This is a genomic window from Aquibium sp. ELW1220 (assembly GCF_030398385.1).
In the GTDB taxonomy this organism is placed as follows: domain Bacteria; phylum Pseudomonadota; class Alphaproteobacteria; order Rhizobiales; family Rhizobiaceae; genus Aquibium.
On the sequence record NZ_JAOAOQ010000001.1, the window covers coordinates 196,441 to 308,014 of the forward strand.

106 protein-coding genes and 1 tRNA gene are annotated in these 111,574 nt (G+C 68.3%); 65 read left to right on the forward strand and 42 right to left on the reverse strand.

The window, feature by feature from the left end; all coding sequences use genetic code 11:
- Positions 1–580, reverse strand: a 580-nt coding sequence (locus N1F91_RS00955; RefSeq protein WP_289988431.1) for a transporter, incomplete at its 3' end; no start/stop codon positions are given.
- Positions 581–583: 3 nt separating this feature from the next.
- Positions 584–1,777, reverse strand: a complete 1,194-nt coding sequence (gene dapE, locus N1F91_RS00960) for a succinyl-diaminopimelate desuccinylase (RefSeq protein WP_289988433.1) — start codon at positions 1,775–1,777, stop codon at positions 584–586.
- Positions 1,778–1,914: 137 nt separating this feature from the next.
- Between dapE and N1F91_RS00965 the strand changes: the two genes are divergently transcribed.
- Together N1F91_RS00965 and N1F91_RS00970 are read left to right on the forward strand one after the other, a co-directional pair.
- The gene (locus tag N1F91_RS00965) at positions 1,915–2,685 is read left to right on the forward strand and encodes a GGDEF domain-containing protein (protein WP_289988434.1); all 771 of its coding nucleotides are present in this window, start codon (positions 1,915–1,917) and stop codon (positions 2,683–2,685) included.
- A gap of 125 nt (positions 2,686–2,810) precedes the next feature.
- Positions 2,811–3,668, forward strand: a complete 858-nt coding sequence (locus N1F91_RS00970; protein WP_289988437.1) for an FkbM family methyltransferase — start codon at positions 2,811–2,813, stop codon at positions 3,666–3,668.
- 58 nt (positions 3,669–3,726) lie between these two features.
- Here the strand turns inward: N1F91_RS00970 and N1F91_RS00975 are convergent, their stop codons facing one another.
- Positions 3,727–4,089 carry a DUF805 domain-containing protein gene (locus tag N1F91_RS00975; RefSeq protein WP_289988438.1) on the reverse strand — a complete coding sequence of 121 codons (363 nt, stop codon included), beginning with the start codon at positions 4,087–4,089 and terminating at the stop codon, positions 3,727–3,729.
- A gap of 37 nt (positions 4,090–4,126) precedes the next feature.
- Entirely contained in the window at positions 4,127–4,981 is an 855-nt protein-coding gene (gene dapD, locus N1F91_RS00980) for a 2,3,4,5-tetrahydropyridine-2,6-dicarboxylate N-succinyltransferase (RefSeq protein ID WP_289988441.1), read from the reverse strand.
- A 145-nt stretch (positions 4,982–5,126) separates the two neighbouring features.
- Here dapD and N1F91_RS00985 point away from each other — a divergent pair, with 145 nt between their 5' ends.
- On the forward strand, positions 5,127–5,966 hold the full coding sequence (locus N1F91_RS00985) for an LOG family protein (protein ID WP_289988443.1): 840 nt from the start codon (positions 5,127–5,129) through the stop codon (positions 5,964–5,966).
- Positions 5,967–5,985: 19 nt separating this feature from the next.
- On the opposite strand, the gene N1F91_RS00990 is transcribed toward N1F91_RS00985, so the two are convergent.
- Both N1F91_RS00990 and N1F91_RS00995 read right to left on the reverse strand, forming a co-directional pair.
- Positions 5,986–6,714: a Crp/Fnr family transcriptional regulator gene (locus N1F91_RS00990; protein WP_289988445.1), complete on the reverse strand. Its 729-nt coding sequence runs from the start codon at positions 6,712–6,714 to the stop codon at positions 5,986–5,988.
- A gap of 147 nt (positions 6,715–6,861) precedes the next feature.
- A complete protein-coding gene (locus N1F91_RS00995) occupies positions 6,862–7,578 on the reverse strand; it encodes a pyrimidine 5'-nucleotidase (protein WP_289988447.1) in 717 nt (238 codons plus the stop codon).
- A gap of 135 nt (positions 7,579–7,713) precedes the next feature.
- On the opposite strand from N1F91_RS00995, the gene N1F91_RS01000 reads away from it, so the two are divergent.
- The 4 genes from N1F91_RS01000 to N1F91_RS01015 all read left to right on the forward strand — a co-directional run bounded on the left by N1F91_RS01000 (position 7,714) and on the right by N1F91_RS01015 (position 11,970).
- The gene (locus tag N1F91_RS01000) at positions 7,714–8,502 is read left to right on the forward strand and encodes a GGDEF domain-containing protein (RefSeq protein ID WP_289988449.1); all 789 of its coding nucleotides are present in this window, start codon (positions 7,714–7,716) and stop codon (positions 8,500–8,502) included.
- A gap of 135 nt (positions 8,503–8,637) precedes the next feature.
- A complete protein-coding gene (locus tag N1F91_RS01005) occupies positions 8,638–9,231 on the forward strand; it encodes a TetR/AcrR family transcriptional regulator (protein WP_289988450.1) in 594 nt (197 codons plus the stop codon).
- 11 nt (positions 9,232–9,242) lie between these two features.
- Positions 9,243–10,733 carry an MFS transporter gene (locus tag N1F91_RS01010; RefSeq protein WP_289988453.1) on the forward strand — a complete coding sequence of 497 codons (1,491 nt, stop codon included), beginning with the start codon at positions 9,243–9,245 and terminating at the stop codon, positions 10,731–10,733.
- 193 nt (positions 10,734–10,926) lie between these two features.
- Entirely contained in the window at positions 10,927–11,970 is a 1,044-nt protein-coding gene (locus N1F91_RS01015) for a glycosyltransferase family A protein (RefSeq protein ID WP_289988454.1), read from the forward strand.
- 69 nt (positions 11,971–12,039) lie between these two features.
- Here N1F91_RS01015 and N1F91_RS01020 read toward each other — a convergent pair whose 3' ends face one another.
- A complete protein-coding gene (locus N1F91_RS01020; protein ID WP_289988456.1) occupies positions 12,040–13,269 on the reverse strand; it encodes a glycosyltransferase in 1,230 nt (409 codons plus the stop codon).
- Positions 13,270–13,531: 262 nt separating this feature from the next.
- On the opposite strand from N1F91_RS01020, the gene N1F91_RS01025 reads away from it, so the two are divergent.
- The 3 genes from N1F91_RS01025 to N1F91_RS01035 all read left to right on the forward strand — a co-directional run bounded on the left by N1F91_RS01025 (position 13,532) and on the right by N1F91_RS01035 (position 16,223).
- Complete coding sequence (locus tag N1F91_RS01025; protein WP_289988458.1) at positions 13,532–14,437, forward strand: DMT family transporter; 906 nt, start codon at positions 13,532–13,534, stop codon at positions 14,435–14,437.
- A 161-nt stretch (positions 14,438–14,598) separates the two neighbouring features.
- Positions 14,599–14,772, forward strand: a complete 174-nt coding sequence (locus tag N1F91_RS01030; protein ID WP_289988459.1) for a hypothetical protein — start codon at positions 14,599–14,601, stop codon at positions 14,770–14,772.
- Positions 14,769–16,223 (forward strand): GMC family oxidoreductase, encoded by a 1,455-nt coding sequence (locus N1F91_RS01035; RefSeq protein WP_289988461.1) that lies wholly within the window; start codon positions 14,769–14,771, stop codon positions 16,221–16,223. The genes N1F91_RS01030 and N1F91_RS01035 overlap by 4 nt, the downstream gene beginning before the upstream one ends.
- A 10-nt stretch (positions 16,224–16,233) precedes the next feature.
- Here the strand turns inward: N1F91_RS01035 and argB are convergent, their stop codons facing one another.
- On the reverse strand, positions 16,234–17,130 hold the full coding sequence (gene argB, locus N1F91_RS01040; protein WP_289988463.1) for an acetylglutamate kinase: 897 nt from the start codon (positions 17,128–17,130) through the stop codon (positions 16,234–16,236).
- 157 nt (positions 17,131–17,287) lie between these two features.
- Between argB and N1F91_RS01045 the strand changes: the two genes are divergently transcribed.
- Both N1F91_RS01045 and N1F91_RS01050 read left to right on the forward strand, forming a co-directional pair.
- Positions 17,288–18,394, forward strand: a complete 1,107-nt coding sequence (locus N1F91_RS01045) for a twin-arginine translocation pathway signal protein (protein WP_289988465.1) — start codon at positions 17,288–17,290, stop codon at positions 18,392–18,394.
- Entirely contained in the window at positions 18,387–18,836 is a 450-nt protein-coding gene (locus N1F91_RS01050) for a MarR family transcriptional regulator (protein WP_289988467.1), read from the forward strand. Before N1F91_RS01045 ends, N1F91_RS01050 begins: the two co-directional genes overlap by 8 nt.
- 4 nt (positions 18,837–18,840) lie before the next feature.
- On the opposite strand, the gene N1F91_RS01055 is transcribed toward N1F91_RS01050, so the two are convergent.
- The gene (locus tag N1F91_RS01055) at positions 18,841–20,340 is read right to left on the reverse strand and encodes an amidase (RefSeq protein WP_289988469.1); all 1,500 of its coding nucleotides are present in this window, start codon (positions 20,338–20,340) and stop codon (positions 18,841–18,843) included.
- 66 nt (positions 20,341–20,406) lie between these two features.
- A complete protein-coding gene (locus N1F91_RS01060; protein ID WP_289988471.1) occupies positions 20,407–20,565 on the reverse strand; it encodes a hypothetical protein in 159 nt (52 codons plus the stop codon).
- Positions 20,566–20,658: 93 nt separating this feature from the next.
- Between N1F91_RS01060 and N1F91_RS01065 the strand changes: the two genes are divergently transcribed.
- The 4 genes from N1F91_RS01065 to msrB all read left to right on the forward strand — a co-directional run bounded on the left by N1F91_RS01065 (position 20,659) and on the right by msrB (position 23,310).
- The gene (locus N1F91_RS01065; protein ID WP_289988473.1) at positions 20,659–21,198 is read left to right on the forward strand and encodes a sigma-70 family RNA polymerase sigma factor; all 540 of its coding nucleotides are present in this window, start codon (positions 20,659–20,661) and stop codon (positions 21,196–21,198) included.
- A complete protein-coding gene (locus N1F91_RS01070) occupies positions 21,195–21,923 on the forward strand; it encodes an anti-sigma factor (RefSeq protein ID WP_289988475.1) in 729 nt (242 codons plus the stop codon). The genes N1F91_RS01065 and N1F91_RS01070 overlap by 4 nt, the downstream gene beginning before the upstream one ends.
- Before the next feature lie 136 nt (positions 21,924–22,059).
- Positions 22,060–22,611: a fasciclin domain-containing protein gene (locus N1F91_RS01075; RefSeq protein ID WP_289988477.1), complete on the forward strand. Its 552-nt coding sequence runs from the start codon at positions 22,060–22,062 to the stop codon at positions 22,609–22,611.
- A 183-nt stretch (positions 22,612–22,794) separates the two neighbouring features.
- Complete coding sequence (gene msrB, locus N1F91_RS01080) at positions 22,795–23,310, forward strand: peptide-methionine (R)-S-oxide reductase MsrB (protein ID WP_289988479.1); 516 nt, start codon at positions 22,795–22,797, stop codon at positions 23,308–23,310.
- 57 nt (positions 23,311–23,367) lie between these two features.
- Here the strand turns inward: msrB and N1F91_RS01085 are convergent, their stop codons facing one another.
- Complete coding sequence (locus N1F91_RS01085; RefSeq protein ID WP_289988480.1) at positions 23,368–23,703, reverse strand: PepSY domain-containing protein; 336 nt, start codon at positions 23,701–23,703, stop codon at positions 23,368–23,370.
- 128 nt (positions 23,704–23,831) lie between these two features.
- Between N1F91_RS01085 and N1F91_RS01090 the strand changes: the two genes are divergently transcribed.
- From N1F91_RS01090 to N1F91_RS01100, 3 genes are read left to right on the forward strand one after another with little or no spacing between them, the layout of a single operon-like run.
- Positions 23,832–24,146 (forward strand): PepSY domain-containing protein, encoded by a 315-nt coding sequence (locus tag N1F91_RS01090; protein WP_289988482.1) that lies wholly within the window; start codon positions 23,832–23,834, stop codon positions 24,144–24,146.
- A complete protein-coding gene (locus N1F91_RS01095; RefSeq protein ID WP_289988483.1) occupies positions 24,146–24,805 on the forward strand; it encodes a response regulator transcription factor in 660 nt (219 codons plus the stop codon). Before N1F91_RS01090 ends, N1F91_RS01095 begins: the two co-directional genes overlap by 1 nt.
- Before the next feature lies 1 nt (position 24,806).
- Positions 24,807–26,174: a HAMP domain-containing sensor histidine kinase gene (locus N1F91_RS01100; RefSeq protein WP_289988485.1), complete on the forward strand. Its 1,368-nt coding sequence runs from the start codon at positions 24,807–24,809 to the stop codon at positions 26,172–26,174.
- On the opposite strand, the gene yihA is transcribed toward N1F91_RS01100, so the two are convergent.
- The 5 genes from yihA to rpmH all read right to left on the reverse strand — a co-directional run bounded on the left by yihA (position 26,161) and on the right by rpmH (position 30,141).
- Positions 26,161–26,817 (reverse strand): ribosome biogenesis GTP-binding protein YihA/YsxC, encoded by a 657-nt coding sequence (gene yihA, locus N1F91_RS01105; protein WP_289989755.1) that lies wholly within the window; start codon positions 26,815–26,817, stop codon positions 26,161–26,163. The genes N1F91_RS01100 and yihA overlap by 14 nt on opposite strands.
- A 73-nt stretch (positions 26,818–26,890) precedes the next feature.
- Positions 26,891–27,538, reverse strand: a complete 648-nt coding sequence (locus tag N1F91_RS01110; protein ID WP_289989756.1) for a CatB-related O-acetyltransferase — start codon at positions 27,536–27,538, stop codon at positions 26,891–26,893.
- Between the two features lie 263 nt (positions 27,539–27,801).
- Entirely contained in the window at positions 27,802–29,634 is a 1,833-nt protein-coding gene (gene yidC / locus N1F91_RS01115) for a membrane protein insertase YidC (RefSeq protein WP_289988489.1), read from the reverse strand.
- A complete protein-coding gene (gene rnpA, locus N1F91_RS01120) occupies positions 29,618–29,986 on the reverse strand; it encodes a ribonuclease P protein component (RefSeq protein ID WP_289988491.1) in 369 nt (122 codons plus the stop codon). The genes yidC and rnpA overlap by 17 nt, the downstream gene beginning before the upstream one ends.
- A gap of 20 nt (positions 29,987–30,006) precedes the next feature.
- Positions 30,007–30,141 (reverse strand): 50S ribosomal protein L34, encoded by a 135-nt coding sequence (rpmH, locus tag N1F91_RS01125; protein ID WP_008833937.1) that lies wholly within the window; start codon positions 30,139–30,141, stop codon positions 30,007–30,009.
- 393 nt (positions 30,142–30,534) lie between these two features.
- Here rpmH and N1F91_RS01130 point away from each other — a divergent pair, with 393 nt between their 5' ends.
- The 6 genes from N1F91_RS01130 (at position 30,535) to N1F91_RS01155 (ending at position 37,616) form a co-directional block, all read left to right on the forward strand.
- Positions 30,535–31,305, forward strand: coding sequence for a TVP38/TMEM64 family protein (locus N1F91_RS01130; RefSeq protein WP_289989479.1), 771 nt, complete (start codon positions 30,535–30,537; stop codon positions 31,303–31,305).
- A gap of 20 nt (positions 31,306–31,325) precedes the next feature.
- Positions 31,326–32,753: an FAD-dependent oxidoreductase gene (locus N1F91_RS01135; protein ID WP_289989480.1), complete on the forward strand. Its 1,428-nt coding sequence runs from the start codon at positions 31,326–31,328 to the stop codon at positions 32,751–32,753.
- A gap of 50 nt (positions 32,754–32,803) precedes the next feature.
- Complete coding sequence (locus N1F91_RS01140; protein WP_289989482.1) at positions 32,804–34,309, forward strand: HAMP domain-containing sensor histidine kinase; 1,506 nt, start codon at positions 32,804–32,806, stop codon at positions 34,307–34,309.
- A gap of 396 nt (positions 34,310–34,705) precedes the next feature.
- A tRNA-Arg gene (locus N1F91_RS01145) sits at positions 34,706–34,782 on the forward strand.
- A gap of 529 nt (positions 34,783–35,311) precedes the next feature.
- The gene (locus N1F91_RS01150; RefSeq protein ID WP_289989484.1) at positions 35,312–35,914 is read left to right on the forward strand and encodes a glutathione S-transferase family protein; all 603 of its coding nucleotides are present in this window, start codon (positions 35,312–35,314) and stop codon (positions 35,912–35,914) included.
- 37 nt (positions 35,915–35,951) lie between these two features.
- On the forward strand, positions 35,952–37,616 hold the full coding sequence (locus N1F91_RS01155) for a sulfatase-like hydrolase/transferase (RefSeq protein ID WP_289989485.1): 1,665 nt from the start codon (positions 35,952–35,954) through the stop codon (positions 37,614–37,616).
- Between the two features lie 8 nt (positions 37,617–37,624).
- On the opposite strand, the gene N1F91_RS01160 is transcribed toward N1F91_RS01155, so the two are convergent.
- Positions 37,625–38,227 carry a nuclear transport factor 2 family protein gene (locus N1F91_RS01160; protein ID WP_289989486.1) on the reverse strand — a complete coding sequence of 201 codons (603 nt, stop codon included), beginning with the start codon at positions 38,225–38,227 and terminating at the stop codon, positions 37,625–37,627.
- A 174-nt stretch (positions 38,228–38,401) separates the two neighbouring features.
- Between N1F91_RS01160 and N1F91_RS01165 the strand changes: the two genes are divergently transcribed.
- Entirely contained in the window at positions 38,402–40,012 is a 1,611-nt protein-coding gene (locus tag N1F91_RS01165) for a bifunctional 3-(3-hydroxy-phenyl)propionate/3-hydroxycinnamic acid hydroxylase (protein ID WP_289989488.1), read from the forward strand.
- Here the strand turns inward: N1F91_RS01165 and N1F91_RS01170 are convergent.
- Positions 39,931–40,719 (reverse strand): helix-turn-helix domain-containing protein, encoded by a 789-nt coding sequence (locus N1F91_RS01170; RefSeq protein ID WP_354670512.1) that lies wholly within the window; start codon positions 40,717–40,719, stop codon positions 39,931–39,933. The genes N1F91_RS01165 and N1F91_RS01170 overlap by 82 nt on opposite strands.
- Before the next feature lie 121 nt (positions 40,720–40,840).
- On the opposite strand from N1F91_RS01170, the gene N1F91_RS01175 reads away from it, so the two are divergent.
- From N1F91_RS01175 to N1F91_RS01200, 6 genes are all read left to right on the forward strand, one after another.
- Complete coding sequence (locus tag N1F91_RS01175) at positions 40,841–41,386, forward strand: TRAP transporter small permease (protein ID WP_289989490.1); 546 nt, start codon at positions 40,841–40,843, stop codon at positions 41,384–41,386.
- A gap of 38 nt (positions 41,387–41,424) precedes the next feature.
- Positions 41,425–42,726 carry a TRAP transporter large permease gene (locus tag N1F91_RS01180; protein WP_289989493.1) on the forward strand — a complete coding sequence of 434 codons (1,302 nt, stop codon included), beginning with the start codon at positions 41,425–41,427 and terminating at the stop codon, positions 42,724–42,726.
- A 99-nt stretch (positions 42,727–42,825) separates the two neighbouring features.
- A complete protein-coding gene (locus tag N1F91_RS01185) occupies positions 42,826–43,839 on the forward strand; it encodes a TRAP transporter substrate-binding protein (protein ID WP_289989494.1) in 1,014 nt (337 codons plus the stop codon).
- A gap of 61 nt (positions 43,840–43,900) precedes the next feature.
- Positions 43,901–44,881, forward strand: a complete 981-nt coding sequence (locus N1F91_RS01190; RefSeq protein WP_289989495.1) for a VOC family protein — start codon at positions 43,901–43,903, stop codon at positions 44,879–44,881.
- 72 nt (positions 44,882–44,953) lie between these two features.
- Positions 44,954–45,799 carry a fumarylacetoacetate hydrolase family protein gene (locus N1F91_RS01195; RefSeq protein WP_289989497.1) on the forward strand — a complete coding sequence of 282 codons (846 nt, stop codon included), beginning with the start codon at positions 44,954–44,956 and terminating at the stop codon, positions 45,797–45,799.
- 4 nt (positions 45,800–45,803) lie between these two features.
- Positions 45,804–46,802, forward strand: coding sequence for an NAD(P)H-quinone oxidoreductase (locus tag N1F91_RS01200; protein ID WP_289989499.1), 999 nt, complete (start codon positions 45,804–45,806; stop codon positions 46,800–46,802).
- A gap of 139 nt (positions 46,803–46,941) precedes the next feature.
- On the opposite strand, the gene N1F91_RS01205 is transcribed toward N1F91_RS01200, so the two are convergent.
- Together N1F91_RS01205 and N1F91_RS01210 are read right to left on the reverse strand one after the other, a co-directional pair.
- A complete protein-coding gene (locus N1F91_RS01205) occupies positions 46,942–48,000 on the reverse strand; it encodes a 2-oxoglutarate and iron-dependent oxygenase domain-containing protein (protein WP_289989501.1) in 1,059 nt (352 codons plus the stop codon).
- A complete protein-coding gene (locus N1F91_RS01210) occupies positions 47,997–48,956 on the reverse strand; it encodes a LysR family transcriptional regulator (protein WP_289989503.1) in 960 nt (319 codons plus the stop codon). The genes N1F91_RS01205 and N1F91_RS01210 overlap by 4 nt, the downstream gene beginning before the upstream one ends.
- Before the next feature lie 222 nt (positions 48,957–49,178).
- On the opposite strand from N1F91_RS01210, the gene N1F91_RS01215 reads away from it, so the two are divergent.
- Genes N1F91_RS01215 through N1F91_RS01230 form a run of 4 tightly spaced genes read left to right on the forward strand, consistent with a single transcriptional unit; the run spans position 49,179 to position 53,824 of the window.
- The gene (locus N1F91_RS01215; protein ID WP_289989506.1) at positions 49,179–50,288 is read left to right on the forward strand and encodes a BMP family ABC transporter substrate-binding protein; all 1,110 of its coding nucleotides are present in this window, start codon (positions 49,179–49,181) and stop codon (positions 50,286–50,288) included.
- Positions 50,285–51,838, forward strand: a complete 1,554-nt coding sequence (locus N1F91_RS01220) for an ATP-binding cassette domain-containing protein (protein ID WP_289989508.1) — start codon at positions 50,285–50,287, stop codon at positions 51,836–51,838. The genes N1F91_RS01215 and N1F91_RS01220 overlap by 4 nt, the downstream gene beginning before the upstream one ends.
- Positions 51,831–52,886: an ABC transporter permease gene (locus N1F91_RS01225; RefSeq protein ID WP_289989510.1), complete on the forward strand. Its 1,056-nt coding sequence runs from the start codon at positions 51,831–51,833 to the stop codon at positions 52,884–52,886. Before N1F91_RS01220 ends, N1F91_RS01225 begins: the two co-directional genes overlap by 8 nt.
- Positions 52,887–52,900: 14 nt before the next feature.
- Positions 52,901–53,824, forward strand: a complete 924-nt coding sequence (locus tag N1F91_RS01230; protein WP_289989511.1) for an ABC transporter permease — start codon at positions 52,901–52,903, stop codon at positions 53,822–53,824.
- A 26-nt stretch (positions 53,825–53,850) separates the two neighbouring features.
- Here N1F91_RS01230 and maiA read toward each other — a convergent pair whose 3' ends face one another.
- Both maiA and N1F91_RS01240 read right to left on the reverse strand, forming a co-directional pair.
- Positions 53,851–54,498, reverse strand: a complete 648-nt coding sequence (maiA, locus tag N1F91_RS01235) for a maleylacetoacetate isomerase (RefSeq protein WP_289989512.1) — start codon at positions 54,496–54,498, stop codon at positions 53,851–53,853.
- Positions 54,495–55,190, reverse strand: coding sequence for a fumarylacetoacetate hydrolase family protein (locus tag N1F91_RS01240; RefSeq protein ID WP_289989513.1), 696 nt, complete (start codon positions 55,188–55,190; stop codon positions 54,495–54,497). Before N1F91_RS01240 ends, maiA begins: the two co-directional genes overlap by 4 nt.
- A gap of 341 nt (positions 55,191–55,531) precedes the next feature.
- Between N1F91_RS01240 and N1F91_RS01245 the strand changes: the two genes are divergently transcribed.
- On the forward strand, positions 55,532–56,689 hold the full coding sequence (locus N1F91_RS01245) for an alpha-hydroxy-acid oxidizing protein (RefSeq protein WP_289989514.1): 1,158 nt from the start codon (positions 55,532–55,534) through the stop codon (positions 56,687–56,689).
- 30 nt (positions 56,690–56,719) lie between these two features.
- On the opposite strand, the gene cysG is transcribed toward N1F91_RS01245, so the two are convergent.
- From cysG to nirD, 3 genes are read right to left on the reverse strand one after another with little or no spacing between them, the layout of a single operon-like run.
- Positions 56,720–58,210: a siroheme synthase CysG gene (gene cysG / locus N1F91_RS01250; RefSeq protein WP_289989516.1), complete on the reverse strand. Its 1,491-nt coding sequence runs from the start codon at positions 58,208–58,210 to the stop codon at positions 56,720–56,722.
- Positions 58,182–60,857, reverse strand: coding sequence for a nitrate reductase (locus tag N1F91_RS01255; RefSeq protein WP_289989518.1), 2,676 nt, complete (start codon positions 60,855–60,857; stop codon positions 58,182–58,184). Before N1F91_RS01255 ends, cysG begins: the two co-directional genes overlap by 29 nt.
- A 5-nt stretch (positions 60,858–60,862) precedes the next feature.
- The gene (gene nirD, locus N1F91_RS01260; protein WP_289989519.1) at positions 60,863–61,201 is read right to left on the reverse strand and encodes a nitrite reductase small subunit NirD; all 339 of its coding nucleotides are present in this window, start codon (positions 61,199–61,201) and stop codon (positions 60,863–60,865) included.
- A gap of 117 nt (positions 61,202–61,318) precedes the next feature.
- Here nirD and N1F91_RS01265 point away from each other — a divergent pair, with 117 nt between their 5' ends.
- Positions 61,319–61,609: a helix-turn-helix domain-containing protein gene (locus tag N1F91_RS01265; RefSeq protein ID WP_289989521.1), complete on the forward strand. Its 291-nt coding sequence runs from the start codon at positions 61,319–61,321 to the stop codon at positions 61,607–61,609.
- Between the two features lie 4 nt (positions 61,610–61,613).
- On the opposite strand, the gene nirB is transcribed toward N1F91_RS01265, so the two are convergent.
- From nirB to N1F91_RS01300, 7 genes are all read right to left on the reverse strand, one after another.
- Positions 61,614–64,067 (reverse strand): nitrite reductase large subunit NirB, encoded by a 2,454-nt coding sequence (gene nirB / locus N1F91_RS01270; RefSeq protein WP_289989524.1) that lies wholly within the window; start codon positions 64,065–64,067, stop codon positions 61,614–61,616.
- A gap of 5 nt (positions 64,068–64,072) precedes the next feature.
- On the reverse strand, positions 64,073–64,873 hold the full coding sequence (locus N1F91_RS01275; RefSeq protein WP_289989526.1) for an ABC transporter ATP-binding protein: 801 nt from the start codon (positions 64,871–64,873) through the stop codon (positions 64,073–64,075).
- Between the two features lie 10 nt (positions 64,874–64,883).
- The gene (gene ntrB, locus N1F91_RS01280) at positions 64,884–65,780 is read right to left on the reverse strand and encodes a nitrate ABC transporter permease (protein ID WP_289989527.1); all 897 of its coding nucleotides are present in this window, start codon (positions 65,778–65,780) and stop codon (positions 64,884–64,886) included.
- Between the two features lie 79 nt (positions 65,781–65,859).
- Complete coding sequence (locus N1F91_RS01285) at positions 65,860–67,167, reverse strand: CmpA/NrtA family ABC transporter substrate-binding protein (RefSeq protein ID WP_289989529.1); 1,308 nt, start codon at positions 67,165–67,167, stop codon at positions 65,860–65,862.
- Positions 67,168–67,514: 347 nt separating this feature from the next.
- Positions 67,515–68,744, reverse strand: coding sequence for a CmpA/NrtA family ABC transporter substrate-binding protein (locus tag N1F91_RS01290; protein ID WP_289989531.1), 1,230 nt, complete (start codon positions 68,742–68,744; stop codon positions 67,515–67,517).
- A complete protein-coding gene (locus tag N1F91_RS01295; RefSeq protein WP_289989533.1) occupies positions 68,741–69,340 on the reverse strand; it encodes an ANTAR domain-containing response regulator in 600 nt (199 codons plus the stop codon). Before N1F91_RS01295 ends, N1F91_RS01290 begins: the two co-directional genes overlap by 4 nt.
- A gap of 153 nt (positions 69,341–69,493) precedes the next feature.
- Positions 69,494–70,273, reverse strand: a complete 780-nt coding sequence (locus N1F91_RS01300; RefSeq protein ID WP_289989536.1) for a cobalamin-binding protein — start codon at positions 70,271–70,273, stop codon at positions 69,494–69,496.
- Positions 70,274–70,624: 351 nt separating this feature from the next.
- Here N1F91_RS01300 and N1F91_RS01305 point away from each other — a divergent pair, with 351 nt between their 5' ends.
- The 5 genes from N1F91_RS01305 (at position 70,625) to N1F91_RS01325 (ending at position 75,621) form a co-directional block, all read left to right on the forward strand.
- Positions 70,625–71,770, forward strand: a complete 1,146-nt coding sequence (locus N1F91_RS01305) for an MFS transporter (RefSeq protein WP_289989538.1) — start codon at positions 70,625–70,627, stop codon at positions 71,768–71,770.
- 133 nt (positions 71,771–71,903) lie between these two features.
- The gene (locus tag N1F91_RS01310; protein WP_289989758.1) at positions 71,904–72,593 is read left to right on the forward strand and encodes a CerR family C-terminal domain-containing protein; all 690 of its coding nucleotides are present in this window, start codon (positions 71,904–71,906) and stop codon (positions 72,591–72,593) included.
- A gap of 6 nt (positions 72,594–72,599) precedes the next feature.
- Positions 72,600–73,544, forward strand: coding sequence for an HlyD family efflux transporter periplasmic adaptor subunit (locus N1F91_RS01315; protein WP_289989540.1), 945 nt, complete (start codon positions 72,600–72,602; stop codon positions 73,542–73,544).
- Positions 73,545–73,570: 26 nt separating this feature from the next.
- The gene (locus N1F91_RS01320) at positions 73,571–74,488 is read left to right on the forward strand and encodes an ABC transporter ATP-binding protein (protein WP_289989541.1); all 918 of its coding nucleotides are present in this window, start codon (positions 73,571–73,573) and stop codon (positions 74,486–74,488) included.
- Complete coding sequence (locus N1F91_RS01325) at positions 74,485–75,621, forward strand: ABC transporter permease (protein ID WP_289989543.1); 1,137 nt, start codon at positions 74,485–74,487, stop codon at positions 75,619–75,621. Before N1F91_RS01320 ends, N1F91_RS01325 begins: the two co-directional genes overlap by 4 nt.
- A 1-nt stretch (position 75,622) precedes the next feature.
- Here N1F91_RS01325 and N1F91_RS01330 read toward each other — a convergent pair whose 3' ends face one another.
- The 3 genes from N1F91_RS01330 to N1F91_RS01340 all read right to left on the reverse strand — a co-directional run bounded on the left by N1F91_RS01330 (position 75,623) and on the right by N1F91_RS01340 (position 79,229).
- Entirely contained in the window at positions 75,623–77,638 is a 2,016-nt protein-coding gene (locus N1F91_RS01330) for a hydantoinase/oxoprolinase family protein (RefSeq protein WP_289989545.1), read from the reverse strand.
- A 279-nt stretch (positions 77,639–77,917) separates the two neighbouring features.
- Positions 77,918–78,319: a hypothetical protein gene (locus N1F91_RS01335; protein ID WP_289989547.1), complete on the reverse strand. Its 402-nt coding sequence runs from the start codon at positions 78,317–78,319 to the stop codon at positions 77,918–77,920.
- A gap of 229 nt (positions 78,320–78,548) precedes the next feature.
- Complete coding sequence (locus N1F91_RS01340) at positions 78,549–79,229, reverse strand: helix-turn-helix transcriptional regulator (RefSeq protein ID WP_289989549.1); 681 nt, start codon at positions 79,227–79,229, stop codon at positions 78,549–78,551.
- A gap of 110 nt (positions 79,230–79,339) precedes the next feature.
- Here N1F91_RS01340 and N1F91_RS01345 point away from each other — a divergent pair, with 110 nt between their 5' ends.
- Complete coding sequence (locus tag N1F91_RS01345; protein WP_289989551.1) at positions 79,340–79,570, forward strand: DUF1127 domain-containing protein; 231 nt, start codon at positions 79,340–79,342, stop codon at positions 79,568–79,570.
- A gap of 204 nt (positions 79,571–79,774) precedes the next feature.
- Positions 79,775–80,284: a ferritin-like domain-containing protein gene (locus N1F91_RS01350; protein ID WP_289989553.1), complete on the forward strand. Its 510-nt coding sequence runs from the start codon at positions 79,775–79,777 to the stop codon at positions 80,282–80,284.
- 87 nt (positions 80,285–80,371) lie between these two features.
- Here the strand turns inward: N1F91_RS01350 and mbfA are convergent, their stop codons facing one another.
- Complete coding sequence (gene mbfA / locus N1F91_RS01355) at positions 80,372–81,355, reverse strand: iron exporter MbfA (protein WP_289989555.1); 984 nt, start codon at positions 81,353–81,355, stop codon at positions 80,372–80,374.
- 564 nt (positions 81,356–81,919) lie between these two features.
- Here mbfA and N1F91_RS01360 point away from each other — a divergent pair.
- From N1F91_RS01360 to N1F91_RS01430, 15 genes are all read left to right on the forward strand, one after another.
- Complete coding sequence (locus N1F91_RS01360; RefSeq protein WP_289989557.1) at positions 81,920–84,097, forward strand: malate synthase G; 2,178 nt, start codon at positions 81,920–81,922, stop codon at positions 84,095–84,097.
- A gap of 57 nt (positions 84,098–84,154) precedes the next feature.
- A complete protein-coding gene (gene tsaB, locus N1F91_RS01365) occupies positions 84,155–84,841 on the forward strand; it encodes a tRNA (adenosine(37)-N6)-threonylcarbamoyltransferase complex dimerization subunit type 1 TsaB (protein ID WP_289989558.1) in 687 nt (228 codons plus the stop codon).
- Positions 84,841–85,335, forward strand: coding sequence for an N-acetyltransferase (locus N1F91_RS01370; RefSeq protein ID WP_289989559.1), 495 nt, complete (start codon positions 84,841–84,843; stop codon positions 85,333–85,335). The genes tsaB and N1F91_RS01370 overlap by 1 nt, the downstream gene beginning before the upstream one ends.
- 53 nt (positions 85,336–85,388) lie before the next feature.
- Positions 85,389–86,198 (forward strand): lysophospholipid acyltransferase family protein, encoded by an 810-nt coding sequence (locus tag N1F91_RS01375; RefSeq protein WP_289989560.1) that lies wholly within the window; start codon positions 85,389–85,391, stop codon positions 86,196–86,198.
- A 179-nt stretch (positions 86,199–86,377) separates the two neighbouring features.
- Complete coding sequence (locus tag N1F91_RS01380) at positions 86,378–88,315, forward strand: methyl-accepting chemotaxis protein (RefSeq protein WP_289989561.1); 1,938 nt, start codon at positions 86,378–86,380, stop codon at positions 88,313–88,315.
- 322 nt (positions 88,316–88,637) lie between these two features.
- Positions 88,638–90,569: a methyl-accepting chemotaxis protein gene (locus N1F91_RS01385; protein ID WP_289989562.1), complete on the forward strand. Its 1,932-nt coding sequence runs from the start codon at positions 88,638–88,640 to the stop codon at positions 90,567–90,569.
- A 137-nt stretch (positions 90,570–90,706) separates the two neighbouring features.
- Positions 90,707–92,107 (forward strand): tRNA (N6-isopentenyl adenosine(37)-C2)-methylthiotransferase MiaB, encoded by a 1,401-nt coding sequence (gene miaB / locus N1F91_RS01390; protein WP_289989563.1) that lies wholly within the window; start codon positions 90,707–90,709, stop codon positions 92,105–92,107.
- Between the two features lie 79 nt (positions 92,108–92,186).
- Positions 92,187–93,176 (forward strand): PhoH family protein, encoded by a 990-nt coding sequence (locus N1F91_RS01395; protein WP_289989759.1) that lies wholly within the window; start codon positions 92,187–92,189, stop codon positions 93,174–93,176.
- A 19-nt stretch (positions 93,177–93,195) separates the two neighbouring features.
- Entirely contained in the window at positions 93,196–93,714 is a 519-nt protein-coding gene (gene ybeY / locus N1F91_RS01400; protein WP_289989564.1) for an rRNA maturation RNase YbeY, read from the forward strand.
- Positions 93,711–94,838 (forward strand): hemolysin family protein, encoded by a 1,128-nt coding sequence (locus tag N1F91_RS01405; protein WP_289989565.1) that lies wholly within the window; start codon positions 93,711–93,713, stop codon positions 94,836–94,838. The genes ybeY and N1F91_RS01405 overlap by 4 nt, the downstream gene beginning before the upstream one ends.
- Before the next feature lie 62 nt (positions 94,839–94,900).
- A complete protein-coding gene (locus N1F91_RS01410) occupies positions 94,901–95,803 on the forward strand; it encodes an NAD(P)-dependent oxidoreductase (protein ID WP_289989566.1) in 903 nt (300 codons plus the stop codon).
- Positions 95,804–96,004: 201 nt separating this feature from the next.
- On the forward strand, positions 96,005–97,585 hold the full coding sequence (lnt, locus tag N1F91_RS01415) for an apolipoprotein N-acyltransferase (RefSeq protein ID WP_289989568.1): 1,581 nt from the start codon (positions 96,005–96,007) through the stop codon (positions 97,583–97,585).
- A gap of 126 nt (positions 97,586–97,711) precedes the next feature.
- The gene (locus N1F91_RS01420; RefSeq protein WP_289989570.1) at positions 97,712–98,125 is read left to right on the forward strand and encodes a helix-turn-helix domain-containing protein; all 414 of its coding nucleotides are present in this window, start codon (positions 97,712–97,714) and stop codon (positions 98,123–98,125) included.
- Between the two features lie 170 nt (positions 98,126–98,295).
- Entirely contained in the window at positions 98,296–99,597 is a 1,302-nt protein-coding gene (gene metK, locus N1F91_RS01425; protein ID WP_289989571.1) for a methionine adenosyltransferase, read from the forward strand.
- A 22-nt stretch (positions 99,598–99,619) separates the two neighbouring features.
- The gene (locus N1F91_RS01430; RefSeq protein WP_289989760.1) at positions 99,620–100,321 is read left to right on the forward strand and encodes a tRNA (guanosine(46)-N(7))-methyltransferase TrmB; all 702 of its coding nucleotides are present in this window, start codon (positions 99,620–99,622) and stop codon (positions 100,319–100,321) included.
- 39 nt (positions 100,322–100,360) lie between these two features.
- On the opposite strand, the gene N1F91_RS01435 is transcribed toward N1F91_RS01430, so the two are convergent.
- The 4 genes from N1F91_RS01435 to argH form a co-directional block, all read right to left on the reverse strand.
- The gene (locus tag N1F91_RS01435) at positions 100,361–102,928 is read right to left on the reverse strand and encodes a TIGR02302 family protein (RefSeq protein ID WP_289989573.1); all 2,568 of its coding nucleotides are present in this window, start codon (positions 102,926–102,928) and stop codon (positions 100,361–100,363) included.
- A gap of 173 nt (positions 102,929–103,101) precedes the next feature.
- A complete protein-coding gene (gene lysA, locus N1F91_RS01440; RefSeq protein WP_289989576.1) occupies positions 103,102–104,370 on the reverse strand; it encodes a diaminopimelate decarboxylase in 1,269 nt (422 codons plus the stop codon).
- A 42-nt stretch (positions 104,371–104,412) separates the two neighbouring features.
- Positions 104,413–104,622, reverse strand: a complete 210-nt coding sequence (locus tag N1F91_RS01445) for a lipoprotein (protein ID WP_289989577.1) — start codon at positions 104,620–104,622, stop codon at positions 104,413–104,415.
- A gap of 63 nt (positions 104,623–104,685) precedes the next feature.
- Positions 104,686–106,086 (reverse strand): argininosuccinate lyase, encoded by a 1,401-nt coding sequence (argH, locus tag N1F91_RS01450; RefSeq protein ID WP_289989579.1) that lies wholly within the window; start codon positions 106,084–106,086, stop codon positions 104,686–104,688.
- A gap of 28 nt (positions 106,087–106,114) precedes the next feature.
- On the opposite strand from argH, the gene N1F91_RS01455 reads away from it, so the two are divergent.
- The 3 genes from N1F91_RS01455 (at position 106,115) to N1F91_RS01465 (ending at position 107,935) form a co-directional block, all read left to right on the forward strand.
- Positions 106,115–106,849 carry a TlpA disulfide reductase family protein gene (locus N1F91_RS01455; RefSeq protein WP_289989582.1) on the forward strand — a complete coding sequence of 245 codons (735 nt, stop codon included), beginning with the start codon at positions 106,115–106,117 and terminating at the stop codon, positions 106,847–106,849.
- A gap of 59 nt (positions 106,850–106,908) precedes the next feature.
- Positions 106,909–107,103 carry a hypothetical protein gene (locus N1F91_RS01460; protein WP_289989583.1) on the forward strand — a complete coding sequence of 65 codons (195 nt, stop codon included), beginning with the start codon at positions 106,909–106,911 and terminating at the stop codon, positions 107,101–107,103.
- 250 nt (positions 107,104–107,353) lie between these two features.
- The gene (locus tag N1F91_RS01465) at positions 107,354–107,935 is read left to right on the forward strand and encodes a GNAT family N-acetyltransferase (RefSeq protein WP_289989584.1); all 582 of its coding nucleotides are present in this window, start codon (positions 107,354–107,356) and stop codon (positions 107,933–107,935) included.
- Between the two features lie 84 nt (positions 107,936–108,019).
- Here N1F91_RS01465 and N1F91_RS01470 read toward each other — a convergent pair whose 3' ends face one another.
- On the reverse strand, positions 108,020–108,502 hold the full coding sequence (locus N1F91_RS01470; RefSeq protein WP_289989586.1) for a phasin family protein: 483 nt from the start codon (positions 108,500–108,502) through the stop codon (positions 108,020–108,022).
- A gap of 270 nt (positions 108,503–108,772) precedes the next feature.
- On the opposite strand from N1F91_RS01470, the gene N1F91_RS01475 reads away from it, so the two are divergent.
- On the forward strand, positions 108,773–110,080 hold the full coding sequence (locus N1F91_RS01475; protein WP_289989588.1) for a DUF445 family protein: 1,308 nt from the start codon (positions 108,773–108,775) through the stop codon (positions 110,078–110,080).
- Between the two features lie 92 nt (positions 110,081–110,172).
- Positions 110,173–110,601, forward strand: a complete 429-nt coding sequence (gene phaP / locus N1F91_RS01480; RefSeq protein WP_289989590.1) for a TIGR01841 family phasin — start codon at positions 110,173–110,175, stop codon at positions 110,599–110,601.
- 53 nt (positions 110,602–110,654) lie between these two features.
- Here the strand turns inward: phaP and N1F91_RS01485 are convergent, their stop codons facing one another.
- Positions 110,655–111,242 (reverse strand): YdeI/OmpD-associated family protein, encoded by a 588-nt coding sequence (locus N1F91_RS01485; RefSeq protein ID WP_289989591.1) that lies wholly within the window; start codon positions 111,240–111,242, stop codon positions 110,655–110,657.
- Positions 111,243–111,574: the final 332 nt, after the last annotated feature.

Here is a 111,574-nt window from a genome sequence, read left to right on the forward strand (position 1 = left end):
GCCCCAGCAAATCCTGCATCCCGAACAGCACGAACAGCGACATCGCCACCATCGCCGCGAAGACGCCCGTGGCCACTGCGGCGCCCTTGCCGATGGCGATGTTGGTCAGTCGCCACGAAAACACCAGCGTCAGGATGAAAAGCCCGAGTGAGACGAGCGCCGACAGGTCGGCTGCGTCCGGCATGAAGAAGCGCAGGATGCTTGGCGGCAGCATGATCCACACCACGAGCGCGGTCGCCCAGTTGGAGGCGACGACGTAGTGGACGTATCGGTCGCCGATCCCTGCGCGAGGGGCGACCAGCGCCAGCGCCACGAGCGGCAGGATCCACGACGACAGGTCGACGACGGCGAGCCGAACGATGAGCGAAAGCCTGCCCGGACCGTCGGGATCCAGAACGGCCATCCCGTTGGCGAGCGACACCCAGCTGGCGAACATCGCCGGCAGCGCAATGACGATGGCGAAGAACGATGTCCAGAAGCCATCAGCCGTCAGGTCGAGCATCCGCAGCCCGTCTGCGCGCCCGAGCATCATCCGCCAGGCACCGGTGAGTTGCAAATGGATCTGCTCGGCTGGGGGCACGGTTCAGGTCCCCGCGAACCAGTCCGCCAGGAACCGCTCGTAGATGGTCGTCAGCGTTTCCAGGTCGGCGAGCGCGACGCGCTCGTCCACCATGTGCATGGTCTGGCCCACGAGCCCGAACTCCACCACCGGGCAGAAATCCTTGATGAACCGCGCATCCGACGTGCCGCCGCCCGTCGACAGGCCTGGCCTGCGGCCGGTCACCGCCTCGACCGACGAGGACAGAGTCCCGATCAGCCTGTCGTCGCGGGTGAGGAACACGTGGCTCGGCCGCACCCCCCAGCCGATCTCGTAGGCGATCGGCGCCTTGCGCCCAGGCCTCAGCCGGTGCCGCGCGGCCGCCTTGTCGAGCCGGTTGTGGATCTCGGCCTGGATCGTCTCGACCGTCCAGAGATCGTTGAAGCGGACGTTGAAGGTCAGCGTCGCGCGGGCGGGGATCACGTTGGTCGCCGGGTTGCCGACGTCGATCGTCGTGACTTCGAGGTTCGTCGGCTGGAAGTCGGTGCTGCCCTCGTCGAAGGCCGGATGCATCAGCGCCTCGGCCAGCATGACGATGCCCCGGACCGGGTTTTCGGCGAGATGCGGATAGGCGACATGGCCCTGCCGGCCCTGCACCGTCACCGTGCCGGAGACCGAGCCGCGCCGGCCGATCTTGATCATGTCGCCGAGCCTATCCGGGTTGGTCGGCTCGCCCACCAGCGCGGCGTCCCAGGTCTCGCCCTTTGCCGCTGCCCAGTCGAGCAACCGCGTCGTGCCGTTGATGGCCGGGCCTTCCTCGTCGCCGGTGATCACGAGCGAGATCGAGCCGGCCGGCCGGCCTAATTTCTCCAGGTGCCGCGCCACCGCGGCCACGAAGCAGGCGATGCCGCCCTTCATGTCCACCGCGCCGCGTCCGTAGAGGAAGCCGTCGGCGATCTCGGCACCGAAGGGCGGATGCGTCCACGCCGCCTCGTCGCCCACCGGCACCACATCGGTATGGCCGGCGAACATCAGATGCGGCCCGTTGCCCGACAGCCGGGCGTAGAGGTTCTCGATGTCGGGCGTGCCGGCCTCCGAGAACACCGGCCGCTCGACCGAAAACCCCAGCGGCCGCACCATCGCCTCCAGCGCCGAAAGCGCCCCGCCTTCTGCCGGCGTCACCGACGGACAGCGGATCAGGGCGGCGAGATTGGCGACGGGATCGGTGGGCATGGTCATGGAGCGACGGTTAGTGCAAACCGCAGCACCTGTCACGATGGCAATGCGTCGCCGCAGATCCCGAGAAAGCGGCGGCGATCCTTCAGGGAGCCTTAACCCGGATGGCGCATGGTCTTTCGAATGGGAGGCTGTGACCGATGGTGCCTCAACGCCTGGATTTTTCCTCGCGCGGGAAACCACGCGTCTACCTGCTGACGGCCGTCGGGACGCTGTTCTGCGTCCTCGCGGCCTTCGCCATCGACAGCTATTCCTTCGAGACCGGTGTCTGGCGCTGGGGCGACGATCCGCTCAACAACCTCGTCATCCCGCTGTTGCTCGCACCGCCGCTGCTGTTCTTCTTGCTGAGCAAGCTGCGCGAACTGTCGATCGCCCACGCCGAGCTGCTGAACGTCGCCTCCACCGACGCCCTGACCGCATGCCTCAACCGCCGCGCTTTCACCGCCCTGGTGGAGGGCTATCTGGAGCGGGTCGGGCAGCAGCAGGGCCGCGCTGGCGGCGCGCTGCTCGTGCTCGACATCGATCACTTCAAGGCGGTGAACGACAATTTCGGGCACGATACGGGCGACCGGGCCCTGCGGCTGGTCGCCGACACGATCAAGGCTTCGGTACGCGAGATTGACCTGGTCGGCCGACTTGGTGGCGAAGAGTTCGCCGTCTTCCTGCCCAGCCTCGATCCGGCCCGTTCCGGAGCAGTTGCCGAGCGAATCCGCGCGGCGGTCCGCGCGGCAGCCTTCGAGCCGCTTGGACGGGCGTACCAGCTTTCCATCAGTGTGGGCGGCGCGACCTTCGAACGCGGCGCCAGTTTCGCCGATCTCTATCGGCTGGCCGACCAGCGGCTCTACGTCGCAAAGAACGCGGGCCGCGACCGCGTCGACATCGTGCCCTACGCCCGCGACCTTGCGGCCTGACTGCGGGCCCGAAGATTGCACGTGCCCCGCGGTTCGTCCGATCGGTCGGTGCCGAGCGCGTCATCCTTCTCCTTTGCGCGGCCAGGCTCTAGACTGTCGGCATCTTTGGGACCAAAGCAGATATCATGTTCAAGCCGCTCGCCGACACGCTGTCCTTCATCCTGCGTCACCCGATCTCCGGTCGCACGCCGTTACGGTCGCTGCTGCGCTGGGCGAACTGGCAGGTGCGTTCTCGCACTACGGACGAGGTCGCAGTGCCATGGATCGGCGACACGCGCTTGATCGTGCGTGCGGGCATGTCGGGTGCGACCGGCAATATCTACTGCGGACTGCACGAGTATCCCGAGATGGCCTTCGCCCTTCACATGCTGCGGCCGGGTGACCTGTTCTGCGATGCCGGCGCCAACATCGGCAGCTATACCGTTCTCGCGTCTGGTGTCGTCGGCGCGACCACCATCGCCATAGAGGCTGCTCCTGAGACTGTCGGCCATCTCCGTCGCAACATCGAAGCCAATGGCATCGCAGGTCTGGTCGAAGTTCATGAAGTGCTCATCGGTCCGGCAGTCGGGCAGGGCTACTTCTCGAGTGGAAGCGACAGCACAAATCGTGTGATCGACGAAGGCGGCAAAGGGGCCCGCGTGCTCCCGATGACGACCCTCGACACGATTCTCGGCGGACGCTGTCCAATCATGATGAAGATGGACATCGAAGGCTTCGAAGAGAGTGCGCTTGCAGGAGCGGAGAGGATGCTGTCGGACGAACGGCTCCAGTCCGTCTGCATCGAACTGTTCTCCGATACCGTCGCCGACCTGTTCGAACGCCACGGGTTCACGCGGGCCTACTACGACCCCGCGAACCGCGCCCTGAGCGCCGCCCCGAACGGGGTCTCCCACTCCAATGCGCTTCTGGTGCGAGGGGTCGAACGAGTGGCCGAAAGGCTTCGTTCCGCGCCGGTCGTGCGTGTCTTCGGTCGACCCGTCTGAGGCGGCGCTCCGTCTAAACACGCTTGCTGCGGAGCAGACGCCGTTCGAGGCTCCCGCCCTACCGCGGCGAATCCGTCTGCGAGCCATACCGATTCGGTCCCGGCGTGCCGGGCGGGATGCAGAGGAACAGGAACATCAGGATGTCGCCGATGATGAAGAAGACGGCGAACCAGCCCGAGCGGCCCATGTCGTGCAGGCGCTTGGCCGAAAGCGCGATGTGGGCCACCAGCGTGGCGCAAATGACGACGAGGAAGATGCCGCTCCAGAAGGTCTGCGTCGCCTCGTCCGGCGCCATGATCATCCGGTAGACCGGATAGAGCCGCGCCATGTAGAGCAGCAGCCCGCCGAGCGCATAGGACTGCCTGCCCACGCGCCCGGAGTAACCGAAGAAGAACCAGCTGATCGTACCGAGGTCCGGCAAACCGTGCCCGCCCTTTCTGGTGGAGTGCGGCCGCGGCTCAGTCGCGCAGCAGCTCGTTGATCGACGTCTTGGAGCGGGTCTTCTCGTCGACCCGCTTGACGATGACGGCGCAGTAGAGGCTCGGCCCCGGCTGCCCGTTCGGCAGCGGCTTGCCCGGCATCGTGCCGGCCACCACCACCGAATAGGGCGGAACCTCGCCATACATGACGTCGCCGGTCTCGCGGTCGACGATCTTGGTCGACTTGCCGATGAATACGCCCATGCCCAGCACCGCGCCCTCGCGCACGATGCAGCCCTCGACCACCTCCGAGCGGGCGCCGATGAAGCAATTGTCCTCGATGATCGTCGGGCCGGCCTGCATCGGCTCCAGCACGCCGCCGATGCCGACGCCGCCCGACAGGTGCACGTTCTTGCCGATCTGGGCGCAGGAGCCGACGGTGGCCCAGGTATCGACCATCGTGCCGTCGTCCACATAGGCGCCGAGATTGACGAAGGACGGCATCAGGATCACGCCCTTGCCGATGTGGGCGGAGCGGCGCACGACGCAGCCGGGCACGGCGCGGAACCCGCCCTTCTCGAACTCGTTGGCGCTCCAGCCGTCGAACTTGGAGGCCACCTTGTCCCACCAGACCGCCTCGCCCGGACCGCCCGCGACGATTTCCATCGGGTTGAGCCGGAAGGACAACAGCACCGCCTTCTTGAGCCATTGGTTGACCAGCCACTCGCCGGTCGCGCCGCGCTCGGCCACGCGCGCCTCGCCGCGGTCGAGCAACTGCAGCGACGCCTCGACGGCGTCGCGAACCTCGCCGCGCGTGCCGGTGTTGATGCCGTCGCGTTCCTCGAAGGCCTTCTCGATGGTTCTTTCGAGCGAGGCGAGATCCTGCTTGGGCATGCGGTGGCTCCGTTACACGTGCTGTTAAGGGGCGAGGCCATAGGCTTCCGGTAAGTCGCGCGGAACCTATGTCATGCTCCATGGGGGGTCAATCGCGACGGCGCCCGGGACGGCGCAATAACGGCGGGGCCGGGATAGGATCGACATGGACGACAAGACGAAGCACGACTGGACGCCACTGCCGCATTCGGGCGAGGACCTGCAGCGGGCGCGCAGCGTCCCGCAGACGCCGCAGACGCAGTCGCCCGCCTACAGGCTGGCCTGGGACGATCCCGACTTCCTCACGCAGCGCGAAATGCGCGGGGTGCGCCTGCAGCTCGAACTGATGAAGCCGGAGATGATGCTCGCCGAGCGCGGCATCCGCTCCACCGTCATCCTGTTTGGCGGCGCGCGTATCCCCGAGCCGGGCGGCGAGGCCTGGGCTGCGAAGAACGAGACGCAGCGGACGAATCTCGAGGCCAACAGCATCTACTATGAAGAGGCGCGCGCCTTCGCCCGCCTGTGCTCTGAACATTCGGCCGCCTCGCTCTACCGCGAGTTCGTGATCGTCACCGGCGGCGGGCCGGGCGTCATGGAAGCCGGCAACCGCGGCGCTGCCGATGTCGGTGCGCCGTCGATCGGTCTCAACATCGTCCTGCCGCACGAGCAGGCGCCCAACCTCTACGTCACGCCCGAACTCTGTTTCAACTTCCACTATTTCGCCATCCGCAAGATGCATTTCATCATGCGGGCGAAGGCGGTGGCAATTTTCCCCGGCGGCTTCGGCACCATGGACGAGCTGTTCGAGACGCTGACGCTGATCCAGACCGGCCGCATGGAGCGCGTGCCGGTGATCCTGTTCGGCCGTGCCTTCTGGGAGCGCGCCATCGACGTCGACTTCCTCGCCGAGCAGGGCACGATCTCGCCTGGCGACCAGCATATCATCGACTATGCCGACACCGCCCGGGAAGCATGGGACTGCATCCGGCGCTTCTACCACATCTGAATCCGGCAGGCGCTGCGCGTCAGGCCATGCCGCGATCGAGGCCCAGATAGGTCTGGTCGAAGCCGGCGAAACTGGCGAGCGAAGACCAGTTCCTGATCACGACGTTGGCGCCCTGCCAGGCGACGAAGCCGGTGGAACGGAGTTCCTGCAGAGCACGGTTGGTGTGCACGACCGAGAGACCGGCGAGGTCGGCGAGTTCAGCCTGCGTCACCGGAAACTCGAAGCGGTAGCCTTCGCCCAGGCGCTGCGCGCGGAGCCGCAGGCAGATCTCACAGACCAGATGCCCGATCCGGCGAACCGGGTCTTTCCGTCCCATGCAGACGATCCACATCGACTGGATCGCCGAGCCGCGCGCGATCTTGGTGCTGATGAGGTCGGAAACTTCGGGATTCTCCAGCGCCGCGCTGCGAAGATCGTCATGCCGTACAGCGGCGATCTGGCAATCGGTCAGCGCCAGCACGCCGTGGTCGAGCACCTTGAGGAAGAGGCCGTGCAGGTCGAGGAAGTCACCGGGAACGTGCAGCGTCGTCAGCTGCCGGTCGCCGTTGGCCAGGTAGCGCATGTTCGCGGCCATGCCCTCCAGGAGCAGGCAGCATTCGCTCGGCCTGAAGCCTTCGGGGATGATCTCGCGTCCGTCATCGACCGCCTGCGTCCGCCAGGGCAGCGACGCCAGCACGGCGCGCACCTTCTGCGTCGTCTCTTTCCGGTCCAGCACCGCCAGAAGCGGTGCGGGAATTGCGCTGTCCATGTCGCCTCCGAGCGGGAAAGGCTCCGAACGGGTCGGATGCGACGCTTCTATTGGGCTTCGCGCGCTGCGGCGTTCAAAAATGATATGCGCCGCCGGGTTTGGCGGGCGGGAAGCGGCCAGGAGGGGGAGAGGGACGGCGGATGCGGCTCAGGCGGCCGTCACCCGCGCGCCGTTGATCTGGCGCAGGAAGCCTGCGAGGTCGTCGGTGACGAAATCCACGTCGTCCGCCTCGTCCGGATCGCTCTCCCAGATCTCCGAGAAGGTCGGCTCGAAATTGCGTGGCACGATCAGCACGGTGGTCATGCCGAGCGCCTTGGGCGCCGCGAGGTTGCGCGCCAGGTCCTCGAACATCGCCGCGTTCGGACCGGCGACCCGGTGCAGCGAGGCGAACTTGTCGTAGGTTTCGCGCGCCGGCTTTGGCACCAGACCCGCCGCGACGATGTCGAAGATGTCGTCGAAATGGTCGAGGATGCCGAGCTGCCGCGCGGTGCGCTCGGCATGGCCGCGATCGCCGTTGGTGAAGATGAACTTGCGTCCCGGCAGGGCCTTGATCTCGTCGCCCAGCGCCGGGTCCGCAGCGACCCAGGAATAGTCGATGTCGTGCACTTTCTGCAGGAAGTCGTCCGGATCGATGCCGTGCCGGTGCATCAGCCCGTTCAGCGTGGTGCCATACTCCTTGTAGAGCAGCTTCTGGACCACGCGCGCCTCGTCCCGCGGCAGCTGGAGCAGCTCCGACACATAGGCCGTCATCTTCACGTCGATCTGCGCGAAGAGATTGGTGTGATGCGGGTAGAGCGTGTTGTCGAGGTCGAACACCCACTCGGTGATGCCCGAAAAACGCGCCGGATCTGGTCGATTCGTCATGCTTCGCTTATGGCACGGCCAGCCTCTCTTGGCCATGCGGATGACGCATGCTGCACCCTTCGCACTTCGTTAACGATGATCGATATCCTGATTTTAAACCTTGCTTGGGAAGGTGCTTACGCAAGGGGAAGGTCGATGCATTCTGTGATCATCAAGTCGGGTCTCGTCACTCTCGCGGCCATGGTCGCCTCTGTCGGCGTGGCGGCGGCGGCGATGGGATTGCAGGGCCAGCCTCTGGCCGGGAACGCTCTTCTCCTGAGCTTCATGTGCCCGCTTTTCGTCGCCTGGCCGGCGAGCGCGCGGAACTACTGGCAGAAGAAGAAGCTGAAGGGCCTCAATGGCGAGCTGGCGCAGGCGCACGACGCTCTTGCCGAAGCGCACCGCAGGCTTGCGGAGGCGCATGCGCGGCTGGCCTTGCGGGCGAGCCGCGATGCCATGACCGGGCTTCTCAACCGCGAGAGCTTCTTCCAGTCCGTCGAGTGCCGCCACCGTGACGGCGAGGCCTGTCATCTCCTCGTCATCGACGCCGATCACTTCAAGTCGATCAACGATACCCATGGTCACGCGGTCGGCGATGCCGCTCTGGTCGCCATCGCCGCCGCCATCGCGCGTGCCGCGGGTCCCGAGGTGGTGGCGGGGCGCATCGGCGGCGAGGAATTCGCCGTCTGCATCCCGACCGGTCACGAGCAGTCCGATGCTGCAGTCGCCGAGGCGATCCGCGCGGAGGTCGCCGCGATCCGCTTTCTCGGCTCGGAAGGGCGGCCGGTGGCCCTCTCCGTTTCCGTCGGCGGAGCGACGTTCTCGCCGCTGCTTCCCGTCGGCTCCGTGCTGCGGCTCGCCGACAAGCGGCTCTATGCGGCCAAGAGCGGCGGCCGCAACAACGTTGTCACCGGGGCGCCGCACAGCGTCAGCTACGCCGCCTGACCGGTCGAGCGACCAGTCCCCCCGCGCCACGCTCTCCTTCGATCCTGCCCTGGCATGCGCGCTCTGCGCGGCGGTCTCCTGGCTGCAAACGGCGGGGACTTGACAATCGACTGCCAATCAATCAGTTGATTGAGAATGGTCGATCAGGATATTGCCCGCGCCTCGACGGAGGACCGCCAGAAGGCGATCGCCGCAGCCGCTTGCGTGCTGATTGCCGAGCGAGGGTTCGAGGGCCTCCGCACGCGCGACATCGCCGAACGCGTCGGCATCAACGTTGCCACCCTGCACTACCACGTCCCCACCAAGCAGGCCCTGGTGCGCCTCGTGGCGCAGTCGCTGCGCGAGGATTTCGTCGCCCAGCACACGCGCCGCCCGAGGGAAGGGCTCTCCGCCGCGGCGCGCCTCGACCTCGAGTTCACCGATTTCCGCGACCTCTTCACAACCGGCCGGCAGCTCCTGACCGTGATGGCCGAGCTCGCGCTGCGCGCCACGCGCGACGACGAAGTGGCCGCCGAGATACTGCCCATGCAGGCCGGCTGGAACGACCAGATCGAGACGCTTCTCGCAGAGGGGCGCGCCGATGGCAGCTTCCACTCCCACATCGATCCGGCGGCAGCCGCTACGGTTGTCATCGGGTCCATGACCGCCTGCCTGCGCCATCCCGGGCGCAGCCTCGATCATCTCGATACCGTGTTCGCGCAGCTTCGGCGCGCCATCATCAAGACCTGAAAGTTCTCCTGATGCCCGCTCCGCAGTCCGCTCCCAGCGCCGAATCCCGCGCCTATCCCCGCCGCTGGCTGGCGATGTTCGTCCTTCTGCTGGCAGCCTTCATGAACCTGATCGACGTGACCATCGTCAACGTCGCGCTGCCGCGGCTGCAGGAGAGCCTCGGCGCCACCAGCACCGAGATCGAGTGGGTGGTGGCGGCCTATGTGCTCGCCTTCGCGCTCGGACTACTGCCCTTCGGAAGGCTGGGCGACACGATCGGCCGGAAGCGCATGTTCCAGACCGGCGTCGTGCTGTTCACGCTCTTCTCGGCGGTCTGCGGCCTTGCGCCCACGATGCAAACCCTGATCATCGCCCGCGTTTTCCAGGGGCTGGCCGGCGCAATGATGATGCCGCAGGTTCTGGCCATCGCCCAGGTCATGTTCCCACCGCAGGAGCGAGGCGCCGCCTTCTCGCTGTTCGGCCTGACCGCGGGCCTCGCCTCGGTGGCGGGTCCGCTGACGGGTGGGCTCCTGATCGGCGCCGACATCTTCGGCCTCGACTGGCGGCCGATCTTCCTGGTCAACATCCCGCTCGGCGTCATTACTGTCGCGGCCACCGCCATGCTGGTGCCGCAGACGCCGGCCAATCCGGCGCTGAAGCACGACGTCGGCGGCATCCTGCTTGCCGCATTGACTGTCTTCCTCCTGGTGTTCCCGCTGATCGAAGGGCACAGCCTCGGCTGGCCGATGTGGACCTTCGCCATGCTCGGCCTCGCCGTCGTCTCCGCCATCGCTTTCCAGCGCCACGAAGCCGGCCGTGCGCGCGCCGGTCTCAGCCAGTTGCTGCCCGTCACGCTGCTGCACAATCGAAGCTTCCTGCTCGGTATGACGATGGTCACGGTCTTCTTCTCGGGCGTCGCCGGCTTCTTCATCGTGCTCGCGGTCTTCCTCCAGACCGGCTTCGGCTTGAGCCCGCTCGAGTCCGGCCTCACCACGGTGCCGTTCCCGGTGGGTGTCCTCCTTGCCTCCATAGCGTCCGGCCGCTTCGCCGGCCGCTGGCCGCGCGCGCGGATCGCCGGTGGCGCCGCCGCGCTGATCCTGGGCATGGTCCTCCTGTCCTTCGTGGTGGCGACGGTCGGTGAGGCGGTCGACCACTGGCGCTTCGTGCTGCCGCTTCTCGTCAGCGGATTCGGCATGGGAACGGCGATCTCCTCGCTGTTCCAGACGGTGCTCGCCAACGTGCCGCCGCAGGATGCCGGCTCCGGCTCCGGCGCCACCCAGTCGTTCCAGCAGATCGGCGCCGCCGTCGGCATCGCCATCACGGGGCAGATCTTCTTTGCGTCGCTGGGCGCCAACCTCGGGTCCGGCATGTCGGCGCGCGAGGCCTATGTCGTCAGCCTGGGCAACGCGCTCCTCTACGAGATCGCGGCCTTCGCGCTGGTCATCATATTGCTCGCCTTCCTGAAGCGGGCGCCCGCCGGAGGGGGCGGTGCCGGGCGGACACCTGCACCCGTCGAGGCCTGAGCCTCAACGGGCGGTACAGAGCCGGCGCCGGACGGACCTGCGCCGCCTCGTACGGCCCGGTCTGCGCGAATTCAATTCCGGATTGACAACGGCCGTGGGCTCGCAAAAAGTAACCTTATGCTCCAACGACGGGCTTCGGCCCGCCGCGGTCCCGAACGGCGCGGCTTGATCTCGATTCGGCACCGGCACCCGCATGTCAGATCCTGCGCCCCTCAACTCGTCGCGCGGCCATTCCTCCTTCGATGACATCCAGATTGGTTGGCAGCCTAGCGCGCCGCAGCCGCTGGAGGATGGCAATGTTCCGCAGGCCGGCGCGGGCGAGGCCGTTCGGGAGCGCGTCGCGGTGGTGGTGCCGGTCTACAACCGGCCGACCCTGGTCCGCCGCGCGCTGGCGAGCATCGCGTGCCAGTCGCTTCGCCCGGCGACGGTCATCGTCGTCGACGATGGATCGACCGACGAAACGGCTGCCTCTGCCGGCGAATGGCTCCGGGAGAATGCCGACTTCGCGTGGCGCGTCGTCACCATCCGCAACGGCGGCCCGGCGGCGGCGCGCAATGCCGGCTTCGACCTGGTTTGCCGCGACCACGATCTCGTCGCCTTCCTCGATTCCGACGACGAGTGGCCGGAGGATTTCCTCGCGGCGGCAGCCGCCGCGCTCGATGCCGACCCGGTGGCGGTCGGAGCGGTCGCCGACCGCCAGACCATCCGCGACGGCGCGCCCTTCGCCTACGATGTGATGTCGGTCTTCGCGACCGACCCCGTCCTCTTCGTTCTCGAGTTTGGCGGCGGCCTGATCCAGTGCTGCCTCTTCCGCACGGCGGCGGTGCGGAAGGCGGGAGGGTTCGAGGCGCGGTGGCGCACCGGCGAGGACGCGAAGCTTCTGTTCGATCTGGTACCACAGGGACCGTTCGTTCATTCTGCCGGCGCTGCCGTCCGTATCCACCAGAGAAGTCCCGACGCCGACGCCCGCGACGCCGCGAGCATCTCGCTGTCCAGCATGCGGGACCACTGGATCTGGTCCGATCAGATGGACCGCCTGATCGCCGGCTTGCCGCCGCCGGTCCGCCGTGCCCGCTACGCAGGGATCTGCCGGATCATGGCGCTCCGCTGGAGCTACACGCGGCGGCATCTTCGCGACGGCGGCTTCTGGTTCCTGAGCCTGCGCGCCCGGTGGCGCCGCATGCTGTGGCGGTTGCGCGACAGGCGGGCCGCGGGGCGTTCGACTGGCCAGGCTTGATCGATCGGAGGGCGCCACCAGGCAGGGATGGCGCGGCCGGAATGACGGAGTGCCCGCCCGGCCGACGCTTCAGGAGACGAGCGTCGCGAGCATGGCACCCAGCCTCTCGCGATAGACCGCGTTGGAGTAGTGGCGGTCGAACACCTCCCCGCCACGGCTCACGAAGCTGTTCCGCGCCGAAATGATGCCGACCGCCGCCTGCGCGAAGCTTCGCGCCTCGTCATGAACCGCGAGGGGCATGCGGGCGAGAAGGTCGGCGGGAACGCCGCGCGTCACCGCGGTCGTTCCGAGCAGCGGCCGTCCCGTGCAGAGGCCCTCCAGCAGCTTGATGGACGAACCGGAGCCCGCCAGCGCCGGGACGAGGATGCCGCAGGCGTCCGCGTAGGCGTCCGCTACCCGCTCGACCCGGCCTGCAAACAGGGAACCGTGCGTGGCGTACAGATCGGGGCGCCCGCGCCGCAATCCCTCTTGGACGTCGCCATAGATCCTGAGATGATCGGCCAGCCGCGGCGCCTGCGGCAACACCTCCTCGATCAGCCAGACCACCGTCGCAATGTTCCAGTAGTTGCTGGTGGCCACGTAGACCAGCTTGTCGGAAAGGACCCCGTCGCGCAGTGCTCGCAGTCTCGCTTCCGTCGACGGTGCGATCGTCGGGCCGAGATGGCTGTGCCGGACATCCGGAAGGCGCCGGCGGAAGACCTGCTCGTCGACCGGATTGATATGGACGAGAAGATCGGCCATCCGGCACATCCGCGTCTCCGCCTCGACCAGGGAAGCGCGATCGAACCTCCGGTTGATCCAGCGGCTTCCCTCGATCACGTCCATGTTCTGGCTCTGGACGTCGTGCGTCTCGCAGATCAGCCGCGGCCGGCCGCCATCTGCGCGGCGTGTCCGGGCCGCCAGTTGCGCTGCGAGCTTCATGTTCCAGCAATGGTGGACATGGATCATCTCGATCGGCCGCCGTGCGCGAAGTGTCTCCCGCAGGACCGGCGGCAGCCGCCGCGCGGCGACGTTCGACGCCCAGAAATCGATCGCGTTCCCGGCCGCGCGCCGCAGGCGGTGGCGCCGACGGTTCAGCCAGTAGCGCCAATGGCGGGCGGGCAGGAGCACCTCCGTCGCAAAGGCGCCGGGAAAGCTCATCCGCCCTTCGACGTCCGTCCGGTCTTCCGGTCGCGCGCAGATGCTCGGTTGGTCCGGAGCGATCAGCACGTGAACGTCGCGGCCGGCGGCGGCATGGGCAGCGACGCAGGCCTCGAACACGTTGGCGCTCCCGCCGTTCGGCCACGGCGGAACGATCATCAGGATGAGCGGCCTCGACTCTATCATGGCAAGCTAGACCGGTTCTCGGTAGGGCTAGGGGACTGGCTCCGCCCGTTCCCGGGAGGCGGGGCGATGTACAGCCTCGGCGTTCTATCTGCAACCTTAGATTGAATCAAAATGGCTGATGTGCGTCGCCTGGACCAATCTCCGGATCCGGTTCTGCGCCACGCCAGTCTTGCGGCTTCGGAACGCATGCCATACGCCATGCCCCTGCCTCCCTCGCGAGACCATACCACCGGACATGGAACTGTGGATCCCCATCACGCTGGTCGCCGCCTTCCTGCAGAACCTGCGATCGGCAATGCAGAAGCATCTGAAGGGGGTGATGGGGACGACCGGCGCCACCTTCGTGCGCTTCGGCTTCGGCGTCCCCTTCGCGCTCGCCTTCGTCCTCGGGTTGCATCTGCTTGCCGGATATGAACTGCCGCGACCGAACGGCCCCTTCTTCGCCTGGATGGCGCTTGGCGGCCTGTCGCAGATCGCCGCGACGTTCCTGCTGGTCCACCTGTTCTCGTTCAGGAATTTCGCCGTCGGCACCGCCTATTCGCGTACCGAACCCGCGCAGGCCGCCCTGTTCGGTCTCATCTTCCTCGGCGAGCGCGTGACTTCGGGCACGCTTGCCGCCATCGCCGTCAGCGTCTTCGGCGTCATGCTGATCTCCGTCGCGCGCGTCCCGCTGACCTGGCGTGCGCTCTTCCTGTCGACGGTCAGTCGCACCGCCCTGATCGGTCTGGCGTCGGGGACGCTGTTCGGCGTCTCGGCCGTCTCCTACCGCGCCGCCTCCATCGCCCTCGGCGGCCCCAACTTCATGATGCAGGCCGCCGTCACCCTGGCCTTCGTCATCCTTTTCCAGACCGTCTTGATGGGCATCTGGATGCTCTGGCGTGACCGCGCCGAGATCGCCCGCATCGGCCGCGCCTGGAAACCGTCCCTGATCGTAGGCGCGGCGGGCGCCTGCGCCTCCTTCGGCTGGTTCATGGCCATGACGCTGGAACAGGCGGCGGTGGTGAAGGCGCTGGCGCAGGTCGAGATGATCTTCACCTTCGCCTCGTCGGTCTTCTTCTTCCGCGAGAAGATCAACCTCGCGGAAACGCTCGGCTGCGCGCTGATCGTGGCGGGCATCCTGCTCCTGCTCATCCTGGGTTGAGGCGGGCGCAACTTCGCTGCGCTGGTAACCGATTGGTAACTGCCTTTCGAAGGATTGCAGCCCGTTTGCCGGCGATTCGGCCTCGTATGGCACGCTTCTGGCATGCGTTGGGCAGGCGTGCCAATTCGAGAACGCGCCGCAGACCCCGCTGGAGTTCAACCATGAGACAGCTTCCCGACAGCAGACTGAAACGGCGCACCTTCCTGGCTGCACTGCTCGCCATTCCGGCGCTGGCCCTTCTCCATCGCGTCATCCGCCCGACCGCCTCCGCCGACATCGTCGAGGTGGATGGCTGGATCCTGAAGCGCAGCGACGTCGAAGGAGACCAGGCATGATCTTCAACGACGCTGCCGAATTCCGGGCATCCGGCTTTTCTCCCCGCGTCTGCATCGTCGGCTCGGGGCCGGCGGGCATATCGGTCGCCCTCAAGCTCGCTGCGGCCCGTGTGCCCTGCGTGATCCTCGAAGCCGGCGCCGACGAGTGGACCGAGGAGTCGCAGGACACCTACAGGGGCGAGGTGGTCGGCGACCACTATTTCGACCTCGACATGACGCGCCTGCGCTACTTCGGCGGGTCGTCCAATCACTGGGCCGGCTGGTGCCGCGTCCTCGACGGCCACGACTTCGAGCCCAAACCCTATGTCGCGCACACCGGCTGGCCGATCGGGCGCGGCGACATCGATCCCTTCCTGGACGAGACGCGCGACGTGCTGGGCCTCGCGCCGTTTCTGCCCGACCGCGCCGTCTCCGATGATTTCCGCTGGTTCGAGATGCAGAAGTCGCAGCCTGTCCGCTTCCGCGAGAAATTCGCCGCCCCGCTCGCCCAAAGCCCGCTCATCGCGCTCGTGCTCAACACGCAGGTCGACGAACTGGTCGGCGACGGTGCGGCCATATCCGCGGCGAAGCTGCGCTCGCGCGGCGCTCCGGCGGGTGAACTCGGAGCTCCGTTCTTCGTCGTGGCCACCGGCGGGCTGGAGAATTCGCGCCTGCTGCTCTGGTCCAACGAACGATCGAACGGCGGTGTCGTGCCCCATGCCGCAGCGCTCGGCCGCTACTGGATGGAGCATCCGATGTTCGAGGTCGGCACGGGCTTCATCGAAGACGCGGATGCGATGGCCTTCGACCACGAAGGCGACGCGTTCTTCACGCCCACGGTCGAGGCGATGGCTGCGCGCGAGGTCCTGAACTTCCATGTCCAGATCGAGTCCATGCCCTATCGCGGCGTCAAGAAGTTCATCGCCGACACCGCCTGCCTGGTGCCCGAGACCACCGAATGGGTGGCCGACGCGCTTGGGCTGCGCCTGCAATGTTCCGCACGCCTGCACATGGCCTGGGAACAGCCGCCGCGCGAGCACAACCGCGTCGCGCTCTCGGCGACCGAGCGCGATGCCGCGGGCATCCCCCGCATCGAACTGCACTGGAAGAAGGACGACCTCGACCGCCGCACCATGCTCGAAGGCATCCGCATGTTCGGCGCGGCCTTCGCCCGCAGGGATCTGGGCCGGGTGCGGATCAGCGACTGGGTGCGCGACGGCGGCGACTGGCCGGAAGACATGGAGATCGCCGGCAACCATCACATGGGCGGCACCCGCATGGGCGACGACCTGTCGACCAGCGTCGTCGACGGCAACTGCAAGGTTCACGGCATGGCAAATCTCTACGTCGCCGGCTCGTCTATCTTCGCCACCAGCGGCCAGTGCACGCCCACCACCACCATCACCGCGCTCGCGCTGCGGCTCGGCGATCATCTGGGCCGTGTCGCGACGGCCGGCCCCGTCAAGGCCTGAGCCGACACCTCTACGGCACGATCAGCGTGCCGGCCCCGTGCTCGGTGAACAGCTCGAGCAGCACCGAATGCGGGGTCTTGCCGTTGAGGATGACCACGCCCTGCACGCCGCGCTCGATCGCCTCGATGCAGGTCTCGACTTTGGGAATCATGCCGCCCGAGATCGTGCCGTCCTTGATCAGCGCCTTTGCCTGCGCGACGGTCAGCTCGTCGATCAGGTTCTTGTCCTTGTCGAGTACGCCCGGCACGTCTGTCAGGAACAGCAGCCGCGACGCGCCGAGCGCCCCGGCGATGGCGCCGGCGAAGGTGTCGGCGTTGATGTTGTAGGTGTGGCCGTCGCGGCCGGGTGCCACCGGCGCGATCACCGGAATCATTTCGGAGCGGGCGAGCAGGTCGAGCAGCGTGCGGTCGACCTCGACGGGTTCGCCGACGAAGCCGAGGTCGAGCACGCGCTCGATGTTGGAGTCGGGATCGGTGACGGTCTTCTTGGCCTTTTCGGCGAAGACCATGTTGCCGTCCTTGCCGCAGAGCCCGATCGCCCATTCGCCCTCGGCGTTGATCAACGCCACGATCTCCTTGTTGATGGAGCCTGCCAGCACCATCTCGACGATCTCGACCGTCTTCTGGTCGGTGACGCGCAAGCCCCCCTCGAACCGCGATTCGATGCCCATCTTGGTCAGCATCGCGCCGATCTGCGGCCCGCCGCCGTGCACCACGATCGGGTTCACGCCCGACTGCTTGAGCAGCGCGATGTCGCGGGCGAAGGCGCGGCCGAGTTCGGCGTCGCCCATGGCGTGGCCGCCATATTTCACCACCACCGTCTTGTTCTCGTAGCGCTGCATGTAGGGCAGCGCGGCCGAGAGCAGCCGTGCCTGTTCTGCCGCCGTGGCGGCGATCTCGCTGGTCATCGAAGTCTCGTCCCGCGCCTGGGTTGGGTTCGGCGGGGGTCTTAGCGGGAAAGCGCCGCAGGGGCAATCGCGGGCAGGGGCGGGTAGCGATCCCTCTTGCAAAAAGTCCGAAGTCGTACTATTTGGTGCGAAGTCGTACCAAAATGAAGGAACCCGCATGTCCATGTCTCGCCGCCGCGCCATCGCCCTCATCGGCGGGGGCGTCGTCCTCGCCGCCGTCGGCGCCACCGTCGGCTTTGCCGCCAGCCGCACGCCCGCCCGCGCGCTCGCGCCCTGGTCGCTGGCCGGACGCGATGCCGATCCGCGCCGCCGCGCGTTGTCCTTCGCCATCCTGGCGCCCAACCCGCACAACCGGCAGCCCTGGCTGGCCGACCTGCGCCAGCCGGACCGCATCGTCATCCACCGCGACCGAGAGCGGAACCTGCCCGAGACCGACCCTTTCGATCGGCAGATGACCATCGGCATGGGATGCTTCGTCGAACTCCTCGCGCTTGCCGCCGCGCAGGACGGCCACGCGGTGGGCTTCGAGTTCTTCCCCGAGGGCGAGGACGGCCCCGTCGCGGTCGCCACCTTCCGCGACGGCGGCACGCCCGACCCGCTCTTTGCCCACGTGCTCGACCGCCGCTCCTGCAAGGAACCCTTCGAGGAACGCGCGGTGCCCGCAGGCCTCGTGAAGGAACTCTCGGCGCACGCCACGGTGATCGACGCGCCCGACACCGTCGCCCGGCTGAAGGATCTCACCTGGGAAGCGTGGGAGATCGAAGCGCTGACGCCGCGCACCTTCAGGGAAAGCGTCGACCTGATGCGCTTCGGCAAGCGCGAGATCGAGGCCAATCCCGACGGCATAGACCTTGGAGGCGCCTTTCTGGAGGGCCTCATGATGGCTGGCCTGCTCACCCGCGAGAGCCAGCTCGATCCCACCTCGACGGCCTTCGGCGAAGGCGTCAGGATGTACCGCGCCATGCTCGCCGCAACGCCGGCCTACGTCGTGCTGACGTCGGATGGCAACGACCGGATCGACCAGATCGAGTCGGGCCGCCGCTGGATGAGGCTCAATCTCGCCACGACAGGCATGGGCCTCGCGCTCCATCCCGTCAGCCAGGCGCTCCAGGAATTTGCGGAAATGGCTGGGACGCGTGCTCGTGTTCACGAACTGCTTGCCGCTCCCGGCCAGACCGTGCAGATGCTGGGCCGCCTGGGGTATGGTCCCATCACGGGGCCGTCGCCGCGCTGGCCGGTCGAAACGCGGATCATGAATGGATAGGGGTTCCCTCTACTTCGCCTTCTTCAACGAGATCGGCATCATCGCGCAGCTCAGCCGCGCCGCCTTCGAGGCGCGGCTTCCGGACGGCGTGACGCTGCCGCACTTCGCCGTCCTGAATCATCTGATCCGGGTCGCGGATGGCCGCACCCCGCTGGAACTGGCCCGGGCCTTCCAGGTGCCGAAGACCTCGATGACCAACACGCTGGCCGGCCTCGAAGCCCGCGGCCTGGTCGAGACGCGGCCCAACCCGAAGGACAAGCGCTCCAAGCGCGTCTGGCTGACGGAGGAAGGGCGCCGCTTCCGCGACGAGGCGATCGACCTTCTGGTCCCCACCATGGAGGCGCTCGCCAAACGCTTCCCGCCTGCCGAGATCGGCGAACTCGTGCCGAAGCTTTCCGAAATCCGTTCCTACCTCGACGCGTCGCGAGACGACGCGGACTGACGCGTCAGACCGGCCGGCGCAATGGCGCGCGGCGTGTGGTCCAGCCCGACAGCTTTTCCATCTGCGCGGCGAAAGATAAAAGCGTCTCCTCGTCGCCGGGCCGGCCCGCCGCCTGGATGCCGATCGGCAATCCCGCCGCTGTCAGGTGCACCGGCATGGCGATCGCCGGCTGGCCGGTCACGTTCTGGATCGCCGGCCAGTGTGTGAACCACAGGCTCTTGTCCATCAGTTGGCTGAAGATCGGGTCGAGCGACAGCAGGCGTGTCAGGCGCAGCCTGTCGAGGACGTTCTCCACGGTCTCGTCGACGCCTTTCGCGTCCATGCCGCCGACGGGAACCGGCGGATGCGCGATCACCGGCATCAGCACGGCGTCATAGGGCGCCGTATGGCCGATCAGGGCTCGCGAGGCCGCGTGCAGGCGCTCGAGACCCGCATAGAGTTCGCCCGCCGACATCACCTCGCCGAAGCGTGCGAGCACGCGGGTCGCACGCTCGACGTCGCGGAGGATCGGGCGGCCGTTGCGGACAGCTTCCAGCCGCATCAGGCCGGCGATGGAGGACGCCACCGTCCGCGCAAAATCGCTCATGAAGGCGCGGTCGATCATCGGCAGGTCGATCTCGGTCACTGCGTGCCCGCCCTCCCGCGCCAGCGCCACCGCCGTGTCGAGCGCCTGCATCGTCTCGGCCGAGATTCCGAGCCCCAGCGGCGAGGCCCGGTAGACTCCGATCGTCAGCCGGCCCGGGTCCCGTGCGGCTGCCGCGGCGAAGGAGCCCTTCGGGCCTCGCGCCGCATAGGGCGCGGTGCCGTCGGGCCCGTGGGTCAGGTCGAGCAGCAGCGCGCTGTCCCGCACCGAGCGCGTGACGGCGTGTTCGACGACGAAGCCGAACCAGGTTTCCGAAAACAGCGGGCCGACCGGGGTTCGCCCGCGCGAAGTCTTGAGGCCGACCAGTCCGCAGCAGGCCGCCGGCACCCGGATCGAGCCGCCGCCGTCCGACGCATGCGCCATCGGAACCACGCCGGCCGCCACCAGCGCGGCTGCGCCGCCCGACGATCCGCCGGTGACGTGGTCGGTGTTCCAGGGATTGCGGGTGATGCCGAAGCGCGCCGATTCGGTCACCAGCCGCAGCCCGTATTCCGGCGTCGTGGACGTCGCGATCGGGATCAGGCCGGCGGCGATCTGGCGGTCGACCAGCGTCGAATTGGCATCCGGGACGAATACCGGCGCCCGGCTGCCCGAATGCATGGGCACGCCGGCGATTCCCATCGCGAGGTCCTTGATCGCGAAAGGCACGCCCGCGAAGGGCAGCGACCGGTCGACGGTCCTGGCCGCCTGCCGTGCGCGGTCGAACAGCGTCTCGGCGATGGCGTTGATGTCGTGGCTCGTCGCCTGGGCGCGGCCGATTGCGGCGTCGACGAGTTCGGTCGGCGCGATCTCGCCCGAGCGCACCAGCGCCGCAAGCCCCGTCGCGTCGTTCTCCCACAGCACCGTCTCGAATTCGTCCATACCGCCCCACCACTGCCCGTGGCGAAGGCTACCCGTGCCTGCGCACGGTGGCAATGCGGCGACCTGTCAGCCGAACAGATGCGACAGCAGGAAGGCGACCGGGAAGCCGGCCATGGCGGCGGCCGTGACCCGGACCGGCGGCCGCGCGAACCAGCCGAGGCCGGCCCCGAGCGGCAGCGAACTGCGGCCGAACCGACCCCGTCCGGGATCAATCGTGAAATCCATGTGGGTCTTTCCTGCGTAACCTGCGTTATGACACTGGTGCCGAACGCTGCCGAACTGAACGCACTGACGTCCCGAAGGGCGAGGATGAGGGACATGACGCCGCACGATATCACCAAGCTCATCGTCCGCACGTCCATGAAGGACCGCGGCGCATTCGACCTGCTCTATCGCCAGACCAGCGCGAAACTTTTCGGCGTCTGCCTGCGTATCCTTCGCGATCGGGCCGAGGCGGAAGAGGCGCTGCAGGAAGTGTACGTCAAGATATGGACCAAGGCCGACCGGTTCGCCGTCTCGGATCTCAGCCCGATTTCCTGGCTGGTCGCCATCGCGCGCAATCATGCCATCGACCGCATCCGCTCCCGCAAGGTGGCGGCGGCCGATCTCGACGAGGCGGCCGACGTCGTCGACCCCCGTCCGGGGCCTGAGGCGCTGGCTCTTGCGGGAAGCGAGCGCGTGCGTATCTTCCAGTGCATGGAGACGCTTGAAAAAGACCGCGCCGACGCGGTGCGCGGTGCCTACCTGACCGGCGAATCCTATGCCGAACTCGCGGAACGCTTTGGCGTGCCGCTCAACACGATGCGAACCTGGCTGCGGCGCAGCCTGTTGAAACTGAGAGATTGCCTCGAAGCATGACGCGGAGCGGGGAGTTCGGAGAGGACGGCGGCGGCGACGACATTCTCGCCGCCGAATATGTCGTGGGCGCCCTGTCCGTCGAGGAGCGCCGTGAGGTCGCGGCTCGCATCGAGCGCGATCCCGTTTTCGCGCGCCTCATCGAACGCTGGGAGGTCAACCTCTCGCCCATCCAGGACGGCTTCGCACCCGTCGAGCCGCCGGCTTCCGTGAAGCGCGCCCTCGACGAAAGGCTGTTTGCCGCAACTGCTGCTGCGGCTGCCGCCAGCTCTTCTCGCGGCGGTTTCTGGAACAGCCTCGCCGTCTGGCGCAGCCTCGCCGCCGCAGCCGTGCTCGCCGTCGCCGTTCTCGCGGCGCGGCCCTATCTCGTCGAGACGCCGCAGCCGCAGGCCAGCCGTCTCGTCGCGTCGCTGGCACCGCGCGAAAGCGACGTGCACTACTTCGTCGTCTACGACGCCCGCACCGCCGACATCGGTCTCTCGCATGTCACCGGCGAGCGCCAGGGCGGCCGCGACTTCGAACTCTGGGTCATCGAGAATGGCCAATCCCCCGCATCGCTCGGCATCATTCCCGCCGGCTCCACGGTCCACTTGGCGGTCGACCAGGCCCTGCGCGAGAAGATCGGGCAGGGCGCCGTCTTCGCCATCAGCCTCGAGCCGCAGGGCGGTTCGCCCACCGGCCAGCCGACCGGTCCCGTCGTCGCCGCCGGCGACCTGCGCGACATTTGACGGCGCCGCGGTTTCCGTTCACGCCGTCCTGACGTTTTCGTGATTGTCGTCGCCTGAAACTTACCCCTCCGAGACCTCGTGTCTTCCCATGCCCCGCCGAAAACGGGGACGATATTCAACAGGGAGACTGAAGCTCATGCGTATTCTCACCGCTACCCTTCTCGCCGGCACCGTCGCGTTCTCCGCGGCTGCCTTCGCACAGGACAATCCGATGGTCGGCGGCGCCGCCATGTACGCCGACAAGAACATCGTCGAGAACGCCGTGAACTCGGCCGACCACACCACGCTGGTCGCAGCCGTTCAGGCGGCGGGCCTCGTCGAGACGCTGTCGGGTCCCGGCCCGTTCACCGTCTTTGCGCCGACCAACGATGCCTTCGCCGCGCTGCCGGCCGGCACCGTCGAGACGCTGCTGAAGCCTGAGAACAAGGATCAGCTCACGAAGATCCTGACCTGCCACGTGGTCGGCGCCGAAGTGATGGCTGCGGCCGTCGTCGAGATGATCAACGCCGGCGGCGGCACGGCCAACGTCGACACGCTCGGCGGCTGCACGCTGCAGGCCAAGCTGGATGGCGACAAGGTCACGCTGACCGATCCGTCGGGTGGCGTCGCCACGGTGACGATCGCCAACGTCGACCAGTCGAACGGCGTCATCCACGTCATCGACAAGGTCCTTCTGCCGGCCTCCTGATCGGCGCTCGCCCGAGCCGCGTCCCTCCGGCTCCATGAGCCGGGCGGGCGTCACATCCCGCGCCCTCACCGGCGCGGGATGTTGCGTTTCGGGGTTGGCCGTCGCGCCATCGTCGGCCTCAAGCTGAGTTGATTTTGCCGTGACCATCGAAACTCCTACATCCTGAGACAGAGGAGAAACGCCATGAAACGCAGAACCTTTCTCGCGACCACCGCGGCAGCCGCCGCAGTCACCGTTGGAGGAGTATCGCAGATGCGCATGTTCGGTTTCGGATTCGATGCCAGGGCGAGCGACGAGGGCAATTTCGAAGTGACCCGCACCGAAGCGGAGTGGCGCGCCACGCTGTCGCCGCAGCAATATGCCGTGCTGCGCGAGGAGGCCACCGAGCGGGCCTTCACCAGCCCGCTCAACCAGGAAAAGCGCAAGGGCATCTTCCATTGCGCCGGCTGCGACCTGCCCGCCTATTCTTCCGAGACCAAGTTCGAATCCGGCACCGGCTGGCCGAGCTTCTGGGACTCGCTTCCCGACGCCATCGGCACCAAGAGCGACCGGTCCTTCTTCATGGTCCGCACCGAGGTGCACTGCCGCCGCTGCGGCGGTCATTTCGGACACATCTTCGACGACGGCCCGGCACCCACCGGCAAGCGCCACTGCCTCAACGGCGTCGCGCTCGCCTTCAAGCCGGCCGCAGCGGCCTGATCGACCGATGCTGCCGGAACGCGTCCGGCGGCATCGCTCACGAGAGCTTGGCTGCGATCAGTCGTCGTAGCCGTCGTCGTCATCGCTTCCATCGTCATCGCGGTTGCGGTTGCGGACCTGCACCACATCGCCGGTCGACGGATGCATCTTCAGCTTCACCCAGCCGCCGTCCTGCGCCGTGCCCTTGATCTCGTAGCAGCCATCGTCGCGTTCGATCTCGAACACCGTGTAGCCCGCGGCTTGGGCCTTTTCGTTGACATCGGCGATGCTCATCCAGCCGGTGTTGCCGGACCGGCAGCGATTGTCGTCCCGGTCGTCGCCAGCGAGAGCCGGACCCGTGCCGGCAAGGGCGAGGAAGGCGATGGCGGCGAGAGACGTTCTTGTTCCAGACATGATGGTTCCCTTTCCATTTCCGGCGACCCCGTGCCGCCGTCTGCCCCTCCCTTTTCCCAAAGCCGGCATGACGGATGACTGAGCGCGGCTGTCAGCGTTTTGTCATCCGCCATGCTACAAGACGGGGCATGCCCTGCGCGCGCGCCATCGCCTCCGTTCTCCTGCTGCTGCTGGTTCTGCCGGGGCCGGCCTTCGCCGACGACGACCGCGACGATGCCGAACGCGCCTCGCGCGGCGCGCGCTCCGGCGAGTTTCTCCCCTTCGCCCGGCTGGCGCAGGTCGCGCTGGACCGCTACCCGGGCAGGATCGTGGAGGCGGAACTCGACGAGGACGACGGCCGCATCCTCTACGAGATCAAGATTCTGCGGTCGAACGGCCGTGTCCTCGAAGTGGAGATCGACGCCCGCACCGGCCGCATTCTCGACGTCGACGAGGACGACTGATGCGCATCCTGCTGGTCGAGGACGATCGCCGTATCCGACTGGACGTCGAGCACGCACTCGCCGCGGCCGGCTATGTCGTCGAAGCGGTGTCCGATGGCGAGGAAGCATGGTTTCGCGGCTCCACCGAGAACTACGCCGCCATCGTGCTCGACCTCGGCCTGCCCGGCCTCGACGGCATGAGCCTGCTCAAGCGCTGGCGGGCGGAGGGTCGCGACTTTCCTGTTCTGATCCTGACGGCGCGCGGCACGTGGCGCGAGCGGGTCGAAGGCATCGACGCCGGTGCCGACGACTATCTGCCGAAGCCCTTCGCGATGGAGGAACTGCTGGCCCGGCTGCGCGCCGTGCTGCGCCGCCGCGGCGGCCACGCGGCGGCCGAGATCGCCATCGGCGACATGGTCCTTGATCCGCGCCAGATGCGGGTCACCCGCAGCGGCACCGCGCTTTCGCTGTCGCCTCAGGAATACCGCCTCGTCTCCTACCTGATGCACAATGCCGGCCGTGTGGTGTCGCAGCAGGAACTGGCCGAGCATCTCCAGGCGGAGCACTACGAACGCGAATCCAACGCCGTGGAGGTGCTGGTCGGCCGTGTCAGGCGAAAGCTCGGCGGCGACTTCATCGAGACGCGGCGCGGCTTCGGCTACCTGGTCGGCGGCGCCTGACGTGAAGCCGCGCTCGATCCGGCTCAGGCTGCTGCTGCTCGCCGTCATGGGCGTGCTTCTGGCGCTGGCGATCGCCGGCGCCGGCCTCGTCACCCTGTTCGGCCGCCACGTCGAGCGCCGGGCCGCGCAGGAACTCGACAACACGATCGCCGTGCTCGCCGGCAACATCGCATTTTCTGCGAATGGCGATCTCGGTATCGCGCGCGAGCCTTCGGATCCGGCCTATCGCACGCCGCTGTCGGGGCGCTACTGGCAGGTGGCACAGCCGGGAGAGCCGCCGGCTGCACGGTCCGTCTCGCTCTGGGACGCGGCGCTGGATGTCGCGCTCCGCCCGGTCGAACCGGGCCGGTCGACCACCGCGCGCTCGGTCGCGCCGGACGGCCAGCCGCTGCTCCTGCGCGAGACCACCGTGATCGTCGACGACGGCGGTCGAGACCGGCAGGTGCGCATCGCCGTCGCCATCGCTACGGCGGAACTCGACGACCTGAAGCGCGGCTTTGCGCTCGACCTGCTGCCGGCGCTGGCGGTCTTCGGCCTCGTCATCCTCGCCGGCGCCTGGCTCCAGGTCCAGGCAGGCCTCGCCCCGCTGGCCGGCGTGCGCGGCGGATTGCGCCGCATCCGCTCCGGCGAGGCGCCGCTCCTGCCGGACGGCGCGCCCGTCGAGATCGCGCCGCTGGTCGCCGAGATCAACGGCCTCCTGGGCGAGCGCGCGCGCGAGACGGAAAAGGCGCGCAACCGCGCGGCCGACCTGGCGCATGGCATGAAGACGCCGCTGACCGCGCTTGCCGGCGATGCCGAAAGGCTGCGTGCCCGTGGGCAGGCCGACCTCGCCGACAGCGTCGCGGCCACCGCGGCAGCCATGCGCCGGGTCATCGAGCGCGAGCTGGCCCGCGCCCGCATCCGGCCGGACAGTTCGGCGGGTACGCCCGTTCGCCCGGTGGCGGAGGCGATCGTCCGCACCTTGCGGCTTACCCCGTCCGGTGAAGCGCTCCGCTTCGAGATCGACGTGCCGGCAGACCTGCGCACCGCAGCCGACGACCACGACATCCACGACCTCCTCGGCAATCTGATGGAGAACGCCGCCCGCGCCGCCAGCGCGACGGTCCGGCTCGCGGCGACGCGCCAGGGCGCGGCGCTTCTGGTCGAGGTTTCGGATGACGGGGAGGGCGCCGATCCGGCGACCATGCAGCGACTGATCGCGCGCGGAGCGCGGCTCGACGAGCGCGGCGGCGCCGGCCTCGGCCTCGCCATCGTGTCGGAGATCCTGTCAGCCTACGGATCGGAGCTTGAATTTTCGCAAGCGCCGCAGGCCGGGCTCTGCGTTCGCTTCCGCCTTCCCGCTGCGGGCCCCGGCGTCAGCGGTCCGTGACGGCGCGGATGATGGCGGCGCGCAGGTCCTCGAGCCCCGCGCTCTTCTCCGACGAGGTGGCGATCACCTCGGGATAGGCGGCCGGCCGCTTGCGGATCTTTTCCAGCGTCTCGCCGATCAGCTTCACCACCGCCGGCGGCTTGATCTTGTCGGCCTTGGTCAGCACGATCTGGTAGGACACGGCGGCCTTGTCGAGCAGCCCCATCACCTTGTCGTCGATCGCCTTCACGCCATGCCGCGCGTCGATCAGCAGGTAGACGCGCTTCAGCGTCACCCGGCCGCGCAGATAGTCGAAGACGAGGGTCGTCCAGGCGTCGACCAGTTCCTTCGGCGCCTGTGCATACCCGTAGCCCGGCATGTCCACCAGCGCCATCGGCGGCAGGTCGCCCGCCGCGCCCGAATACCCGTCCGGCACGAAATAGTTGAGCTCCTGCGTGCGGCCCGGCGTGTTCGACGTGCGCGCGAGGCCCTTCTGCCCCACCAGCGCATTGATCAGCGACGACTTGCCGACGTTCGAGCGGCCGGCGAAGGCGATCTCGGGCGGGCCTTCCGGCGGCAGGAACTGCATCGACGGCACGCCGCGGATGAAGACCCAGGGCTTGGCAAAGAGGGCCGTCTCGAGCGGCGTCGGCGCTGTTGGCATGGTCATGCAAATCCCTTTCCGGGCATTCAGGGGTTGCGTAGTCCGCCACCGTGACGGATGCAACAGGCGTTGATCAGACCGTGCGGGCGGCGGCTTCCAGTCGGTCGATATCGGCCCCCCTGATCGCGTCGAGATGCCGTGAGAGGCGCTCCACCGGCCAGTTCCACCAGGCGACGGCGAGAAGCCGCCCGATGGTGTCGTCATCGAACCGCATCCGGACGACCCGCGCCGGATTGCCGGCAACGACCGCATAGGGCGGCACATCGGCGCTGACCACGGACTTCGCCGCCACGATGGCGCCGTCGCCGATCGTCACGCCCGGCAGGATCGTCGAGTCCATGCCGATCCACACGTCGTTGCCGACGGTCGTGTCGCCCCGCATCTCGTCCTGCCAGGTCTTTGGATCGAAGCCGTGCTCCCAGCCATCGCCGAAGATGTTGAACGGGTAGGTCGAGAAGCCGCCCGTCGGATGGTTGGCCCCGTTCATGATGAAGGTGACCCCGCAGGCCAGCGCGCAGAAGCGGCCGATGACCAGCCTGTCTCCGACGAAGTCGTAGTGATGGAGCACGCACTTCCTGACGAAATGCTCGGGTCCGTCGGGGTCGTCGTAATAGGTGTAGTCGCCGATCTCGATGTTGGGCCGCGTGACCAGCGGCTTCAGGAAACCGACGCGCGGAAAGCCCTGCATCGGATGGGGGTCGAGCGGGTCGGGTCCGTGCATGGTCATCGGTAGTGCGTCCTTCGAGGCTCGCCGGTTACGGTCGCTCGTTCTGGGCCAGGAGAGGGCGGGTCCCAACCTCCGCGAGGGGCTTGTTGACGCTCGGGCTCCCGTCCGGCGATCCGCGCAGGTCGGACGTCACGGCGCCACGGGTCCGGCCGCCAACGGTCCTCATCCTGAGGTGCGAGCCCACACGGCTTGCGGCAATCGTGCGCCCGTCGGCGGGGCGAGCCTCGAAGGATGCACGCCCGACCGACCCGCGCGCGCTACTCTGCCGGCTGCTTCGGCTTCCTCTTGAACAGGCCCACCAGGTTGTCCCAGAGCTCGATCTTGGCGCCCTGGCGCTTCATGATGATACCCTGCTGCAGGATCGACAGCGAGTTGTTCCACGCCCAGTAGATCACCAGCCCGGCCGGGAATGTGGCCAGCATGAAGGTGAACACCACCGGCATCCAGTTGAAGATCATCGCCTGCGTCGGGTCCGGCGGCGTCGGGTTCATGCGCATCTGCAGGAACATGGTCACGCCCATGATCAGCGGCCAGACGCCGATCATCAGGAAGGACGGCACGTCGTAGGGCAGCAGGCCGAACAGGTTGAACACCGACGTCGGATCCGGTGCCGCCAGATCCTGGATCCAGCCGAAGAACGGCGCATGCCGCATTTCGATCGTGACGTACAGAACCTTGTAGAGCGCGAAGAACACCGGGATCTGGATCAGGATCGGCCAGCAGCCGGCGATCGGATTGATCTTCTCGGTCTTGTACAGCTCCATCATGGCCTGCTGCTGCTTCATCTTGTCGTCCGCATACTTCTCGCGGATTTCGAGCAGCTTCGGCTGCACCTTCTTCATGTTCGCCATCGACTTGTACGACTTGTTGGCGAGGGGGAAGAAGATGGCCTTGACGATGACGGTGGTGGCCAGGATCGCCAGCCCGAAATTGCCGAGCAGGTTGAACAGGTGGTCGATCAGCCAGAACATCGGTTTGGTGATGAAGTAGAACCAGCCCCAGTCGATCAGCAGGTCGAAGCGGCGGATCTGCTCCCGCTCCTCGTAGCCGGTGATCAGCGCCACTTCCTTGGCGCCGGCGAAGAGCTTGGTCTCGACGGTCTGCGTTGCGCCGGGTGCCACGGTGATGGCGTCGGCCAGGTAGTCGGTCTGATAGCGCGTGCGCTGATCCGTCAGGTAGGTATAGCGCGGCTGGAACGACTGCCCCGCCTGCGGCACAAGTGCCACCGCCCAGTACTTGTCGGTAATTCCGAGCCAGCCGTCGGTCGACTTCGACGGCGTGATCGAGAGATCCTCCTCGATGTCGGAATAGTCGATCTCCTGCAGGCCCTCCGTGCCGGTCACGCCGATCAGGCCCTCGTGCAGCACGTAGATGCTGGCATGGTTGGGCTTCGAGAAGCGGGTGATGCGGCCGTAATTGGCGAGCGTCACCGCCTCGCTGCCGGGATTGGCAATGGCATCGGTGAAACTGAACATGTAGTCGCGGTCGACCGACACGGTCCGGGTGAAGACGAGACCGGCCGGGCTCTCGTAGGTCAGCGTCACCGGGTTGTCGGGGGTGAGGATCGGCTGTCCCTCGACGCTCCACACGGCGTCGGGTCCGGGGAAATCCTGCGGCGTGGCGCCGCCCGTGTAGCCGACCTCGGCGAAGTAGCCGGTGGGCAGGGCCGCCGGGTTCAGCAGGTCGATGATCGGCGAGTCCTTCTCGACCGTCACCCGGTAGTCCTTGAGAAGCAGGTCGTCGATGCGGGCGCCCGTGAGGTTGATGGAACCCGTCAGGCTCGGCGTATCGATGCGGACGCGGCCGCCGGCGGCCAGCGCGCTGTCGCGATCGGCCACGCCTGTCCCGACGGTGCCGCCGGGAACGTTGGCCGCGGGCGCGCCCGGAACGTCGCTGGCCGGCGCGCCGGGGATCGCCGTGCCTTCTCCGCCCGGCGTCTGCGCGGCATCTTCCTTTGCGAGACGCTCCTGCTCGATCCGCGCGACCTCGCGGTCCCGCTCGATGCGCGGGTTCATGTAGAACACCTGCCACACCGTGAGGATCAGGATCGACAGGGCGATCGTGATGAAGAAGTTACGGTTGTTTTCCATCAGGGGCGGTTCCGCGAATTCGTCGGGAAAGCTCGGCCTTCAAGGCCTCGAAAGGGGCGGCGAGGATCTCGCGACGCCCGACGATCACATAGTCCTTGCCGGCCGCCATGTCATCAGCGGCATGCACGCGCACCGCCTCCTTGAGGCGGCGGCGGACCCTGTTCCGGACGACGGAATTTCCCGTCTTCTTGGTCACGGTGAAGCCGACGCGGGGCGCTTCGGCGTCCCCACGGTTCCGGACTTCCAGCAGAAACAGCCGCCCGCGCCGCTTCTCGCCGCGCTGGGCCGCGAGAAAGTCGGCACGTTTCTTGAGCCGCAGAGGCGGGCGTCCGCGCGGGGCGCCGCTCGTCATCGCGGTGCGGCCGGTGTCGATTATGCCGACAGCCGCTTGCGACCGCGGTTGCGACGAGCCGCGACGACGCCGCGGCCGCCCTTGGTTGCCATGCGGGCCCGGAAGCCGTGCCGGCGCTTGCGGACGAGCTTGGAGGGTTGGTAGGTGCGCTTCATTTGTTTTGATACCGCGGAGTGCGGCCCTTCTTGATTCTGACTCTGCCGAGCAGGAGCTGGCGCTTGGGACACGGCCACGGCGAATGCCGCGCCGGGCCATGGACCCGAACGTGCGCGGCTTATAGGCATGGCGGCCTTCGGAGTCAAATCCGCCATGCCGGCCGTTTCCGGCCGCGCCGGCCGCGCTCACGAAGGGGTGAGCCTCGCGGCAGGCGGCGTCAATTGGCGGTGAGATCGCACGGCCGGTGCTTGTGGCATCGGCCGCAATGCCGCATCTCCATGGACGCCGCCGCTGTCGGGATCGCCGGACGCGAACCGGGCTGCGGGGCAGGGCGCCTGCCGCACGAGATCGTTCGACATCGCGTCGCGGGCCGCTACGTTGGAGCAGAGGCGATGAACCGGGGAATGACCATGGCCGACAAGGCCCTGCCAGCAACGGAGAAGGGGGGAGGCAGGTCCTTCCTGCGCTTCCTGCCGCTCGTCGTCATCGTGTTCGGGCTCTGCCTCGGCTATGCCATGGGCTGGCACCGCTTCCTGTCGCTCTCCTATCTGGCCGAGAGCCGGGCCGATCTCGGCACCTTCATCCAGGGCAACTACGCTCTGGCACTGGCCGGCTTCTTCCTTGCCTATGCGCTCGCGACAGCCTTCTCCTTTCCCGCGGCCTCGGTGCTCACCATCGTCGCCGGGCTGTTCTTCGGCTGGCTGGTCGCCGGTATCGTGGTCGCTTTCGCCGCCACGCTGGGCGCCACCGCGCTGTTCCTGGCTGCCCGCAGTGCCTTTGGCGACGTTCTGCACCGCAGGCTCGGCGACCGGGTCGCGCGGCTCGCCGACGGCTTCGAGAAGGATGCCTTCGGTTATCTTCTTGTGCTGCGGCTGGCGCCGATCTTCCCCTTCTGGGTGATCAACATCGCGCCCGCGCTGTTCAGCGTGCCGGTCCGCACCTATGTCTCGGCCACCTTCATCGGCATCCTGCCCGGCACCTTCGCCTATGCCTATCTCGGCACCGGCCTCGACAGCGTGCTGGACGCGGCGCGCGAATCCGGGCGCGACATCTCCATCGGCGATCTGGTGACGCCGCAGATCACCATCGCCTTCGCCGCGCTTGCGCTGGTCGCGGCGATCCCGACGGCCATCAGGGCATACCGGAACCGGGCGGCGGGCTGAACGGCCGGCGAAAGGGCACCATGACGACGATCCTCGAACCCGACATCTGCGTCATCGGCGGCGGCTCCGGCGGGCTGTCCGTAGCGGCCGCTGCCGCCGCGTTCGGCGTGCCCGTCGTGCTGATCGAAAAGGGCAGGATGGGCGGCGACTGCCTGAACTACGGCTGCGTCCCTTCCAAGGCGATGATCGCTGCCGCCAAGCATGCCCATCACATGCGCCATTCCGCTGCCTTCGGCATCGCGCCGGTCGAGCCAGCGGTCGATTTCTCCGCCGTCAACGCCCACATCCACGCCGTCATCGCCGCCATCGCACCGCATGACAGCGTCGAGCGCTTCACCGGTCTCGGCGTGCACGTCATTCAGGACGCCGCGCGCTTCAAGGACGCCGATACGGTGGTTGCCGGCGACTACGAGATCCGCGCCCGCCGCTTCGTCGTGGCCACCGGCTCCTCGCCGCTGGTGCCGCCGATCCCGGGCCTCGACCGTGTCGAGCACTTCACCAACGAGACCATCTTCGAACGCCTCGAGCGGCCCGACCATCTCGTCATCATCGGCGGCGGCCCGATCGGCATGGAACTCGCCCAGGCGCACCGGCGGCTCGGCAGCGCGGTGACGGTGGTGGAAGGCGCATCGGCGCTCGGCAAGGACGATCCCGAACTCACCGCCGTGGTGCTGGAGCGGCTTCGCGCCGAAGGCATCGTCATCCGCGAGAAGACCAAGGTCGTCGGCGTCGAGAAGCCGGAAGCCGGCGGCGTGCGCCTGCGCGTCGAAGGCGAGGCCGGCGAGGACACGGTCGAGGGCACCCATCTGCTGGTCGCAGCCGGCCGCGCGGCCAACGTGGCCGGCCTTGGTCTCGATGCAGCCGGCATCGAACACGACCGTCGCGGCATCAAGGTCACGCCGGCCATGCGCACGACGAACCGCCGCGTCTACGCCATCGGCGACGTGGCGGGCGGCCTGCAGTTCACCCATGTCGCAGGCTACCACGCCGGCCTCGTCATCCGCGCGATCCTGTTTCGGCTGCGCGCCGCGGAGAACCGCGCGATCATTCCCTGGGTCACTTTCACCGATCCCGAACTCGCCCATGTCGGCATGACCGAGGCGGAGGCGAAGAAGCGTGGCGGGCGCTTTCACGTCCTGCGCTGGACCTACGCGGAGAACGATCGCGCCCAGGCCGAGCGCGCCACCACCGGCTTCATCAAGCTCGTGACCGACGGCCGCGGCCGCATCCTCGGCGCCTCGATCGTCGGCGCGAATGCCGGCGAGATGATCAACCTGTGGGCGCTGGCGGTGACGAAGAAGCTTTCGGTTCGTGACCTGGCCGGCTACGTGCCGCCCTATCCGACCATGAGCGAAATTGGCAAACGCGCCTCGATGTCCTACTTTGGCAGTGCGGCGCGCAAGCCGCTGGTGCGGCGTCTGATCGGCTTCCTGCGGCTCTTCGGCTGATGCGGGTCCGTGATCGGTCGCCATGGGGCGGCGACGCGGAGGCATTCGGAATGGCCGTCGGCAAGGGCGACGAGAACGGAGGACCGGTCGCGGCGAAGACCGATTTCGGTGCCGTGCCCTGGCCGCGCAAGCTCTCCACCAAGCTGCTCGGCCTCACCATCCTCTTCGTGCTCATCGCCGAAGTGCTGATCTTCATTCCCTCGATCGCCAATTTCCGCCTGCGCTGGATGGAAGAGCGGCTGGCCACGGCCGCCGCCGCGAGCGTCGTGCTGGTGCAGAGCGACGCGGGAGAGCTGTCGCCCAGCCTGCGCGAGGACGTGCTGATGGCGCTCGGCGCCAAGGCCATCGCGGTACGAACCGGCGGCATCTCCAGCCTCCTCGTCGTGTCCGACATGCCGCCGCAGGTCGACGAGCACATCCAGCCCATGCGGGTGCAGCCGCTGCCCGCCATGCTCGGTGCGCTGGACACGCTGGTCTCGGGCGGTGACCGGATGCTGCGGGTCTTCGGCCGCGTCGGCGAAAGCGACATGGAGTTCGAGCTGATCATCCCCGACAAGGGGCTGCGCAACGCCATGCTCATCTACGCCCGCAACGTCGCGATCCTGTCGCTGCTGATCTCGCTGATCACCGCCGGCCTCGTCTTCTTCGCCATCCACGCCATCATGATCCGGCCCATCAGAGAGCTGAGGAACTCGATGGTCGCCTTTGCCGACGCGCCCGACGATCCGACCCGGGTCCTGCGCCCGAGCGGCCGCCGCGACGAGCTCGGCGTCGCCGAGCAGGGCCTCTCCCTGATGCAGGCGGAACTGCAGCGCACGCTCGGCGAACAGAAGCACCTCGCCGACCTCGGCCTCGCCGTCTCCAAGATCAACCACGACATGCGCAACATCCTCGCCTCCGCACAGCTGATGTCGGACCGGCTGCAGTCGGTCGACGACCCGTCGGTGCAGATGATCGCGCCGAAGCTGCTGCGGGCCATCGACCGCGCCGTCAGCTACACCGAGGGTGTGCTGGCCTATGGCCGGGCGCAGGAGCCGCCGCCCGCGCGCCGCATCCTGCGGCTGTCGCGCCTTGTCGACGACGTCTATTCGATGCTCGGCCTCGATGCGTCGAGCGCCATCGAATGCGTCAACGCCGTCGATCCCGATCTCGAGGTCGACGCCGATTCCGAGCAGCTGTTCCGCATCCTCACCAACCTCGCCCGCAACGCCGTCCAGGCCATGTCGTCCGACATGGACGGCGCGGTGGTCCGGCGCCTGACGGTGTCCGCCGACCGCCAGGGCTCGGTCAGCCGCATCTTCGTCGAGGACACGGGCCCCGGCCTGCCGGCACAGGCGCGCGACAATCTCTTCGCCGCGTTCCGGGGGTCTGCCCGCAGCGGCGGCACGGGCCTGGGGCTCGCCATCGCCCACGAACTGGTGCGCGCCCATGGCGGCAGCATCGATCTGGTCGAGAGCATCGGCGGCCGCACGGTCTTCGCCATCGCCATCCCCGACCAGCCCGTCCGCCTCCAGGACGCCCGCCGCACCCTTCACCGCCCTGCCCGGGAGGCCTGATGGCTGCGGCTCCGAGCCGGATCGGCCGCGCCTCACTCGTCCTGGCGGTCGAAGGAGGCGTGCCGCTCCCGCCTCCTTCGTCATCCGGAGCGGGACGCTGCGATACCTCGTCCGCGGCGCCATTTCCGGTGGAGGGACGGCCGTTCCCAGCAGCACCTCTTGGCGAAGGTGGCCGTCCGGGAGAATTCACGTGCCTCGTCCGATGGCCCGCGCGGCGAAGGCGCCGCGTGGCGCGCCGGACATTGCCTGCCGCTCTGCGCGCAGGCGCGCTGCCATGCCAGTCCGTCGAAAAACTTCCCCGAACCCGCTTGCTTTTCCGCGCCGGCTTCATTAGGTACCAACTCGCTCGGCGACCGGTTCCGTCCTGTCACCGAACGGCGATCTTTTCGCCGATGCGCGCCCGTAGCTCAGCTGGATAGAGCACCAGACTACGAATCTGGGGGTCAGAGGTTCGAATCCTTTCGGGCGCGCCATTAATTTTAAACAACCTCGATCGCTTGATGGAATGAGGCGGACCTCCCCTGCTGGGCCGGTTGCCAGAGTGTTGCCGGGCATGCTGCTTCGAGCACTGCAGAGCGCCAGGTCCGGTTCAAGCTCGGATTTCCTGGTCAGGAACCGTTAGGCCCAAAGCCTCTGCCCGCACGCCATTGACCGCAACAGCTGACGGCTGAACCGGATTCGTGATTTTGCCAGCAGGATCCGGATGCTGGCATTGTCCGCGATGGATGGGGTCATCTCAGGTCGCCCGCCCGGTGTTGCGCGCACCGAGCAAGTCTCTGACCATGCAGCCGCGTGTTGGGACGACGGACGGCTACGGATAGTCATATCGAGGCGATCGCAGGCCTGTCCGATGTCCATCATCCTTCAAGGATTGTTGCCGGTGACGGCATCGGCAATCTCGCTCTGTTCACGGAGCGGACAGTCAGGACCGGCGCCTGTCGCGCGGCGAAACAGCGCCTTACCCTGTCCCGGCACTTGGAAACCCGCAGGACTGCCCGGCCCATGATGACCTTCTTCCACGCGCCCGGCAGCTGCTCGAACGGCATTCTGATGCTGCTCGACGAGGTGGGAGCCTCGTACCAAACGCGGATCGTCGACCTGCGCGCCCGGCAGCAGCTGCAGCCTGACTACCTCGCAGTCAACGCGAAGGGGAAGGTGCCGGCGCTGCTGGTGCCCCGGGACGGCCTGCTGACGGAGTTCCCGGCCATCGCCTACTGGATCGCGACCAGCTTCCCCGACGCCGGACTTTGGCCGGATTCCACGATCGACCGGACGCATACGCTCGAAGCGCTCGACTTCATCGTCGGCAGCGTTCACATGCGCGGCTTCACCTTCGTCAGGGTGCCGCAGAAGTTTCTCGACGATCCGGCAGGACAGGACGCGCTGCGCGCCTATGGCCGGCGCGAAGTGTCGAAGGGGCTCGCCATCCTGTCCGAGCTTCTCGGCGACAAGGACTATCTGCTCGGCGCGTTCGGCATCGCCGATGCCGCCTTGTCCTACGTGCTCGACTGGGCGGCCGACGACGGCTTCGATCTCCCGGACAATCTCGCCCGCTGCCGTGAGCGGCTGCGCGGGCGCGGGTCCGTCATCCGCACCGGGGCCTGAACGGCGGCGCGCCGGGGCCGACAAGAGAGGATCCACGATGCCGCGGAACATCCTGTTCGTCATGTTCGACCAGCTGCGCTGGGATTATCTCAGCTGCTATGGCCATCCGCATCTGCACACGCCCAACATCGACCGGCTGGCCGGCCGGGGCGTGCGCTTCAGCCGGGCCTATGTGCAGTCGCCGATCTGCGGCCCGTCGCGCATGTCGACCTATACCGGGCGCTACGTGCACAGCCACGGCGCGTCGTGGAACGGCATCCCGCTCAAGGTCGGCGAGACCACGATGGGCGACCATCTGAGGGCCGTCGGCATGGGCTGCTTTCTGGTCGGCAAGACGCACATGCGCGCCGATGCGGAGGGGATGCGGCGCCTGGGGCTAGACCCCGACGGCATCATCGGAGCCCGGGTGGCCGAGTGCGGCTTCGACGTCTTCGAGCGCGACGACGGCATGGTGGCGGTCGGACCCGACGGCCCGCTCGAGGATCCGGAGGCGCATCTCTATTCGCAATATCTGCGCGAGCGCGGCTATGCCGGCGACAACCCCTGGCACGACCACGCCAATTCCGGCGTCGACGCGGCCGGCAACGTGCTGTCGGGATGGTTCATGAGGAATGCGGCGGAGGCGGCGAACATCGAGGAGGCGGACAGCGAGACGCCCTACCTGACGCGCCGGGCGATCGCGTTCATCGAGCAGGCCGAGGCACCGTGGCTCTGCCACCTTTCCTACATCAAGCCGCACTGGCCCTACATCGTGCCGGCGCCCTACCACGCGATGTACGGCCCCGAGACGATCAAGCCAGTGGTGCGCACGCAGGACGAGTTCGACACCGCGCATCCGGTGCTGAAGGCGTTCATGACCTCGCCGGTCGGCCGGGCGTTCAGCCGCGACGAGGTGCGCGAGGCGGTGATCCCGGCCTATATGGGCCTGATCAAGCAGTGCGACGACCAGATCGGCGTGCTGCTCGACTGGCTGGAGCAGACCGGCCGGATGAACGACACGATGATCGTTCTGACGTCGGACCATGGCGATTTTCTCGGCGACCACTGGATGGGCGAGAAGACCTTCTTTCACGACACCTCCGTCAAGGTCCCGCTGATCGTCTACGATCCCTCGCCGGAGGCCGACGCGACGCGCGGCACGGTCTGCGACGAACTGGTCGAGAGCATCGACCTCCTGCCGACCTTCCTGGAGATCGCTGGCGGCGATCCCGGGTCTCTGCGCCACGTCATCGAAGGCCGCTCGCTGATGCCCCTGGTGCGCGGTACTGCCTCCGAGCCGCATCGCGATCAGGTGATTTGCGAATACGACTTCGCCGCGACGCCCATCGCCGAGAGGCTGGGCCTGGGCGTGCGCGAGGCGATGATCTTCATGGTGGCGGACAAGCGCTACAAGCTGATCCATTGCGAGGGGGGCTTCCGGCCGCTGCTGTTCGACCTCGAAAACGATCCCGACGAGCTGCGCGATCTTGGCGGGAGCGAGGATCACGGCCCGGTCATCGCGGCGATGTACGAACGCCTGTTCGCCTGGACCCGCCGCGTCTCCCAGCGCACCACGCGTAGCGAGGCGCAGCTGAAGGAGATGCGCACCGCGATCCGGCGCCGCGGCGTCGTGCTCGGCGCCTATGACGAGAACGATCTGCCGCTGGACCTGACCGTGCATTATCGCGGCCGGACGGCGGCAATCCGCAAGCCGGCCGGTTAGACGATCGCTCAGCCGGCCTGCGCCAGCCAGGACCGCGCGTCCTCAAGCATCGCCAGGGCTTCCGGCGAACCGTCTTCGAGGATGCCGGCAACCAGGCTGCGGCCGGTCTGCAGGAGACGGTAGCCCAGATAGCGGTAGGGCTCCGGCACTGCGGAGAAATCGGTCTCCCGCATGAAGCGGTCGAAGGCTTCCGAGGGCACGACCGGATCGAGCCGGTCCTTTTCGTAGATCGCGTCGCGGCGGGCAATCCGCCAGCCGCTGCCGGTGCGGACGAGCCGGTCAAGGAAGCGGGCATGGCTGGTGTTGTCGACGGCGATGCCATCGAGCGACACGCGGCCGAGGATCTGGACGTTCGTCTCCGCGACCGCCTTGTCGCCGGCGAGGCGGACGACGGGCACGCCGATCAGGTGCTTGCCGCGTGGCGAGCGCTCCTTGTGGGTGGCGCGGCAGCGCTCGATGAAGTCGCCATGGCGTCCGCAAAACCACGTCACGGCGATGCTGCCGTCTACGGTGAAGGTGTCGGCGAGGTCCGCCCACGATCCCTGGTCGCGATGGAAACCCCAGGCCTGGATCAGCTGGATCACGCGGAGTGTATCGGAGACGTCGCTCATCCTGGGCTCCCTTGGGTTTCGCCAGGTCCTACACGCCCGCCCGCTGCCGGTCACACCCTCGACAGGAGGTGTCCGCGATGCGGACGGCCCCGGAGGATGCGTGGACAGAAACACCGGCCTGCCGCTCTAACGGGGTGCGACCGGTACATCTGCCAGGACAGGAGCGAACTCACCATGACGACTTTTCCCGCCCACATCCCGGTGGTGATCGTCGGCGCAGGCCCGACGGGCCTGACGGCGGCGAACCTGCTTGCGACCTATGGCGTGGACTGCATCGTGCTCGACCGCGAACCCGGTCCGATGAACCTTCCGCGGGCCATCGTGCTCGATGACGAGGGCGCGCGCACGCTGCAGGTCTTCGGGCTGGACGAGACCTATGTCAGGCGCACGACGGCCGGGGTCGGATCGCGCTATTTCGCCGACGACGGCACCTGCTTCGCCGAGACCGGCGCGGGCGTCGAATCCTATGGCTTCGCCAAGCGGCAATACATCTACCAGCCCGAACTGGAGGAGGCGCTGCGCGAGCGGTTCGCCGAACGGGCGCCGGACCGGCTGCGGTTTTCCTCTACTGCGGTCGATGTCGAGGTGCGGCCGTACGGCTGCGTCGTGACGGTGGAGGACAGAACGGGACGCCGGCACCGCGTGAGCTCGGACTGGGTCCTCGCCTGCGACGGTGGCCGAAGCCCGATCCGTGAGCGGCTGGGAATCCCCATGTCGGGCACGACCTATCGGCAGGACTGGATCGTGATCGACATGCGCGACGATCCGGACCGCTCGATCTTCTCGAAATTCTTCTGCAGCAGCATCCGCCCCGCCGTCAGCGTTCCTGCCCCGGGCGGCGGCCGCCGCTACGAATTCATGCTGCTCCCGGGCGAGAAACGCGACGCCGTGCTCGAGCCGTCGTTCCTGACGGACCTGTTGAAGCCGTTCCGCGACTATCGCGAGAGCGACGTGCTGCGCAAAACGGTCTACACGTTCCATGCGCGGATCGCCGAGCGCTTCCGGCAGGATCGCGTCCTGCTCCTGGGCGACGCCGCGCACCTGACGCCGCCATTCGCCGGTCAGGGCATGAACGCGGGCCTGCGCGATGCCCACAACGTCGCCTGGAAGATCGCCGCGACGCGCGGCGGCGCCGACGCCGCGATCCTCGACAGCTACGATCAGGAACGGCGCAAGCCGGCATGGGACATGATCCTTCTCGCCGTGACCATGGGCAGCTTCGTCATGCCGTCGAGCCCGGAGGAACTGCAGTTCCGCGACATGCTTCTGAGGGCACTGGAGCCGTTCCCGGCGATCCGCGACTATCTGATCCAGATGCGCTTCAAGCCGAAACCGCGGTATCATGGGGGGCTGTTCCTCGACCTCGACCGGCAGCCGCTGGAGGCGAGCCTGGTCGGCGAGATGATCCCCCAGCCCACGCTCGGCGAGGGCCGCGGCAGGCATCTGCTCGACGGACGCCTGGGGCACGGTTTCGCGCTGGTCTCGCAGGACGAGGCCGGGCGGGCGGCTCTGGCGGCGCTCGACCGGCGGGAACTGTTCGGCCTGCCGCTCACGACGTTCCATCTCGACGAGCTCGCCGAAGATGCCGCCAGGCGGATCGGCCGTCCCCTGCTGACCCATCGCGACCAAATCATGCTGGTGCGACCGGACCGCTACTGCGCGGCTGCCTTCGCGCCGTACCGGCTCGAGGCGGAACTGCGCCGCTACTCTGCGCTGTGCTCGGCGGCGAGCCGCGCCAGTTCCGCGGAGATCGAATTCGCCGCGCCGACGAGCGCTTCCTTGTGAAGCCGTAGGGCGTCTTCGACCTTCAGCGCGGTGCCGATCCAGATCATGGTCAGGCACGCAAGCGGCCGCCCGCCGCTCAGGATCGGCGCGGAGATGCTCATCGTCCGCGCGTTGAAGCCCTTGATGCGGAAGCCCACGCCGAGTTCCCGCGTCTTCGCGAGGATGTAGTCCAGCGGCCCGTCCTCGTGGAAATCGACGGCGTCGGTGCCGAGTTTCTCCCGCAGGCCCGCCAGGATCTGCTCGCGCTCGGTCTCCGGCACGAAGGCGAGATGAGCCCGTCCGCCGGCGGTTTCCAGAACCGGCAACTCGCGCCCGACCATCCCGTGATCGACGGAGAACGGGCTGATGTTGTGCGTCGATTCGCGGATCGCCATGCGGTAGTCGCGGAAGGTGACCAGGTCGAGCGGCCACAGGATCCGGCGGCCCAGCCGCATCATCTGCGGCACGGCCACCTGGGCGACCCAGTCCTCGTCGCGGAATCCGGAGCTCAGGGATTTCGTCTGGAGGGTCGGACGCCAGGTGTCTTCCGAGGGACCGCGGATCACGAAGCCGAGGCCTTCGAGTGTCTCCAGCAGGCGATAGGCGGTCGGGCGCGGGATCCCTACGATCTTCGCCACTTCCGCGGCGCGCAGGCCGTTGTTGCAGTTGATGGCCTGCAAGACCTCGAGGCCCCGCTGCAGGGACCGTACCGCGCCGAACGTCGAAATGGGTGGTTCCTCCTGGCCTGTTCACGAGGCGGACAGACAGGCACGCACCGTTGCAACGATGCCCCGGGCTGTCAAGGTTCCGCGGCGTTCGAAAGGCATCGGCCGCTGAGGGAGGATCAGTTTGGATCAGATCGACCGGCGCCTGAAGGGCGTCTCCCGGCTCGTCGCGCTCATCGGGTTCTTCGGACTTCTGATGCTGGCGCTGATGACCGCCCTCGACGTGCTTCTGCGATGGCTCTTCCAGGCGCCGATCCATGGCGTGAACGACGTCAGCTCCGTCGTGATGGCCGTGGTCATAGCCGCCTGCATTCCGGCCAACCTCGCCATGAAGCAGAACATCGCCGTCGAAGTCCTCGGCACGTTGGGCGGACCGCGCCTGCGGCGCTTCCTCGACCTGACGGCCAGCCTGTTCACGCTCGTCTTCATCGTGTTGATCGCGTGGCGCTTCGTTCCCTACGCACAGGGCCTGCGGGAGACCGGCGATCGGACCTGGGTGCTCGGCTGGCCGCTCTGGCCATGGTGGATGGCCTCGTCCGCCCTGATGATCTTCGCCGCCCTGGTCCAGACGGTGGTGACCGTCTCCGATCTGCGCGCCTTCGTGCTCGGAACGCCGGCCGCGGATCCCGTCGGATCGGACGGATCTCCTCCAGCCGACCACGCGCTCTGACGCGACGCCCACCGCAATCCGAGACAAGGAAGAGCCCTTTGGATCCACTTCTCATCGCCCTGGTGGGCTTCGCGGTCATGATGCTGCTGATCGCGCTGCATGTGCCGATCGGCGTCTCGATGGCGCTCGTCGGCATGACGGGGTTCGCGGCGGTCGTCGGCTGGGGGCCGGCGGTGACGCTGATGGCCAGCGAGCCGGCCTCGGCCATGGCCAATCTGGACCTGGCGGTGATCCCGCTCTTCATGCTGATGGGAAGCCTCGCGGCGGCGGGAGGCCTCGCATCGGACGTCTACAACCTCGCCTATGCCCTGATCGGCCACCGTCGTGGCGGCCTGGCCTCGACCACCATCGTCGCAAGCGCCGGGTTCGGTGCGATCTGTGGATCGGGCGTGGCGACGACCGCAACCTTCGGCCGCGTGGCCATGCCGGAAATGCTCGCCCGCGGCTACAAGCCGGACCTGGCGGCCGGATCGATTGCCGCCGGCGGCACCCTCGGCATCATCGTGCCGCCGTCGGGTATGATGATCCTCTATGCCGTCCTGACGGAACAGTCGGTGCTCGATCTCTTCTCCGCCGGCATCGTGCCGGCACTGATGGCGGTCGCGTTCTACATGATCGCGATCCAGGTCAAGCTGATCATGGACCCCGAGGCCGGCCAGCCCGGCGAGCGCGCCTCCTATCGCGAGCGCGGGGCCGCTGTCCTGCGGGCCTGGGGCGTGCTGCTGCTGTTCATCGTGGTGATGGGGGGCATCTATTCGGGCATCTTCACCGTCAACGAGGCGGCGGCGATCGGCGTCGTGATGGCGTTCCTGCTCGCGCTGATCAAGCGCAAGCTCGACTGGAAGACGCTGATCGGCGTGCTCGCCGAGGCGAGCGCGGGAACCGCGATGATCTACGTCATGGTCTTCGGCGCGACGATCTTCTCCTACTTCATGGCGGTGACCGGGGCGGCCGCGTTCGTCGTCGATTCGATTTCCGGGCTGCCGGTCCCGCCGATCGCCGTCCTGCTCCTGCTGCTCGTCTTCTACATTTTCATGGGCGCCTTCTTCGACGAGGTGGCCGCCATGGTCATCACGCTGCCGCTGGTGATCCCGCTGATCCAGTCTTTCGGCTACGACCTCGTCTGGTGGGGAATCATCAACGTCGTGGTGATCGGCATCGGCATGATGACGCCGCCGATCGGGATCAACGTCATGGTCCTCAACGCGATGTACAGGACGATCGGCCTCCGGACGATCTATCGCGGCATCATGCCTTTCCTCATCGCCGAACTGGTCCGCCTTACGCTGCTCACCCTGTTCCCGCAGCTCACGCTCTGGCTACCCGGCATCATCGGTTGAGCCTGTCCGTCATGCGGACAACTCGCAGCCCTTCCGTGCCCACCCCATGGGCCTCCTCTAAGCTGCCAACGTCAGACGAACCATCAAAGGGAGGATAGGATGAGTCTTTTGAAAGCCGTGCTGCCAGCGGCAGCCTTGCTTGGTGTCCTGGCGGCTCCGGCCGCCGCCGAGACGCTGCGTTTCTCGAGCTTCGAGCCGCCGATGGCGCATGTGACCAAGGAAATCCTGACGCCGTGGGCCCAGGACGTCTCGGCTGCCTCCAACGGCGAACTGACCATCCAGGTGTTTCCCGGCGGCTCGCTCGGCCGCAATCCGGCGCAGCAGCTGCAGCTCGTCGAGGACGGCGTCGCGGACATCGCCTGGGTGATCCCCGGCTACTCGCCGGGACGCTTTCAGGAAAGCGAGGTCGCCGAGCTGCCCTTCCTGATCCCGAGTTCGACCATCGGCTCGCCCGCGATGTGGAAGATGTACGAACTGGGCCACTTCAAGGGCGACTTCAACAAGCTGAAGATGCTCGGTATCTTCGTCTCCTACCCGAATTCGATCGCCTCCAACAAGCCGGTGGTGGAGCCGGAAGACGTGAAGGGACTGAACTTCCGTGCGCCCGGGCCGGTCATGCTGTCCGCGGTCGAGGCGCTGGGCGCCGTGCCGGTCGGCGGCATCACCGGTCCGACGGTGGCCGAAAGCATCAGCCGCGGCCTGATCGACGGCACCTTCACGCAGTGGGGCGCCATCGAAACCTTTCGCATGGGCGACGTGATCTCCCACTTCAACACTGCGCCGCTGGGCGCGACGCCGATGCTCGTCGTCATGAACAAGGCCAAGTACGACGGCCTGTCCGCTTCGGCCAAGGCGGCGATCGAGAAATTCTCCGGTGCGGCCTTCTCGGAGCGCTTCGGCAAATCGTTCGACGCCAACATCGCCAAGGCGCGGGGCGAACTGCTCGCCAAGGGCGCCATAACGGTCGTCGAGCCGGATGAGGCGCAGGCTGCCAGGTGGCGCGCTGCGGTGGCGATCGCGACCGAGCAGTGGACCGGGAAGACGCCGGACGGACAGGCGATCTACGACGCCTTCGTCGCGGCGATCGCCGAGGAAGCCGCCCGCTCGAACTGAGCACACGATCGATCGAGCGTCGGCGACCGGTCCCGCCGACGCGCTGCCGGAGATACGGAACATGACATTGGCTTCGCTCGGGTACATCGGCGTCCGCTCGACCCGCATCGACGACTGGCGGCTCTTCGCCATCGGTCTGCTCGGCATGCAGCAGGTGGACGCGGGCGGCACAACCCGCGCCTTCCGCATGGACGACCGCAGGCAGCGCCTGATCGTCTCGGGCAGCGACGGCGACGGACTGGAGTTCATGGGCTGGGAAGTGGAGAGCCCTGCGGCACTGGACGCACTGGCGGGGCGGCTCGAAAACGCAGGCGTCGCCGTCACGCTCGAGGCTGCCGCGCTCGCCGACGAGCGCCATGTCGCACGGCTCGTCTCGTTCCACGATCCCGAGGGCAACCGCGTCGAGGTGTTCTGCGGTCCCGCGCTCGCCGACGCGCCGTTCAGGCCCGGCCGGGCCATCTCCGGCTTCAAGACCGGTTCGCTCGGCATGGGGCACGCCGTGCTGCATGCACGCGACGTGGACGTGCTCTTGCCCTTCTACCGCGACCTGCTCGGCTTCCGGGTGACCGACTACGGACTGAAGCCGTTCAAGCTCTATTTCTTCCACCTGAACGGACGCCACCACAGCTTCGCCATGGTGGGATCCGGGCGCCAGGGCATGCATCACTTCATGGTCGAGCTGAATTCGCTGGACGATGTCGGCCAGGGCTACGACCTGGCGCAACTGGAGCAAGGCCGGGTCGCCTACACGCTCGGCCGCCACTCCAACGACCACATGACCAGCTTCTACGCCAATTCCCCCTCCGGATTCTTCGTCGAATATGGCTGGGGAGCGCGGGTGATCGATCCGCAGACCTGGGAAGCGCACGAAACCTACGACGGTCCAAGCTACTGGGGCCACGAGCGCCTCTACCTGGCCGAGGATTCGCCTGACCGCGCCCGGCTGCGCGAGATGCGCCTCGATGCCGCGCGCCGCGGCATGCGTGCCGCCGATCCCGTATCCTCATGCGCATGGCTCGACAGCGTCGTCGCCAACGAGTGACGGCCCGACCGTCCTTTCGTTCCTCCCCTCAATCCAATCAGTTTCCCCAATCAATTTCCAAGGAGACGTTTCATGCGTGTCTGTTCCTATCTCATGGCCGATGGGACGGCGTCCTACGGTGTCGTCGACGGCGAGGCGCTGGTCGATGCCGGCAAGGGGTTGCGCGCCCGCCACCGCGACCTGCGCGCCGTGCTGGCGGCCGGCGCGCTGGCCGAACTCGCGAGCGCCGATGGCGAGCGGCTGGGCCTGTCCGACGTGACGCTGCTGCCGCCGGTCGCCAATCCCGACAAGATCCTCTGCATCGGTCTGAACTACATGACCCACATCAGGGAAACCGGCCGTGAAGCACCGACGAAACCCTCGATCTTCACACGCTATCCTTCGTCTCTGGTCGGCCACGCCGTCGACCTCGTGCGACCGAAAGCGTCCGACTGGTTCGACTTCGAGGGCGAACTAGCCGTGGTGATCGGCAAGGCCGGCCGCGCCATCCCGGCGGCGCGGGCCTACGAGCACGTCGCCGGCTATTCCTGCTTCAACGACGGGTCGATCCGCGATTTCCAGCGCCACACCACGCAGTTCTGGGCCGGCAAGAACTTTGATCGGAGCGGCTCCATGGGGCCGTGGCTGGTGACCGGCGAGGCGTTCGGCGACCCGGCGGCGGGCGAGATGACGACACGCCTCAATGGGGAGGTGATGCAGGCGACGCCTCTCTCCGACCTCGCCTTCGACGTCCCTGCGCTGATCGAATACATCTCGACCGTTACCGAGCTCCTGCCCGGCGACATCATCGCGACCGGCACGCCGAGCGGCGTCGGCCTGTTCCGCGAACCCAGGCTCTTCATGAAGCCCGGCGACCGCGTCGAGGTCGCGATCACCGGGATCGGCATTCTCGCCAACCGGATCGTCGACGAGGCATGATCCGATGCGCATGAAGGCGATCGGCATCCGCGAACCGGGCGGACCGGACGTCCTCCACATCGTGGAGGCCGATGTCCCGCGCCTGCGGGCCGGCGAAATACTGATCCGGGTCGAGGCCGCAGGCGTGAACCGTCCTGATCTCTCGCAACGGGCGGGGCGCTATCCCGTGCCCGCCGACGCCAGCCCGATACCGGGCCTGGAGGTCGCGGGCACCGTCGTCGAGATCGCCGCGGGGGTCGCCGATATCCAACGGGGTGATTGGGTGATGGCTCTGGTGCATGGCGGCGGCTATGCCGAGTTCTGCGTAGCCGACCATCGCCATGCGATGGCCGTGCCGGACGACATGAGCATGGTCGAAGCGGCGGCGTTTGCCGAAGTCGCGCTGACGGTCGAATTCAACATGGTGATGCGCGCTGGCCTCCGGGCCGGCGAAACGATGCTGGTTCATGGCGGATCGTCCGGCATCGGCACCCATGCCGTGCGGCGCGCCCTTTCGCTCGGCGCCACGGCGATCACCACCTCGCGCAGTCGCGAGAAGAGCGCATATTGCCGGGGTCTCGGCGCTGCGGTCGCGATCAATTCTTCCGAGGAGGACTGGCAAGCCGCCGTGATGGCCGCGACCGAGGGTAGGGGCGTCGACGTCGTGCTCGACATGGTCGGCGGCGATGTTGCGGCCATGAACGTTGCCTGCATGGCCGAGGACGGCCGCTACGCGCTGATTTCGGTCCAGGCGGGACGGCATGCGAAGCTCGATCTGGAACCGGTGCTGCGCCGACGGCTGACGATCGTCGGCTCCACCCTGCGGCCGCTGGGCGCCGAGCAAAAGGCGGCGATCACGGAGAAGGTCCGCCGCGACGTGCTGCCACTCGTCCGGGCCGGCCAGATGCGCCCGCACGTCTGTGCCACCTTCTGCTTGGCCGAAGCCGCTGAAGCCCACCGGCTTCTGGAGCGCGGTGAGAATATCGGAAAGGTCGTCCTGACGGTGATGGCGTCTGGCAGATAGCTGGGCTCAACCTTCGTCCGCATCGCGAGCAGGCGGCGGTTGAGCGCTCACTGCGCAATTGCACTCGCTCCGCAGGCCTCCCGCAACGTCGGGGGGAGCCGACCGTCGGCCCCCTTCGCTGTCCCGTCCGCCGTTGCGTTCAGACCGCCCCGGCCTCCTGCTTCTGCGCCTCCGCATAATGCGCAAACGTCGCGGCGAAGCGGCCGTTGACGTAGTCGCCGGACGTCACCGGCTCGTATTTCGCCGGGTGCGCCTCGTCCACGCAGCTCGGCAGCGCCTCCACCACCGTGTCGTAGTTGGGGCCGAAGAAGAACGGGATCGAGTACCGCTCCTTGCCCGAGCGGTTGATCGCCCGGTGGACGGTGGAGGCGAAGAGGTCATTGGTCCAGCGCGCCATCTGGTCGCCGATGTTGACGACGAAGCAGCCGGGAATCGGGTCCGCTGCGATCCAGTCGCCGGAGGCGTTCAGCACCTGCAGCGCCGAGATGCCCTCCTTCTGCGCCAGGATGGTGAAGCACTCGTAGTCGGAATGCGCGCCGATGCCGATCTGCCGGTCGTCGATCTCGCCGAACTGCGGCGGATAGTGCAGCACCCGCAGCGTCGCCAGCGGCTTGTCCACCATGCCGTCGAAATAGGTCTCCTCAAGCCCCAGCGCCAGCGCGAAGGCATGCAGCAGCCGGCCGCCCAGCGTCAGCATCTCCTTGTGATAGGCCTCCATCGCGGCGCGGAACGCCGGCTCGCCCTCCGGCCACTGGTTGGGGCCGTAGAGCACCTTGCCGGCCAGCACGTCGGGATCGTCGGCCGGCACGTCGAGCGCGATGTCGAAGGACTGGTGCAGGTCGCCGCGCCCGGTCGGGTCCGTGTTCTCCTCCAGCATCGCCGCATAGCCGCGGTTGTTCTTCGATTTCGACACGTGGTTGGCCATCTTCACGTCGTCGGGCAGCGCGAAATAGGTCTCGGCCACGGCGAAGGTTTCGTCGATCACCGATTTCGGCACGTGGTGGTTCTTGATGTAGAGGAAGCCGACCTCGGTGCAGGCCTTGCGCAGTTCGGCGGCGAGTCGTTCCTTGGCCGCCGCGTCGCCGCTGAACATCGGCTCGAGATCGATGATGGGGATGCTGTCGAAGCTGATCCGCTGCGGATCGAGCCCGCCGCCCTTGAGAACGCGCATGCCGTTCCCCGTTTCCACTGCTTTCATGGTCGTGTTCCCTCTTCTGGTCGTTGCGGGTCGTGGATGGTTTCCACGAAGTAGCGCGGCCCCTCGAATTCGAAGCCGGGCGAGAAATAGCGGCGGCAGGTGTCCATGAAGGCCGCCATCTTGCGCGAGGTGGCCTGCGGCCGCGTCAGCCGGATGCTCACCCGCTTCTCCGCCGATTCCCAGTCGGCGAGCAGCGGCACGAGATGGCCGCGCTCGCACTCGATGTCGGTGAAGAAGCGCGGCAGGTAGGCGATGCCTTCGCCGGCTGCGGCGAAATACTTCACCGTCCAGTACTCGTTGGCGATCAGGCTCGAGCGCGGCAGGATGCTTTCCTGGGCCGTGCCATTCTGCAGCCGCCAGTGCTGGAGCCCCGCCGGCGTGCGGTAGACGATGCCCTGGTGGTCGGCGAGATCGGCCGGCCTGCGCGGCGTGCCGGCTCTCTCGAGATAGCTGCGGCTGGCAAACAGCGCGAAGCGGGCCGTCCACAGCGTCTCGCCGTCGGTCGCGCCCTCGTCCCACGACACCACCGCGTCCAGCTGGTCGAAGCTCTCTGAGGCGTAGAGCACATGCGGCGAGAAGAAGGTCAGTTCGATCTCCACCTTGGGATAAAGCCGCCGGAAGGCGATCATCATCTGCGCGTAGAAGGCAGTGCCGAATTCGCCCGTGGCGCCGATGCGCAGCGTGCCGGCCACGTCGTCGCTGAGCTCGGTCAGCGCCGCCCGCGCCGCATCGCAGCTGCCGAGGATCTGGCGGGCATGGGCGAGCAGCGTCCGCCCGGCATCGGTCAGGAGCATGTTGCGTCCCGACCGCTCGAACAGCTCCACGTTCAGGTCTGCCCCGAGCTGCTTAACGTGCAGGCTCAGCGTCGATTTGGGCAGGCCGTAAAGCGCCGCCGCGGCCGAAAGCGACCGCATTTCCGCAACCTTGACGAAGGAGGCCAGCGCTTCCGTGTTCACCTGTAACCGTCCAAGATTCTGTACGGAATGCCCTCAAAATGGGCATGATTATTTTCGTTGCATGGACGACGGTAATCGGCTTTGATGCACTGCACAAGGGGCCAATCCACTCTTGCAGGAAGAGCCGGTTTCCATGTTCGGCAGCGACGCTTCGCCATGGCGCAGGCGCGGCGCGCCGGCGTGGCAAGCTTGCCGAAACAAGACCAGACAGGGGAACTCGACATGACGAACATCGCCTCCGGACGGACCGGGCTGACCGGTCTCGCAGCACTCGCTGCGGCGCTTCTTGCCTCCACCGCCGCCTTCGCCTTCACGCTCGACGGTCCGCCGAAGGTGGCCTTCATCTATGGCAGCGCTGCGCTCGACGGCGGCTGGAACGAGGCGCTGGAAGCCGGCCGGAAGGCGGTCGAGGAGCAGCTGAAGCTCGAGGTCGCGGTGACGGAGAACATCCCCGAAGAGGCGACCAAGCTCCGCGCCGCCATCGACCTCTACGTCAAGCGCGGCTTCAACATCATCGTCGGCACCACCTACGGCTACAGCGTGCCGATGGCCGAGGCCGCCAAGGCCTATCCCAACGTCGCCTTCCTCAGCGCCTCGGGCACCGAGAACGGTCCCAACATGGAAAGCTTCTACGCCCGCACCTACCAGGGCTGGTACCTCGCGGGCGTCGCCGCCGGCCAGGCGACGAAGACGAAGAAGATCGGCATTCTTGCCGGCTTCCCGGTCAGCGTCGTCAACTGGGACATCAACAGCTTCGCGCTCGGCGCGCGCTCGGTCGATCCGTCGATCGAGACCGTCGCAGTCTTCACAAACTCCTGGTGGGATCCGGTGAAGGAAGGCCAGGTGGCGCAGGCCATCCTCGACCAGAACGCCGACGTGCTCGCCACCAACCTCTCGGCGACCTCCGCGCTCGACGTCGCGGAAAAGGCCGGCGTCCCCTCCATCGGCTTCCAGCTCGACATGTCGCACGCCGCGCCGAAGACCATCCAGACCTCCGTCGTCTTCCGCTGGGAAAAATACCTCGTGCCGACGATCAAGGAGATCATCGACGGCACCTGGCAGCCGGAGGAATACGGCGCCTTCGAGGGCATGGATGCCGGCGTCGTGGAACTCGCGCCCTTCGGCCCGGGCGTCTCCGACGAGGCGAAGGCGAAGGTCGAGGCGGCCAGGCAGGCGATCGTCGCCGGCACGCTCGATCCCTTCCAGGGTCCGCTGAACAAGCAGGACGGCTCGGCCGCGGTCGAGGCGGGCGCCAGGCTGGACGACGGCGCCCTCTGGTCGATGGACTATTTTGTCCAGGGCATCACCGGCACCATGCCCGCCGCGCAATGACCATCGCGGCACGCGCCGCCGGGAGCCCTGAGGGCACGCCGTCCGGCGTGCCGCCCGCGCTCGAACTTCGGGGCGTCGGCAAGTCCTTCGACGGACGCCCTGCGCTCGTCGACGCCGGCTTTTCCCTTGCCTGGGGCGAGGTCCATGCCATCGTCGGCGAGAACGGCGCCGGCAAGTCCACGCTGATGAACGTCGCCGCAGGCGTCTATGCCGCCGACCAGGGCGAGCAGGCGATCGACGGCGTCGCCGCCAGCCCGCGCAGCCCCATGGAGGCGACGGCCGCCGGGCTCGGCATGGTCCACCAGCACTTTCGCCTCGTCGAGAGCTTCACCGTCGCCGAGAACGTGCTGCTGAGCCTCGGCCGCCGCGGCGCGGTGCGCTCGGTCGCGCAGGCCAGCGCCGCGGTCGCGGCGAAGGCCGCCGAAATCGGCCTGCCGGTCGATCCGGCCCGCATCGTTTCCGATCTCTCGACGGCGGAGCGCCAGCGCGCCGAGATCGTCCGCGTGCTCCTGCTCGGCGCGCGCATCCTCGTCCTCGACGAGCCCACGGCGGTCCTGACGGAGGAAGAGGCAAAGGCGCTGCTGTCCTTCGTGCGGCGGCTGGCTGGGCAGGGTCACGCCGTCGTGCTCATCACCCACAAGTACCGCGAGGTCGCCGGCTTCTGCGACCGCATCACCATCATGCGGCATGGCCGTACCGTGCTCGCCGGCGCCGCGGTCTCCGGCCTCGACGAGGCGGAGGTCGCGCGGCTGATGGTCGGCGAGACCCTCGCCACCGGCGGTCGGCCGGCCTCGATCGCCGGCGCCGTCAGCCTCGCCGTCTCGGATCTGACGCTTGCTGCCGGTCCGCACGGACAGGGGCTCTCCTCGATCGGCCTCGAGCTTCGGGCTGGCGAGGTGCTCGGCATGGCCGGTGTCGGCGGCAACGGCCAGGAGGAACTGGTCTCCTGTCTGATCGGTCTCACCCGGCCGCAGAGCGGCACGATCCTGCTCGCCGGACGCGACGTCACCGAGGCCTCGCCGCGCGAACGGCGGCGGGCGGGGCTGCGCGTCATTCCCTCCGACCGCTTCGACAGCGGCCTGATCCGCGACTTCGCCATCGCCGACAATCTGGCCTTGAGCCGCGTCTCCGAAGGCGCCTTCGGCGGGCCGCTGTTCCTGCGCCGCGCGCGCATGCGGCAGGCCGCGGCGGAAGCGATCGACGCCTTCGACATCCGCGGCGCCACGCCGGCGCGCCAGACCGGGCTCCTGTCGGGCGGCAACGCGCAGAAGGTTCTGCTCGCGCGCGAGCTCGACGCGACCATGAAGGTCCTGGTTGCCCACTCTCCCTCGCGCGGACTCGACATGAAGGCCACGCAGTTCGTCCGCACCGCCATCCGCCGGGCGGTCGAGGCCGGTGCGGCCTGCCTGCTGATCTCCGAGGATCTGCAGGAGGTGCTGTCGCTGTCGCATCGCGTCGCCGTCATGAACCGCGGTGCGGTTGCCGGCTGCCGCGAAATAGGCGAGGTCAGTCCGGAATGGATCGGAGCGCTGCTGGCCGGCCATGCTTGACACGGCATTCCTCGTGCGGCGCCAGGCGCCCGGTCCATGGCTGTCGAGCCTCTGCTATGCCGGCGGCCTGACCTTCGGGCTCGCCGTTTCCGCGGCCCTTCTCGTCCAGGCCGGCGTCCCCGCAGGCGCGCTGGCCGACGAGTTTCTGATCGCCACCTTCCTCACCTCCGATGGTCTCGCCCAGACGGTCACGGCCGCGCTTCCGCTGGTGCTCGTCGGCCTGGCCTCGGCCGTTGCCATGCGGGTCCGGTTCTGGAACATCGGCGTCGAGGGCCAGCTCTGGCTCGGCGCCGTCGCGTCCACCTGGATCGGCATCGGCGGCACCGGCCCGGATGTCCTGCGCCTCCCCGCGATGCTGCTGCTTGCAGCCGCCGTCGGCGCCGCCTGGATCGCCATTCCTCTCGTCCTGAAACTCCGGTTCGGCGTCAGCGAGGTGATCTCGACGCTGCTCCTCGGCAGCGTCGCCTTTCTCCTCGTGCAGCACCTGCTGTTCGGTGCCTGGCGCGATCCGGCCACCGGCTTTCCGGTCACGGCGGCCTTCGGCGAGGCGGCCCGGTTCGGTTCCCTCGGCTGGGGGCAACTTCATGGCGGGCTCTTCGTCGTGCTGATCGTGGCGGCCCTCATCTGGTTCGTGCTCGAGCAGACCCGCATCGGTTTCTACGCCGACGCAGTCGGGCTCAATCCCAAGGCCGCGCGGGCGGCCGGCCTGCCGGTATCCGCCACGGTGGTCGGTCTGGTCCTCCTCTCCGGCGCGCTTTCGGGGCTCGCCGGCATGACGATCGTGGCCGGCACCGAGCACCGGCTGAACCAGTCGGTCGGCAGCGGCTATCTCTTCAGCGCCATCGTCATCGCCTATCTGGCCAGGGCCAGACCCTTCTGGGTCGTCGTCGTGGCATTGGCGCTCGGCGCGGTCTTCACCGCCGGCAGCGTGCTCAAGGTCTTCTACGGCATCTCCGAAGGCATGATCGTGCTGGTGCAGGGAACCGTGCTGATCTCGATCCTGATGTCGCAGTTCTTCAGCACCTATTCGCTGAGCCGGCCGGGCTGAGGGAGCAATTCGTCATGGATTTCCTGGTCGGCTGGATCGCCATCGTCCCGAGCTACGCGACGCCGCTGCTGCTCGCGAGCCTCGGCCTCATCGTCTGCGAACGGGCCGGCATCCTCAATCTCGGCGCCGAGGGCCTGATGGCGGTCGGCGCCATGACCGGGGCGATCGCCGTCCTGTCCGGCGTCGATCCCTGGGCGGCCCTCGCGGCCGGCGCTGCCGCCGGCACTGCGCTCGCCTTGCTGTTCGGCATCGCCACCGTGGTGATGCGAGCCGACCACACGCTGTCCGGCCTCGCCGTCGTGGCGGTGGGTCTCGGGCTGACCGGCGTCGTCGGGCGTCCCTACATGCAGAAGACCTTCCCCGGCATCGCCAGTCTCGGCGAACTGTTCGGCATCGAGCGCACCACCGCGCTCGGCCGCAGCGTCGCGGTGCAGGATCCGGTCACGCTCGCCATGCCGGTTCTCGTCGCGCTTCTCTGGTGGTGGCTGATGAAGAGCGGCAGCGGTCTGCGGCTGCGCGCGGTGGGCGAGAACCCCGCCGCCGCCGACGTGGCCGGCATCGACATCCAGATCGCCCAGCTCGGCGCCGTCCTCGTCTCGGGCCTGCTCTGCGGCCTTGCCGGCGCCTATCTGTGCGTCGCCACGAGCCATGTCTGGGTCGAGGGCATGATCGCCGCGCGTGGTTGGGTCGCGGTGGCCCTTGTCATCTTCGCGCGCTGGAACCCGGCGCGTGCGCTGATCGGCGCGCTCGTCTTCGGCAGCGCCGATGCCCTCGTCCCGCGGCTGCAGGCCATCGGCGCCGACATTCCGGTCTATCTGGCGATGATGCTGCCCTACCTCCTGACGCTCGTCGTCCTCGTCGCTAGCTCGATCGCCGGCCGCGCCTCGGGCGAGCCGTCCTTCCTCGGCCGGATCTACCTGCGCCAGGACAAGCACTGAGCCTCCCTGGCGGGACGCTCCGCCGCTCAGGCCTCCGTGTCGGGCTGCCGCGACGGATGGGCGGCAGCGAAGGCCGGCAGCGCCTCGCATTCCGCCCGCACGGCGCGCAGGCGCGGCATCGCGCCGAGGTCGACGCCGAAGCGGTCGGCCGAGAACAGTTGCGGCACGAGGAAGATGTCGGCCAGCCCCGGCGTCTCCCCGAAGCAGAACCGGTGTTCGCCGCCGCGCGCCACCAGCGCCTCGCAGGCGGCCAGCCCTTCGCCGAGCCAGGTGCGGCACCAGGCTTCGACGCCGCCCTGGTCCTGCCCGTACTCCTTGCGCAGGTACTGCAGCACGCGCAAATTCTGCAGCGGATGGATGTCGCAGCAGATGACGTTGGCGAAGGCGCGGACCCTGGCGCGGCCGACCGGATCGGCCGGCAGAAGCGGCGGCTCGGGATGGGTCTCGTCCAGCCATTCCAGGATCGCCGGCGACTGCGTCAGCACGTCGCCCTCGTCGGTCACCAGCGACGGCAGCAGCGCCTGCGGGTTCACCGCCCGATAGGCCTCGGTCTTCTGCTGCCCGCCGTCGCGGGTGAGGTGGATCGCGATGAAGTCCGGCGAAAGGCCCTTCAGCCCGAATGCGATCCGGAGCCGGTAGGCCGCCGAGGAGCGGAAATAGCCATAATACTTCATTGCGCCGCTCCGATGACGAGGTCCACCGGCGCCAGCCCGTCGATCTCCCCGTGGATGACGTCGCCGGCCACTACCGGCCCGACACCGGCCGGCGTCCCGGTATAGATCAGGTCGCCCGGCGCGAGTTGATAATAGCGGGACAGGTGCACCACGAGTTCCACCGGCGACCAGACGAGGTCGGCCAGATGCGCATCCTGCTTCGTCTCGCCGTTGACGGCGAGCATGATGCGCTGCGGTCCCACCGCGCCGAAGGCCGATGCCGCGGTGAGCGGCGCGATCACGGCCGACTGCTCGAAGTTCTTCCCCAGATCCCACGGGCGCTGCTTGGCGCGGGAGGACAGCTGCAGGTCGCGGCGGGTCATGTCGAGCCCGCAGCCATAGCCCCAGATCGCGGCGGCCGCCTCTTCGTCCGTCGCCCGGAACGCCGACGCGCCGATCGCGATGACGAATTCCATCTCGTAGTGGAAGTTCTCGGTGCCGGGCGGATAGGGGATGGTCGCTCCCGTATGCACGATCGCCTGCGCGTCCTTCAGGAAGTAGAACGGCGCCTCGCGGTCCACCTCGTAGCCCATCTCCTTGGCATGTTCGGCATAGTTGCGGCCCACGCAGAAGATGCGGTGCACCGGATAGAGTGCGCCATCGGCGGTCGGCACGGTCGGATAGTCGGGAGAACTGAACAGGCGTTGCGGCATTTCTGGGTCTTTCCGGTCGGGTGTGGTTGGTGGTCGGCAGGCGGCACGGTGGCGCCGCGATCCGGTATACGCGGCGCGCATTGCCTGCGCGGGCCGGGACGTGCGGGAAGAGGCTTGAACGTCGGGACGGAATGCACCTCCTTGCACCGTCGGCAGGGCCGTCGCCGTCGAAGCGGCTGCGGAACCCGTATGATATGTATGCTTACGATCAGGAAGCGCGTCAATGCCGGGTCGGGAGCGCCGGCTGGCGTGCAGGCGTGCTATGGCTGCTGCGGGCGCGCGACCGCCGGCAGGATCAGCCTCGGCCCGCCCCGGCAAAGCCGCGCCAGTCAGGAGAGGGAATGGCCGTCCAGCATGTATCTGTCGCCGATTTTCGCAGGAGCGCCGCGCGCCGCCTGCCGCGCTTCGTCTTCGATTATCTCGAGGGCGGGGCCGGGTCCGAGGCCGGCCTGAAGCGGAACCTCGACGCCTATGGCGACGTCGCCTTTCTGCCGCGCCGCCTGGTCGACGTCAGCCGTCCGTCCCCCGCCGTCTCGCTCTGGGGCCGGTCGCATGCGATGCCGGTGTATCTCTCGCCCACCGGCCTGAACGGCCTGCTGCGCCATGATGGCGACGCGATGCTGGCGCGTGCGGCGGCGCGCGCCGGCATTCCTTTCGCCCTGTCCACGGCCGCCAACATGAGCATCGAGGACGCGGCCCGCGCCGGCGACGGCGAGAAGTGGTTCCAGCTCTACGTCATCCAGCGCGACCTGGCGCAGTCGCTCGTCCGGCGCGCCCTGGCCGCGGATTATGCTGCCCTGATTCTCACCGTCGACGTGCCGGTCAACGGCTACCGCGAGCGGGACATCCGCAACGGCTTTTCCGTTCCCGCGAAGGTGACGCCGCGGCTGCTTCTGGACGGCGCGCTCAGGCCGGCCTGGAGCCTCGCCTACCTGCGCAACGGTGCGCCGCGGATGCGCAACATGGAGGCCGACGGCGCCATGAACCTCGAGGCGCAGGCGGCACTGCTCAGCCGCCGCATGGATGCGGGCTTCGATTTCGAGGCGCTGAAATGGCTGCGCGACCTGTGGCCGCGACCGCTGGTCGTCAAGGGACTGCTGCGCACCGACGACGCGGCCGCCTGCGCGGCGATCGGCGTCGACGCGGTCGTCATGTCGAACCATGGCGGCCGGCAGGTCGCGGGCGCGGTCGCCGGCTTCGAGACGGTCGCGGCGGCCGCGGCGCGGCTCGCCATCCCCGTCTTCTTCGACGGCGGCATCCGCTGCGGCGAGGACGTCGTCAAGGGCCTGTGCCTCGGCGCGCGGATGGCCGGATTGGGCCGCGCCGCGCTCTATGCCCTGGCGGCGGAAGGCGAGGCTGGCGTCGACCGGTGCCTCTCCTTGTTCAAGGACGATCTGGTCCGCACGATGACCCTGCTCGGCGCGCCCGATCTTGCAGCCCTCGGTCGCGATCTGCTGGCACCACCGGCGGCTCCTGCACCGGCCGCGATTGGCGGCTGACGCTGCGCGCGTTCTCCCTTGGCGCCTGCCTCAGCCGATGGCCAGGGCGAGCCGCGGCAGGAGATCCGCCTGCTCGCCGCCTGCGCCGGCACGCGGCCAGCGCCGCGCTGCGCCCGCCCGGCCGGCGAACACCGCCCCGATGCCGATCAGGACCGCCTGTCCCGGTTCCGCCAGCGCTCCGACGGCGGGAAGTCCGGCCAGATGGGTGGCGTGGATCGCCTCGCCGGTCCGGCCGATGTCGAAGCCGACGACGGCCGGCGTATCGGCCGGCATGCCATGCGCGATCAGGGCGGCGACGATCGACGGCGCGGTGCGCCCGCCCATGTAGAAGATCGTCGTCGCCGACCGATCGGCGATCGCGTCCCAATCCACGTTCCGCGGCAGGCCGCCGGCCCTGGAATGGCCGGTGACGAAGCGAACCGACTGCGCGCAGTCGCGATGCGTCAGCGAGACGCCGAGCCTCGCCGCCATCGCCAGCCCGGCGGTCACGCCCGGCACCACGTCATAGCCGATGCCTTCCGCCTCCACCGCCGCGATTTCCTCGCCGGCGCGGCCGAAGATCATCGGATCGCCCGACTTCAGCCGCACCACCCGCCGGCCGGCGCTGGCCAGCGAAATCATCATGTCGTTGATCTCGTGCTGCTTGCAGCCCGGGCGGCCGGCCCGCTTGCCCACCAGGATGCGCTTGGCTTCGCGCCGCGCGAGTTCGAGCACGTCGTCGGACACCAGGTCGTCGAACAGGATGACGTCGGCCGCCTGCAGGGCGCGCACGGCCTTCAGCGTCAGAAGTTCGCCGTCGCCGGGGCCGGCGCCGACGAAGGTCACGTGGCCTCGCCGGTCCCCGTCCGTGGCACCGCAGAAAAGCGCGTCCGCGGCCTGCGCATCGGGTGCGGGTCCGAAGGCGCGGTCGACGAAGCGCTCCCAGAACGCCCGCCGCGCCGGCCCCGGCTGCCAGCGGTCGGCCACGCGGTCGCGCAGGCGCAGGGCGAGCGCCGCCCAGTCGGCCAGCGAGGGTGGCAGCAGCGTCTCGATGCGCCGGCGGATCGCCTGGCCGAGGATGGGCGCCGCCCCCGACGTCGAAATACCCACGACCACCGGCGATCGGTTGACGACGGTGCCGAACTGGAACTGGCAGTGCGCGGGCCGGTCGATGACGTTGCAGGGCACGCCCGCTGCGCGCGCGGCATGCGCGAAGGCCGTGGCGTCCTCGTCCGAGGCCGCATCCGCGATGGCGATGGCCGCGCCGGTCAGATCGCCGGACTGCCATGCGCGCCCGGCGAGCCTCACTGTTGGCTCGCGGGCGGCGAGCGCCGCCATCTCCTCGCCGACAGCCTCCGGTGCGGCGAAGACCTGAACCGTCGCGCCCGCCGCGCAGAGCAGTTCGGCCTTCCACGCCGCCGCCGCGCTGCCGCCGGCCACCAACACCTGCTTCCCCGCGAGGTCGAAGAAGACCGGCAGGACGCTCAGCGCACCGATGCGTGGCGTGGAGGCGTCATTCCGCGGCCTGGAGACGGGCTTCATCGATCATGGTCCTGATTTCGGAGCGGCAGGAGCCGCAATTGGTGCCGGCGCGGGTGCTTTCGCCGATCGCTTCGATGCTGCGGCAGCCGCCGGCCACCGCTGCCGCGATCTGGGTGACGCCGACCGTGTGGCAGGCGCAGACGATGCGCCCGACCGCGGGCATCGGCACCGGCGAGCGGCCCGACAGGAGCGCCATGCGCTCGGCGGGGCGCAGCGGCGCGCGGGAGCCGAGCAGCGAGGCGAGCCAGTCGAGCGACGGGAGTTGACCAGGCGGCGCGACCAGGAGCGCGTCGGCGAGCGCGCCGGCCTCGTCCAGCGTCGCGGCGCGGTAGGTCAGCCCGCGCCGGTCGGTGTATTCCACCAGCTGGTCCCGCGCGATGGCGCCAAGCAGCTGCCGCGACAGCAGGATGCCCTGGTCCGGCGTCTCGGTCCCGCACAGCGCGTAGATCCAGCCGCTCTCGACCGGCCTGCGGCTCCAGTGCACGAAGCCGGTCGGCCGCAGGTCGCGGCGGGTGATCAGGACGCCGGTCCAGGCCACCGCCTCGCGGCGGATCGAGACCGGCACGTGCTTCAGCTCCGGCTGGCCCGAAAACGGGTCGGTCAGTGGCGAGGAGAGGGCGCCCGCGCCGGCCTGCGCGGCAAACCGGCCGCTCCAATGCATCGGCAGGAACGCAGTGCCCGGCTTCTGGCCTTTCGACAGGCCCACCCTGGCGCGGGCGAAGCCGTAGCGGCTCGAGACATGCGCCAGGTCGCCCTCGGCAAGCCCCTGCCGGGCGGCGTCCTCCGGTGCGATCTCGATCACCGGCTCGGGCGCATTCGCCATCAGCCGGGGCACCCGGCCGGTGCGGTTCATCGTGTGCCACTGGTCGCGCGCCCGCCCGGTGTTGAGCGCGATCGGGCGCGCCGCGTCGACCGCCAGCGCCGGGCCTTCCTGCCGCACCGCCACGAAGCGGGCACGCCCGTCGGGCGTCGGGAAGCGGCCGCCCGCCAGCAGGCGCTGCGAAGCGTCGCCATGGCGGGGCTGCGGCCAGTGCGTCGGCGCGAACCGCTCGTAGTCTGCGTCACCCATGCTGGCCAGCGCCCCGATGTCGAAAAGCCTGGCGCCGTCGTTCTCGAAGGCGGAGAGCGCGGCATGCTCGCGGAAGATCGCGGCCGGATCATCGAAATCGAAGGCATCGCCGAAGCCCATCCGCTGCGCGACGTCGCAGACGATGCGCCAGTCCGGCCGTGCGTCTCCCGGAGGGGCCAAGAATGCCCGCTGGCGCGACATCCGCCGCTCGGAATTCGTCACCATGCCGCTCTTCTCGCCCCACGCAGCGGCGGGCAAAAGCACGTCGGCATGGCGCGTCGTGTCCGTGTGGGTCACGTCGGAGACCACGACGAACTCGCAGGCCCGCAGCGCCGACCGCACGCGGGCGGCATCCGGCATCGACACGGCCGGGTTGGTTCCCATGATCCACAGCGCCTTGACCCGCCCGTCGCCCACGGCCCGGAACAGGTCGACCGCCTTCAGCCCCGCCGTCCGCGCCGCCGAGGGCGCGTTCCAGAACCGGGCGACCCGGTCGACGTCGTCCGGCCGATCGAAGCCCATATGCGCGGCCAGCTGGTTGGCGAGCCCGCCCACCTCGCGGCCGCCCATCGCGTTCGGCTGGCCCGTCACCGAGAACGGACCCATGCCCGGCCGGCCGATCCGGCCCGTCGCCAGATGGCAGTTGATGATGGCGTTGACCTTGTCGGTACCGTGCGCCGACTGGTTGACGCCCTGGCTGTAGACCGTGACGCTGCGCTCCGTGGCGGCGAAGAGGTCATAGAACGCCCGCACGTCCACCTCGGCCACGCCGCATGCGGCAGCCACGTGCGCCGGCGAGGGCGCGTCCGCGCCGGCGATGGCCACCGCCTCGGCAAACCCCGCCGTCGAGGCCGCGACAAAGCCTGGATCCACAGCCCCGCTCCGCTCCAGATGCGCCAGAAGCCCGTTGAACAGCTTCACGTCCGTGCCCGGATCGATCGCCAGGTGCAGGTCGCAGTCGTCGGCCGTCGCCGTGCGGCGCGGGTCGACGACCACGATCTTCGTGCCGCGCGTCCGGCGCGCCGCCAGCAGCCGCTGGTGCAGGATCGGGTGGCACCACGCGAGGTTCGAGCCCGTCAGCACCACGAGATCGGCCTGCTCCAGGTCCTCGTAGACCCCCGGCACGATGTCCTCGCCGAAGGCGCGCTTGTGGCCGGCGACCGACGAAGCCATGCACAGGCGCGAATTGGTGTCGATGTTGCCCGAGCCGATGAACCCCTTCATCAGCTTGTTGGCCACGTAATAGTCCTCCGTCAGCAGTTGCCCGGAGACGTAGAAGGCGACCGCGTCGGGACCGTGCGTCGCGATGGTCTGCGCGAAGCGGCTCGCCACCAGGTCCAGCGCCTCGTCCCACGACGCCTGCCGTCCGCCGATCTCGGGTGAGAGCAGCCGCCCGTCGATCCCCGTCGTCTCGCCCAGCGCCGCGCCCTTTGAACAGAGCCGGCCGAAATTCGCCGGGTGCTCCGGGTCGCCGCGCACGGTCACCGCGCCATCTTCGGCGACGCCGGCCAGCACCCCGCAGCCGACGCCGCAATAAGGGCAAGCCGTCCGCACCCCGGTCGCCGGCGCGTCCCGCATCCCGCTCACTCGGCCGCCATCAGCGCGAGATCGAGGCCGAGCGCGATGCGACGGTCGATCACCCGGACGGGAATGGTCTTCACCGCGCCCTCGTCGGCGCCCTGTGCCAGCCCCGTCTCCAGCGAGAACACCCAGTTGTGCAGCGGGCAGGTCACGGCCGCACCATGCACGATGCCTTCGCTCAGCGGTCCGCCGCGATGCGGACAATGGTCCTCGATCGCGTAGATCCGGTCGTCGACGGTGCGAAACACGCCGATCTTGCCTTGCGGCGTCGCAACGCAGCGCGCGCCGCGCGGCGGAATGTCGTCGATCGTGCCGATGTCGTGCCAGTGAAAACCGGTCATGCAGCACTCCTCCTGCGAGCGGACGAAGGGGCGCTCTCCTTGATCTTCCTACGGAAATTCCGTAGTTCCTGCTGCGACGAAACGCCAAACCGCGGTTCATTTCGGTCAGGAGAAGCAATGCCGGCGAAGCAAGATCGTATCGTTCTTGAGGCCGATCCCGCTGATGCCGAAGACTTCGGCATCGGTGCGGAAGCCATGGAGCGCGCCCTCAGGTCGCGTGTCGTGCGCATGGCGCGAACCGGGCTGGGGCTGAGCCAGGACGAGTTCGCCAGCCGGTTCCGGGTGCCGGTCGGAACGCTGCGGGACTGGGAGCAGGCGCGGGTGACGCCGCCCGACTTCGCGGTCGCATACGCCCGCGTCATCGCCGCCATGCCGGAGAAGGTCGCCGAGATCGTGAGCGCGGCCTGAAGCGTCATTCCGCGGCCTCCTTCACCACGCCGATCGCCGCCATCGGGCGGAACTCGTGCTTGTCCTTTCCCGACACCCGCTCCGACCACGGGTCCACCTGTGCGAATGTCTGGCTGAACACGAAGCGGTCGAAATAGGCCTTGCGGCGTTCGAGATCGTCGAGCACCTGCCGCTTGATCTCGGCCACGCCGATGCGCCTGGCCCACTTGTAGATGCGCTCGAGGTAGCGCGCCTGCTCGCGATACATCTGCGTCAGCGCCACGATCACCTCCAGCGCCTCGTCCTCGGTCTTCACCAGGCCGAGAACCTCGGTGCCCTTGATGTCGAGGCCGGCGGCGCCCGCGAAATGGATCTCGTAACCGGAGTCCACGCAGATCACGCCGACGTCCTTGCAGGTCGCCTCCGCGCAGTTGCGCGGGCAGCCCGAGACGCCCATCTTCACCTTCGCCGGCGTCCACGATCCCCACATGAACTTCTCGATGCGGATGCCGAGCCCGGTCGAATCCTGCGTCCCGAACCGGCACCAGTCGGTCCCCACGCAGGTCTTCACCGTCCGCAGGCCCTTGGCATAGGCATGGCCCGAAACGAAGCCGGCCTTGCCGAGGTCGGCCCAGACGGCCGGCAGGTCCTCCTTCTTGATCCCGAGCATGTCGATTCGCTGCCCGCCGGTCACCTTGACGGCGGGGATGGCGAACTTGTCGACCACATCGGCGATGGCGCGCAGTTCCCTGGCATTGGTCATCCCGCCCCACATGCGCGGGACCACCGAATAGGTGCCGTCCCGCTGGATGTTGGCGTGGACGCGCTCGTTGACGAAGCGCGACTGGTAGTCGTCGGCATATTCGTCCGGCCAGTCGGCGACGAGATAGTAGTTGAGCGCCGGCCGGCATTTCGAGCAGCCGCAGGACGTCTTCCACTCCAGCTCCTGCATGACGGCGGGAATGGTCTTCAGCGACTTCGCCTTGATCAGCCGGCGCACCTCGTCGTGGCCGAGGTCGGTGCAGGTGCACATCGGCTGGATCGCCGCGGGATTGTAGCTTTCGCCGATGGTCAGCGTCATCAGCTTCTCGACCAGCCCCGTGCAGGTGCCGCACGAGGCCGACGCCTTGGTGTGGGCGCGAACGCCGTCGAGCGTCGTCAGGCCCTTGGCGGTGATGGTCGAGACGATCTTGCCCTTGCAGATGCCGTTGCAGCCGCAGATTTCGGCGTCATCCGCCAGCGATGCAACGGCCGCCAGAGGGTCCGCGGAGGCGCCTCCCTGGTAGGCCTGGCCGAAGATCAGCGTGTCGCGCATGGCAGAGATGTCGGCCTGCTTCTTCTGCAGGTCGGCGAACCAGGCGCCGTCGGCGGTCTCGCCGAACAGCACCGTGCCGATGATCCGGCCGCCCTTCAGCACCAGCCGCTTGTAGACGCCCGCCGACGCGTCGCGCAGCACGATCTCCTCGCGGTCGTCGCCGTCGGCGAAGTCGCCCAGCGAATAGAGGTCGATGCCGGTCACCTTCAGCTTGGTCGGCGTGTCCGCATGGACGAAGCGTTCGTCGCCGCCTCCGGCCAGCACGGCCGCGGCCACCCTGGCCATCTGGTACAGCGGTGCGACCAGGCCGTAGACCATGCCGCCCACCTCGGCGCATTCGCCGACGGCCAGGATGTCGGGATCGGACGTGATCATGCGGTCGTCGGTGACGATGCCGCGATTGACCGCCAGCCCCGCCTCCTTCGCCAGCGCGACGTTGGGGCGGATGCCGACCGCCATGACCACCAGCGTCGCCGGGATCACGGTGCCGTCGTCGAGCTCGACGCCCTCGACCCTTTTCTCGCCGACGATCCGCCTGGTGTTGGCCTTCGTCCGGACCTGGATGCCGCGCGCCTCGACCGCTCTCTGCAGCAGATAGCCGGCGGCGGGATCGAGCTGCCGCTCCATCAGCGTCGGCATGACGTGCAGCACGGTCACCTCCATGCCTTGCTGCTTCAAACCGGCTGCGGCTTCGAGGCCGAGCAGCCCGCCGCCGATCACCACTGCCTTCTGCCCCGACTGCGCCGCCACGAGCATGGCGTCGACGTCGTCGAGGTCGCGGTAGCTCAGCACGCCAGGCAGGTCCTTGCCGGGCACGGGGATGATGAAGGGCACCGATCCGGTGGCGACGACGAGCCTGTCGTAGCGCTCCGTCACGCCATGGTTCGACGTGACGGTCTTCTCCTCGCGATCGATCGAAACGATCCTGTGGCCCTTGTAGAGCGTGATGCCGTTGGCGACGTACCAGCCGTCGCCATGGATCACGATCTCCTCGAAGCTCTTCTCGCCCGACAGCACCGGCGACAGCATGATGCGGTCGTAGTTGACGCGCGGCTCGGCGTTGAAGATCGTGATGTCATACCGGCCGGGTGCCGCCTCCAGCAGATGCTCGAGCATCCGCCCGGGGGCCATGCCGTTGCCGATGATGACAAGTTTTTCGGCCATGGCGCTCACTCCGCCGCTTCCACGAAGCGATGGCGCTCGTAGAGGAACTTCAGCACCGCCTCCCGACTGCGCAGGTAGGTGCGGTCCGAGGCGAGTGCGATCCGGTTGCGCGGGCGCTCCAGCGGCACGTCCAGCACCTCGCCGATCCGCGCGGCCGGCCCGTTGGTCATCATCACGATGCGGTCGGACAGAAGCACCGCCTCGTCGACATCGTGCGTGATCATCAGCACCGTGTTGCCGAGCGTGGCGTGGATCTGCATCACCTGGTCCTGCAGATGGGCGCGCGTCAGCGCGTCGAGCGCGCCGAACGGCTCGTCGAGCAGCAGCACCTTGGGCTCCATCGACAGCGCCCGCGCAATGCCGACGCGCTGCTTCATGCCGCCCGAGATCTCCGACGGCCGCTTGTCGCGCGCGTGTCCCATGTGGACGAGGTCGAGATTGTACTTGGTCCACTCGGCCCGTTCGGCAGCCGACTTCGTGGCACCGAACACCTTGTCCACCGCCAGCGCGACGTTCTCGTACACCGTGAGCCAGGGCAGCAGCGAATGGTTCTGGAACACCACCGCCCGGTCGGGACCGGGTTCGTCGACCGCCTTGCCGTCGAGCAGCACCGCGCCGACCGTCGAGGGCGTGAGCCCGGCGACGATGTTGAGCAGCGTCGACTTTCCGCAGCCCGAATGGCCGATGATGGAGATGTACTCGCCCTTCTCGACGCCCAGCGTCACGTCGCGCAGCACCTCGGTGGCGGCGCGGTCGCGGGTGAAGGTCTTGCCGATGCCTTCGATGGAGAGATAGTGGTTCGCCATTGTCCGCTCCTCAGGATGCCGCGGTGCCGCGGGTGACGCGGTTGCCGATGAAGGCGACGATCCTGTCGAGCACGAAGCCGACGATGCCCACATAGATGAGGGCCAGGATGATGTCGCTGATGAGGGACGAGTTCCACGCGTCCCAGATGAAGAAGCCGATGCCGACGCCGCCGATCAGCATCTCGGCCGCCACGATCGCCAGCCAGGACAGGCCGATGCCGATCCGAAGCCCCGTGAAGATGTAGGGCGCGGCGGCCGGCAGCATGATCTTGGCGAAATACTCGAAGCCGTTGAGCCTGAGCACCCGCGCGACGTTGCGATAGTCCGACGGGATGTTGCGGATGCCGACCGCCGTGTTGATGATGATCGGCCAGATGGCGGTGATGAAGATGACGAAGATCGCCGAGGGTTCGCCATCGCGGAAGGCCGCCAGCGACAGCGGCAGCCAGGCCAGCGGCGGCACGGTGCGCAGCACCTGGAAGATCGGGTCGAGGCCGCGCATCGCCAGGCTCGACTGGCCCACCAGCACGCCGAGGCCGATCCCGGCCACCGCCGCCAGCAGGTAGCCCAGCGCCACGCGCTGCAGGCTCGCCAGCAATTGCCAGCCCATGCCCTTGTCGTTGCCGCCATTGTCGTAGAACGGGTGGATGATCAGCTCCCACGTGTCCGTCACCACCTGCGAAGGCGGCGGCAGCGAGGAGGTCGGGCTGGAGCACAACACCTCCCACAGCCCGATCAGCATCACCAGCACGACCAGCGGCGGCAGCAGGTTGGCGCCGGCGCCGCGCGCCATGTCGGCCAGCCTTCCGGTGCCGGGCCGCGTCTGGACGGGGAGCGTGAGGATCGTCGCGGCCGGCCGGGCCGGTGTCGTCGCGGGCTGGAGCTTCTTTGCCGCCGTGGCTGTCATGTCGTCGTTCCTTTCTGTCCGATGGATGGGCGAGGCGCCGCCGTCCGCCGCGCCGTTCGGCGGGACGGCGGCGTCCGGCTCACACCATGCGCTTGATCGTCAGGCTCTCGAGATAGGCGGAGGGGTTTTCGGGATCGAAGACCTTGCCGTCGAAGAAGGTCTCCGGGCCTCGCGAGGTGGAGGTCGGAATGTCGGTGACGCCCAGTTCGGCCGCCGCGGCCCGCCACAGGTCCTCGCGGTTCACCTGGTCGATCAGCGCCTTCGTGTCCGTGGTCTCGGGCAGGTAGCCCCAGCGGATGTCCTCGGTCAGGAACCACAGGTCGTGGCTGCGGAACGGGTAGGAGGCGTGGTGCGCCCAGTAGTGCATGATGAAGGGGCTGTTCTCGACCACCTTGCCGTTGCCGTAGTCGAAATTGCCCTTCATCCGCTCGACGACGTCGCTGAAGGGCGCGTTGATCCAGTTGCGCTTGGCGCAGATCTTGGCGAGCTCCTCCTTGTTGGCCATGTCCTCGCACCATTGCTGGGCTTCCATCACCGCCATCAGCAGCGCCTTGGTGGCGTTGGGATAGGCCTCGACGAAGTCGGCGCGCATGGCGAAGGCCTTCTCGGGGTGCTTGTCCCAGAGCTCGCCGGTGGTCAGCGCGGTGTAGCCGATCTGCTGGTTCTTCAGCTGCTCGTTCCACGGCTCGCAGACGCAGAAGCAGTCCATCGTGCCGACCTTCATGTTGGCGACCATCTGCGCCGGCGGAACCACGATGGTGGAGATGTCCGAGTTCGGGTCGATGCCGCCCGCCGCCAGCCAGTAGCGGATCCACAAATCATGCGTGCCGCCCGGGAAGGTCATTGCGGCCTTCACCTCCTTGCCCGACGCCTTCTTGGCAGCCAGCGCCGCCTTGAACGGTGCGGCGTCGGTGCCGAGCTTCAGGTCGGCATATTCCTGGCCGACCGAGATGCACTGGCCCGCCACGTTGAGCCGGGCGAGGATCATCATCGGCGTCGGCTGGTTGTTCTGGGTCATCGCGCCCGACGAGATCAGGTAGGGCATCGGCGTCAGGATATGCGCCCCGTCGATGCCGTTGCCGGCCGCGCCGAGCACGAGATTGTCGCGCGTCGTGCCCCACGACGACTGCTTGAGAACCTCGACGTCCGGCATGCCGTGCTTGGCGAAGAAGCCCTTCTCCTTGGCCACGAACAGCGGGCCGGCATCGGTGAGCGCGATGTAGCCGAGCTTGGCGCCCGTCACTTCCGGCGTGGCGGGTGCGGCATGGGCGCCGTAAGGCAGGAGTGCCTTTGCCGCGCCGAGCAGCGCGGTCGTGGCGGCTATACCCTTGATGAAGCCGCGGCGCGTTGCCGGGAGGATCGTGGTCGGATCGGACTTTTCGCTCATCTTCGTCTCCAGTGGTGACGACCTGTGCCGTCGGTTGGCCAAAAAAAAACTGCCGATCCGGTCCACCGCGTCCGTCCATCCGGGACAGCGGTATTCCTGATCGGCAGCTTTGCCTGGGGCGCCCGTCCTTGGACGCCGATATGGTTGGCCACGAATGGCCTCGAACATTAAAAGCAGGAACCGTGCCAGTCTGGCGGGCGGTCGGTAAGCTGCTGTTATTGCTGTTTGCGAACGCGCCCGCGGGTCAGGGCCGGTGCGGCGGGAGCAGCGCGGACGTCAAATGCTGAGCAGTGTGCAGCTTAAATCTTGTGCAATGCACAAACCGTCCGCCGCTCCCGCAGTCGCCCTCAGACGCCCGCCTGCGCCTCCACATAGGCGTCCAGCGCGTGCGGATCGAAGATCCGGCCGTCGAAGAAGCCGTCCGGTCCGAGCACGAGGCTGGCGCCCGCCGAACCGACCGGCGTGGCCGCCGTCAGCGCGCCCTCCACCTTGGAGTTCGCTCCCGGGAGCGCCACGCCGAGCGGCTTCAGGGCGCTGCGGTAGAGGTCGGGCCGGTAGCAGTCGAGCGCGATCGCCACGTTGGCCGGCGTGTGCGCGACGTCCCCCCAGCGCACCATCTGGGTGTAGAACCAGAGCGAATGGCTCTTCCAGGGGAAGTTGGCCGCCTTGTCGAACGGCAGGTAGAAATCCTCGACCTGGCGGATCGTCCCAGAGCCGGGATCGAGCCGGCCGGTCAGCGCCCGCATCTGGATGTCCGCCGGCTGACCCAGATAGGCCGGCTGCGCCATCAGTTCGGTGAGCGCGGGGTGGTTCATCGCGTCCTGACACCAGCGCGCGGCGTGATGCATGGCACGCAGCAGCGCCGCCAGGGCTTCGGGATGGTCCTTCGCCCAGGCCGCCCGCACGCCCAGCACCTTCTCGGGGCTGTTGCGCCAGATCGCCGCCTTCACCGTCGCGACGTGGCCGGTGCCGGCCACCACCGAGACGCTGTTCCACGGCTCGCCGACGCAATAGCCGTCGATGCGCCCGGCCGCGAGCGCGTCGGCCATGAAGGGCGGGGGCACGATGACGATCTCGATCTCCTGCGCCGGATCGATGCCGCAGCCGGCGAGCCAGTAGCGCAGTTCGTAATTGTGCCCCGAATGCGGGTGGGTCACAGCGAAGCGCAGCATCGGGGCGCCCGCCGCCTCGCGCGCCCGAAGAGAGGCGCGCAGCGCGCGGCCGTTGCGCGTCGGGTCGAGATCGGGCAGCGCGCCGTGCTCGGCCATGCCCTCCCAGACCATGTTCGACACCGTCACGCAGTTGCCGCCGAGTCCGAAGGAGAACGGCACGATCGTGTCCGACGCCAGCGGCGTCAGGCCGAGATTGCAGGCGAGCGGCATCGGCCCCAGCATGTGCGCCAGGTCGAAATGGCCGATCGCGATGCGGTCGCGGATGTTGGCCCACGAGGTCTCGCGAAACAGCCTCAGATCGACGCCCTCGCGTTCGGCAAACCCCAGTTCGCGCGCCACGATCAGGATCGCGCAGTCGAAGAGCGGCATGAAGCCGGCGTCGATCTGGTGCTCTTTCATCGTCATGGGCCTCCTGGCCCGAGCAGGTCGGCGGCCGTCACGAGGCTCTGCGCCACGTCGGCGAGCTTGCGGTTCTGGTTCATGGCCGTCTTGCGCAGCAATGCGTAGGCGTCCTCCTCGCTCATGCCGCGCGACTTCATCAGGATGCCCTTGGCCCTCTCGACGAGCTTGCGGCCCTCGAGCTCGCCGCGCGCCTCCTCCAGTTCCCGCGCCATGCGCGAAAAGGCGTTGAACCGGCTGATCGCCATCTGCAGGATCGGCTTGACGCGCTCCTTGCGCAGCCCGTCGACGATATAGGCCGAGACGCCCGCATCGACCGCGGCCTCGATCGAGGCGGTGTCGGCGCGGTCGACGAACATGGCGATCGGCCGCTTCACCGCGCGCGACAGCTGGAACATGTTCTCCAACATGTCGCGGTTGGGATTTTCGAGATCGATGACGATGACGTCCGGGTTCACCTCGGTGATCCGCCGCGCGATCCCGCTCACGTCGTGCACCAGCGTCACGGCCGAATGTCCGGCCTCGCGCAGGCCTTCCTCGATCACCGCGGCGCGAATGCGGTTCTCGTCGATGATCAGGATGCGGAGGGCGGCGGGGTCCATGCCCTGCTAGTTTGCGCGTTCCGCGCTTCGCTGCAATGCAAAAAACACGGGGACGGTTTACTTGACTCGGGTCCTTCGCCTTACCGTTCTCAAGGCTTGCGCCAGCCGAATTGAGTTAACCGTCCCCGCATTCCTGCCCTCGCGCCGCCACGCTCAGCCCCGCAGCGCCGCCAGGATCGCGTCGAGACCGTCGGTCAGGGCGGCGGGACCCGGCTGCAGGATCAGCGGCGACTTGATCTCGACGATGCGCCCGTCGCGCACGGCCGGAATCGTCTCCCAGCCCGGCCGCGCCGCGATCTTCTCCGGCCGCACCTTCTTGCCGCACCAGGAGGCGAGGATCACGTCGGGTGCCGCCTCGATCACCCGCTGCGGCGCAACGATGCGGTCCTTCGCCGCCTTCTCCCGGGCCAGGCCGGCGAACACGTCGTCGCCGCCGGCGATCGAGACCAGTTCCGACACCCAGCCGATGCCGCTGATCAGCGGCTCGTCCCATTCCTCGAAGAAGACGCGCGGCCGGGCGCGACCGGCGCCTGCCTTGGTGATCGCTGCCAGCCGTCCCTCATAGCCGCGCGCCAGCGCTTTGGCCTTCTCCGCCGCGCCGACGAGCGCCCCCACGGTGCGGATCATGGCCAGGATGCCCGCGACGTCGCGCTGGTTGAAGGCGTGCACCGCGATCCCCTCGCGGATCAGCGCGGCCGCGATGTCGGCCTGCAGATCCGAAAAGGTGAACACCAGGTCCGGCTCGAGCGCGAGGATCTTCGGCATGTCGGCCGAGGTGAAGGCGGAGACCCGCGGCTTCTCGCGGCGCACCCGCGCCGGTCGCACCGCATAGCCGGACACGCCGACGATGCGGTCTTCCTCGCCGAGCAGGTAGAGCGTCTCGACCGTCTCCTCGGTCAGGCAGACGATGCGTTGCGGCGGAAAACGTCTCATCGGCGTGTCGGTCTCCCGGTCGAGGCGCGCGGCTTGCTGGAGAAACGGTCTTCGGTGCTGCGGGGGCTTCGCGCAAGCCCCTTTCCGCCGGTTCGGCCGAGCAGCGCCGCCGGCTTGCGACTGGCCCAGCGGCGGCCTTCGCTTGGCGCACTTGCCGTTCCGCGCGACTGCCGCCTTGCCCGGGCGAGCAGGAAGCCTAGGGTGGAGACCGGGATCCGGCATCGTCGCGCCGGCAATGGAACAGGAAGGCATGCAAGGCAGCGCCCTCGAATCGAGCATCTTCGCCCCCGGGGCATCGGCTTGACGGCCATCGCGCCATCGACGCCGCCCGCTACTCCGGGACACGGGCTGATGATCGCCACGCTCGCCGCCGGCAACTTCGCCATCGGCATGGGTGCCTTCGTCGTCATCGGCGTCCTGTCGCCGCTCGCTGCCGACCTCGGTCTCTCGAAGACCGGCGCCGGCCTGATCATGACCATCTACGCCGTAGCCTATGCCGTGCTGTCGCCCCTGCTGGTCGCCGCGAGCGGCCGCCTCGGCCGCCGCACCGTGCTCGCGGTCGGGCTCGCCGTCTTTGCCCTCGCCTCGCTGCTGGCGGTCGTCGCCTGGAACGGGCCGGCGCTTTACGCGGCGCGCATCCTCGCCGCCGTCGGCGGCGGCCTGTTCACGCCCGTGGCGGCAAGCGTGGCCTTCTCGGCCAGCGCACCCGAAGCGCGGGGCAGGGCGCTCGCCCGCGTCTTCCTCGGCATGACGCTCTCCCAGGCGCTGGGGATTCCGCTCGGCAGCTTCGTCGGCTACACATTCGGCTGGCGCGCCGCCTTTGCCATCGTCCTGGTGCTGAGCGTCGCTACCCTGGTGCTGGTGCTGCGCACCGTCCCGCGCCGCGTGGCGTTCCAGCCCAACTCCCTGCGCACGCTGGTCGAGGCGCTGGCCGACTGGCGCAGCCTGATGTCGATCCTCGTGACGGCCACGATCATCTCCGCGCCCTACTTCGTCTACACCTTCATCACCCCGCTGCTCGAAGCGCGGATGGGTTTCGGGCGCGACGGCGTCGCGCTCGTCCTGCTGGCCTACGGCGCCGGCGCGGTGGCGGGAAGCTGGGCGGCCGGCATCTGGACGGATCGCTTCGGCCCCCTCGGGACCATCTACGGTGTCCTGGCCGTGCAGGTCGTCCTGATGCCGGTCTTTTCCTTCCTGCCGGTTCCGCTGCCCGTGCTGCTGCTCGTCACCTTCCTCTGGGCCATGTTCGGCTGGTCCTTCCTGGTGCCGCAGCAGACCCGCCTCATGCGCCAGGCGCCGCAGCGCCAGGCAGTGGTGCTGTCCCTCAACGCCGCCTGCATCTATATCGGCGCCTCGCTGGGCTCGGCCATCGGCGGCGTCGTCGCCGAGAATTTCGGCCTCGACTGGCTTGGAATCGCGGGAATGCTCGCCGTTCTGCTCGCGACGGTGCATCTTTTCATCTCCGAATCGCTGTTCCGGAACCGTCGCGCGGTCTGAAGGCGGCTGCTGCTTCGGCCGCGGTCGACCGGATGCGGGATCGCGGCGCGGACTGGAGCGTTGCCTCACGTTCGGGCCCCGACCCCGTCTCGCCCGTATTGACGATAATCAAACGAATGATTAAATCATGAAGATGACCACTTCCACCGCCGCTCCCGATACCAGCCGCGACACCAGCGGGGCCGATCAGACGCGCCTCGCCCTGATCCAGGCCGCGCTGAAGCTGTTCGGCCAGAAGGGCTTCGACGGCACCTCGACGCGCGAGATCGCGACGGCCGCCAAGGCCAATATCGGCTCCATCGCCTATCATTTCGGCGGCAAGGAAGGGCTACGCTCCGCCTGCGCCGAACACATTGTCGAGGCGGTGAGCGCCATCGCCGCGCAGGCGATCGGCCCGGCGGCCGGCGCGCTGGCGGGGCCGATGGACCGGGAGACGGCGCGCGGCATCCTGCATGCCGTCGCCGAGCGCTTCGTCATGACCGTCGTCGGCAACCCGCAGGCCGTCCCCTTCGTCCAGTTCGTGCTGCGCGAACTGTCCCAGCCCACCACTGCCCTGGAGCGGATCTACGACGGCGTCTTCGAACCCAACCACAAGCGCTTCTGCCTGCTCTGGGAGAAGGCCACCGGCCAGCCGGCCGCATCCCGGCAGACGATGCTCACCGTGTTCACCATCGTCGGCCAGGTGATGTATTTCCGCATCGCGCGCGAGGCGGTCACGCGGCGGATGGGCTGGGCCGACATCGGCGCGGCCGAGAGCAAGGCCATCGCCGCGACCGTCTGCGCCAACATCGACGCCATGGTGGCGGCAGCCCGCGAGGAGTGATCGGTCATGCCATGGTTCTGCGCCCTTCCCTTGGCCGCGCAGCTGTTCGGCGCCTGTGCCGCGTCCGCGCCGCTGGCGGTCGGCTATGTCGAGGGCGAATACGTCATGCTGGCGCCGATCGAGGTGGCGCAGGTCAGGGGCTTGGCTATCCGGCGCGGAGACCGGGTCGAGGCTGGAACGGTGATCGCCCGGCTGGAAGACGCCGACACGACCATCGCCGTCACTCAGGCCGAAGCCGCGCTGGCGCAGGCTGAGGCGCAACTGGCCGACCTGCGGCTGGGCAAGCGCCCGGAAGAGGTCGCCGTGCTCGAAGCCGCCGTGCGCTCCGCCCGCGCAGAGGTCGCCGAAGCCGCCCGCGGCCTTGCCCGCGCCCGCGATCTCTTCGCCCGCGGCATCGCCACGCAGGCGCAGCTCGACGAGGCCTCCACCGCCGCCGAGGTGGCCGAGGCCGCGCTGGGCCAGGCCGAGGCCAACCTCGCCGTCGCCGGCCTCGCCGCGCGGCCCGAGGCGATCAGGGCGGCCGAGGGCCAGGCGAGCCAGGCGGAGGCCTCGCTGGAGAATGCGCGCTGGCGGCTGGCGCAACGGGTCATCCATGCGCCGTCGCCCGGCCGCATCTCCGACGTCATCCGCAATCCCGGCGACATTGCCGGCCCGTCCGCGCCGGTCGTGGCCATGCTGCCCGACGGCGCCGTGAAGCTGAAGGTCTACCTGCCGGAGCCGGCCTTCTTTTCCGTCAAGGTGGGCAATCGCCTGTCGGTGCACTGCGACGGCTGCCCGGAGGGACTGACGGCGCGCGTCTCCTGGGTCTCGCCCGACCCGGAATTCACACCGCCGGTCATCTATTCGCTCGAGACCCGCCAGAAGCTCGTCTACCTCGTCGAGGCGCGCCCGGAGGACGGCGCCGACCGCCTCCAGCCCGGCCTGATCGTCGACGTGGAGCTCGCGCCTTAGGCGCGGAGCGAGGGGAGGCGGAGCGCATGAACGCCATCGAGGTCTCCGGCCTGGTCAAGCGCTTCGGCCCGAAGACCGTCGTCGATCATGTCTCGATGACGGTCGCCGAGGGCGAGATCGTCGGCTTCCTCGGCCCCAACGGCTCCGGCAAGACCACCACCATCCGCATCATGTGCGGCCTGCTCACCCCCGATGCCGGCGAGGGCCGCGTGCTCGGCCACGACATCCGCACCGAGGGCCTGAGGATCAAGCGGCAGGTCGGCTACATGACGCAGAAGTTCTCCTTCTACGAGGACCTGACGATCGCCGAGAACCTCGAATTCGTCGCCAGGCTCTACGGCCTGAAGCCCGTGGCCGGGCATGTCGGCCGCACGCTGGACGAGCTGGGGCTCGCATCGCGCCGCGACCAGCTCGCCGGCACGCTGTCGGGCGGCTGGAAGCAGCGGCTGGCGCTTGCCGCCTGCATCATGCACCAGCCGAAGCTGCTGCTGCTCGACGAGCCGACGGCCGGCGTCGACCCGAAGGCCCGGCGCGAGTTCTGGGACGAGATCCACCGGCTGGCGCGCGGCGGGCTCACGGTGCTCGTTTCCACCCATTACATGGACGAGGCCGAGCGCTGCCACCGCATCGCCTACATCTCCTATGGCCGGATGCTGGCCGCCGGCACGGTGGCCGACGTGGTGCGCGATGCCGGCCTGACCACCTACCTCGTCTCCGGACCCGATCTTCATGCCGTGGCTGAAGCCCTGCGCGGCCGGCCGGGCGTCGAGCAGGTCGCGCCGTTCGGGGCGATGCTCCACGTCGTGGGCAGGGACGCCGGGGCGCTGCGCGCCACCCTCGACGACATGGTGACCCGGCATGCGGTGACCGTCGCGCGCGGCGAGACCAGCCTCGAGGACGTCTTCATCCAGTTCATGGCCGGCTCGAAGGACAACATGACATGAACGCGGTCTTCTCCTTCGGCCGGCTGGGCGCGCTGCTGATCAAGGAGTTCATCCAGATGCGGCGCGACCGGCTGACCTTCGCCATGATGCTGGGCGTGCCGCTGATGCAGCTCGTGCTGTTCGGCTACGCCATCAACAACGATCCCAAGAGCCTGCCCGCGGCGCTGGTGGCGACCGGCAACGACCACTACACCCGTGCCATCGTCTCGGCGCTGCAGACGACCGACTACTACCGCTTCGACCATGTGGCGGGCAGCGCCGCCGAGGCGGAGGCGCTGATGGCGGGCGGCAAGGTCTCCTTCGTGGTCGCCATCCCGGCCGACCTCGCCCGCCGCGTCGACCGTGGCGAAAGCCCGCAGATCCTGGTCGAGGCCGACGCCACCGACCCCTCCGCCTCCTCCGGCGCGATCTCCACCCTCTCCACGCTGGCAAGCCGCGCCCTGCTGCGCGAGCGCGGGCTGGAGCGCCAGGCGGCCGAGAGCGCGAAGGCGAACCTCGAGGTGATCGTCCACAGGCGCTACAACCCGGAAGGAATCTCGCAGTACAACATCGTGCCCGGCCTGCTCGGCGTCATCCTGCAGATGACCATGGTGATGATGACCTCGATGGCGCTCACCCGCGAGACCGAGCGCGGCACCATGGAAAACCTGCTCGCCATGCCGGCGAGCCCGGTGGAGATCATGCTGGGCAAGGTGCTGCCCTTCCTCGTCGTCGGCTCCGTCCAGGTCACCGTCGTGCTGGTCGCGGCGAAGGGCCTGTTCGGCGTACCCTTCATCGGCTCGATGCCGATGCTGCTCGCCGCCATCCTCGTCTTCGTCCTGGCGCTGGTGCTGCTCGGCTACACCATCTCCACCGTGGCGCGGACCCAGATGCAGGCCATGCAGCTGACCTTCTTCTTCTTCCTGCCGTCTATCCTGCTCTCCGGCTTCATGTTTCCCTATCGCGGCATGCCCGGCTGGGCACAGGCGCTGGGCGAGATCCTGCCGCTCACCCATTTCCTGCGCGTGATCCGCGCCGTCATGCTGAAGGGCGCCGACTTCGCGGCGATCGCGCCGGAGGTGGCCTGGCTCGCCGGCTTCGTCGTCTTCTTCGGCGGGTTGGCGCTCGCCCGCTTCCGCCGGACGCTGGACTGAATCAGACGGCGACTCGCGGCCGCCCGCTGGCAGTGGCGATGAGCAGCGCCTCGATGAAGCTGCGGCTGCCCTCCACCGTCGCCGCCTTGACCTCGCGCTCGATCGTCACCTGCGCGTCCTGCGCGCCGGCCGCTTGCGCCCGCTCGGCAGCCAGCTGCGCGATCTCGGCCTCGGCGGCGGCCATCGCCGCCTCCTCGGAGAGGAAGTCGCGCATCGCCTCGCCGGCGCTCATCCGGAACAGCCCTTCCTTCGGCTGGCTGACGCGGGCTTCCGCCGTCACCCGCACCTGGCCGACCACGGCGCCGAGCGCATTGGCGACGTCGGCGTCGGCCGGCAGCACGCAGCCGTTGCCGACCAGCGGCGGCAGGCCGGCATAGTGCAGCGCAGCCGAGGCGCCGAGCCCGACCACCGGCCGGTCGAGCGTCACCGCGAGCCCCGCGATGCCCCCCTTGGCGTCCATCGCGCGCTGCACCAGCGGATGGGCGACGGTTGCCGCCCCGTCGAGCCCGTCCTCGGCGAAGGCCGTCTCCAAAATGACCTCTGCCGAGCGCCGGGTGAGCGCCGACAGCACGCGCTGCGCCATCGCCTCGGGCGAGGCGGCGATCGGTTGGCCGCGCCCGTCGCGCCGCCGCGCGAAGAGCTCGGCGCCCATGCGCGCGGTCGCCGCATCCCAGTTCGACTGCAGCGCCAGCACATGGGCGGCGTCCGACGGCGTGAAGCCGCAGACATGGACGAGCCCGCGCGCCACCAGACGGTTGAGCGTCGCCACCTGCGCTGTGGAGGTGAGCAGCCGGTCGAGCGGCTGCGGCTCGGCGGTGATCGTTGCGAACAGCTTCGCCTCGGGCGCCGTCAGCCCCGCCTCCAGATGCGCGGGCACGCCGGTCCTGAGCGCGAACCGGCCGTCCATGCGGCCGGGATTCGGCGCCCGCAACTGCCGCTCGAGATGGTCGCGCACGCTCGCCCCGTGCCGCACGCCCGCCAGCGCCAAGGGCACCAGCCGGCGCGGTCCGAGCTTCAGCGCCGGCTCGAGCCCGCCGTCTTCCAGCGAAATTTCCGAATCGCCGCCGAGGCCGAAGGTGCGCATCGCCACCGCCTCCACCATGGTGCGATAGCCGCCGACGGTCGCGCCCTCGGGGTCGAGCCGGGGCCTGCCCCGGTCGAGCACGGCGACGTCGGTGGTGGTGCCGCCGATGTCGGAGACGACCGCGTCGTCGAGCCCGGTCATGTGCCGCGCGCCGACGAGGCTCGCGGCCGGACCCGACAGGATCGTCTCGATCGGCCGCGTCCGGGCGAAGGCGGCCGAGACCAGCGCGCCGTCGCCGCGCACCACCATCAGCGGCGCGCGGATGCCGCGACGGTCGAGGAAGCCCTCGGTCGCCGCGACCAGCCGGTCGATCATCGAGATCAGGCGGGCGTTGAGCAGCGTCGTCAGCGCCCGCCGCGGCCCGCCGAGCTTCGACGACAGCTCGTGGCTCGTCGTCACCGGCAGGCCGGTGCGGGCGCGGATCATCTCGCGCGCGGCGATCTCGTGGGCGGGATTGCGGGTCGAGAAATAGGCGGCGACGGCGAAGCCCGACACCTCGCCGGCCAGCGCCGGCAGCCGCGCCTCCAGGTCCGAGAGGTCGAGCCGCGCCGCGTTGCCGTGCACGTCGTGGCCGCCGGGGCACTGCACCAGCGGGTCGCCGCCAAGTGCGGCCGAGAGCCCGTCGCGCGCCAGATCCTCCGGCTTGAAGCCGATCATCACCAGCGCCACGCGGCCGCCCTGGCCCTCCACCAGCGCATTGGTGGCAAGCGTCGTCGACATGGAGACAAGCTTGATCGCGCCGGGATCGACGGCTGCCTGCGCCAGCACCGCGTCGACCGCGCCCGAAATCCCCTCGGCGAGATCGTGGCGCGTCGTCAGCGCCTTCGCCTTGGCCACCACGCCCGCCTGTTGCGACCACAGCACCGCGTCGGTGTAGGTGCCGCCGGTGTCGATGCCGAGGAAGAGCGGGGCCGTCTGCGGGTCGGGTGCCATGGATGCCGGGTGGGTTCGGGTACGGATGGATGCGGGACGATTCGGTGGCAGGATGCCGCCCGCCGGGCGTGCCTCGCCGATCCATAGCGCCTCGTCCGACCCGCGCCAACGGCACGGGCGACACGACCTGCCGCGATTGCGGCGGGCGAGCCTCGAAGGACGAACGACACCGGCCGCGCGCCGACGCCCTCCGGCCGCAGGTTTGCGGGGAGGCACGGCGGGGCGGCCGGTGGGCAGGGTCTGTGGCGCGGCACGAAGCGGCCGCGAAGGGGCCGGCGGCTATGACGTGTCGGGTTCGCACGGCGCCGCCGCCGGGCGGCCGACGGCGCAGGATTGCCCGCACCGGGCCATCGGCGAGCAGGCCTGCCGGGCGATGTCGCGGGTGGCAAGCCGCGCCCGGCGCCGCGCCCGCGCCAGATAGGCCCGCAGGATCCGCGCCAGCGTGCGGAAATCGGCGGCGAGGCGGGTTGCCCGGTCTTCCGACCGCGACGAGGCGATCAGCGCGGGTGCGCCGGACGGCAGGCCGACGAGGTAGTTCCGCGCCACCGCCTCGGCATGCGCGAGACCCGCGAGCACGGGCAGCGCGATGGCGAGCGGCCGGCCGGCGGCGCGGTCGGCGAGGCCTGCGAGCAGGACGAGCAGCGCCAGGATCTCTTCCAGCACCTCCTCCTTCCAGCCCATGTCCCGCGTCCTCCGTTGTCGAGGCGCACAGTGTCGCCGCGGCGTCGGAGGGTGTGGATAGATTTTTGCCAAGCGGTTGATTTCGTTGGGGGCGGGTGTCGTGGCGCCGGCGCGGGCAGGCGAGGAAATGCGGGGACAGTTTACTTAATTCGGCTCGAGGCAGACCGGGAAATGGTGCTGCATCCCATCCGAATTAAGTAAACTGTCCCCGCATTTCCTTCCGCTTTTGCTAGGCCAGCAGCGCCTTTTCGAAGGCCAGCCGGCCGGGCGGCGTGAAGCGGATGGCGCGGCTGGCGGTGTCGCGGCGGGCCCATTTCCGGTCGAGGATGTGGTCGAGGATGGCCGCGCCGAGCGAGCCGGCGAGGTGAGAGCGGCGCACGCTCCAGTCGAGGCAGGCGCGGCAGACCGGCCGCCGCCGCGCGGACAGGCCGGAGACGTCGATGCCGACGCAGGAAAAGAAGCCTGGGCCGCCGGGGCCGAGGCGCATGGCGCCGGCTTCGTCGACGAGGATGCCGCGCGCGAGAAAACCGTCGAGCATGGCCACGGCGTGCTCGCCCGCCAGATGGTCGTAGCAGATGCGCGCCTGCCGCATCGTCGCCTCGCGCGGACCCGGCCGCGCGCGTTGCGGGCCGACGGAGGCGGCGACGCCCATGATCGATTCGAGCATCGCGGCAACCTGGGTCCCTGCGAGGCTGAAATAGCGGTGCCGCCCCTGCGCGGCGAGTTTCAGCAGTCCGCCCTCGGTCAGCCGCGACAGATGCGAGCTCGCCGTCGGAAGCGTGACGCCGGCCTCCAGCGCCAGTTCGCTTGCCGTCAGCGCGCAGCCGTCGAGCAGCGCGGTGAGCATGCTGGCGCGGGCCGGATCGCCGACCAGGCTGGCAATCCGGGCGATGTCGGGTCCGTCACGCATGGTTCGACGCTAACCGAACCATGCGGGTTGCACAAGCGCTATGCTCTGCCCATCGACGCCGCAGCCGGTGCTGTGCCCCGCCTGCCTCCCTCCGACCGCGAGATAGCCGCATGTCCGCACCCTCCACGAATGCCGCCGTCCGAACCGCCCCGCCGCGCGCCGTTTTCCGCAAGCGGCTCTGCCGGCTCGTCCGGTTCGTCGTCGGCGTTCACGAACGCTGGCGCGAACGGCAGGCGCTCGCCGAACTCGACGACGGCATGCTGGACGACATCGGTCTCACCCGGGCGGAACGGGATCGCGAATGCGGGCGTCTGCCGTGGGACGGGAACGACCGAAGATGACCGGCAAACCTACGCGGTGCGCCCGGCGGAACGTTTCGCCGCCGGTCGAAGCATGGCCGCGATGCGTCGGCCGCGTAACTCTTCGTGATCGGGAGACGATCCGGAAAGACGCTTTCGCAGGAACACGCGGCCGGTGGCGGAGTTGTTCGGGGACGCGGCGGGACATCCTGCCGTCCGCAACACCAACCAGGAAGGGAGATTCCGATGGGACTCTTCACCCGTGACATCAAGACGATGGACGATCTGTTCATCCACCAGCTCCAGGACATCTACTACGCCGAGAAGCAGATCCTGAAGGCGCTGCCGAAGATGATCGACAAGGCGACCAGCGCCGAGCTGAAGGCCGGCTTCAAGCAGCACCTCGCCGAGACCGAAGGCCAGGTGCAGCGCCTGGAGCGCGTCTTCAAGATGCATGGCGCCGAGCCGAAGGCGGTGGACTGCCCGGCGATCGACGGCATCATCAAGGAGACCAACGAGGTGGCCGGCGAGATCGCCGACAAGGAGGTGCTGGACGCAGCCCTCATCGCCTCGGCGCAGGCCGTCGAGCATTACGAGATGACGCGCTACGGCACGCTGGTCGCCTGGGCGCGCCAGCTCGGCCGCGAGGACTGCGCCGCCGTGCTGCAGCAGACCCTCGACGAGGAGAGGCGCACCGACGAGAAGCTGACGATGCTCGCCGAGAGCAGCGTCAACAGGAAAGCCGCCGCCGAATAAGGCGGTCACCGGCCGGGTCGCACGACCCGGTTTGGGCCAAGGAAGGCCGGTCCGGCACTGCCGGGTCGGCCTTTTCGCGTCGCCGTGTCAGGCGTTGCCGATCAGCACCCCGGCCGCGAGCACGAGGCTGCCGCCCAGCACGACCTGCAGGGCCGCGCGCAGGAAGGGCGTCTCCATGAAGCGGTTCTGGATATAGGCGATGGCCCAGAGCTCGACGAAGACGACCACCGCCGCGATCGCCGTCGCCGTCCAGAAATGCGGGATCAGGTAGGGCAGGGCATGGCCGAGCCCGCCGACCGCCGTCATGATGCCGGAGGCGAGCCCGCGCTTCAGCGGCGAGCCGCGGCCCGACAGTTTGCCGTCGTCATGCGCGGCCTCGGTGAAGCCCATCGAGATGCCGGCACCGACCGAGGCGGAGAGGCCGACGAGGAAGGTCTGCCAGGTGTCGCCGGTGGCGAAGGCGGCGGCGAAGATCGGCGCCAGCGTCGAGACCGACCCGTCCATCAGCCCGGCGAGCCCCGGCTGGACGTAGGTCAGGATGAACTGGCGCCGCTCGGTCGAGACCTCCTCGGTCTTGGCGCTGTCGGGCACGTGCTCGGCCTCGAGGTCGTGCGCCAGTTCGCCATGGCCGGATTCCGCCGCCGCGAGGTCGCCGAGCAGCTTGCGCGTGCCGGCATCGCTGGTGCGCTTCATCGCCTCGCGGTAGAACCGCTCTGCCTGCCGCTCCATCTCCTCGGCCTGTCCGCGCACCCGCTCGATGCCGAGCGGCCGCACCAGCCAGTCGGGCTTGCGCTGGTAGAAGCCGCGCACATGTTCGCGCCGAATCAGCGGGATGCGTTCGCCGAAACGGGCGCGGTGCAGCTCGATCAGCGCGGCACGGTGGCCGTCCTCCTCCTCCGCCATGCCTTCGAACACCTTCGCCGAGCGCGGAAACGCCTCGTGCAGCCCGTCGGCATAGGCGCGGTAGATGCGGGAATCGTCCTCCTCCGAGGAGATGGCCAGCGCCAGGATTTCCTGTTCCGACAGCGAATCGAAGGACCGGCGGGACAGGCCGAAGACGCGCGACAACATGAGCGGAAGCCTCTTGTTTAGAAGAATTCTAAACTAGGCTCCGGATCGACGAAGGTCAACCGCCGCGGATGTCGCGGCGGGAACAAGAACTGCGGAACGGCGTGCATCGAGGCCGGCGCGCCACCCGCCGTGTCATTCCGGACAGCCGCTCCGCGCTCCGCGCGGTTCGTCTTCCGGAATGACGCGGGCGTGGCCACAGGCGCCGATCCTGTCCCTGGAGGCGCTTTCGTCATCCCGGAACGACGTCCAAGCGCAGCGCAGGACGCCGTATCCGGATCCATGCCTCGCCATCCATGCCCGCGGTCCGGTGCACGACGAGGCCTGCGCCGCCGCCATGTGTCCGTCGTCCCGCGTTCGACGGCCGCCGAGGCATGGATCCTCGGGTCTGCGCGACGGCCTTCGGCCTGCTCCGCCCGAGGATGACGACGTGGAGGGGACGCGCGGCCGGGGCGAATCGATCTGCACGACCTTCGTGCGATTGACGCGCCGGTTCCCCTGTGGTGAACGCTCTGCGAGGATCATGCGCGGTGAACCGCGCGCCGCGACCAACCGGGAGAAGCATTCATGACCGACCGCATCGAGATCGACGGCCTGAGCATCGCGCGCGAACTGCACGACTTCGTGGTCGCGGAGGCGTTGCCGGGGACCGGGCTCGACGCGGCGCGGTTTTTCGCCGACTTTTCCGCGATCGTGCACGAGCTGGCGCCCAGGAACCGGGCGCTCCTGAAAACGCGCGACGCGATGCAGGAAAAGATCGACGAATGGCACCGCGCCAACGGCGCGCCGTCCGACCTCGCCGCCTACAAAGCGTTTCTCTCGGAGATCGGCTACCTGCTGCCGGAGGGCGAGGCCTTCGCGGTGACGACATCCAAGGTCGATCCGGAGATCGCGACGATCGCCGGACCGCAGCTCGTCGTGCCGGTGATGAACGCGCGCTATGCGCTGAACGCGGCGAACGCCCGCTGGGGCTCGCTCTACGACGCGCTCTACGGCACCGACGCGATCTCCGAGGCCGACGGCGCGGAGAAGGGCAGGGGCTACAATCCGAAGCGCGGGGCGAAGGTGATCGCCTGGGCGCGGGGCTTCCTCGACGGCAGCGCGCCGCTCGACCGCGCCTCCTGGAGCGATGCGAAGAGCTTCGACGTGGCGCACGGCCGGCTCGTCGTGACGCTCGCCGACGGATCGATGACGGGCCTCGCCGACGGCACGCAGTTTGCCGGCCATGTCGGCGATGCCGCCGCGCCGTCGCGTTTCCTGCTGAAGCGCAACGGCCTGCATGTCGAGGTGGTTGTCGACGCCACCTCGGCGATCGGCCGCGACGACCCGGCGCACATCTCCGACGTCTGGCTGGAATCGGCGCTCACCGCGATCATGGACTGCGAGGATTCGATCGCGGCCGTCGACGCCGAGGACAAGGTCGTCGTCTACCGCAACTGGCTCGGCCTGATGAAGGGCGACCTGACGGAGGAAGTGGCCAAGGGCGGCTCGACCTTCACCCGCAGGCTCAGCCCCGACCGCGAATATGTCGCGCCCGACGGCTCGACGCTCGTGCTGCCCGGCCGCTCGCTGATGCTGGTGCGCAACGTCGGCCACCTGATGACCAACCCGGCGATCCTGCTGTCCGACGGCAGGGAGATCCCGGAGGGCATCATGGACGCGATGCTGACGGCGACGATCGCGCTGCACGACGTCGGCGAAAACGGCCGGCGCATGAACAGCCGCGCCGGCTCGATGTACGTCGTCAAGCCGAAGATGCACGGGCCGGAGGAAGTGGCCTTCGCGGTGGAGCTGTTCTCGCGCGTCGAGGACGCGATCGGCATGGCCCGCAACACCATCAAGATGGGCATCATGGACGAGGAGCGCCGCACGACGGTGAACCTCAAGGAATGCATCCGCGCGGCGAAGGAGCGGGTCGTCTTCATCAACACCGGCTTCCTCGATCGCACCGGCGACGAGATGCACACCTCGATGGAAGCCGGCCCGATGATCCGCAAGGGCGACATGAAGCAGGCCGCCTGGATCCAGGCCTACGAGAACTGGAACGTCGACATCGGGCTGGAATGCGGGCTCGCCGGCCACGCGCAGATCGGCAAGGGCATGTGGGCCATGCCCGACCTGATGGCGGCGATGCTGGAGCAGAAGATCGGCCACCCGAAGGCGGGCGCCAACACCGCCTGGGTGCCTTCACCGACGGCGGCAACGCTGCACGCGACGCACTATCACACGGTGGACGTGACGGCGGTGCAGGAGACGCTGAAGAGCCGGCCGCGGGCGAAGCTCGACGACATCCTGTCGGTGCCGGTGGCCGTGCGGCCGAACTGGACGCCGGACGACATCCAGAAGGAGCTCGACAACAACGCGCAGGGAATCCTCGGCTACGTCGTGCGATGGGTCGACCAGGGCGTCGGCTGTTCCAAGGTGCCCGACATCAACGACGTCGGCCTGATGGAGGACCGCGCGACGCTGCGCATCTCCTCGCAGCACATTGCCAACTGGCTGCGCCACGGCGTCTGCAGCCAGGAACAGGTGATGGAGACGATGAAGCGGATGGCGGCGATCGTCGACCGTCAGAACGCCGGCGACCCGCTCTACCGGCCGATGGCGCCCGACTATGACGGCTCGATCGCCTTCCAGGCCGCCTGCGACCTCGTCTTCAAGGGCCGCGAGCAGCCGAACGGCTATACCGAACCGGTGCTGCATGCCCGCCGGCTGGAGCTGAAGGCGCGCGACCGCGCCGGCTGACATGACGCGCGGCGGCATCGCTTGTCGCCGCGCCCGGCATTGCCTATGCCTCGTGCGATGAAGATTCTCGCCATCGACACGGCGGCCGAATGGTGCGCCGCCTGCCTCTGGGACGCCGGCTCCGGCCGCGCGCTCGGGACCGAGGCGCGCGACATCGGCAAGGGCCATGCCGAGGCGCTGATGGGGGTGATCGGGGTGGCGCTCGACCGGGCGGGCGCCTCCTGGCGTGACGTCGAGGCCGTCGCCGTTTCGGTCGGACCCGGCTCGTTCACCGGCGTGCGGATCGGCGTTGCCACCGCGCGTGGCCTCGCTTTGGCGCTGAAGGTGCCTGCGACCGGCGTCGGCACGCTGGCCGCGCTCGCCTTCGAGGCTGCGCCTCTGGCGCGGGGACGGCCGGTGCTGGCCGTGCTGGACGCCCGCCGCGAGGAGTTCTACGCCGCGCTGTACGGCCCGGACGGCGAGGTGCATGCCGCGCCGGCAATCCTCGACCTGAAGGCCGTCGCCGCGCTCGCCGGGCTGACGAAGCCGCTGATCGTGGGCTCGGGTGCGCGCCAGGCCGCCGCGGCGGCCGGGCTCGACCCCGATGCGACCGCGCTGGCCAACCGTCGCACCGCCGGCATCGACAGCTTCGCGCGGCTCGCCGCCCGGCAGGGCTTCGGCGGTGAGAGGCCGCGCCCGCTCTATCTGCGCGGGCCGGATGCCCGGCCGCAGGAAGGCTTTGCCCTGCCGCGGAGCGGCGCCTGATGCGCATGCCCTTCCTGACCGGCCGCAAGCGCGAATTCGTCATCGACCGTCTGGGCACGGCCGACGTGATGGCGCTGGAGACCCTGCACAGGGAGGACTTCGCCCGGCCCTGGAGCCATGTCGAGTTCGCCAGCCTGCTCGACCAGGAACCCGTCTTCGGCTTCGCCGCGCGCGAGGTCGGCCGGCGCGGCGCGCTGCCGTCCGGCTTCGTGCTGGCCCGCCATGCGGCCGGCGAAGGCGAGATCCTGACGATTGCGGTGGCGAGAGCGGCGCGCCGCTGCGGCCTTGGGTGGGCGTTGATGGACGCCGTGCTGCGCGAGCTCTATGCCGAACGGGCCGAGGCGCTGTTCCTGGAGGTCGACGAGACCAACCTGCCGGCGCTGACGCTCTACCGCCGGCTCGGCTTCCGCGAGGTCGGGCGGCGCCCGGCCTATTACGAGCATGCAGGCACGAAGCCGACCGCCGCGCTTGTCATGCGCCGCGATCTTCGCTAGCGGCTGCGGTCACGCGGCGCGCGGTCGCGACCGCCGGGGGAATGGACGAGGGCATGATCGGCCGGTTGCGGATCGCGGTGATGCTGGCGCTCGTGGTCGCGGTGACGCCGGTTGCGATCCTGCTGCAGATGGCCGTCCTGCGCACCCGCCTGATGCATCCCGGCACGCTGCCCAGGCTCTGGCACCGCTTCGCGCTGCGGCTGCTTGGCATCCGCGTCCATGTCGAGGGCGTTCCGGCCGCCGGCCGGCCGCTGCTCATCGTCGCCAACCACGTCTCCTGGAGCGACATCTGCGTTCTCGGCTCGCTCGGCCCCTTTTCCTTCGTCGCGAAGGCGGACATGGCGACATGGCCGGTGTTCGGCATGCTCGCCCGGCTGCAGCGCTCGGTCTTCGTTGAGCGCGAGCGCACGCGCGCCTCCCACCTCCAGGCGCGGGAACTGGGCGACCGGCTGGGCGCGGGCGAGGCGCTCGTGCTTTTCGCCGAGGGCACCACCTATGACGGCAACGCCGTCGGGCCGTTCAAGAGCACGCTCTTCGGTGCCGCGCAGGCGGCGCTGGCCGGCCAGGCCGGACTGGAAACCGTCCACGTCCAGCCGGTGTCGATCGCCTACACGCGGCTGCACGGCATGCCGATGGGCCGCTTTCACCGCACCCATGCGGCCTGGATCGGCGACATGGACCTGGTGCCGCATATCGGCGGGCTGCTGCGCGAGGGCGGAATGGACGTGGAGGTGCGCTTCGGTGACCCCATTCCCTTCACGCGCGGCAGCAATCGCAAGGAAATCGCCCGCCTGACCGAAGCGGAGGTCCGCCGCAACATGGCTCAGTCCCTGCGCCAGCCCCGTCCGGCTTCCGCTACGTAACGCAAGGGCGTGAATCCGGAACGCTGACGCGCAGCGCTGGGTTAACACGTTTTTCACTTCCCCGCGATAGCTGTTGAAGAGCCAACTATTTTGGGTCTCCACGATTCCCGTCAGGGTTTGAATGCGTGGACAACCTTCGGTTTCTACGGGGGGCGGCGGGCGCCGCCAAGGGGTACGACATGAACTTGAAGAGCCTATCCATATCGGCAAAGCTCGCGCTCGCCTTTGCGACGGTGGTGCTGATCATCGTCGGCATGAGCAGCGCCGCGCTGTGGAACCTGGCGCGGATCGACGGCGCCAATGAAGAGGCGGAGGCAACCAAGGGCCGCGCCGCGATCGCGATGAATGCCCGCCTGAGCCTTGCCCGCGTCGAAAATTCCTGGCGCGGCTTCCTCCTCTCGAACGACAACTACTACATCGGCCGTGTCGACAAGCACGAAGGTGCCCTGCGCGACCGCATGAACGAGCTGAAGCAGATCGAAGCCGGCAACCCGGGCAAGGTCGCGGAGATCGATGCGGTGCTTGCCGGTATCACACGCTACCGCGCCGAGGTCATCGAGGCCGGCAAGCCGCTCGCGGCCGATCCGATGCGGCGTGCCGAGGCGATCCGGATGGTCGGACCCGACGGCCTGGCCGATGGGCTCATCACGCCGATCGAGGATGGTATCGACGCCCTCATCGCCGAGGAGACCGAGGCCAATTCGCAGGCTTCCGCCATCCTGAGCAGCGATGTGGGATCCGCCCAGACGGCGCTCTGGGCCGGCCTCGCCATCGCGGTCGTCATGGCGGCCGGCCTCGGCTTCCTGCTGGCCCGCATGATCGCCAGCCCGATCCGCTCCCTGACGGGAACGATGGGCAAGCTGGCGTCCGGCGACAACTCCGTCGACATCCCGGCGGTAGACCGCCGCGACGAGATCGGCCAGATGGCGCAGGCCGTCCAGGTGTTCAAGAACGCCGCGATCGAGAAGATCCGCGTCGAGGCGCAGGCGCTGGACCTGCGCTCTTCGAGCGAGGCCGATCGCGCCCGGGTCGAAGCCGAGAAGCAGCGTATGGCCGAAGAGGACCACATCGCGGTCACCGCACTCGCCACCGGCCTCGCAAGCCTTGCAAAGGGTGACCTGACGCACCGCATCGAGGTGCAGTTCGCACCGAAGACGCAGCAGCTGAAGGACGATTTCAACGCCGCTATCGCGCAGCTGCAGGACACGATGACTGGCATCTCCTCGGCCATCGCCGCCATGAAGACCGGCACCGGCGAGATCAGCCAGGCGGCCGACGATCTGTCGCGCCGCACCGAGCAGCAGGCTGCCTCCCTCGAGGAGACCGCCGCAGCACTGGACGAGATCACCTCCACGGTGCGCCAGACGGCCGACGGCGCCCGCAAGGCCGCCGACGTGTCGAAACAGGCACGGAGCGGAGCGGAAAAGTCGTCCGAGGTCGTGCGCCAGGCCGTTCGCGCCATGTCGCAGATCGAGAAGTCGTCCGACGAGATCGGCCAGATCATCGGCGTGATCGACGAGATCGCCTTCCAGACCAACCTGCTGGCGCTGAATGCCGGCGTCGAGGCGGCCCGCGCCGGCGAGGCGGGACGCGGCTTCGCGGTCGTGGCCCAGGAAGTGCGTGCGCTGGCGCAGCGCTCGGCCGAAGCCGCCAAGGAGATCAAGTCGCTGATCTCGACCTCCACCGTGCAGGTCAACGAGGGCGTCGGCCTTGTCGGCCAGACCGGCGAGGTTCTGGAGCTGATCGCCAGCCAGGTGACCGAGATGTCGGGCCTCGTGCAGAAGATCTCGGAATCGGCACAGGAACAGTCGACGGGTCTGGCCGAGGTCAACACCGCGGTTGGCCAGATGGACCAGGTGACGCAGCAGAACGCGGCGATGGTCGAGGAATCGACCGCCGCCAGCCACTCGCTGGCCCGCGAGGCCGAGCAGCTGGCCGGGCTGATCGCCCGCTTCAACCTCGGCGCGTCGCGAGGATCCTCCGGCCGGCCGGCCCATGCCGCACCCGCGCATCGCCCGTCGCCGGCACCGGTGGCGCAGATGCGCACGGTCGGTGGCCGCGGCCAGTCCGCGGCTCGCGCGCCGGCAGCCGATGCCGACGGCTGGGAAGAGTTCTGAGCGCCGGAGCCTGAAGACACCCGGGAGGCCGCGCCTGCGAGGGCGCGGCCTTTCCTTTGCGTGGTTCCGACTGCACCGATCGAGAGAGACGGCCGTCCGTCAGGCAACGTGATGTCTCGGGTTTGCCATCGCCAGTGTTCGGCGCCGTTGCCGCAAGGAAGCACCTTAACTTTGGTTTAATTCCTCAAGATTATACAATAGAGCAATTTCCGGCAATCAAGTCCGTCCGTTTCGATCCACCGGTTTCGCAGCATCGGCCTCGGCGAGGCAGTGAGGCGTCGACGGTCGAGGAGCCGGGTGGGAGCTCTGCGAAGGCCAACCGATGAAGAAACTCAGCATCTCCGCCCGCCTTTACGCCCTCGTCGGGCTTGGCTTCCTGCTTTCTGTCGCGCTCACGGCGGCGATGCTCTTCAAGACACAGGACCAGGTGGCGACCGAACGCCGCGCGATGCTGTCGGCCATGAACGAGAACGCCGTCAGCGTGTTCGAGGCCTACCACAAGCTCGAGCAGAGCGGCGAACTCACGCAGAAGGAAGCCCAGTCGCGGGCGATGAGAGCCGTCGGCGCGATGCGCTATCAGGGCAACGGCTACTTCTTCATCCAGAACATGGACCTGATCATGCTCATGCATCCGATCGCTCCATCGCTGATCGGAACCGACCAGTCCGGACTGAAGGATCGACAGGGCCGCCTGATTTCCGTCGAGATGCTGAAGAAGGTGAAGGCCGACGGTGAAGGCTTCACCGATTACGAGTGGCCGAAGCCCGGTTCGGAGGAGCCGGTCGAGAAGTTCGCCCACGTGAAGGCCTTCGCTCCCTGGGGCTGGTTCGTCGGAACCGGTGTCTATGTCGACGATCTGGACGCGCTGTTCATGCGCAACATGATCGAATACGGCATCATGCTGCTGATCGGCTTCTGCATTCTGGTGCCGCTCAGCTACCTGATCGCCCGCAGCATCGCGCGACCGGTCGGCGAACTGACCGGGACGATGGGCAGGCTCGCGGCAGGCGACAACTCGGTCGAGATCCCGTCCACCCATCGCCGCGACGAGATCGGCCAGATGGCGCAGGCCGTGCAGGTGTTCAAGGACGCGGCACTCGAGAAGATCCGCCTGGAGTCCCAGGCGATCGACATGCGCGACAGCGCCGAGGCGGACCGATCCCGCACCGAGGCCGAAAAGGCCCGCGAGGCCGAGGAGGACCATGTCGCCGTCGGCGCGCTGGCCGCCGGCCTGGCCAGCCTCGCCCAGGGGGACCTGACGCACCGGATCGAGGCGCAGTTCGCGCCGAAGACGCAGCAGCTTAAGGACGATTTCAACGCCGCCATGGCACAGCTGCAGGACACGATGTCGGGCATCGCCGGCGCGATCGTGGCGATGAAGACCGGCACCGGCGAGATCAGCCAGGCGGCCGACGACCTCGCGCGCCGCACCGAACAGCAGGCGGCCTCGCTGGAGGAGACCGCTGCGGCGCTCGACGAGATCACCACCACGGTGCGGACCACAGCCGCAGGCGCACGCAAGGCCGCAGAGGTGTCGCGCGATGCCAAGGGCGGCGCAGACCGATCGTCCGAGGTCGTGCGCCAGGCGGTGAAGGCCATGTCGCAGATCGAGAAATCGTCCGACGAGATCGGCCAGATCATCGGCGTGATCGACGAGATCGCCTTCCAGACCAACCTGCTGGCCTTGAACGCGGGCGTCGAGGCGGCGCGCGCCGGCGAGGCGGGACGCGGCTTCGCGGTCGTCGCCCAGGAAGTGCGTGCGCTGGCCCAGCGCTCGGCCGAAGCCGCCAAGGAGATCAAGGCGCTGATCTCCACCTCGACGGCGCAGGTCAACGAAGGCGTCAGCTTGGTCGGCCAGACCGGCGAGGTGCTCGAACTGATCGCCGGGCAGGTCGCCGAGATGTCGGGCCTGGTGCAGAGGATCGCGGAATCGGCGCAGGAACAGTCGACGGGTCTGGCCGAGGTCAACACCGCCGTCGGCCAGATGGATCAGGTGACGCAGCAGAACGCGGCGATGGTCGAGGAATCGACTGCCGCCAGCCACTCGCTGGCCCGCGAGGCCGAGCAACTGGCGGTTCTCGTCTCCCGCTTCCGCACCGGCGAAGCCCGCGGCACCGCCTCACCGTCCTATCGCAACGGCGCGCCGGCGCGTCGCGCCGCAGCGCCGGTGACCCAGCTGCGCACCGCCGGAGGCCGCGGCCAGTCCGCCGCCACGGCGCCGTCGACCGACGCGGGCGGCTGGGAAGAGTTCTAGACCCGCGGCGAAAGGTTCCGAAGCCCTGCCTTCAGCCGCGCCCTCCGGGGCGCGGTCCTGTCTCGAAGGGTTGGTTCTTGCAGGCTGAGGCCGGCTTGCCCTTGTCAGGCCTTGGCCAAAACCGCTAAGAGCCGGACATGACCGAGACCGCACTGCTGGGCGGCGAGACCGCCATCATGCCGCAGGATGGCCAGGCGCAGACGAAGAAGGTCTTCGTCAAGACCTATGGCTGCCAGATGAACGTCTACGATTCCCAGCGCATGGCCGATGCGCTGGCGGCCGACGGCTATGCGCCGACCGCCGAGATCGGCGATGCCGATCTGGTCCTGCTCAACACCTGCCACATCCGCGAGCGGGCGGCCGAGAAGGTCTATTCCGAACTCGGGCGTATCCGCGACATCAAGGCCGAGCGTGCGAGCCGGGGCCGCGAGACGGTGATCGGCGTCGCCGGCTGCGTCGCGCAGGCCGAGGGCGAGGAGATCATGCGCCGCGCGCCGGCGGTCGACATCGTCATCGGGCCGCAGACCTATCATCGCCTGCCCGACGCGGTGCGAAAGGCGCGCGCGGGAGGCCGCGTGATCGAGACCGACTACGCGCTGGAGGACAAGTTCGAGCACCTGCCGCAGCCCAAGCCGGGCGCGGTGAGGAGCCGCGGCGTCACCGCCTTCCTGACGGTGCAGGAAGGCTGCGACAAGTTCTGCACCTTCTGCGTGGTGCCCTATACGCGGGGCTCGGAAGTCTCGCGCCCGGTGGCGCAGATCGTCGCCGAGGCCGAAAGGCTGGCGGCCTCCGGCGTCCGCGAGATCACCCTGCTCGGCCAGAACGTCAACGCCTGGCACGCCGACGGGCCCGGCGGACGGCCGTGGGGTCTGGGCGAACTGCTCTACCGCCTGGCCGAGATTCCGGGCATCGGGCGGCTGCGCTACACGACCAGCCATCCGCGCGACATGAACGACGCGCTGATTGCGGCGCATCGCGACCTGTCCGTGCTGATGCCCTACCTTCATCTGCCGGTACAGTCGGGCTCGGACGCGATCCTCAAGGCGATGAACCGCCGCCACACCGCCGACGACTACCGAAGGCTGATCGACCGCATCCGCGGTGCAAGGCCCGACATCGCTCTCTCGGGCGACTTCATCGTCGGTTTTCCCGGCGAGACCGAGGCCGATTTCGAGGAAACGCTGCGGATCGTGCGCGACGTCACATTCGTGCAGGCTTACTCGTTCAAATATTCACCACGTCCCGGAACACCGGGTGCGGAGATGGCGTTTCACGTCGAGGAAAGCATCAAGGACGAAAGGCTGCAGCGCTTGCAGGCACTTCTGGTACGGCAGCAGCGCGAATTCGCCGAGAGCCTCGTCGGGCAGCGGACGGACGTGTTGCTCGAGAAGCCGGGCCGCGGGCCAGGCCAGTGGGTTGGCCGCTCGCCCTGGCTGATGCCGGTGATTCTAGATGAAAAGCCCGGGGAAATCGGCGACATTGTCGAGGTTCGAATCACGCGGACGGGAACCAACAGCCTCCATGCCGAAGCGCTATGACGCCGGCGGCGGGCAGGATCAGGAGACGAGGTTGAACGCGGCGACAGATGTGAAACTCAGCCCCTCCGGGGCGTCCGACATGGCCCACATCGTCCTGACCTTCGACAACAACAAGCATGCCAGCGCCGTCTACGGCCAGTTCGACGAAAATCTGGCCCGCGTGGAACAGCAACTCGGCGTCGACATCCGCTCCAAGGGCAACCAGCTCTCCATCAAGGGCACGCCGCAGGCGGCCGAGCAGACCCGCCGCGCGCTCGACTATCTCTACGATCTCGCCCGCAAGGGCGCGGTGCTCTCGGGCTCCGAGGTCGACGGTGCCGTACGGATGGCGGTCGCGGCCGACGACCAGCTGACGCTCCCCACGCTCGAAAAGAAAGGCCGCATGGCCGCCGCCCAGATATCGACCCGCAAGCGCACGATCTTTGCCCGCACGCCCAACCAGGACGCCTACATGCGCGCGCTGGACCGGGCGGAACTCGTCTTCGGCATCGGCCCGGCAGGTACCGGCAAGACTTATCTTGCCGTGGCGCACGCGGCCATGCTGCTGGAGCGCGGCCTTGTCGAGCGCATCATCCTGTCGCGCCCGGCGGTGGAGGCGGGCGAGCGGCTGGGCTTCCTGCCCGGCGACATGAAGGAGAAGGTCGATCCCTACCTGCGGCCGCTCTACGACGCGCTGTACGACATGATCCCCTCCGACAAGGTGGAGCGGGCGCTGGCCGCCGGCGTCATCGAAGTCGCGCCGCTGGCCTTCATGCGCGGCCGCACGCTCGCCCACTCCGCCGTGATCCTCGACGAGGCGCAGAACACCACGGCCATGCAGATGAAGATGTTCCTGACCCGGCTCGGCGAGAACGCGCGCATGATCGTCACCGGCGATCCCACGCAGATCGACCTGCCGCACAACGTCAAGTCCGGCCTCGTCGAGGCGCTGCACGTGCTGGAAGGCGTGCCGGGCATCGTCACCGTCCGCTTCGAGGACAAGGACGTCGTGCGCCATCCGCTCGTCGCAGAGATCGTGCGCGCCTACGACCGCTTCGGCTCGGGCGGTCGCAACGAGGCGAAGGTATGAGCGCGGCGCAACCCGACCGATGAGCGAGAACCCGCTCGAAGTGGAGATCGCGCTGGCGGTCGAGGCGCCCGGCTGGCCGGACGAGGCGGAACTCGAGCGGCTGGTGCGACGGACCGTGGATGCGGTCGCCTCCGAACTCGCGCTCCGGTCCAAGGACCCGACCGAACTCGGCGTCACCTTCACCGACGACGCAGCGATCCGCGGCCTCAACGCGCAGTGGCGGGGCCAGGACAAGCCGACCAACGTGCTGTCGTTTCCGGCCTTTCCCGATGCGGGAGACGGCATTCCCCCCATGCTCGGCGACATCGTGCTGGCACGCGAGACCATAGAACGCGAGGCTGCACTGGACGGGAAGCCCTTCGATCACCATCTGACCCACTTGGTGGCGCACGGCCTCCTGCACCTTCTCGGCCATGATCACGAGACCGACGACGAGGCGGAGGAGATGGAAGGGGCGGAGAGGCGGATCCTCGCATCGCTTGCGATCCCCGACCCCTATGCGCTATCTGAAGACCCTGAAACAGCAACGAGACGATGAACGAAACCTCTACAGCCGTCCCGACACCGCCCCCGGCCGCCGACGCCGGCGGTCCGGTCGAAAAATCCGCTCCCGCCGACGAAGGCCAGAGTAGTCCCGCGCCATCGGTCGAGACCGCAAAGCCCGCGCCGCGGAGCCAGGCGCCGCGGCCATCGCTGATCAGCCGCGTCCAGGGGCTCTTCCGCTTCCGCAACGGGTCGACCCTGCGCGAGGATCTCGCCGATGCGCTGGCCGGTGGCGAGGATCACGGCGCAACCTTCTCGCCTGGCGAGCGGGCGATGCTCAACAACATCCTGCGCCTGCGCGAGGTGCGCGTGGAGGACGTGATGATCCCCCGCGCCGACATCGAGGCGATCGACATCTCCACCAAGCTCGGCGACCTTTTGACCCTGTTCGAGGAGTCGGGCCATTCGCGCATGCCGGTCTATGCCGAGTCTCTCGACGACCCGCGCGGCATGGTGCATATCCGCGACATCGTCGCCCACATCACGCGCACTGCGCGCTCGCGCAAGCGCCGCAGCGTGCGCAAGACCGCAGCCGGGGAAGTCTCCGCGCCGACGCCCGCACCCAAGCCGGCCGGGCTCGACCTTGCCAATGTCGACCTCGATCGCTCGGTGGAAGACCTGAACCTGATGCGGCCGGTGCTGTTCGTGCCGCCGTCCATGCTGGCCTCCGACCTGATGAGCCGCATGCAGGCGGGGCGGATCCAGATGGCTCTGGTGATCGACGAATATGGCGGCACAGATGGCCTGGTCTCGCTGGAAGACATCGTCGAGATGGTCGTCGGCGACATCGAGGACGAGCACGACGAGGAAGAACCCCTTATCACCAAGGTGGGCGACGGCATCTTCATCGTCGACGCCAAGGCCGAGATCGAGGAGGTCGCCAAGGTGATCGGCGGGGAGTTCAGCGCCGGCGAGCATGGCGAGTATGTCGACACCATCGGCGGCATCATCTTCAACGCGCTCGGGCGCGTGCCAGCCCGCGGCGAGGTGGTGCAGGCGATTCCCGGCTTCGAGTTCCACGTGCTCGACGCCGATCCGCGCCGCGTGAAGCGGGTGCGCATCGTCCAGGGCCGCGCGCCGGCGCGCCGCGGCCGCGCGTCCAAGGAAAAGGCGGCCTGACGCCGACGATCGGCCGCCTTTCAAGGGCAGCCGGCATTCCGAAGAAAGAGGGAGGACCGATCATGGGCCGAAACAAGCGCGTGCTGTTCACCGGCGGCGCCGGCAAGGCCGGCCGCCACGTGATCCCCTGGCTGCTCGACCGCGGCCACAGGATCGTCAATGTCGATCTGAAGCCGCTCGACCACTCGGGTGTCGACAATCTGCGCGCCGACATCACCGATTCCGGCCAGATGTTCAATGCGATGACGTCCTATGCCGGTTTCGACGAAATGGAGCCGGGGACGGGCGTACCGCGCTTCGATGCCGTGGTGCATTTCGCAGCCATCCCGCGCATCCTGATCGAGCCCGACAACGAGACTTTCCGCGTCAACACGATCGGCACCTACAACGTCATCGAGGCGGCGGTGAAACTCGGCATCCGCAAGATCATCATAGCCTCCTCGGAGACGACGTACGGTATCTGCTTTGCAGACGGTCGCGCCGATCCGGCCTCGCTGCCGCTCGACGAAGATTACGACGTCGATCCCATGGACAGCTACGGCCTGTCGAAAGTCGTCAACGAACGGACCGCGCGGGCCTTCCAGAAGCGGTCCGGCTTCGACATCTACGCGCTGCGGATCGGCAACGTCATCGAGCCGCACGAATATGCGACGCTGTTCCCGCGCTGGTTCGAGCAGCCCGAGACCCGCCGCCGCAACGCCTTCTGCTACATCGATGCGCGCGATCTCGGGCAGATCGTCGATCTCTGCCTAGAGAAGGACGGTCTCGGTTACCAGGTCTTCAATGCCGGCAACGATACCAACGGGATGAACAGGCCCACGGCGGAACTGGCGGCGCGGTACTTCCCGGGCGTGCCGGTGACACGCTCCATGGACGAGAACGAGGCGCTGTTCTCGAACCGCAAGATCCGGCAAGTTCTGGGCTTCGCCGAGCAACACGACTGGCGACGGTACGTCGCCGGCTGACCGCGTCTTCCGCCCGCCGGGCCTGCCGCTCCCTCCGCAGCCTCCCGGTGCTCCGCCAAAGGCTCCCCTGACGGCGCAGGCATGTTCGCCCCGGGGGAGGTCGGGTCCCGCCGTGGCCGCACCTTCGGTGCTCTGAAAGGCGAATCCGACTATGGCTACGGACCTGACGTGCCCGTCGTGATTCGGCCCCGAAAGGAACCCATGCAAAGCCTTGCCGCCAGAATCATTCTGCTCTGGGGATGGAGACGTTCGCTGGTCGCGTTTCTGGCCGGGGCGCTCGCCGTGCTGTCGCAGGCGCCCTACGACTTCTTTCCCGTCTGCTTCGTCTCCTTTCCCATCCTCGTCTGGCTTCTCGACGGTGCTTCGGGCGAAAGGGGCGACGGCGCCATTCGACGGTACATCACCATCTTCGGCATCGGCTGGTGGTTCGGCCTCGGCTACTTCCTGTTCGGTCTCTGGTGGATTGGAAAGGCGCTGCTCGTCGATGCAGAGGCATTCGCCTGGGCGCTTCCGCTGGCCGTCCTGGGCCTGCCGGCAGGGCTTGCCGTCTTCTATGGAATCGCCTGCGTGATTGCCCGATCATGCTGGCCCGACGGACTGGGACGAATTGTCGCACTCGCCTGCGGTTTCGGACTCGCCGAGTGGTTGCGCGCCACGCTCCTGACCGGCTTCCCCTGGAACGCCATCGGCTATGCGGCAATGCCGATCCCGCTGCTGATGCAATCGGTCCATGTCGTCGGGCTCTTCGGGATCAACGCGCTCGCCGTCTTCGTCTTCGCCGCGCCGGCCGTTCTCGGGTCCGGCCGGCATCGCCGCATAACCCTGTCGGCAGCTGTGCTCCTGGCGGCCGTGCACGCCGGGTACGGTGCGTGGGTGCTTGCAGCTCCGGTTGAATACGCGCGAAAGTTGTCGATTCGAATCGTCCAACCGTCGGTACCCCAAGGCGGCAAATGGGACCCTGCCATGCGCGACGAAATCCTCGCGCGGCTGATCGATTTGTCCGGACGTCCTACGACCAAGGGCCGAGCACCCGAACTCATCGTCTGGCCCGAGACCGCCTTGCCGTTTCTCCTGACCGACAGGCCTGACGCGCTCGCCGCGATGGGCAACATGCTGGCGGATGGCCAGCTGCTGGTCCTCGGTGCGGTTCGTTCCGAGGCGGGAACCGCAGAAGGCGAGCCCGTCCGCTATTACAACGCCACGGTTGCGATCGACGACAATGGCGAAATCGTCGACGCCATCGACAAGGTACATCTTGTACCCTTCGGCGAATACTTGCCGTTCGAGCGCCTCTTCCGCCAGGTCGGACTACGTGCGGTTGCGGAAACAGTGGGAGGATTCTCGCCCGGCGCGCATCGTCGGGCGCTTCAGGTCACCCCCGCGATCGCGGCCGAGCCGATGATCTGCTACGAAGTGATCTTTCCCGGTGAAGTTGCACTTCCCGAGGTGGACTTCATTCTCAACCTGACGAACGACGCATGGTTCGGGAACACTCCCGGACCCTACCAGCACTTCCGCCAGGCGCAGGTGCGGGCCGTGGAGGCTGGCCTGCCGCTGGTGCGCAGCGCCAACAACGGGATATCCGGTGTCGTCGACCGATCCGGCCGTGTCGTGGACGCCTATGCCCTCGACGTGACCGGCGCGCTCGACGTGGAACTTCAAATACCTGTCAAGAAAAGTCACATTTCTGTGGCACCCAAAATGATTGGAGTTTTAACAATATTGCTGCTTGCAATCATCGCGTGTGGTATGAGCGTCCTCGCGAGGTTACGTTCAACCTGAGACGACGGGCGATTTCTCGGAGGTGAGGCGCGCGGTCGTCGTCCCACACCCTCAGCATTCTGGGGCGAGGGTGAGGGGAGGAACGGAACCAACGACAAAGCGCCCGTCTCGAGTGGCGAGGAAATCATGACCGAAAACAAGAAAAAGCCGAACCCGATCGACATCCACGTCGGCAGCCGAGTCCGTCTGCGCCGCAATATGCTTGGCATGAGCCAGGAAAAACTGGGAGAGAGCCTGGGCATCACGTTCCAGCAGATCCAGAAGTACGAGAAGGGAACGAACCGGGTGGGCGCCAGCCGCCTCCAGGCGATCGCGACGATCCTGGGCGTGCCCGTATCCTTCTTCTTCGAGGATGCTCCCGACATGCCCTCCGTCGCCGGTGGCGGCTTCCGCGAGGACAACGCCACGTCCTACGTGGTGGACTTCCTGAACAGCGCAGAAGGCCTACAGCTCAATCGCGCTTTCGTCAGGATCGCCGACGCCAAGGTCCGCCGCCGCGTGGTCGACCTCGTCAAGGCGCTGGCCGACGACGAAAGCTGAGCTGGGGCCACGGATCGAGCGGTCCTCCGTTCCTCCGCCGGAAGCGGTCTTCGCCGGCCGCTGAACCGGCGGAAAATCCTGCCGCTTGACGGGCCTCCGGCCGCTTCGGTAACAAGGGCGCGCGCGAAGCGGCGATCGTGTCGTTTCGCGTTTTTCTTGAGGGGACACCCGTGGCGCGGCAGAACTACCTGTTTACCAGCGAATCCGTTTCGGAAGGCCATCCCGACAAGGTCTGCGACCGGATTTCCGACGAGATCGTCGATCTCGTCTATCGCGAGACCCGGAAGGTCTCGGCCGAAGACGCCGAGCGCTACGCCAAGGTGGCGGTTTCCGACCCGTGGAAGGTGCGCGTGGCCTGCGAGACGCTGGCCACCACCAACCGCGTGGTGATCGCGGGCGAGGTGCGGGTGCCGCACACGCTGCTGAAGAAGGACAAGGACGGCACCGTGCTGCTCGACAAGTCCGGCGCTCCCGTCGTGAACCCGGCCAAGTTCAAGTCGGTCGCCCGCAAGGCGATCCGCGCGATCGGCTACGAGCAGGACGGCTTCCACTGGAAGACGGCCAAGATCGAAGTGTTGCTGCACGGCCAGTCGCCGGACATCGGCCAGGGCGTCGACAACGCCGCCGACCGGCAGGGCGAGGAAGGGGCCGGCGACCAGGGCATCATGTTCGGCTATGCCTGCCGCGAGACCCCGGACCTGATGCCGGCGCCGATCTACTACAGCCACAAGATCCTCGAACTGCTGGCCGCCGCCCGCCACAAGGGCGAAGGCGAGGCCGGCCGGCTCGGTCCCGACGCCAAGAGCCAGGTCACGGTGAAGTATGTCGACGGCAAGGCCGCCGAGGTCACACAGATCGTGCTGTCGACCCAGCACATGGACGCGACCTGGACGTCGGCCAAGGTCCGCGAGGTGGTCGAGCCCTACATCCGCGAGGCGCTGGGCGACCTGCCGATCGCTTCCGACTGCAACTGGTACATCAACCCCACCGGCAAGTTCGTCATCGGCGGGCCGGACGGCGATGCGGGCCTGACCGGCCGCAAGATCATCGTCGACACCTATGGCGGCGCGGCCCCGCATGGCGGCGGCGCCTTCTCCGGCAAGGACACCACCAAGGTCGACCGCTCGGCCGCCTATGCGGCGCGCTACCTGGCCAAGAACGTCGTTGCCGCAAGGCTTGCCGACCGCTGCACCATCCAGCTGTCCTACGCCATCGGCGTGGCGCAGCCACTGTCGGTCTATGTCGATCTGCACGGGACCGGCAAGGTTCACGAGTCGGCCATCGAGGACGCGCTGCGCAAGGTCATGGACCTGTCGCCTTCGGGCATCCGCCGGCACCTCGACCTGAACAAGCCGATCTATGCGCGGACGTCGTCCTACGGCCATTTCGGTCGCAAGGCCGGCCGCGACGGCGCCTTCTCCTGGGAGCGCACCGACCTCGTCAAGGCAATCAAGGAGGCCGTCGCGGCCTGATCGCGGCGGCCCCGGCGGGCCCATCATGTCTGACGATCGCCCCTCGCGGGCCACGGAAGCCTTTTTCGGCCGCAGGCGCGGCAAGCCGCTGCGTCCGCGCCAGTCGGCGGCCATGGACGAGGTGCTGCCGGCCTATGCCGTCGACCTGTCGCAGCCGGCGCCCACCGACCTGCGTAGCCTGTTTTCCGCTCCGGTCGAGGAGGTCCGCCTCGAGATCGGCTTCGGTGGCGGCGAGCACCTGCTGCACGAAAGTGGCCGCTTTCCGACGACCGGCTTCATCGGCGTCGAGCCGTTCGTCGCGGGCATGGCGAAGTTCGTCATGGCGCTGGCCGAGACCGCACCTGCCAACATCCGCATCCATGACGACGACGCCACGCAACTGCTCGACTGGCTGCCCGACGCGAGCCTCGCCGGCATCGACCTGTTCTACCCCGACCCCTGGCCGAAGAAGCGGCACTGGAAGCGGCGGTTCGTGAACCGGGCCAATCTCGACCGTTTCGCCCAGGTGCTGCGCCCCGGCGGCCGCTTTCGCTTCGCCTCCGACATCGAACACTACGTGAACTGGACGCTGCTGGCTTGCCGGGCGCATCCGTCCTTCGACTGGCAGGCTGTGTCTGCCGAGGACTGGCGCACGCCCTACGAGGCCTGGCCCGGCACCCGCTACGAGGCCAAGGCGCTGCGCGAGGGCCGCACGCCTGCCTATCTCACCTTCACGAGAGCCTGACCCGCACCGCCTCGCGGCACTGCGGATGACCGCGAGGCCTCACTGGATGTCGAGCAGCCGCTCCAGATACTGACGCTCGAGTTCCGGGCTCAGCGCGTCTCCCAGCCGCTTGCGGATCGCCTCGAGGATCTCGCGTGCGCGCTGGACGTCGATTTCGTCCGGCACCTGCACCGATTCGCCGAAATCCGGACCCGTGGTCGCCTTGGGACGGCCGAGCGGGTCGCGGTCCGAGCTCTGCTGCCGGCCGCCTTCGCCCGAGCCGCCCTGGTCGCCCTGCTGTGCCTGCTGCATCTGCTGCATCATGTCCTGCGCGCCGCGGCGCAGGGCTTCGAGCGCGCGGCCCTGCTCGCCGACTGCCCGCTCCCCTTGCGCCTCGCCGAGCGCGCTGCCGGCCTCGCCCATCGCTTCGCCGGCTTCGCCGAAGCCCTCCCCGGGTTCGATGCCCATGCCGCGCAGGCCTTCCATCAGCTGGTCGAGCTGGCTCTGGAGCTGCCCCTGGCCTTCCTGCAACTGCCGCAGCGCCTCGGCGAATTCCTCCGGGCTCATGCCCTGACCCTGGCCTGGCTGCTGGCCGTGCCCGGGCTGCTGGCCCTGCTCGCCGCGCTGTTCGCCGCGGTTCTGCCCGCGCTGGCGCTGGCCGCGCTGCATCTGGTCGAGCCGATGCGTCTCGTTCATCATCTCCTGCTGGCGCCGCATCAGCTCGCCGAGCTGATCCATCTGCTGGCGCATCTCGCTCTGCTGTCCGCCCTGCTGCTGCTGCTGGCGGCCGGCCTGCAGGTTGTTCATCATGTCCTGCAGCTGCGACAGGAGCTGCTGCGCCTGGTCGCGCATGCCCGACTTCGCCATCTCCTCGATCTGGTCGAGCATGCGGTCGATGTCGCTCTGGCGCAGTTCCTGGCCGTCCATCTGCATCTCGGGCATGGCCATTTTCGGGTCGCGGGCAGCGCGCTCGGCGAACTCGCGCAGGAACTCCTGCATCGCCTCGCGCAGCTCGGCCATCAGCTGCTCGATCTCCTCGTCGGACGCACCGTTCTCGATGGCGTTCTTCAGGGCCTCCTGGGCGGCGCGCAGGCGCCTCTCGGCCGCCGAGAGATCGCCTTCCTCGATGCCAAGCGCGATCTCCCAGAGATAGTCCACGACCTCGCGCAGCTGGTCGTCGCTCTGCGCCTGGACGAGGCGGCTGCGGGCGCTGCGGATCGCCAGATAGTGGCTCATGTTGGTGAAGGTGTCTTCGGGCCGGATCGTGATGGCATCCATCAGGTCGAGCACGCGGGGCTTGCGGTTGGCGTCGAGCGCCAGCACCCGGCGCTGCTCGACGACCGCGCGGGCGAGCGGGTTCGAGAACGGCCGCTCGGGCAGCCTCAGCCGCCTCTCCTCGCTGAAGGCTTCCTGGCCGGCGGCGTCCACCGCCGCGAGCCGGAGGGCCGTCTCGACGCCCGCCCACGGATGCTCGGTCAGGTCCTGGGAGGTCTTCGCCTCGCGCGCATTGCGCCGCGGCAGCGACAGACCCATTTCGGGCGCCGCGTAGAGTGGCCGCGCGTCCGATCCCGGATCGTCGCGCCGCTCGATGATGGCCCGCGCCGAGGCGGCGCCGTAGTCGTCCTCGATCGTATAGGCGAGTTCCAGCGTGCCGTTGACGGCGCGCTTCGGCTCGTCGGCAAAGGCGATGACCGGCGGATTATCGGGGGTGACGGAGAAGGTCCAGCCGCCGAGTTCCGTCTCGCCCGACTTCAGGACCAGCGCGCCGTCGCCGCCCAGCGTGTGGGCGAACTGGCGCGTGCCCGACGGCCGCGCAGGTGCAGCGCCCGCTTGCTCTGTGGTCGCCGCCACGGTTCCTTCCGGATCGATGGCGATCGCCACGCCGTCCCGGCCGGCATATGTCAGCGTCTCGTCGCCAAGGCCGCCGGTGACGCGCAGCGACACCGCGCTGCCTTCGGGCACGGAGAAGGCGGTCTGGTTGCGGTTCGCCTCGGCGGTCATGAAGATCGGCGCCCGGCCCGTGTAGGGCGGCGGCGTCACCCATGCATCGATGCGCACCGGCGGAACGTCGCCGGCGACATGCGCGCGGAAGGCGTCGGACATCGTACCGCCATAGGGGCTCGACGAGTAGGCGAAGGCGACCACAAGCAACAGCGGCACGATGGCGCGCAGGCCCCACGGATCGCGCTCGGGAACCCGCGGGCGCGGCGTGTCGGAAGCGAGCTGGCCGAGCTTCTCGGCCATCCGCCGCTGGTGCTCGCGCCACAGCGCGCCGGAAAACGCGTCATCCGCGCCGACGAGGCGGTCGGTCTGGGTGGAGACCGGCGCATGCTGGAGCGTGTTGGCGGTCTCGATGCGACGATCGACCTGGCGGTCGGTGGGCAGCCGGAAGAACCGCAGCGGATAGAGCGCGGCCAACGCGGCGAGGCCGAAGGCGGCGAGCGCAGCATATCGGCCGGCATCGGGCAGGAGACGGAACAGGCCGAACCACGAGGCGACGAGGAACAGGCCCGCCACCAGCAGGACCGGCAGCACCAGCGGCCACAGCCGCTCCGTCACCATCGCGATGCGGGTCGCGAAACGGGTTCCCGCCAGTCGTTCCAGTCTGCCCGGTCCGGATGCCGCCATGTCTCAATCCCGATGCTGGCCCGATCCGCGCGGGTGCGCTGCGATCGCGGTATCCCACGCAGGATAGCGGAAAAGCAGGCGAAGGCGAGGCGATCAACCAAATCGTGATCATGCGGCGCAGAACGGCCGCCTGCGCTGCGGCAGGCCGGCGACACGGGCGGCCGGGCAGCAGTCTACGCCAGCCAGTCGGGGATGGAATCGAGTCCGATCAGCTCCTCGTAGGTCGGCCGGGGCCGCACGACGTGGAAGCGGTCGCCGTTGACCAGCACCTCGGGCACCAGCAGGCGGGTGTTGTAGGTGCCTGCCTGCACGGCGCCGTAGGCACCGGCAGTGCCGACCGACAGCAGGTCGCCGCGCGCCAGCCTGGGCAGTTCGCGATCATGGCCGAGATAGTCGCCGGTCTCGCAGACGGGGCCGACGATGTCGGCGGTGATGCGCGGGCTGCCTTCGGCGCCGATCACCACCGGCTTGATGGTGTGGAAGGCGTCGTAGAGCGTCGGGCGGATCAGGTCGTTCATCGCCGCGTCGACGATGACGAAGTTCTTGGCGTCGCCTTCCTTGAGGTAGACGACCGAGGTGACGAGGATGCCGGCATTGCCGACGAGCAGCCGGCCGGGCTCGAAGATCGCCTTCAGCCCGAGCTTTTCCATGTGCTTGCGCACGATGGCGGCATAGGCCTGCGGGTCGGGCGGCGGGTTGTTGTCCTCGTGGTAGGGGATGCCGAGGCCGCCGCCGAGGTCGACGTGCTCGATCGCATGCCCGTCCGCCCGCAGCGTTTCGGTCAGCTCGGCGAGCAGAAGGAAAGCGTCGTCGAAGGGCTGCAGCTCCGTGATCTGGCTGCCGATATGCATGTCGATGCCGACCGCGCGCAGGCCGGGAAGCTCCGCCGCCCGGCGGTAGACGGCGCGCGCGCGCTGCCAGGCGATGCCGAACTTGTTCTCGGCCTTGCCGGTGGAGATCTTGCGGTGCGTCTTCGCGTCGACATCGGGATTGATGCGCAGCGATACCGGCGCCGTCCGGCCTGCCGCGACCGCGCGCGCCGACAGGAGTTCGAGCTCGGGCTCCGATTCGACGTTGAAACAGTGGATGCCGGCGGCGAGCGCGAAATCCATCTCGGCCGTCGTCTTGCCGACGCCGGAAAAGACGATCCGCCCGGCTGGGATGTCGGCGGCGAGCGCGCGGCGCAGCTCGCCTTCCGACACGACGTCGGCACCGGCGCCTTCGGCAGCCAGCGTCTTCAGCACCGCCTGGTTGGAATTCGCCTTCATCGCGTAGCACACCAGCGCGTCCATGCCGGTGAAAGCCTGTGAGAAGACGCGGAAATGGCGCACCAGCGTGGCGGTGGAATAGCAGTAGAACGGGGTGCCGACCGCCTGGGCGATCTCCGGCACGGACACGTCCTCGGCGAAGAGCACGCCGTCGCGGTATTGGAAATGGTTCACGTCGGTTTACCGGAATGGACCGCTCGCCTCAGGCGAGTCCGGTCAGAGGAGGCTATCGAGGATGAAAGGCTTGTCCTCGACCGGTTTTTCGGGCTCGGCCGGCACGCTTTCGCCCATCTTCTGGCGGTCGGCGCGCACGTCGCGCGCGGCCTGGGACGGCGAAATCGGGTCGCCGCGCCGGCCGCAGCCCGACAGGACGGAACCGGCGCTCACCAGGAGGACCAGCAGGACGGCAAACTTGCGGACGCTCATCGTAATCCCCGTTTTCTGAGGCATGTCTTTAGCGGAGTTTTCCGCATCGTGCACCCGTTTCCGTCATGTCCGCGCCAGCCGCTTGCGCCAGCCGCGGATCTGCCGGCGAACCTCTGCCGGCGCGGTGCCGCCATAGGAGGTGCGGCTGCGGACCGACTTCTGCACCGTCAGCACGGAGAACACATCCCCGGTGATGCCGGGATTGATCGACTGGAGATCCTCCAGCGACAGCTTCTCCAGCGCGACCTTGCGGCTCTCGGCCGTCGCCACGGCCCGGCCGGTCACGTGGTGCGCGTCGCGGAAGGGGAGGCCCAGCACCCGCACGAGCCAGTCGGCGAGGTCTGTCGCCGTGGAATAGCCGGAGCCGGCGGCCTTCTTCATCGCATCCGTGTTGATGGTCATGTCGGCCACCATGCCGGCCATGGCCGCGAGCATCAGGTCGAGCGATTCGGCTGCGTCGAACACCGCTTCCTTGTCTTCCTGCATGTCCTTGGAATAGGCGAGCGGCAGGCCCTTCATGACGGTGAGCAGGCCGATCAGATGGCCGTTGACGCGGCCCGTCTTGGCGCGGATCAGTTCGGCGGCGTCCGGGTTCTTCTTCTGCGGCATGATCGAGGAGCCGGTGGAGAACTGGTCCGACAGCCGCACGAAGCCGAACTGCGGCGTCGACCAGATGACGATCTCCTCGGCGAGCCGCGACAGATGGATGCCGCAGATCGAGGCGATGGAGAGGAATTCGAGCGCGAAATCGCGATCCGACACGCTGTCGATGGAGTTGCGCGTCGGCTCGCGGAAGCCGAGCGCCTTTGCCGTCATGTGCCGGTCGATCGGGAAGCCGGTGCCTGCGAGCGCCGCGGCACCGAGCGGGCTCTCGTCCATGCGCTCGATCGCATCGTTGACCCGCGACAGGTCGCGGGCAAACATCTCCACATAGGCCATGCAGTGATGACCGAAGGTGACCGGCTGCGCGCTCTGCAGGTGGGTGAAGCCGGGCATGACGGTGGCCGCGTGCTCCTCGGCGCGGTCGAGGAAGACGCCGATCAGGCGCTTCAGCGCCTGCGCGGTGCGCTGCGCCTCCTCCTTGACCCACAGGCGGAAGTCGACCGCAACCTGGTCGTTGCGCGAGCGGGCGGTGTGCAGGCGGCCGGCGGCCGGGCCGATCAATTCCGCGAGCCTCGCCTCCACGTTCATGTGGATGTCTTCCAGCCGGGTGGAGAAGGTGAAGCTGCCGTCCTCGATTTCTCGCAGGATCGTGTTCAGGCCGTGAGCGATCGCCTTTTGATCGTCGGCCGAAATTATGCCTTTCTCCGCCAGCATCTCGCTGTGCGCGATCGATCCGCGGATATCCTGGGAATAGAACTTCCTGTCGAAACCGATGGACGCGTTGATCGCTTCCATGACCGCGGCCGGACCCGAGGCGAAACGTCCGCCCCACATCTGGTTGCTGGTCTTTTCATCGCTCATGGTGATAACCGGACGCTGGAGTAGAAGAATGGCACCCAAGAACATGCACCTGCCGGCGTCGCGTCTCATTCTGCTGGCCGCAGCCGCGGGCATTCTCGTCGGGGCGTTCGCCGTATACGTGACGAACCGCTCGGATGGCAACAATGGCGAATCGGAGGTCGCCGCCGCGGAGGCCTCTGCGTGCGAGGCGCGCCAGGAGACGGCGAACACCGTCGGCGCCGCCGCGGGCGGCGAGGTGGCCGCGATGATGGCCGCCAGTCCGCCGCAGTCGCTGGCGGTCCTCGCCTTCAACGGACCTGACGGACAGCCGATGACGCTGCGCGACCTGTCGGGCAAGACCGTGCTGATGAACCTGTGGGCGACCTGGTGCGCGCCCTGCCGCGCCGAGATGCCGGCGCTCGACGCGCTGCAGAAGGAGATGGGCGGTGCGGATTTCGAGGTCGTGGCCGTCAATGTCGACACCGGCGACGACACGAAGCCGAAGGCGTTCCTCGCCGAGATCGAGGTGGCGGCACTCGGCTACTACCGCGACAACACGCTGCGGCTCTTCAACGACCTGAAGAAGCGGGGGCTGGCGCTCGGGCTGCCGGTGACGCTGCTGATCGACGGCGACGGCTGCCTGCTCGCCAACATGAACGGCCCTGCCGAATGGCACAGCGAGGACGCGAGGCGTCTGATCCGGGCGGTCCCCGCGAGCGGCCCGGAGGAGGGGCGTAACGCGCGGTCACCAATCGTGACGCCATCACCCGGCCGATTGCACTAAGCTCCGCAACCGTACCGCGCAGCGATTCGCCGCGTGTTGTGACGAGTTCGGAGAATGCGATGCCTGACCGTGAGAAGGATGCCGGCCGCCGCGAGCCGAAAGGCGATGGCGTGGCCACGGGACGCAAGGCCGACAGACGCGACCGCGCCGGCCAGGCGGAAGGCTCGCCCTTCCACGGAACGCTGCATTCGGATCATCCGCAGGACCCCTTCCGCCGCCTGTTTTCGGGATCGAGTCTCAAGTTCGAGTTCTGAGGAACGCTGCCGGCTTCATCCGGGCGCCGCAGCCGCCGGCGCGCGACGAAACACGCGCTTCGTGCGCGCGAGGCGTTTCGGTGCCGGACCGCTGGCTCGACGGCAGCCCTGCGTTTGCGGCAATGCTGCAATGCACGCGGAACGCCGGAACAAACACCATTCACAGTTGATTGTCATGCTGCGATGCACAATATGCGCACTCGCAACAGGGTCGACGACTCGGGGAGGACGAACCGAGGATGTTTGACGAATGGGTACTGCAGAACGCTTCTTTCCTCCGCCCTCGGGCGACGTCCGGGAACTTGCCGCGGCCGATCTTCCGCTCTTCCGGAACCATCTGCTCAGGCTGAGTTCCGCGAGCCGACACGACCGGTTCAACGGCTTCACCGACGATACCTTCCTCACCTCCTACGCCGCGCGATGCTTTTCCGGCGGCGCGGTGGTGCTTGCCTATGTGGTGGACGGCGTCGTCCGCGGTGCGGCCGAACTGCATGATTGCCGGCCGGGCAGCCATGCCGCCGCCGAGATCGCCTTCAGCGTGGAGGACGGGCTGCAGCAGCGCGGCGTCGGCGCCGCGCTCTTCGCCAGCCTGATCTTCCGGGCCCGCGCGATGGGCTGCCAGTTCCTGCACGTGACGACGCATTCGCAGAACGTCGCGATGAAGGCGCTCGCCCGAAAGTTCGGCGCGAAGCTCTGCTTTGCGAGCGTCGAAGCAGTCGGCGTGATCGATCTCTCCGGCGCGTTGCCGCCGGCGGCGCAGATCATGGTCGAAGCCCTGGCGCGGCCGGGCTTTCCGACGCATGGCGACGCCGCAGGACAGGCGCCCCGCTGACATCCGCCTGCCGGCTCGGCGAACGCGGACAGCGAAAAGCCCGGCGATCGACCGGGCCTCTCGTTTCGTGCAGACGATCGGTGGTCAGGCGGCCTTGCGGCCGAGCGGGCTGAACTTCTCGAGCTCGCCGCGGATCTGCTCGACATTGGCCGACACGGTCTGGGTCGCGGTCTCGGCGGCCTTGCGCAGGCGGTCGGCATTGGCCGTCGCCGCGGTCTGGACATAGTCCGTCTGCGCCTTGAAGGCTTCGGCCGGCGTGGCGGCCGTCAGCATCTTCTCGAAGGCGTCGAGCGCCAGATCGGCGTTGGCGAAGCCGGCCTCGGCCATCTCGCGGGCGGCGCGGGCGAAGGCAACACCAGCCTCGCCAGCGATCGTCTCGGCGTTGACGGTCGTCTCCGTGAACGCCTTGCGTGCGGTGCCGACCTGCTCGCGCGTCGTGGCGATGCCCTTCAACGCGACGTCGCGGCCATTGGCCTGGAAGCCGAAGCGGGCCTGAAGCTCCTCGAAGCCCTTGGCGAACTGGCCGAAGAAATCAGGGGTCTTGGGGGTGGCGGTCTTGCTGGTCATGTCTCGTTCTCCATTCTCGTTTCGAAGCCATGGTGCGCCCCGTCCATTCCGGCCCGGGGCATGACCGACATATAGGGACGAAAATGGTGCAGTGCAACATAGACTAATGGTGCATCGCACAAAGGCTGGTACAGGACGCAGGACCGCATCCGCGCGCCCGACCGTCCGGACTGCCGCAACGCAATCTCCCCTGTCCCGTTGCGGGGACTGGCGCCTGGCGCCAGGCCGACCGATATCAGGGCGGTCGACCGATCCAACCGGAGCCGAGGCATGGCAGGGACAGACGAAAGGCGCGGAGCGGCATCGCGCCCGGCAGCGATGACCGCGGAGGATGCGGCCAAGCAGGCCTCGCTCAACCGCATCAAGGCGATCGCCACCGGCGCGCTGGTGGCCTGCATCGCCGTCTATGCGGTGGCGACCATCTTCAAGAGCCAGTACCCGGCGCTGGCCTTCGTGGCCGCCTTCGCCGAGGCGGCTGCGATCGGCGGCATCGCCGACTGGTATGCCGTGGTGGCGCTGTTTCGCCGGCCGCTCGGCCTGCCGATCCCGCACACGGCGATCATCCCCGCCAACCAGAGCCGGATCGCCGACAATCTCGGCCGCTTCATCGAGGTCAACTTCCTTGCCTCCGGTCCGGTGCGCGACAAGCTGGGCGAGGTGGATTTCGCCGCTCTGGTGGCCGACTGGCTGTCGGAGCCGCGCCGCGCCGAAGCCCTGTCCGGTTTCGTCGGCAAGCTGGTGCCGCAGGCGGTGAAGGCGATCGGCGATTCGGGCCTGAAGGACTTCGCGGGCCAGCGATTCGCCGAGCAGATCGACAAGGTGAAGATCGCGCCGCTGGCCGCCGACCTGCTCGCCTCCTTCACCCATGACCGGCGCCACCAGCGCCTCTTCGACGAACTGATCCGCACGCTGGGCAAGCTCCTCAACGACGAGCAGGCGCTGGCCATGATGCGCGACAGGATCCGGGACGAATTGCCCTCGCTCGCCCGCTTCTTCCGCGCCGACGCCTATCTCCTGAAGCGCATCGTTTCCTCGGCAGGCTCGCTGCTGGAGGAGGTGCGGGCCGACCCCGACCACCCGCTGCGGGCGGAGTTCGACGGCTTCGTCGCCGGCTTCATCGACAAGCTGCGTCAGTCCCCCGATTATGCCGAGCGGGCGGAAAAGCTGAAGCGCGACTTTCTCGCCCGCCCCGAACTCGCCAACATGGTGGCCAGCATGTGGGAGAGCCTCGGCGCCTTCGTGGAGCAGGACGCGCAGTCGCCCGATTCGGCGATACGCAGCCACCTGGCCGGCCTGTTCGTCGACATCGGCCGCCAGCTCTCGGAGGATCCCCAGGTGCGCGCCGACATGAACCAGGGCTTCGTCGTGGCGCTGGCCGCCTTCGTCGAACGCCAGAAGAGTGGCGTTTCGGCCTTCATCGCCGACCAGGTCAAGGGCTGGGACCTCGGCCAGCTGACCCACCTGGTCGAACTCAATGTCGGCCGCGACCTCCAATACATCCGTTTCAACGGCATGATCATCGGCGGCATCGCCGGCCTTCTGCTGCACACCGGCAGCGTGCTGCTGCTGGGGGAATGACCCGCGGGCGGCTCCGCGCTTGTCCGTCCGGCGAAACACGCTACTCTCTTTCCCAACCGGACAGGATGATCCGGGCCAACGAGAGGAACATCATGGCCAAGAAACCGGAAGCCGATCACTTCGTAGACATGTTCGCCGCCCTCGGGCGCGACCTGAAGATGCCGCAGGTCGACGTCGATCACATTCTCGACCATCACCGGAAGAACCTCGAGGCGCTGGAGAAGGCCTCGCGCTCGGCGGCCAGCGGCGCCACCGACGTCTTCGCCCGGCAGCGCGAGATCCTCGAGCAGACGCTGGGCGAGGTGCGCGACATGGCCGCCAAGATGGTGGTGCCCGGCACGCCGAAGGAACTGATGGACCGCCAGGCCGATCTCGCCAAGCGGTCCTTCGAGACGGCGGTGAAGAACGCCTCCGACATCGGCGAGGTGATCAGCCGCTCCTCCACCGAGGCGATCGAGATTCTGCGCGGCCGCATCAAGGACGCGATGGAGGAAATGCAGAAGGGGATCATCCGGAAGTAGCCGATCGTCCGGAAGGCAGACCAGGCGCGGCGGCCTGCCGCGCTCTCTGCAGCTCAGCGGTCGTGCATGCCCTTGCCGGCGAGGATGCGCGGCGCCGCCTTCTCGATGCGCGACCTGCGCGTGGCCGGCTGTTTCGGCTGTGAGAAGTGCAGGATCCAGCCCCGCCGCCGTCCGGGCGTCAGAGCCTCGAAGGCGGCGCGCAGGTCGGGCGCGGCGTCCAGCATCGCCGTCAGCTCCTCCGGCGGGTTGAGATCGTCCTTGGGAAGATCGACCTTCAGCCCCGCCTCCTCGATGGCGATCGCCTCGGCGAGATAGGCCCGGATCACGTCCTCGTGCCGCTCGACCTCGGCGACGCTGCTGAAGTTCAGCGTCCGTGAAGAGCGCGAGTTCTCGCCCGGCGCCACCAGCAGACCCTTCGGGTCCTTCAGCAGCACGCCCTTGAAGAAGCCGAGCCGGCACTCCTCCTTGAAGCCCCAGAGCAACGCGACGTTGGCGCCACCCGCGGTGTAGCAGGGAGATCGCCATTTCCATTCCTCAGACAGCCCGCCGTCGAGCAGGATCGCCCGCAGCGCGGCGAGTTCCGCGCGCCACAGCGGTGCTTCGGCGAAGAAGGCTTCGATGCGGGGATCGGGCTGGGACATGGGCTTCTCCTCGGGAATGGCGTCCCGGAGAGTTTGCCGCAGCCTGCTGCCGCGGTCTACGGCCGGAGCGAAGCCTTCATCGGCGACCGGCGCGGGTGGTTCGGATGCCGCGGGGTGGCAACGCGGGAACGGCCTACCGAATTCGGCCGACGGGCGCGGCAGCCCGAAGGGCGGGATCGCGCAAACCTGGACGGTTTACCGAATTCGGGCGAAGGGCGCGGGCATATCGGCTGCTGCGGGAGGAAATAAGGGGACGTCGCGAAGCGACGACGGAGAGGGGGACGCGGCAGAGGCGGCGACGACGGGAGCAGTCTCTCCACGGCCCTCATCCT

What these genes read in the sequence shown, in the direction of transcription:
- dapE (WP_289988433.1), bottom strand. Translation starts at nt 1,777, where the DNA reads ATGACCATGCCCACCGATCCCGTCGCCAATCTCGCCGCCCTGATCCGC.
- N1F91_RS00965 (WP_289988434.1), top strand. Translation starts at nt 1,915, where the DNA reads ATGGTGCCTCAACGCCTGGATTTTTCCTCGCGCGGGAAACCACGCGTC.
- N1F91_RS00970 (WP_289988437.1), top strand. Translation starts at nt 2,811, where the DNA reads ATGTTCAAGCCGCTCGCCGACACGCTGTCCTTCATCCTGCGTCACCCG.
- dapD (WP_289988441.1), bottom strand. Translation starts at nt 4,981, where the DNA reads ATGCCCAAGCAGGATCTCGCCTCGCTCGAAAGAACCATCGAGAAGGCC.
- N1F91_RS00985 (WP_289988443.1), top strand. Translation starts at nt 5,127, where the DNA reads ATGGACGACAAGACGAAGCACGACTGGACGCCACTGCCGCATTCGGGC.
- N1F91_RS00990 (WP_289988445.1), bottom strand. Translation starts at nt 6,714, where the DNA reads ATGGACAGCGCAATTCCCGCACCGCTTCTGGCGGTGCTGGACCGGAAA.
- N1F91_RS00995 (WP_289988447.1), bottom strand. Translation starts at nt 7,578, where the DNA reads ATGACGAATCGACCAGATCCGGCGCGTTTTTCGGGCATCACCGAGTGG.
- N1F91_RS01000 (WP_289988449.1), top strand. Translation starts at nt 7,714, where the DNA reads ATGCATTCTGTGATCATCAAGTCGGGTCTCGTCACTCTCGCGGCCATG.
- N1F91_RS01005 (WP_289988450.1), top strand. Translation starts at nt 8,638, where the DNA reads ATGGTCGATCAGGATATTGCCCGCGCCTCGACGGAGGACCGCCAGAAG.
- N1F91_RS01010 (WP_289988453.1), top strand. Translation starts at nt 9,243, where the DNA reads ATGCCCGCTCCGCAGTCCGCTCCCAGCGCCGAATCCCGCGCCTATCCC.
- N1F91_RS01015 (WP_289988454.1), top strand. Translation starts at nt 10,927, where the DNA reads ATGTCAGATCCTGCGCCCCTCAACTCGTCGCGCGGCCATTCCTCCTTC.
- N1F91_RS01020 (WP_289988456.1), bottom strand. Translation starts at nt 13,269, where the DNA reads ATGATCGTTCCGCCGTGGCCGAACGGCGGGAGCGCCAACGTGTTCGAG.
- N1F91_RS01025 (WP_289988458.1), top strand. Translation starts at nt 13,532, where the DNA reads ATGGAACTGTGGATCCCCATCACGCTGGTCGCCGCCTTCCTGCAGAAC.
- N1F91_RS01030 (WP_289988459.1), top strand. Translation starts at nt 14,599, where the DNA reads ATGAGACAGCTTCCCGACAGCAGACTGAAACGGCGCACCTTCCTGGCT.
- N1F91_RS01035 (WP_289988461.1), top strand. Translation starts at nt 14,769, where the DNA reads ATGATCTTCAACGACGCTGCCGAATTCCGGGCATCCGGCTTTTCTCCC.
- argB (WP_289988463.1), bottom strand. Translation starts at nt 17,130, where the DNA reads ATGACCAGCGAGATCGCCGCCACGGCGGCAGAACAGGCACGGCTGCTC.
- N1F91_RS01045 (WP_289988465.1), top strand. Translation starts at nt 17,288, where the DNA reads ATGTCCATGTCTCGCCGCCGCGCCATCGCCCTCATCGGCGGGGGCGTC.
- N1F91_RS01050 (WP_289988467.1), top strand. Translation starts at nt 18,387, where the DNA reads ATGGATAGGGGTTCCCTCTACTTCGCCTTCTTCAACGAGATCGGCATC.
- N1F91_RS01055 (WP_289988469.1), bottom strand. Translation starts at nt 20,340, where the DNA reads ATGGACGAATTCGAGACGGTGCTGTGGGAGAACGACGCGACGGGGCTT.
- N1F91_RS01060 (WP_289988471.1), bottom strand. Translation starts at nt 20,565, where the DNA reads ATGGATTTCACGATTGATCCCGGACGGGGTCGGTTCGGCCGCAGTTCG.
- N1F91_RS01065 (WP_289988473.1), top strand. Translation starts at nt 20,659, where the DNA reads ATGACGCCGCACGATATCACCAAGCTCATCGTCCGCACGTCCATGAAG.
- N1F91_RS01070 (WP_289988475.1), top strand. Translation starts at nt 21,195, where the DNA reads ATGACGCGGAGCGGGGAGTTCGGAGAGGACGGCGGCGGCGACGACATT.
- N1F91_RS01075 (WP_289988477.1), top strand. Translation starts at nt 22,060, where the DNA reads ATGCGTATTCTCACCGCTACCCTTCTCGCCGGCACCGTCGCGTTCTCC.
- msrB (WP_289988479.1), top strand. Translation starts at nt 22,795, where the DNA reads ATGAAACGCAGAACCTTTCTCGCGACCACCGCGGCAGCCGCCGCAGTC.
- N1F91_RS01085 (WP_289988480.1), bottom strand. Translation starts at nt 23,703, where the DNA reads ATGTCTGGAACAAGAACGTCTCTCGCCGCCATCGCCTTCCTCGCCCTT.
- N1F91_RS01090 (WP_289988482.1), top strand. Translation starts at nt 23,832, where the DNA reads ATGCCCTGCGCGCGCGCCATCGCCTCCGTTCTCCTGCTGCTGCTGGTT.
- N1F91_RS01095 (WP_289988483.1), top strand. Translation starts at nt 24,146, where the DNA reads ATGCGCATCCTGCTGGTCGAGGACGATCGCCGTATCCGACTGGACGTC.
- yihA (WP_289989755.1), bottom strand. Translation starts at nt 26,817, where the DNA reads ATGCCAACAGCGCCGACGCCGCTCGAGACGGCCCTCTTTGCCAAGCCC.
- N1F91_RS01110 (WP_289989756.1), bottom strand. Translation starts at nt 27,538, where the DNA reads ATGCACGGACCCGACCCGCTCGACCCCCATCCGATGCAGGGCTTTCCG.
- yidC (WP_289988489.1), bottom strand. Translation starts at nt 29,634, where the DNA reads ATGGAAAACAACCGTAACTTCTTCATCACGATCGCCCTGTCGATCCTG.
- rnpA (WP_289988491.1), bottom strand. Translation starts at nt 29,986, where the DNA reads ATGACGAGCGGCGCCCCGCGCGGACGCCCGCCTCTGCGGCTCAAGAAA.
- rpmH (WP_008833937.1), bottom strand. Translation starts at nt 30,141, where the DNA reads ATGAAGCGCACCTACCAACCCTCCAAGCTCGTCCGCAAGCGCCGGCAC.
- N1F91_RS01130 (WP_289989479.1), top strand. Translation starts at nt 30,535, where the DNA reads ATGAACCGGGGAATGACCATGGCCGACAAGGCCCTGCCAGCAACGGAG.
- N1F91_RS01135 (WP_289989480.1), top strand. Translation starts at nt 31,326, where the DNA reads ATGACGACGATCCTCGAACCCGACATCTGCGTCATCGGCGGCGGCTCC.
- N1F91_RS01140 (WP_289989482.1), top strand. Translation starts at nt 32,804, where the DNA reads ATGGCCGTCGGCAAGGGCGACGAGAACGGAGGACCGGTCGCGGCGAAG.
- N1F91_RS01150 (WP_289989484.1), top strand. Translation starts at nt 35,312, where the DNA reads ATGATGACCTTCTTCCACGCGCCCGGCAGCTGCTCGAACGGCATTCTG.
- N1F91_RS01155 (WP_289989485.1), top strand. Translation starts at nt 35,952, where the DNA reads ATGCCGCGGAACATCCTGTTCGTCATGTTCGACCAGCTGCGCTGGGAT.
- N1F91_RS01160 (WP_289989486.1), bottom strand. Translation starts at nt 38,227, where the DNA reads ATGAGCGACGTCTCCGATACACTCCGCGTGATCCAGCTGATCCAGGCC.
- N1F91_RS01165 (WP_289989488.1), top strand. Translation starts at nt 38,402, where the DNA reads ATGACGACTTTTCCCGCCCACATCCCGGTGGTGATCGTCGGCGCAGGC.
- N1F91_RS01185 (WP_289989494.1), top strand. Translation starts at nt 42,826, where the DNA reads ATGAGTCTTTTGAAAGCCGTGCTGCCAGCGGCAGCCTTGCTTGGTGTC.
- N1F91_RS01190 (WP_289989495.1), top strand. Translation starts at nt 43,901, where the DNA reads ATGACATTGGCTTCGCTCGGGTACATCGGCGTCCGCTCGACCCGCATC.
- N1F91_RS01195 (WP_289989497.1), top strand. Translation starts at nt 44,954, where the DNA reads ATGCGTGTCTGTTCCTATCTCATGGCCGATGGGACGGCGTCCTACGGT.
- N1F91_RS01200 (WP_289989499.1), top strand. Translation starts at nt 45,804, where the DNA reads ATGCGCATGAAGGCGATCGGCATCCGCGAACCGGGCGGACCGGACGTC.
- N1F91_RS01205 (WP_289989501.1), bottom strand. Translation starts at nt 48,000, where the DNA reads ATGAAAGCAGTGGAAACGGGGAACGGCATGCGCGTTCTCAAGGGCGGC.
- N1F91_RS01215 (WP_289989506.1), top strand. Translation starts at nt 49,179, where the DNA reads ATGACGAACATCGCCTCCGGACGGACCGGGCTGACCGGTCTCGCAGCA.
- N1F91_RS01220 (WP_289989508.1), top strand. Translation starts at nt 50,285, where the DNA reads ATGACCATCGCGGCACGCGCCGCCGGGAGCCCTGAGGGCACGCCGTCC.
- N1F91_RS01225 (WP_289989510.1), top strand. Translation starts at nt 51,831, where the DNA reads ATGCTTGACACGGCATTCCTCGTGCGGCGCCAGGCGCCCGGTCCATGG.
- N1F91_RS01230 (WP_289989511.1), top strand. Translation starts at nt 52,901, where the DNA reads ATGGATTTCCTGGTCGGCTGGATCGCCATCGTCCCGAGCTACGCGACG.
- maiA (WP_289989512.1), bottom strand. Translation starts at nt 54,498, where the DNA reads ATGAAGTATTATGGCTATTTCCGCTCCTCGGCGGCCTACCGGCTCCGG.
- N1F91_RS01240 (WP_289989513.1), bottom strand. Translation starts at nt 55,190, where the DNA reads ATGCCGCAACGCCTGTTCAGTTCTCCCGACTATCCGACCGTGCCGACC.
- N1F91_RS01245 (WP_289989514.1), top strand. Translation starts at nt 55,532, where the DNA reads ATGGCCGTCCAGCATGTATCTGTCGCCGATTTTCGCAGGAGCGCCGCG.
- cysG (WP_289989516.1), bottom strand. Translation starts at nt 58,210, where the DNA reads ATGAAGCCCGTCTCCAGGCCGCGGAATGACGCCTCCACGCCACGCATC.
- N1F91_RS01255 (WP_289989518.1), bottom strand. Translation starts at nt 60,857, where the DNA reads ATGCGGGACGCGCCGGCGACCGGGGTGCGGACGGCTTGCCCTTATTGC.
- nirD (WP_289989519.1), bottom strand. Translation starts at nt 61,201, where the DNA reads ATGACCGGTTTTCACTGGCACGACATCGGCACGATCGACGACATTCCG.
- N1F91_RS01265 (WP_289989521.1), top strand. Translation starts at nt 61,319, where the DNA reads ATGCCGGCGAAGCAAGATCGTATCGTTCTTGAGGCCGATCCCGCTGAT.
- nirB (WP_289989524.1), bottom strand. Translation starts at nt 64,067, where the DNA reads ATGGCCGAAAAACTTGTCATCATCGGCAACGGCATGGCCCCCGGGCGG.
- N1F91_RS01275 (WP_289989526.1), bottom strand. Translation starts at nt 64,873, where the DNA reads ATGGCGAACCACTATCTCTCCATCGAAGGCATCGGCAAGACCTTCACC.
- ntrB (WP_289989527.1), bottom strand. Translation starts at nt 65,780, where the DNA reads ATGACAGCCACGGCGGCAAAGAAGCTCCAGCCCGCGACGACACCGGCC.
- N1F91_RS01285 (WP_289989529.1), bottom strand. Translation starts at nt 67,167, where the DNA reads ATGAGCGAAAAGTCCGATCCGACCACGATCCTCCCGGCAACGCGCCGC.
- N1F91_RS01290 (WP_289989531.1), bottom strand. Translation starts at nt 68,744, where the DNA reads ATGACGATGAAAGAGCACCAGATCGACGCCGGCTTCATGCCGCTCTTC.
- N1F91_RS01295 (WP_289989533.1), bottom strand. Translation starts at nt 69,340, where the DNA reads ATGGACCCCGCCGCCCTCCGCATCCTGATCATCGACGAGAACCGCATT.
- N1F91_RS01300 (WP_289989536.1), bottom strand. Translation starts at nt 70,273, where the DNA reads ATGAGACGTTTTCCGCCGCAACGCATCGTCTGCCTGACCGAGGAGACG.
- N1F91_RS01305 (WP_289989538.1), top strand. Translation starts at nt 70,625, where the DNA reads ATGATCGCCACGCTCGCCGCCGGCAACTTCGCCATCGGCATGGGTGCC.
- N1F91_RS01310 (WP_289989758.1), top strand. Translation starts at nt 71,904, where the DNA reads ATGACCACTTCCACCGCCGCTCCCGATACCAGCCGCGACACCAGCGGG.
- N1F91_RS01315 (WP_289989540.1), top strand. Translation starts at nt 72,600, where the DNA reads ATGCCATGGTTCTGCGCCCTTCCCTTGGCCGCGCAGCTGTTCGGCGCC.
- N1F91_RS01320 (WP_289989541.1), top strand. Translation starts at nt 73,571, where the DNA reads ATGAACGCCATCGAGGTCTCCGGCCTGGTCAAGCGCTTCGGCCCGAAG.
- N1F91_RS01325 (WP_289989543.1), top strand. Translation starts at nt 74,485, where the DNA reads ATGAACGCGGTCTTCTCCTTCGGCCGGCTGGGCGCGCTGCTGATCAAG.
- N1F91_RS01330 (WP_289989545.1), bottom strand. Translation starts at nt 77,638, where the DNA reads ATGGCACCCGACCCGCAGACGGCCCCGCTCTTCCTCGGCATCGACACC.
- N1F91_RS01335 (WP_289989547.1), bottom strand. Translation starts at nt 78,319, where the DNA reads ATGGGCTGGAAGGAGGAGGTGCTGGAAGAGATCCTGGCGCTGCTCGTC.
- N1F91_RS01340 (WP_289989549.1), bottom strand. Translation starts at nt 79,229, where the DNA reads ATGCGTGACGGACCCGACATCGCCCGGATTGCCAGCCTGGTCGGCGAT.
- N1F91_RS01345 (WP_289989551.1), top strand. Translation starts at nt 79,340, where the DNA reads ATGTCCGCACCCTCCACGAATGCCGCCGTCCGAACCGCCCCGCCGCGC.
- N1F91_RS01350 (WP_289989553.1), top strand. Translation starts at nt 79,775, where the DNA reads ATGGGACTCTTCACCCGTGACATCAAGACGATGGACGATCTGTTCATC.
- mbfA (WP_289989555.1), bottom strand. Translation starts at nt 81,355, where the DNA reads ATGTTGTCGCGCGTCTTCGGCCTGTCCCGCCGGTCCTTCGATTCGCTG.
- N1F91_RS01360 (WP_289989557.1), top strand. Translation starts at nt 81,920, where the DNA reads ATGACCGACCGCATCGAGATCGACGGCCTGAGCATCGCGCGCGAACTG.
- tsaB (WP_289989558.1), top strand. Translation starts at nt 84,155, where the DNA reads ATGAAGATTCTCGCCATCGACACGGCGGCCGAATGGTGCGCCGCCTGC.
- N1F91_RS01370 (WP_289989559.1), top strand. Translation starts at nt 84,841, where the DNA reads ATGCGCATGCCCTTCCTGACCGGCCGCAAGCGCGAATTCGTCATCGAC.
- N1F91_RS01375 (WP_289989560.1), top strand. Translation starts at nt 85,389, where the DNA reads ATGATCGGCCGGTTGCGGATCGCGGTGATGCTGGCGCTCGTGGTCGCG.
- N1F91_RS01380 (WP_289989561.1), top strand. Translation starts at nt 86,378, where the DNA reads ATGAACTTGAAGAGCCTATCCATATCGGCAAAGCTCGCGCTCGCCTTT.
- N1F91_RS01385 (WP_289989562.1), top strand. Translation starts at nt 88,638, where the DNA reads ATGAAGAAACTCAGCATCTCCGCCCGCCTTTACGCCCTCGTCGGGCTT.
- miaB (WP_289989563.1), top strand. Translation starts at nt 90,707, where the DNA reads ATGACCGAGACCGCACTGCTGGGCGGCGAGACCGCCATCATGCCGCAG.
- N1F91_RS01395 (WP_289989759.1), top strand. Translation starts at nt 92,187, where the DNA reads ATGGCCCACATCGTCCTGACCTTCGACAACAACAAGCATGCCAGCGCC.
- ybeY (WP_289989564.1), top strand. Translation starts at nt 93,196, where the DNA reads ATGAGCGAGAACCCGCTCGAAGTGGAGATCGCGCTGGCGGTCGAGGCG.
- N1F91_RS01405 (WP_289989565.1), top strand. Translation starts at nt 93,711, where the DNA reads ATGAACGAAACCTCTACAGCCGTCCCGACACCGCCCCCGGCCGCCGAC.
- N1F91_RS01410 (WP_289989566.1), top strand. Translation starts at nt 94,901, where the DNA reads ATGGGCCGAAACAAGCGCGTGCTGTTCACCGGCGGCGCCGGCAAGGCC.
- lnt (WP_289989568.1), top strand. Translation starts at nt 96,005, where the DNA reads ATGCAAAGCCTTGCCGCCAGAATCATTCTGCTCTGGGGATGGAGACGT.
- N1F91_RS01420 (WP_289989570.1), top strand. Translation starts at nt 97,712, where the DNA reads ATGACCGAAAACAAGAAAAAGCCGAACCCGATCGACATCCACGTCGGC.
- N1F91_RS01435 (WP_289989573.1), bottom strand. Translation starts at nt 102,928, where the DNA reads ATGGCGGCATCCGGACCGGGCAGACTGGAACGACTGGCGGGAACCCGT.
- N1F91_RS01445 (WP_289989577.1), bottom strand. Translation starts at nt 104,622, where the DNA reads ATGAGCGTCCGCAAGTTTGCCGTCCTGCTGGTCCTCCTGGTGAGCGCC.
- argH (WP_289989579.1), bottom strand. Translation starts at nt 106,086, where the DNA reads ATGAGCGATGAAAAGACCAGCAACCAGATGTGGGGCGGACGTTTCGCC.
- N1F91_RS01455 (WP_289989582.1), top strand. Translation starts at nt 106,115, where the DNA reads ATGGCACCCAAGAACATGCACCTGCCGGCGTCGCGTCTCATTCTGCTG.
- N1F91_RS01460 (WP_289989583.1), top strand. Translation starts at nt 106,909, where the DNA reads ATGCCTGACCGTGAGAAGGATGCCGGCCGCCGCGAGCCGAAAGGCGAT.
- N1F91_RS01465 (WP_289989584.1), top strand. Translation starts at nt 107,354, where the DNA reads ATGGGTACTGCAGAACGCTTCTTTCCTCCGCCCTCGGGCGACGTCCGG.
- N1F91_RS01470 (WP_289989586.1), bottom strand. Translation starts at nt 108,502, where the DNA reads ATGACCAGCAAGACCGCCACCCCCAAGACCCCTGATTTCTTCGGCCAG.
- N1F91_RS01475 (WP_289989588.1), top strand. Translation starts at nt 108,773, where the DNA reads ATGGCAGGGACAGACGAAAGGCGCGGAGCGGCATCGCGCCCGGCAGCG.
- phaP (WP_289989590.1), top strand. Translation starts at nt 110,173, where the DNA reads ATGGCCAAGAAACCGGAAGCCGATCACTTCGTAGACATGTTCGCCGCC.
- N1F91_RS01485 (WP_289989591.1), bottom strand. Translation starts at nt 111,242, where the DNA reads ATGTCCCAGCCCGATCCCCGCATCGAAGCCTTCTTCGCCGAAGCACCG.